At 43.2% G+C, this 97,139-nt stretch carries 96 protein-coding genes, 3 pseudogenes, 1 riboswitch and 2 other annotated features; of the genes and pseudogenes, 11 read left to right on the top strand and 88 right to left on the bottom strand.

Going from position 1 to position 97,139, the window contains the following annotated elements:
* Positions 1-284: 284 nt before the first annotated feature.
* From BMZ95_RS01375 to BMZ95_RS01435, 12 genes are all read right to left on the bottom strand, one after another.
* Positions 285-1,475 (bottom strand): ABC transporter substrate-binding protein, encoded by a 1,191-nt coding sequence (locus BMZ95_RS01375; RefSeq protein WP_046922570.1) that lies wholly within the window; start codon positions 1,473-1,475, stop codon positions 285-287.
* 468 nt (positions 1,476-1,943) lie between these two features.
* Positions 1,944-2,225 carry a 50S ribosomal protein L27 gene (gene rpmA, locus BMZ95_RS01380; protein ID WP_003698495.1) on the bottom strand — a complete coding sequence of 94 codons (282 nt, stop codon included), beginning with the start codon at positions 2,223-2,225 and terminating at the stop codon, positions 1,944-1,946.
* Positions 2,226-2,251: 26 nt separating this feature from the next.
* Positions 2,252-2,572: a ribosomal-processing cysteine protease Prp gene (locus tag BMZ95_RS01385; protein WP_003698497.1), complete on the bottom strand. Its 321-nt coding sequence runs from the start codon at positions 2,570-2,572 to the stop codon at positions 2,252-2,254.
* An 18-nt stretch (positions 2,573-2,590) separates the two neighbouring features.
* Positions 2,591-2,899: a 50S ribosomal protein L21 gene (rplU, locus tag BMZ95_RS01390; RefSeq protein WP_003694096.1), complete on the bottom strand. Its 309-nt coding sequence runs from the start codon at positions 2,897-2,899 to the stop codon at positions 2,591-2,593.
* A gap of 17 nt (positions 2,900-2,916) precedes the next feature.
* Positions 2,917-2,994, bottom strand: a sequence feature (ribosomal protein L21 leader region).
* Between the two features lie 99 nt (positions 2,995-3,093).
* Positions 3,094-3,447 carry a 50S ribosomal protein L19 gene (rplS, locus tag BMZ95_RS01395; RefSeq protein WP_003694097.1) on the bottom strand — a complete coding sequence of 118 codons (354 nt, stop codon included), beginning with the start codon at positions 3,445-3,447 and terminating at the stop codon, positions 3,094-3,096.
* 135 nt (positions 3,448-3,582) lie between these two features.
* On the bottom strand, positions 3,583-5,916 hold the full coding sequence (locus tag BMZ95_RS01400; protein WP_046922569.1) for a phospholipase D family protein: 2,334 nt from the start codon (positions 5,914-5,916) through the stop codon (positions 3,583-3,585).
* 234 nt (positions 5,917-6,150) lie between these two features.
* Entirely contained in the window at positions 6,151-7,911 is a 1,761-nt protein-coding gene (gene pyk, locus BMZ95_RS01405; protein ID WP_014073316.1) for a pyruvate kinase, read from the bottom strand.
* A 66-nt stretch (positions 7,912-7,977) separates the two neighbouring features.
* The gene (pfkA, locus tag BMZ95_RS01410) at positions 7,978-8,940 is read right to left on the bottom strand and encodes a 6-phosphofructokinase (RefSeq protein WP_014073315.1); all 963 of its coding nucleotides are present in this window, start codon (positions 8,938-8,940) and stop codon (positions 7,978-7,980) included.
* A gap of 350 nt (positions 8,941-9,290) precedes the next feature.
* Positions 9,291-10,166 (bottom strand): translation elongation factor Ts, encoded by an 876-nt coding sequence (gene tsf, locus BMZ95_RS01415; protein ID WP_014073314.1) that lies wholly within the window; start codon positions 10,164-10,166, stop codon positions 9,291-9,293.
* Between the two features lie 96 nt (positions 10,167-10,262).
* Positions 10,263-11,057 (bottom strand): 30S ribosomal protein S2, encoded by a 795-nt coding sequence (gene rpsB / locus BMZ95_RS01420; RefSeq protein ID WP_014073313.1) that lies wholly within the window; start codon positions 11,055-11,057, stop codon positions 10,263-10,265.
* Between the two features lie 311 nt (positions 11,058-11,368).
* Positions 11,369-12,355: a D-2-hydroxyacid dehydrogenase gene (locus tag BMZ95_RS01425; RefSeq protein ID WP_014073312.1), complete on the bottom strand. Its 987-nt coding sequence runs from the start codon at positions 12,353-12,355 to the stop codon at positions 11,369-11,371.
* A gap of 659 nt (positions 12,356-13,014) precedes the next feature.
* On the bottom strand, positions 13,015-13,740 hold the full coding sequence (locus tag BMZ95_RS01435; RefSeq protein WP_014073310.1) for a GntR family transcriptional regulator: 726 nt from the start codon (positions 13,738-13,740) through the stop codon (positions 13,015-13,017).
* Positions 13,741-14,328: 588 nt separating this feature from the next.
* On the opposite strand from BMZ95_RS01435, the gene BMZ95_RS11100 reads away from it, so the two are divergent.
* The gene (locus BMZ95_RS11100) at positions 14,329-14,511 is read left to right on the top strand and encodes a hypothetical protein (protein WP_155400508.1); all 183 of its coding nucleotides are present in this window, start codon (positions 14,329-14,331) and stop codon (positions 14,509-14,511) included.
* 9 nt (positions 14,512-14,520) lie between these two features.
* Here the strand turns inward: BMZ95_RS11100 and rpoD are convergent, their stop codons facing one another.
* From rpoD to rpsU, 11 genes are all read right to left on the bottom strand, one after another.
* Positions 14,521-15,642 (bottom strand): RNA polymerase sigma factor RpoD, encoded by a 1,122-nt coding sequence (gene rpoD / locus BMZ95_RS01440; RefSeq protein ID WP_014073309.1) that lies wholly within the window; start codon positions 15,640-15,642, stop codon positions 14,521-14,523.
* A gap of 53 nt (positions 15,643-15,695) precedes the next feature.
* On the bottom strand, positions 15,696-17,534 hold the full coding sequence (gene dnaG, locus BMZ95_RS01445) for a DNA primase (RefSeq protein WP_046922568.1): 1,839 nt from the start codon (positions 17,532-17,534) through the stop codon (positions 15,696-15,698).
* Between the two features lie 395 nt (positions 17,535-17,929).
* Positions 17,930-20,008, bottom strand: coding sequence for a glycine--tRNA ligase subunit beta (glyS, locus tag BMZ95_RS01450; RefSeq protein WP_046922567.1), 2,079 nt, complete (start codon positions 20,006-20,008; stop codon positions 17,930-17,932).
* A complete protein-coding gene (gene glyQ / locus BMZ95_RS01455) occupies positions 20,008-20,925 on the bottom strand; it encodes a glycine--tRNA ligase subunit alpha (protein ID WP_014073600.1) in 918 nt (305 codons plus the stop codon). Before glyQ ends, glyS begins: the two co-directional genes overlap by 1 nt.
* 282 nt (positions 20,926-21,207) lie before the next feature.
* Positions 21,208-22,002, bottom strand: a complete 795-nt coding sequence (gene recO, locus BMZ95_RS01460) for a DNA repair protein RecO (RefSeq protein ID WP_046922566.1) — start codon at positions 22,000-22,002, stop codon at positions 21,208-21,210.
* Positions 22,003-22,060: 58 nt separating this feature from the next.
* A complete protein-coding gene (gene era, locus BMZ95_RS01465) occupies positions 22,061-22,963 on the bottom strand; it encodes a GTPase Era (RefSeq protein WP_003698520.1) in 903 nt (300 codons plus the stop codon).
* 26 nt (positions 22,964-22,989) lie between these two features.
* Positions 22,990-23,403: a diacylglycerol kinase family protein gene (locus BMZ95_RS01470; RefSeq protein ID WP_014073603.1), complete on the bottom strand. Its 414-nt coding sequence runs from the start codon at positions 23,401-23,403 to the stop codon at positions 22,990-22,992.
* Positions 23,387-23,866 carry an rRNA maturation RNase YbeY gene (gene ybeY, locus BMZ95_RS01475; protein ID WP_046922565.1) on the bottom strand — a complete coding sequence of 160 codons (480 nt, stop codon included), beginning with the start codon at positions 23,864-23,866 and terminating at the stop codon, positions 23,387-23,389. Before ybeY ends, BMZ95_RS01470 begins: the two co-directional genes overlap by 17 nt.
* A 5-nt stretch (positions 23,867-23,871) precedes the next feature.
* Positions 23,872-24,855, bottom strand: a complete 984-nt coding sequence (locus BMZ95_RS01480) for a PhoH family protein (protein WP_046922564.1) — start codon at positions 24,853-24,855, stop codon at positions 23,872-23,874.
* A 191-nt stretch (positions 24,856-25,046) separates the two neighbouring features.
* Positions 25,047-25,490, bottom strand: coding sequence for a GatB/YqeY domain-containing protein (locus BMZ95_RS01485; RefSeq protein WP_041820003.1), 444 nt, complete (start codon positions 25,488-25,490; stop codon positions 25,047-25,049).
* 22 nt (positions 25,491-25,512) lie between these two features.
* Positions 25,513-25,698, bottom strand: a complete 186-nt coding sequence (rpsU, locus tag BMZ95_RS01490; RefSeq protein WP_003694124.1) for a 30S ribosomal protein S21 — start codon at positions 25,696-25,698, stop codon at positions 25,513-25,515.
* Between the two features lie 228 nt (positions 25,699-25,926).
* On the opposite strand from rpsU, the gene BMZ95_RS01495 reads away from it, so the two are divergent.
* Positions 25,927-26,745 (top strand): pyruvate, water dikinase regulatory protein, encoded by an 819-nt coding sequence (locus BMZ95_RS01495; protein ID WP_014073607.1) that lies wholly within the window; start codon positions 25,927-25,929, stop codon positions 26,743-26,745.
* Positions 26,746-27,193: 448 nt separating this feature from the next.
* Complete coding sequence (locus tag BMZ95_RS01500; RefSeq protein ID WP_014073608.1) at positions 27,194-28,642, top strand: APC family permease; 1,449 nt, start codon at positions 27,194-27,196, stop codon at positions 28,640-28,642.
* Between the two features lie 434 nt (positions 28,643-29,076).
* Here the strand turns inward: BMZ95_RS01500 and BMZ95_RS01505 are convergent, their stop codons facing one another.
* From BMZ95_RS01505 to BMZ95_RS01575, 15 genes are all read right to left on the bottom strand, one after another.
* Positions 29,077-29,979 (bottom strand): deoxyribonuclease IV, encoded by a 903-nt coding sequence (locus tag BMZ95_RS01505; protein WP_046922563.1) that lies wholly within the window; start codon positions 29,977-29,979, stop codon positions 29,077-29,079.
* A 78-nt stretch (positions 29,980-30,057) separates the two neighbouring features.
* Positions 30,058-30,828, bottom strand: coding sequence for a hypothetical protein (locus BMZ95_RS01510; protein WP_046922562.1), 771 nt, complete (start codon positions 30,826-30,828; stop codon positions 30,058-30,060).
* 281 nt (positions 30,829-31,109) lie between these two features.
* The gene (locus tag BMZ95_RS01515; RefSeq protein ID WP_014073611.1) at positions 31,110-32,066 is read right to left on the bottom strand and encodes a glycosyltransferase family 2 protein; all 957 of its coding nucleotides are present in this window, start codon (positions 32,064-32,066) and stop codon (positions 31,110-31,112) included.
* Positions 32,067-33,080, bottom strand: coding sequence for a glycosyltransferase (locus tag BMZ95_RS01520; RefSeq protein WP_014073612.1), 1,014 nt, complete (start codon positions 33,078-33,080; stop codon positions 32,067-32,069). It lies immediately after the preceding gene.
* On the bottom strand, positions 33,081-34,007 hold the full coding sequence (locus BMZ95_RS01525; RefSeq protein WP_014073613.1) for a beta-1,6-N-acetylglucosaminyltransferase: 927 nt from the start codon (positions 34,005-34,007) through the stop codon (positions 33,081-33,083).
* Between the two features lie 10 nt (positions 34,008-34,017).
* Positions 34,018-34,890 carry a YitT family protein gene (locus BMZ95_RS01530; RefSeq protein ID WP_014073614.1) on the bottom strand — a complete coding sequence of 291 codons (873 nt, stop codon included), beginning with the start codon at positions 34,888-34,890 and terminating at the stop codon, positions 34,018-34,020.
* A gap of 11 nt (positions 34,891-34,901) precedes the next feature.
* Entirely contained in the window at positions 34,902-35,432 is a 531-nt protein-coding gene (gene msrA, locus BMZ95_RS01535) for a peptide-methionine (S)-S-oxide reductase MsrA (protein ID WP_046922560.1), read from the bottom strand.
* Positions 35,432-36,055 carry an HAD-IA family hydrolase gene (locus BMZ95_RS01540; protein ID WP_014073616.1) on the bottom strand — a complete coding sequence of 208 codons (624 nt, stop codon included), beginning with the start codon at positions 36,053-36,055 and terminating at the stop codon, positions 35,432-35,434. The genes msrA and BMZ95_RS01540 overlap by 1 nt, the downstream gene beginning before the upstream one ends.
* 2 nt (positions 36,056-36,057) lie before the next feature.
* The gene (locus tag BMZ95_RS01545) at positions 36,058-36,999 is read right to left on the bottom strand and encodes an alpha/beta hydrolase (RefSeq protein ID WP_046922559.1); all 942 of its coding nucleotides are present in this window, start codon (positions 36,997-36,999) and stop codon (positions 36,058-36,060) included.
* 11 nt (positions 37,000-37,010) lie between these two features.
* Positions 37,011-37,457, bottom strand: a complete 447-nt coding sequence (gene dtd / locus BMZ95_RS01550) for a D-aminoacyl-tRNA deacylase (RefSeq protein WP_046922558.1) — start codon at positions 37,455-37,457, stop codon at positions 37,011-37,013.
* Between the two features lie 12 nt (positions 37,458-37,469).
* Positions 37,470-39,689 (bottom strand): RelA/SpoT family protein, encoded by a 2,220-nt coding sequence (locus BMZ95_RS01555; RefSeq protein ID WP_046922557.1) that lies wholly within the window; start codon positions 39,687-39,689, stop codon positions 37,470-37,472.
* Positions 39,690-39,786: 97 nt separating this feature from the next.
* On the bottom strand, positions 39,787-40,113 hold the full coding sequence (locus tag BMZ95_RS01560; RefSeq protein WP_003694142.1) for a hypothetical protein: 327 nt from the start codon (positions 40,111-40,113) through the stop codon (positions 39,787-39,789).
* A 46-nt stretch (positions 40,114-40,159) separates the two neighbouring features.
* Positions 40,160-40,912: an RsmE family RNA methyltransferase gene (locus BMZ95_RS01565; protein ID WP_046922556.1), complete on the bottom strand. Its 753-nt coding sequence runs from the start codon at positions 40,910-40,912 to the stop codon at positions 40,160-40,162.
* Positions 40,912-41,805 carry a 50S ribosomal protein L11 methyltransferase gene (gene prmA, locus BMZ95_RS01570; RefSeq protein WP_046922555.1) on the bottom strand — a complete coding sequence of 298 codons (894 nt, stop codon included), beginning with the start codon at positions 41,803-41,805 and terminating at the stop codon, positions 40,912-40,914. The genes BMZ95_RS01565 and prmA overlap by 1 nt, the downstream gene beginning before the upstream one ends.
* A gap of 14 nt (positions 41,806-41,819) precedes the next feature.
* Positions 41,820-42,311 (bottom strand): DUF3013 family protein, encoded by a 492-nt coding sequence (locus BMZ95_RS01575; protein WP_046922554.1) that lies wholly within the window; start codon positions 42,309-42,311, stop codon positions 41,820-41,822.
* A 567-nt stretch (positions 42,312-42,878) separates the two neighbouring features.
* Between BMZ95_RS01575 and BMZ95_RS01585 the strand changes: the two genes are divergently transcribed.
* From BMZ95_RS01585 to BMZ95_RS01595, 3 genes are read left to right on the top strand one after another with little or no spacing between them, the layout of a single operon-like run.
* Positions 42,879-43,838: a nucleoside hydrolase gene (locus BMZ95_RS01585; RefSeq protein WP_046922553.1), complete on the top strand. Its 960-nt coding sequence runs from the start codon at positions 42,879-42,881 to the stop codon at positions 43,836-43,838.
* Positions 43,839-43,856: 18 nt separating this feature from the next.
* Complete coding sequence (locus BMZ95_RS01590) at positions 43,857-44,207, top strand: hypothetical protein (RefSeq protein ID WP_014073622.1); 351 nt, start codon at positions 43,857-43,859, stop codon at positions 44,205-44,207.
* Between the two features lie 10 nt (positions 44,208-44,217).
* On the top strand, positions 44,218-44,976 hold the full coding sequence (locus BMZ95_RS01595) for a potassium channel family protein (RefSeq protein WP_046922552.1): 759 nt from the start codon (positions 44,218-44,220) through the stop codon (positions 44,974-44,976).
* 28 nt (positions 44,977-45,004) lie between these two features.
* On the opposite strand, the gene greA is transcribed toward BMZ95_RS01595, so the two are convergent.
* The 15 genes from greA to BMZ95_RS01670 all read right to left on the bottom strand — a co-directional run bounded on the left by greA (position 45,005) and on the right by BMZ95_RS01670 (position 60,063).
* The gene (gene greA, locus BMZ95_RS01600) at positions 45,005-45,478 is read right to left on the bottom strand and encodes a transcription elongation factor GreA (protein ID WP_003694161.1); all 474 of its coding nucleotides are present in this window, start codon (positions 45,476-45,478) and stop codon (positions 45,005-45,007) included.
* Between the two features lie 86 nt (positions 45,479-45,564).
* The gene (gene udk, locus BMZ95_RS01605; protein ID WP_014073624.1) at positions 45,565-46,215 is read right to left on the bottom strand and encodes a uridine kinase; all 651 of its coding nucleotides are present in this window, start codon (positions 46,213-46,215) and stop codon (positions 45,565-45,567) included.
* Positions 46,216-46,233: 18 nt separating this feature from the next.
* The gene (gene mltG / locus BMZ95_RS01610; RefSeq protein WP_046922551.1) at positions 46,234-47,526 is read right to left on the bottom strand and encodes an endolytic transglycosylase MltG; all 1,293 of its coding nucleotides are present in this window, start codon (positions 47,524-47,526) and stop codon (positions 46,234-46,236) included.
* A 142-nt stretch (positions 47,527-47,668) separates the two neighbouring features.
* Entirely contained in the window at positions 47,669-50,083 is a 2,415-nt protein-coding gene (gene pheT / locus BMZ95_RS01615; RefSeq protein WP_046922550.1) for a phenylalanine--tRNA ligase subunit beta, read from the bottom strand.
* Between the two features lie 6 nt (positions 50,084-50,089).
* Positions 50,090-51,136 carry a phenylalanine--tRNA ligase subunit alpha gene (gene pheS, locus BMZ95_RS01620; protein ID WP_046922572.1) on the bottom strand — a complete coding sequence of 349 codons (1,047 nt, stop codon included), beginning with the start codon at positions 51,134-51,136 and terminating at the stop codon, positions 50,090-50,092.
* Between the two features lie 52 nt (positions 51,137-51,188).
* Positions 51,189-51,390: a binding site (T-box leader), on the bottom strand.
* A 48-nt stretch (positions 51,391-51,438) separates the two neighbouring features.
* Positions 51,439-51,786: a winged helix-turn-helix transcriptional regulator gene (locus tag BMZ95_RS01625; protein WP_003698578.1), complete on the bottom strand. Its 348-nt coding sequence runs from the start codon at positions 51,784-51,786 to the stop codon at positions 51,439-51,441.
* A 68-nt stretch (positions 51,787-51,854) separates the two neighbouring features.
* The gene (locus BMZ95_RS01630; RefSeq protein ID WP_046922549.1) at positions 51,855-52,370 is read right to left on the bottom strand and encodes an HD domain-containing protein; all 516 of its coding nucleotides are present in this window, start codon (positions 52,368-52,370) and stop codon (positions 51,855-51,857) included.
* A gap of 114 nt (positions 52,371-52,484) precedes the next feature.
* Positions 52,485-52,928, bottom strand: coding sequence for a hypothetical protein (locus BMZ95_RS01635; protein WP_014073628.1), 444 nt, complete (start codon positions 52,926-52,928; stop codon positions 52,485-52,487).
* Between the two features lie 148 nt (positions 52,929-53,076).
* The gene (locus tag BMZ95_RS01640; RefSeq protein ID WP_003694175.1) at positions 53,077-53,352 is read right to left on the bottom strand and encodes an HU family DNA-binding protein; all 276 of its coding nucleotides are present in this window, start codon (positions 53,350-53,352) and stop codon (positions 53,077-53,079) included.
* A 170-nt stretch (positions 53,353-53,522) separates the two neighbouring features.
* Entirely contained in the window at positions 53,523-54,833 is a 1,311-nt protein-coding gene (gene der, locus BMZ95_RS01645) for a ribosome biogenesis GTPase Der (protein WP_014073629.1), read from the bottom strand.
* Between the two features lie 116 nt (positions 54,834-54,949).
* Positions 54,950-56,137: a 30S ribosomal protein S1 gene (rpsA, locus tag BMZ95_RS01650; RefSeq protein ID WP_046922548.1), complete on the bottom strand. Its 1,188-nt coding sequence runs from the start codon at positions 56,135-56,137 to the stop codon at positions 54,950-54,952.
* A 76-nt stretch (positions 56,138-56,213) separates the two neighbouring features.
* On the bottom strand, positions 56,214-56,882 hold the full coding sequence (gene cmk / locus BMZ95_RS01655; protein WP_014073630.1) for a (d)CMP kinase: 669 nt from the start codon (positions 56,880-56,882) through the stop codon (positions 56,214-56,216).
* 21 nt (positions 56,883-56,903) lie between these two features.
* A complete protein-coding gene (locus tag BMZ95_RS01660) occupies positions 56,904-57,506 on the bottom strand; it encodes an SAG1386/EF1546 family surface-associated protein (RefSeq protein ID WP_039120814.1) in 603 nt (200 codons plus the stop codon).
* Positions 57,507-57,590: 84 nt separating this feature from the next.
* Positions 57,591-59,036 carry a RecQ family ATP-dependent DNA helicase gene (locus BMZ95_RS01665; RefSeq protein WP_046922547.1) on the bottom strand — a complete coding sequence of 482 codons (1,446 nt, stop codon included), beginning with the start codon at positions 59,034-59,036 and terminating at the stop codon, positions 57,591-57,593.
* Positions 59,020-60,063: a helix-turn-helix domain-containing protein gene (locus tag BMZ95_RS01670; protein WP_046922546.1), complete on the bottom strand. Its 1,044-nt coding sequence runs from the start codon at positions 60,061-60,063 to the stop codon at positions 59,020-59,022. The genes BMZ95_RS01665 and BMZ95_RS01670 overlap by 17 nt, the downstream gene beginning before the upstream one ends.
* A gap of 225 nt (positions 60,064-60,288) precedes the next feature.
* Here BMZ95_RS01670 and BMZ95_RS01675 point away from each other — a divergent pair, with 225 nt between their 5' ends.
* On the top strand, positions 60,289-61,866 hold the full coding sequence (locus BMZ95_RS01675) for an Nramp family divalent metal transporter (RefSeq protein ID WP_014073634.1): 1,578 nt from the start codon (positions 60,289-60,291) through the stop codon (positions 61,864-61,866).
* Between the two features lie 132 nt (positions 61,867-61,998).
* Here BMZ95_RS01675 and BMZ95_RS01680 read toward each other — a convergent pair whose 3' ends face one another.
* The 34 genes from BMZ95_RS01680 to gmk all read right to left on the bottom strand — a co-directional run bounded on the left by BMZ95_RS01680 (position 61,999) and on the right by gmk (position 95,513).
* On the bottom strand, positions 61,999-62,577 hold the full coding sequence (locus tag BMZ95_RS01680) for an ECF transporter S component (protein WP_014073635.1): 579 nt from the start codon (positions 62,575-62,577) through the stop codon (positions 61,999-62,001).
* 125 nt (positions 62,578-62,702) lie between these two features.
* A riboswitch (FMN riboswitch) is annotated at positions 62,703-62,822 on the bottom strand.
* Between the two features lie 43 nt (positions 62,823-62,865).
* Positions 62,866-63,612: a pseudouridine synthase gene (locus BMZ95_RS01685; protein WP_014073636.1), complete on the bottom strand. Its 747-nt coding sequence runs from the start codon at positions 63,610-63,612 to the stop codon at positions 62,866-62,868.
* Between the two features lie 10 nt (positions 63,613-63,622).
* Entirely contained in the window at positions 63,623-64,204 is a 582-nt protein-coding gene (gene scpB, locus BMZ95_RS01690) for an SMC-Scp complex subunit ScpB (RefSeq protein ID WP_174519767.1), read from the bottom strand.
* On the bottom strand, positions 64,179-64,955 hold the full coding sequence (locus BMZ95_RS01695; RefSeq protein WP_014073638.1) for a segregation and condensation protein A: 777 nt from the start codon (positions 64,953-64,955) through the stop codon (positions 64,179-64,181). Before BMZ95_RS01695 ends, scpB begins: the two co-directional genes overlap by 26 nt.
* Positions 64,942-65,322: a GNAT family N-acetyltransferase gene (locus tag BMZ95_RS01700; RefSeq protein WP_046922544.1), complete on the bottom strand. Its 381-nt coding sequence runs from the start codon at positions 65,320-65,322 to the stop codon at positions 64,942-64,944. Before BMZ95_RS01700 ends, BMZ95_RS01695 begins: the two co-directional genes overlap by 14 nt.
* 76 nt (positions 65,323-65,398) lie before the next feature.
* The gene (xerD, locus tag BMZ95_RS01705; protein ID WP_046922543.1) at positions 65,399-66,301 is read right to left on the bottom strand and encodes a site-specific tyrosine recombinase XerD; all 903 of its coding nucleotides are present in this window, start codon (positions 66,299-66,301) and stop codon (positions 65,399-65,401) included.
* A complete protein-coding gene (gene fur / locus BMZ95_RS01710) occupies positions 66,267-66,758 on the bottom strand; it encodes a ferric iron uptake transcriptional regulator (protein ID WP_014073641.1) in 492 nt (163 codons plus the stop codon). Before fur ends, xerD begins: the two co-directional genes overlap by 35 nt.
* An 18-nt stretch (positions 66,759-66,776) precedes the next feature.
* Positions 66,777-67,640: a CvfB family protein gene (locus tag BMZ95_RS01715; protein ID WP_046922542.1), complete on the bottom strand. Its 864-nt coding sequence runs from the start codon at positions 67,638-67,640 to the stop codon at positions 66,777-66,779.
* Between the two features lie 243 nt (positions 67,641-67,883).
* Positions 67,884-68,630 (bottom strand): tRNA (guanosine(37)-N1)-methyltransferase TrmD, encoded by a 747-nt coding sequence (trmD, locus tag BMZ95_RS01720; RefSeq protein ID WP_039120824.1) that lies wholly within the window; start codon positions 68,628-68,630, stop codon positions 67,884-67,886.
* On the bottom strand, positions 68,630-69,142 hold the full coding sequence (rimM, locus tag BMZ95_RS01725; RefSeq protein ID WP_046922541.1) for a ribosome maturation factor RimM: 513 nt from the start codon (positions 69,140-69,142) through the stop codon (positions 68,630-68,632). Before rimM ends, trmD begins: the two co-directional genes overlap by 1 nt.
* Before the next feature lie 75 nt (positions 69,143-69,217).
* Positions 69,218-69,466: a KH domain-containing protein gene (locus BMZ95_RS01730; RefSeq protein WP_014073644.1), complete on the bottom strand. Its 249-nt coding sequence runs from the start codon at positions 69,464-69,466 to the stop codon at positions 69,218-69,220.
* Positions 69,467-69,477: 11 nt separating this feature from the next.
* On the bottom strand, positions 69,478-69,753 hold the full coding sequence (gene rpsP / locus BMZ95_RS01735; protein ID WP_003698600.1) for a 30S ribosomal protein S16: 276 nt from the start codon (positions 69,751-69,753) through the stop codon (positions 69,478-69,480).
* 140 nt (positions 69,754-69,893) lie between these two features.
* A complete protein-coding gene (gene ffh / locus BMZ95_RS01740; protein WP_046922540.1) occupies positions 69,894-71,339 on the bottom strand; it encodes a signal recognition particle protein in 1,446 nt (481 codons plus the stop codon).
* A 16-nt stretch (positions 71,340-71,355) separates the two neighbouring features.
* Positions 71,356-71,694, bottom strand: a complete 339-nt coding sequence (locus BMZ95_RS01745) for a putative DNA-binding protein (RefSeq protein ID WP_014073646.1) — start codon at positions 71,692-71,694, stop codon at positions 71,356-71,358.
* Positions 71,695-71,700: 6 nt separating this feature from the next.
* Positions 71,701-72,903 carry a signal recognition particle-docking protein FtsY gene (ftsY, locus tag BMZ95_RS01750; RefSeq protein ID WP_074786371.1) on the bottom strand — a complete coding sequence of 401 codons (1,203 nt, stop codon included), beginning with the start codon at positions 72,901-72,903 and terminating at the stop codon, positions 71,701-71,703.
* Positions 72,904-72,923: 20 nt separating this feature from the next.
* Positions 72,924-76,466 carry a chromosome segregation protein SMC gene (smc, locus tag BMZ95_RS01755; RefSeq protein WP_046922539.1) on the bottom strand — a complete coding sequence of 1,181 codons (3,543 nt, stop codon included), beginning with the start codon at positions 76,464-76,466 and terminating at the stop codon, positions 72,924-72,926.
* 16 nt (positions 76,467-76,482) lie between these two features.
* Positions 76,483-77,175 (bottom strand): ribonuclease III, encoded by a 693-nt coding sequence (gene rnc, locus BMZ95_RS01760; RefSeq protein ID WP_014073649.1) that lies wholly within the window; start codon positions 77,173-77,175, stop codon positions 76,483-76,485.
* Between the two features lie 91 nt (positions 77,176-77,266).
* The gene (gene acpP, locus BMZ95_RS01765; RefSeq protein ID WP_003698607.1) at positions 77,267-77,512 is read right to left on the bottom strand and encodes an acyl carrier protein; all 246 of its coding nucleotides are present in this window, start codon (positions 77,510-77,512) and stop codon (positions 77,267-77,269) included.
* 80 nt (positions 77,513-77,592) lie between these two features.
* Positions 77,593-78,633, bottom strand: a complete 1,041-nt coding sequence (gene plsX / locus BMZ95_RS01770) for a phosphate acyltransferase PlsX (protein ID WP_041820009.1) — start codon at positions 78,631-78,633, stop codon at positions 77,593-77,595.
* A 19-nt stretch (positions 78,634-78,652) separates the two neighbouring features.
* Positions 78,653-80,695 carry an ATP-dependent DNA helicase RecG gene (gene recG, locus BMZ95_RS01775; protein WP_046922538.1) on the bottom strand — a complete coding sequence of 681 codons (2,043 nt, stop codon included), beginning with the start codon at positions 80,693-80,695 and terminating at the stop codon, positions 78,653-78,655.
* Between the two features lie 94 nt (positions 80,696-80,789).
* Positions 80,790-82,478, bottom strand: coding sequence for a DAK2 domain-containing protein (locus BMZ95_RS01780; protein ID WP_046922537.1), 1,689 nt, complete (start codon positions 82,476-82,478; stop codon positions 80,790-80,792).
* Between the two features lie 28 nt (positions 82,479-82,506).
* On the bottom strand, positions 82,507-82,869 hold the full coding sequence (locus BMZ95_RS01785) for an Asp23/Gls24 family envelope stress response protein (RefSeq protein WP_003694220.1): 363 nt from the start codon (positions 82,867-82,869) through the stop codon (positions 82,507-82,509).
* A gap of 194 nt (positions 82,870-83,063) precedes the next feature.
* Complete coding sequence (gene rpmB / locus BMZ95_RS01790) at positions 83,064-83,249, bottom strand: 50S ribosomal protein L28 (protein ID WP_014073653.1); 186 nt, start codon at positions 83,247-83,249, stop codon at positions 83,064-83,066.
* 169 nt (positions 83,250-83,418) lie between these two features.
* Positions 83,419-84,066 (bottom strand): thiamine diphosphokinase, encoded by a 648-nt coding sequence (locus BMZ95_RS01795; protein WP_014073654.1) that lies wholly within the window; start codon positions 84,064-84,066, stop codon positions 83,419-83,421.
* Complete coding sequence (gene rpe / locus BMZ95_RS01800; RefSeq protein WP_046922536.1) at positions 84,063-84,725, bottom strand: ribulose-phosphate 3-epimerase; 663 nt, start codon at positions 84,723-84,725, stop codon at positions 84,063-84,065. Before rpe ends, BMZ95_RS01795 begins: the two co-directional genes overlap by 4 nt.
* A gap of 15 nt (positions 84,726-84,740) precedes the next feature.
* Entirely contained in the window at positions 84,741-85,628 is an 888-nt protein-coding gene (rsgA, locus tag BMZ95_RS01805; protein WP_014073656.1) for a ribosome small subunit-dependent GTPase A, read from the bottom strand.
* A gap of 265 nt (positions 85,629-85,893) precedes the next feature.
* Positions 85,894-87,903 carry a Stk1 family PASTA domain-containing Ser/Thr kinase gene (gene pknB / locus BMZ95_RS01810; protein WP_046922535.1) on the bottom strand — a complete coding sequence of 670 codons (2,010 nt, stop codon included), beginning with the start codon at positions 87,901-87,903 and terminating at the stop codon, positions 85,894-85,896.
* On the bottom strand, positions 87,900-88,649 hold the full coding sequence (locus tag BMZ95_RS01815) for a Stp1/IreP family PP2C-type Ser/Thr phosphatase (protein ID WP_014073659.1): 750 nt from the start codon (positions 88,647-88,649) through the stop codon (positions 87,900-87,902). Before BMZ95_RS01815 ends, pknB begins: the two co-directional genes overlap by 4 nt.
* Before the next feature lie 9 nt (positions 88,650-88,658).
* The gene (gene rsmB, locus BMZ95_RS01820; protein WP_046922534.1) at positions 88,659-90,002 is read right to left on the bottom strand and encodes a 16S rRNA (cytosine(967)-C(5))-methyltransferase RsmB; all 1,344 of its coding nucleotides are present in this window, start codon (positions 90,000-90,002) and stop codon (positions 88,659-88,661) included.
* Positions 90,002-90,949, bottom strand: a complete 948-nt coding sequence (gene fmt, locus BMZ95_RS01825) for a methionyl-tRNA formyltransferase (RefSeq protein ID WP_046922533.1) — start codon at positions 90,947-90,949, stop codon at positions 90,002-90,004. The genes rsmB and fmt overlap by 1 nt, the downstream gene beginning before the upstream one ends.
* 17 nt (positions 90,950-90,966) lie before the next feature.
* The gene (priA, locus tag BMZ95_RS01830; RefSeq protein ID WP_041820013.1) at positions 90,967-93,384 is read right to left on the bottom strand and encodes a primosomal protein N'; all 2,418 of its coding nucleotides are present in this window, start codon (positions 93,382-93,384) and stop codon (positions 90,967-90,969) included.
* An 11-nt stretch (positions 93,385-93,395) separates the two neighbouring features.
* On the bottom strand, positions 93,396-94,586 hold the full coding sequence (gene coaBC, locus BMZ95_RS01835; RefSeq protein ID WP_046922532.1) for a bifunctional phosphopantothenoylcysteine decarboxylase/phosphopantothenate--cysteine ligase CoaBC: 1,191 nt from the start codon (positions 94,584-94,586) through the stop codon (positions 93,396-93,398).
* An 88-nt stretch (positions 94,587-94,674) separates the two neighbouring features.
* Complete coding sequence (rpoZ, locus tag BMZ95_RS01840) at positions 94,675-94,890, bottom strand: DNA-directed RNA polymerase subunit omega (protein ID WP_014073664.1); 216 nt, start codon at positions 94,888-94,890, stop codon at positions 94,675-94,677.
* Positions 94,887-95,513: a guanylate kinase gene (gene gmk, locus BMZ95_RS01845; protein WP_014073665.1), complete on the bottom strand. Its 627-nt coding sequence runs from the start codon at positions 95,511-95,513 to the stop codon at positions 94,887-94,889. Before gmk ends, rpoZ begins: the two co-directional genes overlap by 4 nt.
* 290 nt (positions 95,514-95,803) lie before the next feature.
* On the opposite strand from gmk, the gene BMZ95_RS01850 reads away from it, so the two are divergent.
* A complete protein-coding gene (locus tag BMZ95_RS01850; RefSeq protein WP_046922531.1) occupies positions 95,804-96,184 on the top strand; it encodes a hypothetical protein in 381 nt (126 codons plus the stop codon).
* On the opposite strand, the pseudogene tnpA reads toward BMZ95_RS01850, so the two are convergent.
* Positions 96,172-96,513: pseudogene (tnpA, locus tag BMZ95_RS01855) on the bottom strand (IS200/IS605 family transposase); the annotation flags it as partial. The gene BMZ95_RS01850 and the pseudogene tnpA overlap by 13 nt on opposite strands.
* 3 nt (positions 96,514-96,516) lie before the next feature.
* On the opposite strand from tnpA, the pseudogene BMZ95_RS01860 reads away from it, so the two are divergent.
* From BMZ95_RS01860 to BMZ95_RS01870, 3 genes and pseudogenes are all read left to right on the top strand, one after another.
* Positions 96,517-96,660 (top strand): annotated as a pseudogene (locus BMZ95_RS01860) (zinc ribbon domain-containing protein); the annotation flags it as partial.
* Positions 96,661-96,814: 154 nt separating this feature from the next.
* Positions 96,815-96,913: pseudogene (locus BMZ95_RS10600) on the top strand (transposase); the annotation flags it as partial.
* Positions 96,913-97,139: helix-turn-helix domain-containing protein (locus tag BMZ95_RS01870; protein ID WP_159428730.1), on the top strand; the 227-nt coding region annotated here is incomplete at its 3' end. The pseudogene BMZ95_RS10600 and the gene BMZ95_RS01870, both read left to right, overlap by 1 nt.

The raw sequence follows: 97,139 nt of genomic DNA on the forward strand, positions 1-97,139 counted from the left end.
TTCCATTGTGTTTATCACCTTTTACAATTTATGCACTAATTATAATATCCGATTTAAAATGAATCAGGAAAAAAGAAGCGCTGAGTGCTTCAAAATAGGCGATTCATCCCCCGCTTAGAGAAGTGGGGGCATTCTCGCCCCTTTAGGGTAAAATACAGTGCTTTTGATTTGACTTTTAGCATGATCAAATCTACAAAAACAGTCAGAGCCGATTAAGTTGCCGCTCTGACTGTCCGTATTCTGATTTGAAGCTTTTTTGTCTTTTTTATCTCACCGTTTACTAATCATTTAACCACATATCCTTTGGACGGCTTGCCATTTTCAAGCTTAACGATTGTGATTGCTTTTTTCGGATTGTGCTTTGCATCCATCGTCGTATCGCCCGTCACGCCCTTAAAGTTTTTGATTTTCGCCAATCCTTGCTGAATCTTGACGGAATCAGCAGATTTTTCAGTTTCGATTGCCTGTTTGATCATATAAACGGAATCGTATGACAATGCTGCAAACGTTGGCGAATCTTCACCGTACTTGTCCTTGTAAGCTTTGTTGTAAGATGCGACTTTCGGATTAGAGTTTGCAGTAAGTGCCGTGAAGGCCGTCGTGTAATAAATGTCCGTTGCATTCTCTGCACCGGAGATTTTGACCATCTTGTCATCAGACATTCCGTCAGCGCCCATAATCGGCTGCTTGATTCCTGCTTCACGCGCCTGCTTGATGATTGCTCCGCATTCCGTGTAGTATGCCGGAACGTATAAAACGTCAAACTTCTTGCTCTTGATTGAAGTTAAAACCGAATTGAAGTTTTTGTCTCCGGCTTGGAAGTACTGAGTATCAACAACTGTCCCTTTGAAGTATTGCTTAAAGGCTTTGGCAATCCCGATGCCGTAGTCGCTCGAATTATCGGCTAAAATTGCTGCACGTTTGGCTTTAAGCGTTTCATATGCAAATTTTGCTGCAGAACTTCCTTGATAATCGCCTTTGAAATATGCTCGAAAGACATACGGATGAACTTTGCCGTTCTTATCAAGCGTAAAGTCAGGAGCAGTGGCCGATGCCGACAAAAACGGTACGCACATCTTATTTGCGGTCGGAATCGTTGCCGTTCCGTCATTTGTAGTTGCAGGACCGATCGTTGCGACAACCTTGTCCTGCGTTGTCAACTGCGTTGCAACCGAGGCACTGGTCGATGTCGAACTCTTGTTGTCACGATAAATCGCCTTGATCTTCTTCTTTTTTCCGTTGACGTTGACTCCCCCCCTAGCGTTGATTTCATCAACAGCAAGCTGAATGCCGTTTTTTTCCTGTTGCCCGTATCCGCCGGCTGCACCTGAAAGTTCCATGTTAACGCCTATTTTGATTGTATCGCCTGCCTGATTGCCTTTGGTTGCGGCCGACGTTTTCGAAGTACATCCTGCCATAAAAACCGAACACATCATAATTGCTGCTGCAAAGCCCGTCATTTTCTTAATTTTCATATGGAACCAAACCCCTTCATAAGTTGTACTCTGATTAATTAATTTTCGAATCGGCGGGAATAAAAAAAGCCCTCGTTCCGACAAGCTGGAACGAAGACTTTTTAAACCCCGGGAGCCCTCATTCCAAGCGTACTCAAACAAGGACCCACCAACATAAGATGTCAATCTCTTACGTCAACGAATCCTTGCGAATAGTAGGAGGGCACGAGAAGAAGCGCCTTGAAACATATTTGATTTTTTAAATTTGATAAATCCCATTTCAATCGCTCCTTTCATAATTAATTTCCTGTATCGATTTGAATAATGTCATTATAATTACAAATGAATTAATTGTCAATGTGTTTTTTGTAATTTTATGTGATTATTTACATCGTTTATTTTAACAGGCAAAAAATTATTCTGAATTTATCCAAAAGAAAAAGGTTCCCAAAATTCTTTCATAAGAATTTGGAAACCTTAAACATTTAATTAGTCAGCAACAGGGTAAACAGATACCTGTTTCTTGTCGCGACCTTTGCGTTCAAATTTAACAACGCCGGCTGTCTTGGCAAACAAAGTATTGTCACCGCCCATACCAACGTTTACGCCTGGGTAGATGTGAGTTCCGCGTTGACGGTAAAGAATTTCTCCACCGTTAACTGTTTGGCCGTCGGCACGCTTTGCGCCTAACCGCTTAGAACGTGAATCACGACCGTTTGATGTGGAACCGCCCCCCTTTTTGTGGGCGAAGAATTGCAAGTTCATAAACATATCGAGTGCACCTCCTCTGTGCAAAACTATTTCACATGTATATATTCATGATATGAAATTTCAATGTCGCGCAAGCCTAATTCAAGGCTTTCAAGCAATAATTGAACTTTTGGGTCGTCCAAATCAGAATCATCAACAGAAACTTTCATGAAACCGCCGTTCAAATCATCCAATTCCTTTTCCAAAACAACCCCGGCAAGTTTCTCCAGACTATTGATCGTATTGATCGACAATACCGAAACTGCCGCACACACAATATCTTGACCATATTCTCCTGAATCAGCATGACCGCTCAGCTCAAAACCGCTGAGCCGCGAATCTTTACGAAACAAGCATGCATTAATCATCTTGAAATGCTCCTGAAATTATGCGTTGATTGCATCGATAACAACCTTCGTGTATGGTTGACGATGACCTTGCTTTGTGTGTTGATGCTTCTTTGGCTTGTACTTGAAAGTTACGACCTTCTTTTCGCGGCCTTGCTTTTCGACAGTACCTTCAACCGTGGCACCTTCAACAAATGGCGTTCCGATAACGGTCTTTTCGCCACCTACCAAAACAACTTTGTCAAAAACAACTTTTTCGCCGGCTTCGTTTGCAAGCTTTTCAACGTAGATTGCTTGACCAGCTTCTACCTTGAGTTGCTTACCGCCTGTTTGAATAATTGCGTACATGTATGTGCACCTCCTTATATGATTCTTAGACTCGCCGTAATGTAGTGATTCGTAAAACGAATGCTTTGACTTAAAACGTGCGGTTGCAGCTGTGACATGCACAAATACAACGTTAATATGATAACAAGTTTTTCTTGCTTAGTCAAGCAAAAATAAAAAGAGTCGCGAAAAAAATCCGCAACCCTTTTGTATAATTACTTGCGACGTTCTGGAATACGAGCAGCCTTGCCGCGAAGTGCACGCAAGTAGTAAAGCTTTGCACGACGAACACGGCCCAAACGTACGACTTCAATCTTGTCAACACGTGGCGTATGAAGCGGGAAAGTACGTTCAACGCCTACGCCGTTACTGATCTTGCGAACGGTGTATGTTTCAGAGATGCCTTCGCCACGACGCTTGATAACAACGCCTTCGAAGATTTGGATACGTTCGCGCTTGCCTTCGACGATGCGTGCGTGAACACGTACCGTATCACCGGCGCGAAATTCTGGAATATCATTACGCAATTGTGATTCCGTAATTTTTTTAATCAATGGATTTACTGACATTGGTTTTTCTCCTTTTCGTCGACATTCATGTCCAGTTGCAGCGGAATATCGTTAATCTTTGGCACATAAGCCAACAATTAGTTTATCACATCAGACAAATTCTGTAAATATCATTTTAGAATTAAATCCGCTGTCTCAATCATCATGCCTGAAAAGATTTTTCAATTTGTATCCGAGTTTTTTTCGCATTCTTTTTTCTTCTTCTTGTTTTTTGACCTCTTGCTGCAATTTGAACTGAGTTTCCGCCATTGCTTTTCCTTGCTCGATTGCTTGAATCTTAGCAATTTTGATTTCATGTTCATCATGCGCCAAGCCTGTGTCTGCCCTGTATTTTTCACGCAAAACGCTGTTCCCGAGCCAACTGTCCATATTGTCGATCACGATCGACAAACCGGCATCGACTTGAGTCGGACAAATTTCAAGTTTCGCCGGCAGATAGTCGAAATAACGGCTTACCCCGTCTCTTCCCGGGAAACAGTCTTTCGGAATGAATGCCGTTTCATCTCCTTTGTTAAATGAAATCTTCTCCAAAACGTTCTTATCGCTTAAAAGCGCAAGCCAGTTTCTGCGGCCGTTGTCGTTTTTGATATCGTAGTTATCCGATTCAAAATAGCGTTTCATCCCGTCATACAGAGCGTGTTCCGACAAAAGGCCCTTAAACGCCTGCTTGACCGGATACAAAAAATCTTTTGAAAGATTTTCGTAGTCTTCATCAGAAACGTTGTCAAGCCAAGCATCTATCCAATACGTGAGATAAAGAAACACCTGATTGCTCAGATCATTTTCAAAATGCGTCAATTGATTCGCTTCGCTTTTTGAAATCTGCCTGAATTGGTTCTCTTGCCCGAATGCATATGCCCTTCGTCCAATTTGATGCGGAATCGAAAAATTATGATTTCGATCGTTCATCGCAATCAGCACCACGGGATGCGGTGCGCCTTTGTAAGTATTGGAAAGATACTTGAGCGGATTTTCGGCAGATTTCGACTGAATCAGGCCAATATTCGGATCATCAATGCAAATCGGAGTAATGGAACTTTTTGTCAGCATGTATCTTTGAATGAATTCCCAAGTATTCTTGTTCATGACAAGCGGCGTTTCCGAAAAAGGATTCTTCTTCTCAGCTTCGGTCAGTTTCTGATTATTTGCCAGTTTCTCTTTGACTCCCGCCTTAAGTTTAAACATATCATCTTGCGCATTGACAATATGTTCTTTGCTTCCGATCGTCAAACACGAAACAATCTTCAAAAGCGTCGTTTTGCCCGTCTCTCCTTGGCCGATCAAGGCAGCAACAACCGGAACGTTCTCGACGATTCCGCCGTGCTCCGAAATTACCTTTCTGATTTTCCAAATATTGGCCGATTCTAAGACATACATCAAAAATGAAAATACGGCTTGCGATTCATCGTCCTGCTTATTGTCTCGATAAAAGAAGACAATGTCGCAAATATCTTTGACGTCTTGCTTGCTGATTTCGCATGGAGGAACAATCTTGTGCTGCACACTTGAACCATACATTGGCGTTTCAAAAATAGCCTTTTCGTCATCATCATAAAGAAACAATGGTTTGGGATAATAGTCGGAAGCTTTAACATTTTCAAATACAAAGCGCTCGTTTGGATCTTCATCATGATACACGACATTCAGGAGTTTCTTTCTGAGCGGTTCATCGTCCATAACGGAAACTTTCTCTTTAGGAAACCCCTTTGAATCGTATATCAGGTTCAAAACTTCGATTGAATCACGCTTTTCTTTTTGAATCACGTCAAAATCGCGAATTTCCCCGTTGAGTTCCCTTTTTTCGGACAAAATTTCTTTAGCACTGATTCCGATTGGATTGTCAGCGTCAGTCAAGGCCGACACGGTCTCGTCAAGCAGATAGATTTTCTTTTCCTCAACCGTCGTTTTGCCCAAAAAACCGTTAATAATCTTTCGATCGGCAAAATCGGCTGAGCCGTCATAGATTTGATTAAAAATTGATTGATAAATTTCTTGATATAGTTTGTCCTCTTTCAAGCCGTAATCGCACAAAAGCATTTCAAAATTATCATGAAGCGCCTTTTCGCTGAGATTCATCGAACCTGAATATGCACGATATTTATTGCTGTCTTTTGAGTCTAAAATATACAGTTTGGTATGAACCAGCCGCTTGTGCGTGAATCTGATTGTCAAGCTGCCATCTTGAAGTCGATTTTTCATTTCCTCACTGCATTTTTCAAGAATTTTAAAGCGCTCACTGGTCATGCCTTCAATGTAGTCAGCAACTCCGCTTTTAGCATTTCCGTCGCCCATTCCGATCACCAGACATATTTTTTGAAAGCGCGGAAACAGATATTTTTCAATCACGTCAATATTTGCGTTAAACATCGTTCCATAGAACTCGTCAAATTCAGAGCCGTTACGATCGATGTCTTTAAAAAAATCATTCCCCAAATCTGCTATTTTTATGCGATCTTTAATAACAACCATTTTTTCACCCCAATCTTAATTTAACCTGTGACATCCGCCTTTTGCGTTAATAATAATTATTTTATCTCAAAAATACGTTCGTTTAAAGTACAAATATAAAAAACATAATTTCAAAAAAGGCAATGCGAAATTACTTTTTAAACACGGTCCAATCATTGAAAACAAAAAGACCAAGGGCTTTCACCCTTGGTCTCAATTTGATCAAATTAATTTTTTCGAACTTTAAACTGTCGATTAAAGTGCGTTTGATGCACCATGGTAAACAATACCGCGACGGCTGTCAACAGTTACGACTTCGCCATCAGAGATGAGCGATGTAGCATTCTTGGCACCAACGATGACAGGAATCCCCATTGAGATGCCGACAACGGCAGCATGTGATGTCAAACCGCCATTTTCAACGATCAAAGCTGAAGACTTTTCGATAGCTGGCAAGTAATCCTTGTCTGTCGTAGATGTAACAAGGATGCCGCCTTCAATAGCCTTCTTGTTTGCTTCGTCAGCTGATGAAGCAACAACCGTCTTGCCGATAACCGTTTCGTCACCAACACCTTGACCTTCAACCAACTTGGAGCCGATCAATTGAATCTTCATAACGTTTGTCGTACCCTTTTCGCCAACAGGAACACCGGCTGTGATAAGAATCAAATCGCCTTCCTTGGCAAAGCCGCACTTCTTAGCTTCTTCCGTTGCCAAGCTGAACATTTCATCTGTTGAAGATGGTGTTTCAGCAACAACAGGGTAAACGCCCCAGTTGATGGACAAGCCGCGACGTGTGCGTTCATCGAACGTAACTGCCAAGATGTCTGCATCAGGACGGTACTTGGAAATCATTCGTGCCGTATGACCAGACTTCGTTGCAGCAACGATTGTCTTGATGTTCAAGTTGTCGGCTGCTTCAGCAACGGCACGACCGATTGCTTCCGTAACGTCCGTCTTGTCAAAGTCGTTCAAAGCAAATGTCTTGTGTTGACGCAATGCGTTTTCAGCCTTAACGTCGATACGAGCCATCGTTGCAACAGCTTCAACAGGGTAGTCACCGTTTGCGGATTCGCCGGAAAGCATCGTTGCATCCGTGCCGTCGAATACGGCATTAGCAACGTCAGAAGCTTCAGCACGTGTAGGACGTGGGTTTTCTTGCATTGAATCAAGCATTTGCGTAGCCGTGATGACAGGCATGCCCAAAGCATTGCACTTCTTAATCAAAGCTTTTTGTACCAAAGGAACGTTTTCTGCAGGAATTTCAACACCCATGTCACCACGAGCAATCATCAAACCATCAGAAACCTTGAGGATATCGTCGATGTTGTCGATACCTTCTTGTGATTCGATCTTAGGGAAGATTTGAACATGTTCCATGTGCTTTTCTTCCAAAAGTTCACGAATGTCGAGAACGTCTTGCGGCTTACGTACGAATGATGCAGCGATGAAGTTGATTTCGTTATCCAAGCCGAAACGAATATCATCAGCATCTTTTTTCGTAATGCCAGGAAGGTTGATGGAAACGCCAGGAGCATTGACACCCTTGCGTGAACCAAGAACACCTTCGTTCAAAACTTTACATAACAATTCATGGTTTGCTTCGTCTTTCTTTTCAACTTGCATGTCAATCAAGCCGTCATCAAAAAGAACATGGCCGCCTTCATGAACGTCATCATACAAGCCTGGGTATGTTACGGCAATCTTTTCATGCGTGCCTTCGATGGAATCATCCATGGAAATACGTACTTCATCACCGATTTCAAACTTGATCTTGCCTTCTTTTTGTACAGTCGTACGAATTTCGGCACCTTTAGTATCAAGCATGATACCAACCATCTTGCCTGTGATCTTTTCAGCTTGATGTACAAGATTGATACGACCCAAATGTTCTTCATGGTCACCATGTGAGAAGTTGAAACGGAATACGTTAGCACCTGCTTCAATCAACTTGCAAATTGTATCCAAATCTGAACTAGCTGGTCCAAGTGTACTTACGATCTTGGTCTTTTTCATGAGTAAATTCTCTCCTTTGAAAAATTAAAAATGACTTTAAGTCTTCTTTATTAAAACTAACGTGAATTAGAAGCTCAAGCGATCATTGAGATCTGCCAATGACACGTCTGTCTGATGCTTATGGTTTTCAAGTGTGTCGATAATATCAGTAGCAACAAGCTGGTTGTCATGAATACCGATAGCAAGGCCGCCCTTGCCTTCAAGAAGCAAACGTACGGCATAGTCACCGAAACGGCTGGCCAATACGCGATCTTTCGGTGTAGGAACACCGCCGCGTTGTACGTGTCCCAATGTGATGGCACGACTGTCAAACTCACCGTATTGATCAAGCTTTTCCTTGAAGTCTTGTGCTGACATTACGCCTTCAGCAACGACAACCAAGCCATGATCCTTGCCATGTTCACGGTTAGCCGTCAATTTGTCAGCAATAGCCTTAATATCATAGTCACGTTCTGGGATGACGATTGCATCTGCACCGGCTGCGATTCCGGACCAAAGAGCAATGTCACCGGCGCCACGACCCATAACTTCGACAACAAACACGCGTTGATGAGACGTTGCCGTGTCGTTGATACGATCAAGTGCTTCCGTGGCTACGTTAACGGCAGTATCAAAACCGATCGTGAAATCAGTTCCTGGAATATCATTATCAATCGTACCTGGGACACCGATTGAGTTGAAACCGAGTTTCGTCAGTTTCAAAGCACCATGATAAGAGCCATCGCCGCCAATAACAACCAATGCATCGATACCGAACTTCTTAAGTTGTTCGATACCTTTCAATTGCGTTTCCTGTTCTGCAAATTCTGGGAAACGTGCAGAATAAAGGATCGTACCACCACGGTCGATAATGCCGTCAAGCTGATGAGACTCCATCTTAAAGATATTCCCTTCAACAAGGCCTTTATAACCATAATTGATACCATATGCTTCAAGTCCTGCGTTCATCGCAGAACGGGCAATTGCACGCACGGCAGCGTTCATACCGGATGAGTCGCCGCCACTTGTCAAAATACCAATGCGTTTCATTTCTTCACCTCAAGTAAAAATTCTGTAGCACTACATTCTCCAAAAACAATGTTATCACTTTTTTAAGTTTTTGTCTTGTTATTTAAGCGAATTTCATAAAAAGTTGATATATGTTTTTTCCATATCATTTTTTCAAATCAAAATATTTTGAATTACCGTCAATTCAAAGAATGATTTAATTTTACATATGTAAAAACTAATGTAAAGTTTGCGTAAACGCTTATGACTTTTACGCATCGAACATGTTTGAAAAAAGCATATTTGACAAAAAACTTAAATAAGCATCTAAAATACTTAACAATACGAATAGCATTCAAAAAAGAGGCCAGAACCCCTGACCTCTTAAAAAATTATTTAACTTGACTCATAACTTCTTCAACAAAGTTGTCAGCTTTCTTTTCGATGCCTTCGCCGACTTCGTAGCGAGTGAATGACTTGTTTGCGCCATTTTTTGAAGCAACGTACTTGGCAACCGTTTGATCTGGATCTTTGACGAAATCTTGTTCATCCAAGACGATTTCAGCAAAGAACTTGCCTAAGCGACCTTCAACCATCTTTTCAATAATCTTTTCAGGCTTGCCTTCGTTTTTGGCTTCTTCAGTAAGGACAGCCTTTTCATGTTCAACTTCTTCAGCAGGAACCTGGTCACGGTTGACATACTTAGGGTTGCTTGCAGCAATGTGCATTGCAACGTCCTTGGCAACCGTTTCGTCTGCACCGTCAACGACTGTCAAAACAGCGATGCGACCGCCCATGTGAAGGTAAACGCCAAAGTTTTCGCTATCGGATTTTTCAACGACTTGGAAACGACGAAGTGTGATCTTTTCACCGATAACTTGCGTTGCTTCAATGATTTCATCATTGATCGTTCCTTTTTCGGACTTGATTGCAAGTGCAGCTTCCAAATCAGCCGGTTTGTTTTTGGCAATTGCAGTTGCAATGCTCTTTACAAGATCCTTGAATTGTTGGTTTTGTGCGACAAAGTCCGTTTCAGCATTAATTTCAACGATTGCAGCCGTGTTGCCGACAACTTCAACGTCAGCCAAACCTTCAGCAGCAACGCGGTCGCTCTTCTTAGCAGCCTTTGCGATACCTTTTTCACGCAAGAAATCGATAGCCTTGTCCATGTCGCCTTCAACGGCAACCAAAGCCTTCTTAGCGTCCATCATGCCGACGCCTGTCTTGTCGCGCAATTCTTTTACTTGTGCAGCAGTAATTTTTGCCATAGTTGAAATGGCCTCCTTAAAAAATGATTTTTATCAAAAAAGCCGCCTCGAACTTGAGGCCTAAATGCCCAGATTCGAGACAGCCTAAGTTATTAACTATTCAGCATCTGTGTTGTCGTTGTCGCCTTCGACTGCTTCAACGATGTCTTCGATTGAATCAACGCTTTCGTCTTCAGCTTTGAAAGCTTCTTCAACAGGAGCTTCGTCTTCGCCTTGACGACCTTCGATAACGGCATCTGCCATCTTAGCCGTAATCAAGCGAACCGCACGGATTGCATCGTCGTTAGAAGGAATCTTAACGTCGATTTCATCTGGATCTGCATTCGTATCAACCATAGCAACGATAGGAATATTAAGCTTTTGTGCTTCTTTAACGGCAATGCGTTCCTTGCGAGGGTCAACGATGAAGAGAACGTCAGGGATACGTGGCATGTCTTCAATACCGCCCAAGAACTTTTGAAGGCGATCGCGTTGCTTAACGAGCAAGGCAACTTCCTTCTTTGGAAGACGTTCAAACGTGCCGTCTTCTTCCATTGCCTTGATTTCCTTCAAACGCTTGATACGTGTTTGAATCGTATTCCAGTTTGTTAAAGTACCGCCCAACCAGCGATGGTTTACGTAGTATTGACCACAACGCTTTGCTTCTTCTTCAACGGCGTCTTGTGCCTGCTTCTTTGTGCCGACAAAAAGAACAACGCCATCATTAGATGCAGCATCCTTTACAAAATCATATGCTTCATCAATCAACTTAACCGTCTTTTGCAAGTCGATGATGTAGATGCCATTGCGTTCCGTAAAGATGAATTGCTTCATCTTAGGATTCCAGCGACGTGTTTGGTGACCGAAGTGGACACCTGCTTCAAGTAATTGTTTCATGGAAATAACAGCCATAACAATTAACCTCCAAAAATAGTTTTAATTATCCTCCCCCATGTTCAACGGCTGAAGACTCAAATGAGCACCCTTTTTGCCATCGCATGGAGTGTGAATTGTACTGTTCCACAGCACTTGCTACATTATACTTTATAATTGCGTCAAATGCAACAAAAAATATTGTCCGACAAAAAATTTAACGGACAGTCTCACCTTCATCGCCATCACAGAAAGCGATTTCCCGCATATACAAAAACCGGCTTAGATTTGCAATTAGCTGCAAATCTAAGCCAGTTTTTCATTTTAAGGCATGTTCCCAACCACGAAAATTATTTGACTAAAGTACTTGAAGTCCCCGTTTCAATGACTTCTTTAGCTGAATTAAGCGAAATCTTGACCATGTTTTCAACGGCAACGTTCGTATAGAATGCAATATGCGGTGAAACAACAACGTTGTCGAGCTTGATTAATTCCTTAAAAGTTTCGTCTTCAATTTCTTGGCCTTCAAGATCATGATTGAAAATGCTTGCTTCATTTTCATACGTATCAAGGGCCGCACCGGCAAGCTTGCCGGATCTGAGCGCTTCGACAAGGGCTGACGTATCAATCAATGAACCTCGTGCCGTATTTACGATGTAGGCACCGTCCTTCATCATCGAAATCGTCTTTTCGTTTATGAAATGGTAGTCATCATCCGTTGCCGGCATATGCAGCGTGATCACGTCGGCTTTTTTCAACAAATCTTCTTTTTCGACGTAAATGCCTTCTTTTTCAAGTTCCGGATTATGGAACGGATCATAAGCAATGACCTTGGCACCGAATCCCTTGTAAATTTGAATTGCCGCACGACCGATTCGGCCCGTTCCCATTACGCCAACTGTCATTTTGCCAAGTTCCTTTCCGACGAACGGTGCCCAACGATAATCTTGCTTGGCCATTCTTTTGCGGAACAGATTCTGGTTACGCAAAAGCTGCAAAAGCTGCGTAACGGAAAATTCGGCAATGGCGCTTGGCGAATATGCCGGAACATTTGTCACGGCAATGCCGTTTTGCTTTGCGTCATCGAGATTAATGTTGTCAACGCCAACGTTTCGCACGGAAAATACCTTGATGTTTGCATCTGATAATTCTTTAAACAGATTATCAGGGTAAAGACCGGTCTGCAATCCGATGACCGCATCGTAACCAACGGTTTCAGACACATTGTCCGGAGTAATCTCTTCTTTCTTCAAAGAAACTTCAATTCCATTTTCCTTTGACCATTCTTCAAAATATCGGCGTTCGTCTTCCCGAACGTTAAAAGCAACAAACTTCATGATTTCCTCCAAAAGAAATAAATTATCTATTATACAGTACAGGTTCCGGTTATCGTATTATAAATAAAAATTATACATCCATAACCCATAACCTTCATCGAACCTAATTTTATCATGAAAACACGTAAATAAATCTTATTTGCACGAAATTTAATTTATTTTTTATTTATTTTGTGATGCCGCTTGAAAATACAGTTCTCATCCCCCTTTAAAAAAATGAATTCGATTCAGTAATATGCAAAAAACGGATTATATTTGCAATCAATCGCAAATCTAATCCGTTTTTTCGTATAAAGGACGATTGCCTTCCATGATGGAAATAACCAAAAATAGTTTGGCGCGCTGATTCATCAGGCGCTGCATTTGACAAAATTACGGTGTCCACTGTTATGTTTATAAAATGGGTCTTCTGTCCGTAAATGGCTTGCTCGAAAAATGGCGATTACGGACAAAATGGGCAAAAACAGCTCTTTGTCCGTAGATTTGAGTGAAATCTTGGATAGATTGGTTGAGCAGTACTGCTGCTTGAAAAAGTAGTTTTTATTCATTTGGAATTAAAAAAGCCGGACAAAGTCAGCCGCAAATCGACCGCCTTCGCTTGGCTTTTCGTTTAATTCAAGAGAGAAAAGAGACTCTTTCCCAGCCTCTTCCGGCTAGACCTAATTAAAATTATTAATGTTCATAACGGTATAGCTGCGCTTGTCCCCAGGGACGTGACTCGTTGAATATTCAATCGATTTGCCGTTCGTCAACCAAACAACCTGCTCAACCTCAAGAATCGGAGAACCTTTTTCTACATTAAGCTCCTTGACATCTTCATCATCAGCACCCAATGCAGAAAATTTTCTGAAGGCATTTCCAAATTTGAGGCCAAGTTCATCATGAATATAAGTATAGATAGACTTTTCGCAAACTTCTTTTGAAAGTTCAGGAACAAGATTTACAGGCATGTACGTATGTTCCAAAACGGTCGGTTCGCCATCAATTATGCGGATGCGCTTGACTTCATAAACCGGGTCGATGCGTTTGATGTTAAGATTTTTTTGAATTTTTTCATCCGGAAGCTGAACGTCAAATAACAAAACATCGGACTTGATGCGATCAGGACCAAATTCTTGATATGCTCCTCTGAAATCATCGACCGTCACGTCTCTTTCGTGATCAACGAACGGAATCTTCCCGCGAACGTAGGTTCCAAGGCCTGATTGCTTGTAAATCAAGCCTTCTGAGGCCAAACCGTCAAGTGCCTTCTTAACGGTCAGCCGATTTACCTTGAACTCTGCTGCCAAAGTCGTTTGGTCAGGAATCAATTCTCCGGCCTTATACGTCCCGTTTTCAATTCTTTTGCGAACAATATCAGCAACTTCTTGATATTTAGTAGCCATAACTCAACCACCCCATCTTATTAATTCATATCTGCATACATTCATATTATATATTTTTCTATGACAAAATCAATAATTAGGTTAAATTATTTCTTATTCTACTAAAAAAACATAAATGCATATCAATACTTTTGTACTAATGAAACCGCCTTATGTATTTCAGTTTCTGTTCGAATCTGATATTCATCTAAAAAAATTCAACATACATCTAGTGCAAAAAAAGGCATTGATGACTAGAAAGCCAAAAACGCCTTTGTCAACCACCACCGATGCCTGCCTTGGTTCTCAACAATGCAATTGCTGAGCTATTTGCTATCTGCGATCATCATAACACAGTATTACTATCCGGACGCTGAGAAAAAAACTATGTCTCAAATTGAAAAAACGGATGATTTGCAATCAATCGCAAATCTGATCCGGTTTTTTTGCGTATGCATGATAATTGCCTTCCATGATGGAAATAACCAAAAATAGTTTGGCGGTAAATTTGACTGAGAGCGTAGCACGCTGATTTAGCAGGCGCTGCATTTGGCAAAATTACTGCCGTTTACGGACACATTGAGTAAAATGTAGGATTTGTCCGTAACTTTGAGTGAAATCTTGGATAGATTGGTTGAGCAATACTGCTGCTTGAAAAAAGTAGTTTTTTCATTAGAAATTAAAAAAGCCGAACAAAGCCAGTCGCAAATCGACCGTCTTCGTTTGGCTTTTCGTTTAATTCAAGAGAGAAAAAAGACTTTTGCCCAGCCTCTTCCGGCTAGACATAAATAAAATGATGTTTTATTCCAAAAAATCCTTAAGCTGCTTCGAACGAGAAGGATGACGAAGTTTTCTCAGTGCTTTTGCCTCAATCTGACGAATTCGTTCACGCGTGACTCCAAAGACCTTTCCGACTTCTTCAAGCGTGCGCGTACGGCCATCGTCAAGCCCAAAGCGGAGACGCAAAACGTTTTCTTCCCGATCGGTCAACGTATCAAGCACGCTTTCAATTTGCTCTTTAAGCAACTCGTATGCGGCATGGTCTGCCGGACTAGTGGCTGCATGATCTTCAATGAAATCGCCAAGATGCGAATCATCTTCTTCACCGATCGGCGTTTCAAGCGAAACAGGTTCTTGGGCGATTTTCAAAATTTCACGAACCTTTTCAGTCGGAAGATTCATTTCTGCGCCGATTTCCTCAGGAATCGGTTCGCGGCCAAGGTCTTGAAGCATTTGGCGCTGAATTCTGATCAACTTATTGATTGTTTCAACCATGTGAACCGGAATCCGAATGGTACGTGCCTGATCCGCAATGGCACGCGTAATCGCCTGCCTGATCCACCATGTGGCGTATGTTGAAAATTTGAATCCTTTACGGTAATCAAATTTTTCAACCGCCTTCATCAACCCCATATTCCCCTCTTGAATCAAATCAAGAAAAGACATTCCGCGCCCAACGTATCTTTTGGCGATGGAAACTACGAGACGAAGGTTTGCTTCTGCGAGACGCTGCTTTGCTTCTTCGTCACCTTCTTCAATTCTCAAAGCAAGTTGTTTTTCTTCTTCAGCCGTCAAAAGATTGACGCGCCCGATCTCCTTCAGATACATTCTGACAGGATCGTTGATTTTAACCCCGGAAGGTGCGGAAACGTCGCTTTTTGAAAGTTCTTTTTCCTCTTCCTTAGCCTGATTCAAGCTTTCTGCCGTAGGATCGCCATTTTCATCGACAACGGAGATTCCTTTCTTCTCAACGTCTGCAATCAAATCATTAATTTGTTCGGACGTCAAATCCAGTGGTGAAACACGCTTCGTCAGTTCGCTGTACCTCACCTCGCCAGCCTGCTTGAATTCCTGGACGACTTCACGCAACGCCTTCTTGTACACAACGTCATCCAACTGGTTGTTTTTCTTCTCTTCTGCCAATGTTAGGCCCTCCCTTTAATAATTGAAGCTGCAATAATTGACACGCAGTTCAGCTAAGCATCAGCCTGCTTTTCCTGCATCATTTTAATATATTTAATGGTTAATTCCGTTATTTTATTGACATCATTTTGCCTTTTGGCCTGATCCAACTGAGTGCTGATTCGTGTAATCTGTTCTTCCAACGGCGCATCATGTTTCAGCACTTTCAAGCAATCGTCTACCTCTTGTTCATCATAGTCTCCGTAGTCTTCCATCTCAATCGAAATCAAGACGTTTTGCAATTTTGAATCTTCAACATAATCAAGAAATTTGGCATCGTCATATTCGGAATGCTCGCTGTAATATCCTTCAATCAATAAATACAGTGCTTGATAATCAACATGAACGAATTGAAAATCTTCAATCGAGCTCACCTTGGAATAAACGCTATAATCATTCAGAATTCGATGAAGCAACAGGCGTTCTGCTTTTTCAATTCTGGAAAATTCCTTTTCCTTGACAACGTTTGAATCAACGCTTGTTTTCTTTAAACTGCTTTCTGACCGCACGTTTCTAGTGCCCAGCTGCTGTTTCAAAACTCGCAACTGACTTTCAAGACTCATTTTGTCAATTCCGAATTCCTTAGCCAAACGCCCAAGAGTCAATTGTATCTGCAAAGAATCGCTGACTTTTGCGGTTTCTCCCAAAACATCCGTAATGTATGCAAGCTGTCCGCTTTCCGTTCCAAGGTTTTTTCCTTCCTTGAAGTAGCGCATATAAAATTCAAGAACGGTTTCGCGGTCGTCATGAACTATTTTTTTAAACGATTCCGTGCCGTGTTTTCTGACGTATTCGTCTGGATCCAGTTTTTCAGGCAAATTAACAACTTCACACTCGATTTTCGACGAATCTTCAAAAAGATCAAGGGCCCTTTTGGTTGCCGCCTGTCCCGGCTGATCACCATCATAGCAGACAAGAACCTTCTTTGTTATTTGTTCTACTTGATAAATCTGATCATCAGTCAGGCTGGTTCCCATTGAAGCTATGCCGTTCTTGACTCCGGAACGATACGCAGCCAAAACATCCATGAACCCTTCGAACAAATAGACCTCGCCATCACGTCTGATTACGCTTTTGGCTTTGTCAAAGTTGAATAAAACTTTGCTCTTTTCGAACAATAATGTTTCTGGGGAGTTTAAATACTTTGGCGACTTGTCGTCTTTGATCAGAAGCCGACCGGAAAAAGCTATCGTCTGGCCTGATGCATTTCTAATCGGAAACATTACCCTCGAATGAAAACGATCAACCAAACTTCCGTCTCCGTGTTCAGTAAACAGGCCTGATTTCCTGAAAAGCTGGTAATCACCAATACCATGCGTTTCAAAATAAGTCTTTAAAAAATCTTGCGAGGGTGCAAACCCCAAACCGAATTCTTCAATCAAATCATCCGTAAGACCGCGTTGATGCAAATAATCCAATGCTTGCTCGCCGATTTCAGCGGTCGTCAGCATATAATGATATACATCAGCTGCAGTTTTATACAAATTTTTCAGTTGCCCAATTTCTGAAGATTCAAATTCCTTTTGAAATCGGGCTTGATTTTCCGAAGAATAGCGAGGATCTATTTCGATATTTTCAAGTTCAGCAACTCGATAAACAGCCTCTATGAAATTCAAGTCTTCAAGTTCCATGATAAACTTAAAAACATTTCCGCCGCGTCCGCACGAAAAACAGTAAAAAAACTGTTTTTGCTCATTGATTGAAAACGACGGCGTCTTTTCAGCATGGAAAGGACAAAGACCCACCCAGTTTTTGCCAGCATGCCGCATTTGAACGAAGTTGCCGACAACATCCAGAATATCTGCATTGCTTCTGACCATATCAATCGTTTTTTCGGGTATTCCGCCAGCCAAAAAATCCCCTCCCGTCATTAACCACGAGGCGTAGAAAGGTCGCACACATAAGTGTACGACCTGTTTCGCATAATCATTGGCTATTGTATAACATTTTCTGAAATTTGTCAATCAGACCTCAGACCAGACTCTCGTTCAAAAGACATTTGCTGATTGTTGACGAAATTGCCTGAACTTTGATGAAAATAATCCAAAAAAAAACGCATCGGCAATTTTGACTGAGATCTTGACGAGATTAGTTGAGCAGCACTGCATTTATCAAAAAGAGCAACTTTAAATGTATCAAAATTGAAAAATACCGAACAAAAACAGTCTTAAGCTGACCGCCCTTGTCCGGCATTTAATTAATTCAAGCAAGAAACGGGATTTTACCCATTCTCTCTTATTTAGCTTGATTATTTGACGTTTAATTCTTCGAGCGATCCGAAAGCAGTTGTCAGATTGCTAAGCAAAACAAGCTGACTCAAACGATTGTGCTTGACTTTCTCATCATCAGCCATGACCATCGTTGCATCGAAATATTCGCTGATTGCACCCTTCAAGCCATGCAAAGCTTGATACTTGTCCTCATATGACTTGCAGCAATATCCTTTTTGAGCATTTGAGCAAGCATCATACAACTTCTTTTCCGAATCGTTTTCAAACAACGATTCGTCGACCGAGGCAGCTTCAAAATCAGCCTTTTTCGCCAAACGAGAAACGCGCGTCAAAGCTTCGATCGTTTCCTTGAAATCATCATCTGAAGCATGTTTTGTCAGCGTTTCTGCAGCTTCAAGGACCGAAACGAATTCATTGTCTTTGTTTGCAAGCGCAGCCTCCAAAGCATCTCGGCCGACGTCATTGTTTGAACCAATGATTTGAGCAACGCGATCAAACATGAAATCTTTAACGCCTGCGTAATTCTTTTCAGGATCGATGTTTGCATAAAGATCTCCGCGTTCTTTGAATGCGGACATGATTGCCTCATGCAGCAAAGGAACGGACAGGTTCCATCCTTTGTCAAGCGCGATTCTCACGATGCCAAGGGCTTGACGTCTCAAAGCATACGGATCGTTTGAACCGCTCGGAATCATCCCTGCAGAAAAGAATGCTTGAATGCTGTCTGCTTTATCGGCAATCGAAAGAACTGCTCCAATCGTCGACTCCGGCAAATCTCCTTCAGAACTCGTCGGCATGTATTCTTCACGCATTGCTGAAGCAACGGCATCCGTCTCACCGAACAAGGAAGCGTAGATCTCGCCCATCACGCCCTGCAGTTCAGAAAATTCGCCGACCATTTCGGTTACAAGATCGAATTTGTAGATCATTGCAGCACGTTTTAAATCCGCAAGCTGCGTTTTGCTGAGTCCGAGATGCTTGCCAAGATAAGCCGCAATTAAAGCGACACGCACCATTTTTTCATAAATCGTTCCGATCTTATCATGGAACATGACTTTTTTCAGTCGTTCGACATAGTCTGAAATTGTTTTCTTTTGATCTTCTTCATAGAAGAACTTGGCATCTTCAAGACGAGCCGTCAACACTTTTTCATTGCCTGAAACGACGTTTTCGAGATAAGCACTGTTTCCGTTTCTTACGGAAACGAAGTGCGGCAAAAGTTTGCCGTCAGAGTCTTCAACGTAGAAATATCTTTGGTTGTCCTTCATTGAAGTAATCAAAACGGCATCAGGAACCGAAAGATATTTTTCATCGAAAGAACCTGCAAAAACAGTCGGATATTCGACCAAATTGTTGACTTCTTCCAAAAGATCAGGATCAACGACAATGTTCCACGAATTCTTCTTGGCGAGTTCGTCGATTTGAGACATGATGATTTCCTTGCGTTCCTTGGCATCGGCAATAACCATTTCCTGCTTTAAGCATTCAGGATACGCATCCGCATTCTTTACTTCGACTTCTTTTCCCAGGAATCTGTGTCCTTGCGATTTTCGACCAGTTTCAAGATCCAAAACCTTAAAGGGAACGATCTCGTCGTTAAGCAATGAGACGATCCAGCGAATCGGACGAACGTATTCGAAATCATTTGAACCCCAACGCATCATTGTCGGGAATTTCATCTCCATTACGACTTCTTTGACAGACGTCAATACTTCTTTTGCGGACTTGCCGGCAATGAATTTTTTAACGTAGACGTACTCAACGCCCTTTAATTCTTGGAAGAACAGTTCATCGACGCTCACGCCTTGTCCGCGTGCGAATCCCTGGGCGGCTTTCGACCAGTTGCCGTCTTTGTCATAGGCAATCTTTTTTGCAGGACCTTTAGCCAATTCCTCGATGTCTTCTTGCTTGTCGGCAAGACCGATAACCTTGAGAGCCAGACGACGCGGCGTTGAGTATGCTTCTATTTTATCGAAACTGAGACGATTTTCCTTTAAAAAGGAGGTCATGCGTTCAACCAGCTGATTGATGCTTGGCGTGACGACATGTGCCGGAATTTCTTCCAGACCAATCTCAAGCAAATAATTTTGTGACATTATTTATCCTCCTTCAACAATTCTTGACGAAGTTTTTCATCTTTGATGAGCGGGAAGCCAAGTTTCTTTCGTTCTTCAATAAATGCTTTTGCGACTGATTTAGCCATGTTGCGAATTCGAGCAAGGTAGCCGGCACGCTCCGTAACCGAAACCGCACCGCGAGCATCCAACAGATTGAACGTGTGACTGCATTTCAGGATATAATCATAAGCCGGGTGAACCAAGCCGTTTGCAATCTGCTTTTTGGCTTCCGTTTCATACGTATCAAACATTTTCAAAAGCATTTCCTGATTGCTTTCTTCAAAAGCATATTTTGAATGCTCATATTCCGGTTCTTTAAAGATGTCGCCGTATTTGACGCCGTCTGACCATTCAAGATCAAAGACCGAGTTGACTTCTTGAATGTAAGACGAAAGTCTTTCAAGTCCATACGTTACTTCAACGGCAACGGGGCGAACTTCCAAACCTCCGACCTGTTGGAAATAAGTAAACTGAGTGATTTCCATTCCGTCAAGCCAAACTTCCCAACCTACTCCGGCACATCCCATTGAAGGGTTTTCCCAGTTGTCCTCAACAAAACGAATATCGTGTTCCTTTGAATTGATTCCCAAAGCCTTGAGCGAATCCAAGTAAAGATCCTGGATGTTTGAAGGATTCGGTTTCATGATTACCTGAAATTGGTGGTGCTGGAACAAACGATTGGGATTTTCTCCATAACGTCCGTCAGCCGGCCGACGTGACGGTTCAACGTAAGCAACGTTCCACGGTTCGGGTCCGATTGCACGTAAAAACGTGTACGGGCTCATCGTTCCGGCACCTTTTTCATTGTCGTAAGCCTGCATGAGCATGCAGCCTTGCTTAGCCCAGAATTGTTGCAAGGTCAAAATAATATCTTGCATTGCTAATTTTTTAGCCATAAGGCAAAGTCCTCCTAAAAATTTATTGCGAAAACAACCAGCTCAATCGCATAAAAAAGTCCCTATGCGACGTCTGTGGTCACATAGGGACGACTTTTCGCAAATCGCGGTTCCACCCTACTTCTAGTTTTGCCTAGCAGCTTAATTTCGTCAAGACTCAAAAAGCGCCAATCAAACAACAGTCATCATCTGCTCACACCTTCTCAGACTCGCTTGGCATGACACGTCGCCGACCTTCTTTTCTCAACGTCTTTCTATTCGATTGACCTTAGAATAGTTTAATTATTCAGTTTTGTCAAGTCCTTTTTCAAAAGCAAAGTCAAAAGAAGTCATCTCATTTAAAAATTTCTTGGCAGGAACGTAAAGTCCGACTTGATCGTCATAGATCACGTCAAGTGCCCGCTTGATTTTTATGCTCGTTTTTTCGCTAAGATTGACGCTTTTCAAAACGTCCAAGTCAATATCAGACAAATAGCGTAAGAAGTACATCGTTTTTTCGTCAAGATGCAGCCGATTTGGATCAAGATGCCAATGATTTTTGCAAAGAATTCCTCCATAACTTTCGGAATAGTCAAAAGAAGAACGCTGATTTCCGCAAACCGCACAAAAGCGCCATTCAGGAGCAACGCCAAAAAGTTCCAGCATCTGAATTTCCATGATGCTTACGATAATCAACGGATTAACTCCCTGGTCGATCAGTTGCAGCGCTCGTTCTATCTTCCTGTACCACTTAGATGCCAAAATGCAGTCATCTTTAATTGCGGCTTCACCCAACCCCAAAACATATGACGCATAGGCATTCAGCATGATATCGTTAAAAATATTTTGATATTGATCAATTTCCTTTCCGGTGCTAAGATATGACAGACCGTCATCATTAATGCTTCCGAGATAGCGTCCATGCGAAAAAGGCAAAATAATTGCGCCAAGTCTGAACCCGCGTTTTTTAGCGCCGCGAATATAAAAGGTCTTATAACCATAACGATTCGTCAAAATTTTGACAAGCAGATCCCTTTCCTTATAGTCTCTTTTTGAAACCACGATGCCTGAAAACTCTTCGCCCTGATGCAAAACCACGATGACCCCTCCTTTTAAAAACAGCGGAGCCAAAACATCGTTTCAACTCCGCAAAAAATTAATAATCGTCCTGTTTGTATCCGAGCGATCTCAAGTCTATCTGGCGATCTTTCCAATTTGGCATGACCTTGACCCAAAGTTCCAGATAAACCTTGTCGCCCATCATAAGCTCGATGTCTTTTCTTGCCTTGACTCCGATCGTCTTGAGCATCTTGCCGCCCTTTCCGATAATGATGCCTTTTTGACTCGCGCGTTCAACGATGATCGTGGCCTGAATCAAAATTTTTTCCTCGTCGCGACGCTTGATGCGATCGACAACGACCGCAACCGAGTGCGGAACTTCTTCTCTCGTGAGTTCCAAGACTTTTTCGCGGATGAGTTCGCCGGCAATAAATCTTTCCGGATGATCCGTAACCTGATCCGTCGGGTAGTATTGCGGACCTTCAGGCAGGTCTTTGATCAGTGTATCGATAAACTCTTGACAATTATTGCCCTGAAGCGCAGAAATCGGGAAAACGTCTTTAAAATCCAGTGCTCCGCGGTAGTCGTCCATCACTTCCAAAAGGTGATCAGGATGTATCCGATCAATTTTGTTGATTGCCAGATAAATCGGTTTTTTGACGTTTTTGAGACGCTCAATAATGAAATCATCGCCGCGGCCGCGTTTTTGCTCTGCATTTACCATGAAAATCACCGCATCGACCTCATTTAACGTCGAAAGAGCCGATTCGACCATAAAATCGCCCAGACGGCTTTGCGGTTTATGAATGCCCGGTGTATCGATGAAAACGATCTGAGCATCATCAGTCGTATAAATCCCTTGAATCTTGTTGCGTGTAGTTTGAGCTTTATCGCTCATGATGGCGATTTTTTGACCGATGATTCGATTCAAAAAAGTCGATTTTCCGACATTGGGACGTCCTAATATGGCTATAAAGCCCGAATGAAATTTATTGTTCAAAAATTTTCTTCCTCACATTTATTAATCTAAAACAGCAGTTGCCAAATTTTCGGCACAAAAACAATCGCACCGACAATCATTGAAAACACGGCTGCCAAAAGCACCCCGCCCGCAGCGGTATCCTTGGCCTTTTTTGCCAGGGGATGCTTTTTATATTCACTGGCGAGGTCAACAGCATTTTCAATCGCCGTATTCCAGACCTCGCTTGCCAAAACAAAAAAGATGCTCAATAAAAGCCAAAGCCACTCGTTTGCCGAAACATGGAACAAACACCCCATGATTACGACCAAAATCACTGAGCCAACATGGAAACGCAGATTGCGTTCCTCACGATAAGCTGTCACCAATCCCTCTACCGCATATTTGAAAGAGCTGACAAAGTGACGGTTTTTCCAACGGCTAACGAACTTTGAACGTTTTTTGCTATCTCGTAAGCCCATAGGAGTCAAGAATCTCTCGTTGAAGACCAAACATTTCCCTTTCGTCTTCTTCTTTCATGTGGTCGTATCCGTTCAAATGCAAAAATCCGTGGACAACCAGAAAACCAAGTTCACGATCCTCCGAATGTCCCAAATATTCGGCCTGTTCTTTAACCTTGTCCATCGAAACCATGATGTCGCCAATATTTTTGGGGATGTCAAACTCTTCATCTTCCGGCAAAATAATCGGAACTTCGTCGGGATCGTCTTCTTCGATCGCAAAGCTGATGACATCCGTCGGCTTGTCGACTCCGCGATATTTTTTATTGATTTCATGAATATGTTCATTATCCATCAAAGTAACCGACATCTCTGTATTTTCAGGAAGCTTGAGATAGCTGCCCGCAAAGTTCAAAATATCTTCAATCAGCTTGATTTTTTCTTCTGGAACATTCTTCGTGTCGTCATAAATTTCCAAATCCATTGATGCTAGTCCTCATTTTCTGTTTTATTATTCTTTTCGTAGGCACTGATAATCTCCGAAACCACCGGATGCCGCACGACGTCAGCAGCATCAAAATGAACGAAACCGATATGCGCAAGATTGCTTAACACGTGCTCCGCATCGACAAGTCCGCTTTGCTTATGTCCGGCAGGCAAATCGATTTGTGTCTTGTCGCCGTTAACGATCATTTTCGAACCAAAACCAAGACGCGTCAAAAACATCTTCATCTGTGCCCTTGTCGTATTTTGCGCTTCATCCAAAATCACGAAGGCATTCTCAAGCGTCCGTCCGCGCATATAAGCCAAAGGAGCAATTTCGATGACTCCGCGCTCAATCAATCGTTCAGTATGTTCCGCACCAAGAATCGAATTCAACGCATCGTAAATCGGACGCAGATAAGGATCAACCTTTTCTTTCAGATCCCCCGGCAAAAAGCCAAGCGATTCCCCGGCCTCGACTGCGGGTCGCGTCAGTACCAGACGTTCAACTTCATGCCGTTTTAATGCAGCAACCGCCATTACGACGGCCAGATACGTCTTTCCCGTGCCGGCAGGACCGATTCCGAAGACGAGATCGTTATGCTTGACCGCTTGAACGTATTGACGTTGACTGTAATTTTTCACGCGGATGCTTCGGCCTTTGCGATCTCTGATCAAAGTATCCGTATAAAGGTCTTGAAAATACTCCAACGTTCCTTTTTCGGCCATCGTCATCGCCGAAACAACGTCAGCATTGCTGATCGTAACGCCCTTTTTCAAAAGTTCAGCCAGCTGTGCGAAAATTTCCTTCGTTTCCGAAACGCCATCTTGACTGCCTTTGATCTTGACATGATTTCCGAACGAGCTGACGATAACGTTTTTTCCTTCTTCAATCAGTTTCAAATAAGCATCATTGATTCCGAAAAGCGAAACTGCCATCTGCGGATCAGCGAGCGTAAATTCTTCTTCAATTACGGTTCCTTCTGACAAATAAGAGCACCCCTTTTGCCGCGGAAGCGTCAGCCTGGAAATGAAGCCGCTGAATCTTCCAGACACCAACGCGACCGTTGCTTCTTTGAATTATGATTCTCACCTATATGTATTATACTTACAGTAAGCCATTTTAGCAAACTGCAGACAAAAAAAGCCAGGGAATTTCTTCCCTGACTCCAGGACGCTCGTTAACCGAGCAATTCCTTAACCGTGGCGTTAATCAGCTTGCCGTCAGCCTTGCCCTTGAGCTTTGGCATCACGGCACCCATGACCTTGCCGAAATCGGCTTTAGACGTTGCTCCAACCGCTTTGATCGTTTCTTCAACAACGGCCCTTACATCATCCGCGCTCAATTGAGCAGGCATATAGCCTTGCACAACTGCGATTTCGCCCTCAAGTTCCTGGACTGAATCGTCACGTCCAGCAGCTTTCGATTCTTCAAGAGAATCCTTACGTTGCTTCAATTCACGAGATAACACGCCGACTTCCTCGTCAGGAGTCAAATCGTGTCCAACGCTAATCTGCTCATTTTGAACCGCAGCCTTAAGCATTCGAACAGTCTTCAAACGATTCTTGTCCTTGGCTTTCATGGCTGCAACCATATCTTTTTGCAATGAATCCAATAAACTCATCACAACCTGCCTCCTCTAGAAACTAGAAACGACGCTTATTTTTGCGCTTTCTTGCTGCTTCGGACTTTTTCTTACGTTTTACACTTGGCTTCTCGTAAAATTCACGTTTCCGATATTCTTGCAAAGTACCTGTTTTTGAAACGGAACGTTTGAAGCGACGAAGAGCGTCATCAAGAGATTCGTTTTTACGAACGACTGTCTTTGACATGGTTGTTTCCCTCCCTCCGAGCTTAAATGTAACCGTCTTATTGTCTATTTTGTAATATCACAAACATCAACAGTTCCTTTTCATTATACATAAATGAGAATATCGCGTCAATATAACTTTAACAACTTCTTAGTTTATTCAGCAAAATTCATTTATTTTGATGAATATTTCCGGCAAATATAGTATAATAGAATTAAAGAAAACGTTTACTGAAAGGAGAGACCCCCTATGTCAAATGACAACGCAATCAATGTTTATATTATTTCCGATTCTCTTGGTGAAACGGGCAACAACCTCGCTCAAGCAGCCATCGTTCAATTTCCGAAAGCAGATTTTAAAGTTCATCGCTATCCGCTGATCAAAACGATTTCGATTTTGACGGGTATTTTGCATAAAGCCACACGTGAAAATGCGATTATCGTGCACACTTTTTCAGATAGTGAGCTTTCGGCTTTTGCAAATGACTACTGCAAAGAAAACAATCTTGCAGTCATCGATGCGTTAAGCGGCATCATCGATATTTTGGCGGAGCGCACCGGAGACGAACCGCTCCATGAGGCCGGCATCAACCACAACACGGATCACGAATATTTCAAGCGCATTGAAGCCATTGAGTTTGCCGTGACTTATGATGACGGCAAAGATCCGTCAGGTTTCCTGAAAGCAGACATCGTCCTTTTGGGCGTTTCGAGAACTTCCAAAACCCCGTTGTCCTTGTTCCTCGCAAACCACGGCTATAAGGTTGCCAACCTTCCGTTGGTGCCTAAGACCCGCATTCCTGATCAGATCTATCAGGTTGACCCAAATAAAATCTTCGGTCTGACCAATGATCCGTCGATTTTGAACAACATCAGAAGGGAGCGCATGATTTCCTACGGCTTGAATCCCGACACCACTTATTCCAATATGGACAATATTCAGGCCGAGCTTGATTTTGCCATGGAGCTTTACAAAAAGCTCGGATGCCCGATTATCAACGTTGCCAACAAGTCGATTGAAGAAACCGCAACTCTCATCATGGAAAGTCTCAAAGAAAACGAAGAATGATTTCGCATAATTAAAATGCAGTTCCGATTCAAAATGAAACCCCAGGAATAAAAATGCCGTCATGAATCTTAAGATGTGCCTTCTTTACCGGACCACTGGTAAGGAGGGCATTTTTATGCGTTATTTCTATGACCGGCAGATTGCAAGAAATAATTTGAACGAACTGAGTCATATTTTTAAGCAAAAACAACAGCCTGTTTTCGCAGACAATGCTTACAATCCATTCTGATTCCGTAAATTCTGTCCATCATGCTCCCTCTCGTTTGTTATCGTAATAAATGCATCGAATTTGACGGAGATAAGGTCCAGGTTAATGGATTCAAACTTATATATGATAATGTTAATATTCCTTTCCGATCGTATTTTCCCTTGACAAAAAGGTTAAAAAATAGTTAAGATTTAAACCATTGGTGTTATTTTTAAATTTGATAAGAAAGAGAGAAAAATCATGCAAGAACTAGGAGAGAAAAAATCCTACATAAGCTGGCCTGTCATTGCCATGATTGGCTTCGTCACCATCATCTGTTTTGATGATATCTTATACCCTTTGCAAAACCAGGGGTTGTCTGTTGTTTTCACCTGGATTTTTATGGTGTTTTTCTTCGTTATTCCCTATGAACTTTCCGTTGCCCACCTGGGTTCGGTTTTTAACGGCCACCAGGAAGGGGGACTGGCATCTTGGGCTCGGCATAGTCTGAATTCGGATGCTGCCGGTTACTGGACGGCCTGGATGTATTGGGCTGCCTGCCTGCCTTACATTGTCGACGTAGCCAACTCAACCATCGTGTCCTACAGTTGGCTGATTTTAGGGGATGCCAGTTTATCTAGCCGAATGTCAAGCTTTTGGTTTGGCGTATGGACCTTTGTTATTATTTTAGTTTTTATTTTACTGGAAAATATAATCAAGAAATCCCTTGAAGTCATGGCCACAATCGGCGGATGGGCCATGTTCGGAATGACCATCTTGTTCGTTGTCATGACAGGCTGGACACTATTAAACGGTGGCAAAATTGCCACCCAACCTTTCAACCTTAAAGCATTTATCCCTGACTTTTCGTTATCTTACTTCTCTACCACCGGGCTTTTGATGTTTGCCGTCTGTGGAGCCGAATTGGTTGCCCCTTACCTGAAACGGATGAAGAATCCTAACCGCGACTTCCGCAAGGCCATGTACCTAATCGCATTCATGACAGCTTTTCTGACGGTCTTCGGAACTTTCTCCTTGTCCATCTTCTTTGATGCAAACAACCTCCCGCACGACTTGAAGATGAACGGATCATACTATGCCTTCCAGCTTTTAGGTGAACGCATGGGTATGGGCAATGTTTTGATGTACATTTTCGCTATTGTCCAGGCTATCTATATGATGGCACAGTTAGCCGTTTTCTTAGACTCCACCAGTTGGGTTTTGGCGGCCGATACTGCTGAACGCTTCATGCCAAAATGGATGCGCAAACGCAATAAGAACGATCGCCCTATTCACTCCTACGTCTTGACCACCGGGTTGACCTTGTTCTTGCTGCTTTTATCAGGGACTTTGCCTGATATCAACGCAGTCTTCAATTGGTTGTTGAACCTAAACGGAATTGTCTTTCCTTTCAAGAACTGCTGGCTGTTCTTAGCCTTCATCGCCGTACGAGTCAAACAGGACAAATTTCCATCAGTCTTTGTCTTCATCAAAAGACGAAAGCTCGCTATTGCTGTTGGGACTTGGTGCATGTTGTTCTCCTTCATCTGTGCCGTGATGTCCTTTCTGCCACAAGATCTGGCCTTTGGGACAAAGGCCTGGAATCACCAATTGTTTCTGAACTTCTTATCAGTCGGTGTCTTATTCGGAGCCGGAGCTATCATGCCAATCATGTCATGGTTTGAAAAACGCAAGAAAGAAAGTGCCTGAATATAAATTATAAGAGAGCCTGAGAAAAATTCTGTCTCAAATCAAGAAACCGGATTAGATTTGCAATCAATCGCAAATCTAATCCGGTTTTTTCTCATTCAGGACGATTGCTTTCCGTGATGGAAATAAGCAAAAAGAGTCTGGCGGTAAATTTGACTAAGAGTTTGGCCACTAATTTATCAGGCACTGCATTTAAAAGTGCCGGACGAAACCAGTCGTAACCCGACCGCCTTCGTTCGGCTTTTCGTTTAATTCAAGTGGGAAAGAGACTTTTTTTCAAAGCCTCTTTTTTACGCAAAAATCCTGCCAACTTTGATTCAAAAGAAAATAAAATGGATGATGCCCGTTCAATCCAGAATGACATCCATGGGCTAATGTTAATTTTTATATGTGTCAAACATTCTGGGTACACACATATTTTTATGCGCAACTTCTTACAAAATTCCCTGGCCGTCTTTCACCTTGTCCAGCATCTTAGAATCAAATACCTGGTTTTTGAGCATTGCGATCTCATATGCGTAAGGAGCAAAAGAATTCTTCTTGTCTTCTCCGACGTACGGCGTTTCCATAATTTTGGGAACGTCTTCCAGCTGCGGATGATGCGCAATATAATTTAAAGAATCGAAGCCGATGGTTCCAAAACCGATGTTTGCGTGCCGATCTTTATGTGCGCCGCATTCATTTTTTGAATCATTGAGATGAACGACTTTCAGCCTGTTTAAACCGATTATTTGATCAAATTCACTCAAAACATCGTCAAAGCCGTTTTTGACGTCATAGCCGGCATCGTTTGCGTGACAAGTATCGAATGTAACGCTCAGGCGGTCGTTTTCACTGCATTTTTCAATGATTTCGGACAACTCTTCAAACGTTCGCCCAATTTCCGTTCCTTTGCCCGCCATCGTCTCCAACGCAATGCTGACGTCTTTTGACGCCTTCAGCGCTTCATCCAGACCATGCGCAATGTTTTCGATGGCAGCCTTTGCTCCAAGGCCAACGTGAGCTCCGGGATGAAGCGTGACCTGTTTTGCTCCGAGCGCATCTGCCCGCTTGAGTTCGTTTGCCAAAAATTCGATTGCAAATTCATATTTGCCTTGATCCTTGTTATTGCCAAGGTTGACGATATATGGCGCATGCACGACGACTTCTTCGATGCCGTGATCTTCCATATACTTCTTTCCCTCTTCGATTTTCATCAAGGACAGATCTTTTCTGACAGTGTTTTGAGGTGCACCGGTATAAATCATCATGGCATTTGCCCCATACGATGCCGCTTCTTTTGCGGATCCAAGAAACATCTCTTTGCCGCGCATTTTGACATGCGATCCAAGTTTCATTATTTAACCGCCTTTCATGTAAAAAAATCCAGGAAGCCTTCTTCCTGGATTCATTCTAACATTTAACTTAAAATTTTGCTAATCTGCGAACCATACGGTCAAGGTCGAATTGTAGCAAGACTGTTCGCACGTTTGCCAACCAGCACTGTGTTGTGCCAGCTTGTTTGAAACGACTTCCAGGCCCGTTCCGTCATTTTTCACGCCATACATGATCTCAGAAACATGAAGCACGCGACCGTTGATGACGACTTCGCTGCCGACGTGCAGACTGCCCAACTGGCTGTGTGCCGCACCCATCATTTCAAACAAATAATAGTTCGGAAGAGATGTCCAAGCATAAACGTTGCCGTCTGCCGGAACAGAACCCGTACCGCTGAAGCTTCTAATAGGATATGAATGTCCGTTCAGGCAAAATCCGCTCGTTTGAGCCGGTTGCTGCGAAGAAGACTGTTGCGTCTGGGACTGAGCCTGCGTCGTCTGAGACGATGCGGCTTGACTCTGTGCCGTTTGCGAAGATTGCTGCGTTGCCGTTTGAGCTTGCGTCGTTGTCTGAGAAGAACTTTGGGCATCGCTGCTTGAGCTTGCGGCCGATGAACTTTGAGCAACGCTGCTTGAAGATTTGGAAACAGATGACGTCTCAGTTGCCGAGCTTTCAGAACTTGACTCCTTCTTAACCGAAGGACTGACCTTTTTTTCAGACGTTTCTTTCTTAGCAACGCTCTTCGTCCCTGTTTCTTCATGAGCGAGTGCGGCAAACGTGTCACGACATGCATAGACTTGCGATCCTCCGATTGCAGCAACTACAACCGAGAGTGCGATGAGCGCCTTTGTATTCTTTAAAACATTCATAACAAATACCTCCCGATTAATCTCATATCTTTTTACAAGTCTTATTATGCCAAGTCAAAGTTAAGAAAACGTGAATGCAAATAACAATTTTATAGTGAATATTTTAGTTAAAAATGCCATATTCAATTTATTATCGATGCAAATTCGAAATAAAAGTTGCATAGCTGCTTGAAAAAGCTGCTGATAATCGTTTTAAATTCACAATTACGTAATATTCTGCTGATCAGCACATCAAAAAAGGTACCTATAAATCCCGCTAAAACAGGAGTTACAGGTACCTTTTAAATTATTAACATTTTGATAATTAATTTATTGAACGTCTTCAAATAAATATTTTGCGGGGAATCCCACTTTATATATTTATTCTTCTTCCACCCTTTAAAATGAATATCAATAAATTCCATGACTTTTACAACCAAGTCGCGCTTTACTTTTACGTCTTTGATCGGTCTGATTTTTCTCAGCATGACGTTGCCCAACAAGTTGCGAACGAAACGATATTCAAGTTCATCATGATACGTTTTGATCCAGCCCTTTTCTTCATGAAAATTCAGAATCCTTACGTAAATTTTGAAAAGATCGGCCAAACGACTCGTATTTTGATACGAAATCGAATCGTTTCTTTGAACGTAATGAACTTCGCAAACCTCATCAACCGCAACTTCGTCAATTGATTCAAGAAACGGCATCAATTCAAAGAAAAAGCACTGATCTTCATAAAAAAGCCCCTTCGGAAACGTAATTCCGCATTGCTTGAGCCAATCCGTTCGATACAGTTTGTTCCATGCGACGACGCGTCCTTTGACAAGGTAATCTTCGATTGAATCATATCCCGTCACGACGTCTTTTGCCATTCTGTCCTGATACTGCCAAAAGAAATTGCATTCCACGACCTTCTTTTGACCGTTGCAGGTTTTTTCAAGCATCCTCTCAAGCATTCCCGACTCAACGTAATCATCCGAATCGATAAACAGCACGTAACTTGCATCGACATGCTGCAATCCATAGTTTCTTGCGTCAGACAAGCCGCCGTTTGCTTTGGGTAGATACTCCACCAGATTCGGATTCTCATCTGCATATTTTTGACAGATGGTCGGCGAACCGTCGGTGCTGCCGTCGTCAACAAGCAGCACTCTGTATTTTTCAGAAGACAACGTCTGGTTGATCAAACTTTCCAAACAGCGCTTCAGATATTTTTCAACATTGTAGACCGGAACGATTACGTCAACTTGTCTCATCTAATCACCAAGTGCCTTTCTGACTGCCTCTTTGACATAAGATCCGCGTCTTAATCTCTCTGCCAAATTCAGGGCGTTGCTCTTCATCTTCTTGTAGCCTGCGTCATCAACTTTCTGCAAAACATTGTCCAAATCATTCAGATTTTCGATCGCGATTCCAACTTCGTTTTCAGACACGAATTCGGCCATTGCGGCTTCCTTCCAAATAATCACCGGAATTCCGGAGCTCAGATAAAGCGACGTCTTGTGCGGAGCGTTGTAACGCATATAGTTGCCGAAAACCCCAGTACAAGCAGACATTTCGTCTCCGTCCCAAATCAGGCCGAAGTTTTCATTCAAATGATTCGGCAGATCGTCAGGAGTATATACCCCGCAATAGGTTACGCCTTTTTGATATTCTTGAGCAGGAGACGGTCCATAAACGTCAAGTTTGGCATTATTTAGCTTGACCTTCTTCAAAAATGTCGATTTTTCAAGATTTCCCGCAAAGCAAATACTTTTTTGATACTCGAACCGGTCATTTTTTGGGCAATCGTTACGATAATCAAAAATTCCCAAAATCGTAATCGGAACCGTTACGCCGTGTTGTTTGAGCCATTCGGACATTTTGGAATTGTGCACGATCAGACCGTCGGCAGAATTAAAGATTTCCATTTCATCTTTTTCAAACTGCTTGTTGCCGTCATAAACACGCAGCGTTTCAACGTCGTGAACCATGATCAGGAATTTTCCGTGCGTGACTTTCTTGGCATTTTCAATGATTTTTTTCGTCAAGAAGACCGAGTAAAACGGGTATTGCAAAATGACGTTGTCAAATTGTCTGCCCTTGAAAAGTCGTTTGAGTTTCAAATGAACGAACAGGAACTTTTCAAGACGCTTTTCCGGCAAATCCAGATCCATGACCTTAAAGCCTTCCTCAGTCAAAAATTCGTTAATATCGGTTTTGGCCTTGGGACCAGCATCATTTTTTGCTCTGAGACTTCTCAAAACCGAATACAAAATAACATTTTCCATTTAAAAATACTCTTCCTCTGCTGTCATTTTCAATACTGACGAAACGATTTCATCATCTTCTGCGACGTCAAACTTGCGCGAGAAAAGATAGCCCTCGTTCCGTGCCTTTTTAAGCGTTTCCAGATCAGAAATTTCCCAAACGCACGGACTGCTCTTTCTTTCATCAATCTTGATGAAACGAAGATTTCCCGGACGTCCTTTTTCATCTCGATACAGACGTTTTTTCAAAACTTCATCATTTAAAATAAACGTCTGCAAAAACAGCTCATCGGCTACGATGGCATGCTTGAAAACTTTCATAATGCTTTTTTCTTTTTTCAGAATGCGTTCCACGGCAAAATCGTCCAGACTGAGCCATTGTGAACCAAAACCGAGCTTCAGCCCTGTATTTTTAAAAAAATCAAGCTTCAAAGCCTTGGCCAACGTTCGCTCAAGCTTGCGATAAGCACGAATCATCAGTTTCAACGGAGCGCTTTTGACCGAACGATATGCCGAAACATTAGGAAATGCATGCCAGACCTGAACTCTTTGATAGACTTCCTTCTCTCTGATCTGTTTGTACTCGACGAATTCCCTGCCCTTGTTTTTTTCAAAAAACTCATTGATCCGTTTATGACTCAAAAGCGGCAAGTCCTTGCCGGAAAGCAAGTGATAGTAGTCAAACGGACCAACGGAGCGCGCAAACGAGAACAACGAAAATTCGCATTCGAGCATGTCGCGTCCGCCCCAGCTGACTTTCCTGCGCGGCGCCAGATAAAAATCAGCCTTTGAAAGCCTTTGTTTGAAGCGTTCCAGCTGCAAAGGAGAAAGCGCGGCCTTTTTGTCAATATGCAAGAATATTGCGTTGTCTTCATAATCAAGCGCTTTGAGCAAGACCAAGATTTCTTCGAACTCATTTGCTGCCATGATCAAATATGCATGTTTCATTTGGCTTACCTCATGGTTCTGGTTCATAGAAACGTCCCATGATATGGACGTTGTCTGCAATGCTGACAAATGCAGCGGGATCCGATTCGATCATCGCTCTCCTCAATTCAGGCTGTTCGTAACGCGAGATGACCGTAAACAGAATCGTTTTTTCATCATGCTTGTATGCCCCTTCGGCACCGTGAACGATCGTTATTCCGCGACGCATTCGATTTTGGATACAGTCAATTACGCTCTTTGGCTTCGTGGTCACAATCATGACCTGCATCTTTTGCTGCTTTGTGTAAACCATGTCCATTACGCGCGCATTGATAAAAATGCTGAGTGCCGAATAAAAAGCATAAGGCCAGCCGAAAACCTCCCCTGCGGCAAGGATGATGAAGAAATTGAAAATCAGATTGATCGTTCCGATGCTTTTACCGGTATGTTTTCTGATCGTCAGCCCCAAAATATCCAAGCCACCGGTCGAAATTCCGTTTTTAAGCGCCAAGCCGGTTCCGAACCCATTGATCGTTGCGCCAAAAATTGCGCAGATGATCGGGTCTTTTGTTAACGGAACGGGATTGATTGCCTTAATCATGACCGATGAGCAAAAAACCGCCAAAATCGTGAACAGAGTAAACCTGTGCCCAATCTGTCTCCATCCCAAAACAAACAACGGGATATTCAAAACAAACAGCATCAGAGCCGTTGACAAATGCACGGGACAGTTTTTGGTCAGTGTCCCGATCAGCTGTGCCAAGCCGGTGATGCCGGATGAATAGATATGCCCTGGTTCCCAGAAAAAATTCATGGCAATCGACACTAAAATCCCGTAGAAAAGAGCTGTCGTTGCCTTCATGATCATCGCGTGCTGCTTTAGCACGTCCTGTAATTCATCCATTTTTTATCCTTTCAAATTCCCCAGTTTTCTTCAATAAACTGTTTTCTTCCCTGCGATTCCTCAAATTCCATTCTCTTTGGATCTTTTTTGTAAAACTGCTGGTGCTCTTCTTCCGCTTCATAAAAAGGACAAGCTGATTCGATTCTGGTTACGATCGGCTTTTTGAAACGCTCGCTCACAATCAGATTTTTCAAGGAGAGTTCTGCTGCTTGCCTTTGCGTCTCATTTTTAACGAAAATTACCGGCCGATAATTCGAACCTCGATCCTGAAACTGTCCCGCTGCATCCGTCGGATCGGTCTGATGCCAATAAATCTCAAGCAGTTCCTCATATGAAATGATCGTCTTGTCAAAGACGATCTTGACTGCTTCGGTGTGTCCGGTGGTTCCCGATTTGACCTGCTCGTAGGTCGGATTTTCGACGTCTCCGCCCGTGTATCCTGAACGAACCGAAATTATTCCAGGCATCTGATCAAACGGCTTGGTCATGCACCAAAAACAGCCGCCCGCAAAAATTGCGGTCTCAATTTTCTTGTTTTCCACTATCCAATCAATTCCTTCAACGTTTTTATCTGCTGCTCCGGACGGCATGAGTCTGCTTTGATCAACCCGTCCGGATCAAACAGAATTCCGGCAATGCCGGCATTGTGCCCCGCATCGACGTCGAGAGTTCTGTCTCCGACCATCACAGCCGTTTTGCGGTCGATTTGATGCTTGTCAAGCAGATAATCAAGAGACTCCGGATCCGGCTTGCGCTTGAAATTATCATCCGCAGTCACAAAATCCTTAAAATATTCAAGCAGACCGTCCCTTTTTAAAATTTCCTTTGCAGATTCATCGCGATGCGTCAACAAAAAGCTTTGTCCGCCGCTTGTTTGAATCGTTTCAAGCACTTTGCCTGCAAAGTCAAACGGCTCAGCCAGCTCCTGGTTTCCCTTTTCAAAAAAGTGATAGTCCTCATGCAGCTTTTTTTCATCAAGTTTCGGATATTTCTCTTTCAAAAGAGCAAAGCAATACCTTACCGATTCAACTCGCATCAAGCGATACGTCTCAATCTTGTCAAGTTTTATGCCTTGATTTTCAAAGGCCGAAACAAATGCTGATACCATTCCGCCATACGTGTCGTACAACGTTCCGTCAAAGTCAAAAAAATAATTCTGATACAAAACTACACCTCACTGTCTCTTTCGATAAATTCTACTGCCATGTCCATCGCCAATCGGCAAGCGTTTGTCTCATCCAATGCATTGAGCAAAACGAAATCATGAATCGTTCCCAAAATTCGAGCGACAGAAACGTCAACGTCCGCATCACGCAATTTTCGCCCAAATGCTTCGCCTTCATTTCGCAAAACGTCCGCCTCTGCGGTCAAAATCAATGTTTTGGGCAAAACGGCCAGTTCACTGAATTTTCTAAGCAAAGGAGAATACATGACATCGGTCGGCGACAGCCCGCCCAAATACTGCTGCCAGGCCCATTTCATCTGTTCGCGCGTAATTCGATATCCGCCGGCAAATTCGTAATAAGTCTGGTTGTCAAAATTAGCATTGACGACCGGATAAAACAACAGCAGCTTTTCCAAGGGCAAGTGATGCGCCTCAGAAAGCATCGCAAGCGTTGCCGCCATTCCGCCGCCGACATCATCGCCCGCAACTGTCAGATGCAATAGATCCAGTGAATATTTTATCGCCAGTCGCTGTAAATCAAGATACCCGGCCCGCAGCTGAACCATTTGAGCCGGTGCCTTGCGTTCAGGTGCCAGTGCATACTCCGGAAAAACGACGCAGGCATGGCATCTTCTCGAAAGTTCTGCCAACAGCTTGTGATATTCATTGACTCCGCCGGAGATGAACTGTCCGCCATGAATATAGTAGATTACGCGCAGATTTTTGGCCTGATCTTTTGGAAAATACAGATATTCGTCAAAGGAGCGTTCTTCATCGATTTCGACCCGTTCTTTGACGATTTTCACGCTTTGATCCTGAACGAGCATTTTTTGATCAAATCTTAAACGTTCGCGCCAAGTCTTCAAGCCTATCGTCGTCGGAATAAAACTGTGATTCGAAAGACAAAGCTCCCTTGCCTGTTCCTCCAGCGAAATCAATCCCATTTTATCACCACCTATTTGTTGTCGGTATCGAAAATAATCGTCACCGGGCCGTCATTTGTGAACGAAACCTTCATATCTGCGCCAAAGACTCCGGTTTCAACGATTACGCCTTCCTCGCGCAGCTTTTCATTGAATCTGTCATAATTTTTTGAAGCTTCATTCGGGTTTTGCGCGTCAGTAAAACTCGGCCGATTGCCCTTTTTCGTATCGGCATAAAGCGTAAACTGAGAAACGGATAAAATCTGTCCGCCAATCTGCTTAAGACTAAGGTTCATCTTGCCGTTCTCATCTGAAAAAATTCGACAATTGACGATTTTTCTGACCGTATAGTCGATTTCTTCTTGCTCGTCGCCTTCTTCAAAGCCGACCAAAAGCACCAAACCGTGGTCAATTTTTCCGTTTACCTTGCCGTCAATTTCAACCTGGGCATTCTTGGCCCGCTGCAATACTGTTCTCATTTCCTCACCTCATTAGTGAATGATTCGCTTGACCACGTAGACGTCAGGGATTCGCTTGATGTTGTCGATTACGCGCTGCAGATGAATTCTGTCTCTGATTCCGACCGTAACGTCAATCGTCGCCATCTTGTTGTGATCAACGCGTCCGTTGACGGAGTTCAAATCCTTCGTGGTATTGTTGATTGCCTGCAAAACATCATTCAAAAGACCGGAGCGGTTGTATCCTTCAATTTCAAGATCGGTATTATAGGTGGCTCTGACGTCCGGAATAACGTTCCAGGTAACGTCGACGAGCCTTGTCCCATGCTGTTCGGCGCTTTTGACGTTCGGACAGTCGATTCTATGTACCGAAACGCCGCGCCCTTTTGTAATATAGCCGACGATTTCGTCTCCCGGAATCGGACTGCAGCAATGGCTCAAGCGAACCAGCAGATTGTCGATTCCCTCAATCATGACGCCTTCTTCATTTTTCTTCTTTCCTGATTTGACGTTGGTAATTTCCTGATGATCTTCAAGCAGAGCCTTTTCCTGCGCTTCTTTTCGTTCCTGCTCGCGCTTGGCACGAATGTCTTCCGTCAAGACGTTAATGATGCCTGCAGGCGGAATTTCTCCGAAACCGATGGCAGCGTACAAATCGTCAAGCGTTGCCAGTTGTTTCTTGTTAAGCACTCGCTCAATGTTTTTCTTGCTGCTCATCACGTCATGCGGCTGATACCCGCCTTCAATCAAGCCCTGGTCAAGAATATCGCGGCCACGATCGATGTTTTGGATGCGATCCTGCTGCTTGAAGAAACGCTTGATCTTATTCTTGGCCTTGTTCGTATGCACCAGATCAAGCCAGTCGCGACTTGGTCCCGCTGAATTTTGCGACGTCAAGATATCAACGATATCACCGTTCTTGACCTGATAGTCGAGCGGAACGATCTTGCCATTGACTTTGGCTCCGGTCGTATGATTGCCGACCTCGGTATGAATCGAATAGGCCATGTCAAGCGGTCCTGATCCTTTCGGCAATTCGTAAACGTCGCCCTTTGGCGTGAAAACGTAGACGCGGTCGCTGAACAGATCGCCTTTGACGTTTTCCATGAATTCTTTCGCGTCGTTTGATTCATTTTGAATCTCGATGATTTCCTTAAACAGATTCAGCTTGTCTCCTGTCGTCGTCTGCTTGACGCCGTTCGTTTTGCCTTCCTTATAGGCCCAATGAGCAGCAATCCCGTATTCGGCCACGCGGTGCATCTCCTCAGTTCTGATCTGAACTTCCAACGTCTTGCCTTTTGGCCCGATGACCGTCGTATGAAGCGACTGATACATGTTGGCCTTTGGCATCGCGATATAGTCTTTAAAGCGACCAGGCATCGGTTTCCACTTGGTATGAATTGCTCCCAAAACGGCATAGCAGTCTTTGATCGACTTAACCACGACGCGCACTGCAAGCAAGTCATAAATTTGACTGAATTGCTTGTGAAGATCACGCATCTTGTGATAAATCGAATAGATGTGCTTTGGTCGTCCGTAGATTTCGCAGTCCAAATGCAGATCTGCGATGGCTTCTTTAATCTCCGTAATGGCTTCGTCGATATACTGAACGCGTTCTTCACGCTTTGAATTCATCAAATGAACGATGCGATAGTATTGTTGAGGATTAAGGTAGCGCAGCGAAATGTCTTCCAATTCCCATTTGATCGTGCTGATCCCGAGTCGATCTGCCAACGGCGCATAGATTTCAAGCGTTTCGTTGGCAATCCTTCTTTGCTTGTCGGGACGCAGATGCCCCAGCGTCCTCATGTTGTGGAGCCTGTCTGCAAGTTTGACGATAATCACGCGCAAATCCTTTGACATTGCCAAGAGCAGCTTGCGGTGATTTTCAGCCAGCTGTTCTTGATGCGATTTGTAGCGAATCTTGCTGAGCTTGGTTACGCCGTCAACGATGACCTCGACGTCTTTTCCGAAAAGTTCGCCGACATCCCCCAAAGTAACGGGCGTGTCTTCGACAACGTCATGTAAAAAGCCTGCACTGACCGTTTCAGGATCCATTTTCAAATCTGCCAGAATTCCGGCAACCTGAATCGGATGAATAATGTAGGGTTCACCAGATTTTCTGAATTGTTCCCGATGAACGTACGATGCAAAGTCGCAAGCCTTGCGAACCATTGCCACATGCTCTTCATTCATGTATTTTTCGCACATTCCGATCACGTCCTGTGCACTCCAGATGTTTTCTTTTTCCATAACAACCACTCCTAGCAATCCCAATAAGATTTTAAAAAAGGCGGAACAACCGTGTCGTCCCGCCCGAGCAGGCAAGAAAACACTTCTTACCGCGGCTTCAGTCTTTCGTTATGCCGTATGCCGCAAAGCTCAAGCCAAGGTAAACAACCGTAAAGTATCTTGCATATCCATCGAAGAAAAATCGATATCCGATAAGATACAATATCGGGAAAAACAGCAGTACCCAAAAATGCTCATTTGATTTTCCCGCATAAAGTCCGACAACAACGGCATAAACAACGTAGATTCCAAATAAAATTATTCCGATTCGATGTACGTCGGTCGTATTTAAATATGTGAACAGGATCGGAACGACGAATGCAAAGGCTGTAGCAATCGCCAAATACCAGACGATGCGTTGAATACTGAGACTGCGATTTTCCATAACTGACCTCTCTTCGCAAAAATTAATTCGTTTATTGTCTACTATTTTACTCTAGTTCCAATGCAAATGAAAGAGCCGATAAAAAGTATAACGGAGCCGTTTCCGCTCGCATGATCCTTGGGCCTAATCCGGCAAAGGAAAAACCTTTTTCCTTCAGCAGTTCGACTTCTTTGGGGCTGATTCCGCCTTCCGGACCAAAAACGGCCGTTACTTTCTTTCTTTCATTCGTCTTAAGCTCGTCGAAAACTTTGACGAGCATCCCCTTTTCTCCGGCCTTGGCCGATTCTTCGTAGGCGCAAAGTCCGATCGTATCTTCATCCGGCAAAAGATCTTCCAAGCCGTCCAGATAAGAAACTTCAGGGATCGTCGTTCTGTGCGACTGTTCTGCCGCCGACTTGGCAATTTTTTGCAGGCGTTCCAATTTTTTGGCCTGCTTTTGCTTGGCCCAGCGCGCTACGGACCAGTCGCCGGCAAAAAAGACGATCTTTGAAACTCCCAGTTCCGTAGCTTTCATGACGATCAGATCCGTTTTGTCGTTTTTAGGCAATCCGCAAACGATCGTTGCTTCAACCGGAAGTTCGACCTGATGCTCAAAACGCTCGCATTCATGGGCAACCGCCTGCTTTTTGGCCGAATCGATCGTAACCAGCTCCATGACGTGAACGACTTTGTCCGGCGTCACGAGCTCAAACTTTGAGCCTGCTTTCATCCTCATGACAACGACTGCATGCTTGTAAACGTCTTCCGATAGATTCAATGTATTTCCGGAAAAATTCTGCTCTGAAAAATAGCGCTGCATTATTCTTCACCCTCGCCTGGCTTGTGCGCAACAATTGAAAACCAGTCTTTCATCCGTGAAATCTGATCGATGACAAAGCCTTCATTTTGCAATTTTTCTTCGATCAAATCGGCCTTGTCGCTGATGATGCCGGACGTGATGAAGATTCCGCCGTCATTTAAGCAATTGAATGCTTGCGGAATGAGCGGAACGATGATTTCCGCCAAAATATTCGCGCAGATCAGGTCAGCCTTTTCATCGACTCCGTTCAGCAGGTCATTTGTCGCAACGTGAATCTTCGATCTTTCTTCAGGATTGAGCTTCAGATTAACGTCGCAAGCCTTGATGGCTTCATCGTCAACGTCATAGGCCAACGCTTCCTTTGCACCGAGCTTGCAGGCAGCAATGCTCAAAACGCCGGAACCGGTGCCGACGTCAATCATCTTTTCGCCGCCGCGAATCGCTGACTCAAGTCCAAGCAAAGCAAGTTTCGTCGTCGGATGCGTGCCCGTTCCGAAAGCCTTGCCGGGATCAAGCAAAATCACCTGTTCGTCAGCGCTTTGCGGCACGTATTCTTCCCAGCTCGGCACGATCGTCAGATAACGCGTCACTCTGACGGGATGATAGTACTTTTTCCAGGCGTCAACCCAGCTTGCGTCATCGTTTGTCTTTTCGAAAACGTTCGCCTTGCCAGGATTCAAACCGAATTCTGCCAACCCCAAAACTTTTTGCTTCAAATCGCGCGAAAGCTCAACGACTGGTTTGCTTTCAGGAAAATAAGTAATAATCTTTAAATCGTCATTTCCGTTTTCATCATCAAACTGCACGCCGCCTGCACCGTTTTGCATCAAAATTTCAACGACTGCATCGCTTGCTTCAAGGGTCGTTTCAACGACCAGTTCTGTCCATTCCAAAATAATTCCTCCAGTTAGAATTTGGGATAATGCAAAGACTGTCTTGGATATTCAGACTCTGCATTTTTCAATAATCGGCTGAATTCTTCATCTGACCATTCGAGTTCAAAAATTTCATCTTCATCGTCTGCAAAAAACTTCAAGAGATCTCTTGTCCCGTTGTCCATAATGATCTGTAAATAGGTCAAAAAAGCCTTTCCGTACGCAAGACTCCAACCTTCCTTGCCGTCAAACGCAAGACACGCCAAAAAATCATCCGCATCGTATCCTGCAAGGCCTTTTTTTCCGTCATAGATCAAAATCGCATCGCTGAATGCGATAATCGGTTCATCCGACAATATTCCGTCCGCATCTTCCATCCGCTGTCCTGCTTTGTTTTCGATGTAAAAAACCAGATCGACGACAAACGAATGACTCTTTTTGTCCCAGTCAAGCGAAACGTCGCCTTTGAAATCCAGAGCGTCCAACCCCTGTTTCAAAAATTCCAAAAGATCCTGCCGTGCCATAAAAACATCCCTTCTGCACATATAGATAGTTTAATGATACCTTAAACATGACGAAAATGACAAGGAGATAGGGAGAAAATAATGAAAACGAGAATAATAAAAAGTATGAGATTATTTTTGCTTGAAAAAGAAGATGTTTTTTAAATGAAGTTATATTTGTTAACAGCTAATTTGAGCAAATTATCGCTTGGGAACAGCGTAAGTTGGGGGATGTATCAGAAATAATCGGTGGAGGGACACCTGGTACAAATCATCCTGAATATTGGGATGGCGATATAGACTGATATTCTCCTGCCGAAATATTAGATCAAATCTATGTAAAAAGAAGCCGAAGAAGGATAACCCAGCTCAGCTATGACAATAGCTCTGCAAAACTTTTGCCGACTGGAACAGTATTGTTTACATCCTTTAATTATATTATAAAGATTACAAGCGACTCAAACTGTCGTTTTGATAAAATGTTCCATTTTCTCCCGACGCCCTGCATTTCTCAAAAAAAACAACTGTTTTCTTCCCTGTTTTCTGATAAACTAAAAGTGATAAACAAATTTATGGGAGTGATTTCCTTTGGCAAAATATAAAATGATTCTCGATCTCGATACCGGGATCGATGACGCGCTTGCCATCGCATATGCGTTGGCCGCACCCGAATGCGATCTGATCGGAATCGTCGGCTCGTACGGCAACGTTCTGGTCGAAAACAGCGCCCAAAACAGCCTGAACCTGCTTGAAATGCTCGGGCATCCCGAAGTACCGGTCTTTTGCGGTCTTTCGCACTCTTCAACGACGAAGAGCTTTTCCGTCATGCCGATCAGCGCGCAGATTCACGGCAAAAACGGTGTTGGCGAGGTCGAATTAAAGAAGGCCAAGCGCCAGGTCGAAAAAATGTCAGGCGTCGACTTCTTCATCGAAGCGGCTCACAAATATCAGGGACGTCTTTTGATCGTTCCGACCGGTCCTTTGACCAATCTTGCCGCTGCCATCAAAAAAGATCCGTCGATTGTCGATCTGATCGGCCACGTCACTTTGATGGGCGGTGCTCTGACGGTTCCGGGCAACGTTACGCCCGTAACGGAAGCAAACATCAATCAAGATCCGGTAGCTGCCGATGAAGTCTTCAGAAGCAATCTTCCTTTGACGATGATCGGTCTTGACGTGACGACAAGAACACTGCTGACAAAGGAAGATACAAAGAAGTGGCGCGAACTCGGCACCGTTGCCGGGGAAAAGTACGCTGACATCACCGATTACTACATCGATGCCTACAAGGTCACGAGTCCCCATCTTGGCGGCTGCGCTTTGCATGATCCTTTGGCAGCTGCCGCAGCAGTCGATCCGAGTCTCGTCGACACGATCTACCTGAACATGAAAGTTGATACGAAAGGTGCTTATGCCGGCCGCACGATCGGTGACGAAACAAGAATCAACGATGAAGCAAGGCAAACGCAGGCTGCCGTAAACGTCGACAAGGAACGATTCGTCAAAACGTTCATGAAGCATCTGACCGATTTGTTTGCCCAAAACTGACAGAAAGGGGACCTCAATTTGTACATTGCGGGAATTGCCCTTTATGTCGCATGGTTTTTGTTGGCGATTCTTAAAATCAGCAATCAACCTCAAAACCGTAAATTTTCATACAAAAAGGCCTTTTTCGGATCAAAGCTATGGTTTACCAACCTTAGAAACCTGATGCTTTTGGCATCCTTGTACCTGATTTTCGTCTTTGCACCGTTAAAAACGGTCTTTTTGCTGTTGCTGCTCAGTTTGGCGATTCTTCTTTTGCTTTCGCTCAGAAACTTTTTTTCGCTAATTGCCAATCCGTACGTTGATCTTCTGATCGTTTTGTCGAGCGCGGTCCTTTTGATCGTTCTTTCAACGCTGACGCTAAAATTGTAGGAGGGATTTTATGCGTAGAAGCTATAATGCTTTGATCATCATTCTTGCCACAATTTCAATTATTCTCAGCATGCTTGACATCAGCGGAATCATCAGCATCGTTCAGAAGCCTTACGTCTACGTCGATGCTTCAATTTGGCTGATGTTTGTCTTCGACTATTTCTACGGACTGATGGCCGCCAAAGACAAACGTTTCTACTTCAGGACCCATATTTGGGATTTGCTGGCAATCATCCCGCTGAATGCGCTCTTCTCATTTTTCCGTTTCAACCGAATTTTCAAGCTCGTTTCGATGCAGCGCATCCTGCTTGTTTTTCGATTCGTGCGTTTGGCCGGAATCATCGGCAAGCTCCAACTTAAACTAAAAACATTTTTGAAAACAAACAATATTGTCTATCTCTTTTACGTCTGCGGACTCATGCTGCTGGTGTCATCATTCATCTACTCGCTTTCAGAGCACGTTTCGTTGGGAAATGCATTTTGGTGGGCACTTGCAACCGTTTCGACCGTCGGCTACGGAGACATTTCGCCGCATACCTTCATTGGTCGCTTTGCCGCTGCCCTGCTGATGATCTTGGGCGTAGGTTTTATCGGGATGCTGACGAGCACTTTGACCAAATTCTTTACCGAAGAGCATAAAAAAAGCGAATTTGTCCAGATTATGCATGTGCTTCACAAGCTCGAGCGCCAAAATGAGGAACTTTCAACCAGAATCTCAGCGCTTGAGCAGCAGCTACATAAAAACGAACGCGAAAAAAATAAGGATTGAGGCTTTCCCTCAATCCTTATTTTGGTTATTATTCCACTGAAATGATTTTGACTTGCATGTCTCCGCCAGGAGTTTCAACGGTCACCGTTTCACCGACCTTATGTCCGACTAATCCTTTGGCAATCGGAGATTCGTTTGAAATCTTGCCATTGAACGGATCTGATTCTGCAGCACCAACGATTTGGTATGTTTCCGGTTCGTCGTCTTCTTCTTGGAAAGTTACGGTCTTGCCAATTGCGACCTCATCTTCTGCAATGGCGCCATTGTCGATAATCTCGGCATGGTTGAGCATGTTCGTAACTTCTTTGATGCGACCTTCAAGAATGGATTGTTCGTTCTTTGCAGCCTCATATTCTGAATTTTCGGAAAGATCGCCGAAAGAACGTGCGATTTTGATTCGTTCAATAATCTCTGCACGTTTCGTCGTCTTTAATTCTTCAAGTTCCTTTTCAAGCTTTTCTTTTCCTTCCAACGTCATTGGAAATGTTTTTTCTTCAGCCATAGCACACCTCTAAAACTATTAAATTAGGCTCTTCAAATGCCTATAAACAAGGATAATTATATCACAATCATTAAAAATTGTCAGAATTAATCATTAACGTTCGTCTTGCTGATGATGTCGCGAACCTTTGTTACCAAAATATCAATCGCAACCTGATTTTCGCCGCCTTCCGGCACGATGATGTCGGCATAGCGTTTCGTTGGTTCGATAAACTGGTGATACATCGGTTTGACCGTTGACAAATACTGATCAATGACAGATTGAAGGGAACGACCGCGTTCTTCAATATCGCGCTGAATGCGACGAATGATTCTAATATCATCATCAGTATCGACAAAAATCTTGATATCCATCAAATCACGCAAACGAGGATCATTCAAAACAAGAATTCCTTCAACGATGATTACTTCTTTTGGTTCAACGTGAACCGTCTGCTTGCTTCTGGTGTGCTGAACGTAATCGTAGACGGGAATATCGATTGCCTTCCATTCAAGCAGATCGCCCAGTTGTTCAATCAAAAGATCCGTGTCAAACGCATTCGGATGATCATAGTTGACTTTGACCCTTTCGTCAAAAGAAATGTCGTCTTGATTCTTATAATATGAATCTTCTTGAATCATCAAAAGCGAATGACCGTTCAAAGAATCGAAAATTGCGCGCGAAACGGAGGTTTTCCCGCTGCCGGATCCCCCGGTCACACCGATGATTACGGGACGTTTGTGTGTTGCTGCTGACATTGATTGTCTCTCCTTAAACTAGTTGTTGTCTTTTTCCAATTTTTTGGTAAGCGCCAAGTGTTCAGCATACGTCTTGCTGAAGTATACTTTACCGGTCTTCATGTTGGCGATAAAATACAGGTATTCCTTGTCTTTATCGACCGGATTAAGCACTGCCTTAACCGAATCAACGCTCGGGTTGTTGAAAGGTCCAGGCCCCATTCCTTTGTTCTTGTAAAGATTATAAGGTGAATCGACCTTCAAATCTTTGAAAGTTACGTGTGCCTTATGTTTTCCGAGTGCATAAAGAACCGAAATATCAGATTGGATCATCATGTCTTTTTCCAAGCGGTTTTCAAAGACGCCTGCAATCTTATAACGGTCTTCGGGTGTAACGCCTTCCCTTTCAACCAGGGAAGCAAGCGTCAAGACCTGCTGCACGCTCATCTTCTTTTGTGAAATCTGTCCATAATAAGGAGTCAAAACCTCATTTGTCTTGGAAACCATTTGTTCAACCAGCTGCTTTAAGGTTTCATTTTTTTGAACGAAGTAGGTTGCCGGATAAAGGTAACCTTCAAGCTTGTAGCGAACTCCCTTAGCATCGACGGCAGACGTCAAAAGTGCCGGATACTTGTGCTTTAGATCATTCAAAAATTTCTGATCGTTTACCAGTTTCAAAAACTCTTTCTTTTTGAAACGCGTATTCTTTTGAATCACGTCACCGACCTGGTCAACCGTAATGCCTTCTCTGACAAGAACTTTGCCAGATCCGAACGGATGACTTGAACCGCCCTTTTCAAGCTCGTCTGCAATCTTTCCAAGACTCATCGATGGTTTCAATTGGTAGTAGCCGGCCTTAAATCCGCTTCTTTTCGATGTTTTGGCATAATAATCAAAAACAAAACCACTCTTGATGACTTTTTTGTCTTCCAAAATCGAACCGATCTGCTTGTTCGTGCTCCCAATCGGAATTTTGACTTCAATTGCTTTCGTTGATTTTGGATCAAGCGGCTTTTTGGCCGATTCAAAATAACGATAGCCGACTGACCCGACGACGGCAACCAGAATCATGATCATCAAGACTACGCCGACTATAATCTTCTTGCCCATTGGATTCTTAGGTGAGTCCTTCGTTGTTTTCTCGGAATTTTCCTGTTCGTTTTCAACTTTTTTGCAATCATCTGCTGGTTTTTCTTCTGTTTTCACGGATATGGACTCAGCTTCTTGATGTTTTTCATCCTTATTTGACGTTTCTTGCTTTTCATTTTTTATTCCTGATGTTTCAAGCATTTCATCAATCTTGTTTTCGTTTTCAGTATCTTTCTTGTCCAAGAGTGTCTCCTCCTACCAAAACTCTATCTTTCCAATTATACCAAATAAGGGACGTGAAGTGCAAGACAAGACATTCAATGACAAACAAAAAGCCGTCGTCCAAATCGGACGACAGCCTTGCTTTTGATGAATCATTCTTATTTTAGCGAATTACCGCATGGAATTCTTCTTTCAGCTTATTTTTAATCTTATCGAACGGACGAGAAACTTCTTCATCTTGCAGCGTTTGCTTCGAATTGCTGAATTGAAGCGTGTAAGCTAAAGATCTGAAACCCTTGCCGATATTTTCGCCCTTGTAAACGTCAAACAGGCGAATATCTTTAAGATAAGCCCCACCGTTTTTCTTGATGCAATCGACAATTTGCTGATTCGTGACCTCAATCGGAACGATCAAAGCAATATCGCGACTGACGGTCGGATACTTGGAAACAGGTTCGTAAATTGATTCTTTCTTCGGAGCATCAATAATCTTTTGAAGATTAAGCTCGAACACGTAAACGCGTTTCAGGCGATATTCTTTGGCAACGCTTGGATGAACTTCGCCGACATATCCGATAAAATCGTCATCAAGATAAATATCGGCCGTGCGCCCAGGATGCATTGCCTCGTGAGAAGACGTTGCACGATATTCGATTCGACCTGAAACAGCCAACGAATTGAGCAAGAAGTCGACAATTCCCTTTGCCAAATAAAAACCTGCCGCAAGTTTGTCATCATGCCATGTGGACTTTCTGAACAAACCGGTCAGCGCGCCGGCAACATGTTCAACTTCACGAGGACGGTCATTGTCCTTATCGCGCAAAAATACGCGACCTTGTTCATACAAAGAAACATTTTCAACTTTACGAGCAGCATTATAGGCAACGTCATCAAGCAAGCCTGAAACAAGATTCATGCGAGCAGTAGTGCGATCGCTCGTCATCGGAAAGGCAAGTTCAGTCGTTTCGGCGGGTTCCATTGCAAAGCGGCGAGCTTTTTCAGCCGTCGTCAAGCCGTAAGAAATAGCTTGCGTCAATCCGGCACCTTCAAGCAAACGTCGAGTTTGACGAATGATCTTTTGCTTGTAGGTGTAGTGTCCCGGTGTCGTCGGTCCCTGAGGAAGCGTTGTCGGCAGGTTGTCATAGCCGTAAATGCGAGCAACTTCTTCGATAAGATCGGCATCAATTTCGATATCCCAACGACGCGGCGGAACGGAAACCGTGAACGTATCTTCGGAAAATGCAGTACCGAAACCAAGGCGACGGAAAATATCTTCGACTTCTTGTTCCGTCAGAGAAGTTCCAAGCACCTTGTTGATCTTCTTCAACGTAATTTTGACTTCTTTTGCTTCTGCTTTTTTGTCATTGGCCTTGGCAACGCCTGAAACAACCTGGCCGTTGCCGAGTTCTGCAATCATTTGTGCTGCAGCATCAAGCGCTTCAGCAACCGTTGCCTTGTTGATGCCGCGTTCAAAGCGCATCGATGCTTCCGAATGCAGGTTTTCGCGCCGCGAAGTCTTGCGAATGTTGTGTCCGTTAAAGACGGCCGATTCAAGCGCAATCGTCGTCGTTTCAGGAACGACTTCCGAATCAAGACCGCCCATAATTCCGGCAAGAGCAACCGGAACTTCGCCATTCGTTACGACGATGTCGTTTGCTTTCAATTCACGTTCCTCACCGTCAAGCGTCGTCATCTTTTCGCCTTCTTCGGCCAAACGAACGACAATCTTCTTTGAACCCAATTTATCGTAATCAAATGAATGCAATGGCTGTCCATAGTCGAGCAAAATATAGTTCGTCACGTCAACAACGTTGTTGATCGGTCGAATGCCTGCGTTCCACAAGCGTTTTTGAAGCCAAAGCGGACTGTCTTTGACTTCGACGTCCTTGATGATTCTCATCAAATATGGAGCAACCAGCTCTTCCGAAGCTTCAATTGAAACATAGTCCTCAATTTTTTCATCCGATGCTTCCTTGACTTCAGGATGACTCAAAGTTACTTTCCTGTCGTAAATTGCTCCGACTTCGTAAGCAACGCCGCGCATGCTGAGCATATCGCCGCGATTTGGCGTAATATCAACGTCAATAATGTCTTCATCCATGCCAAGATACGGATAAACCGGATCTCCAGGCTTGGCATCTTCCGGCAAGACATAAATTCCTTCAGCATATGCTTTCGGAGCAATGGTTTCTGAAAAACCGATTTCCTGCAAGGCACAAATCATGCCTTCGGACACAACGCCGCGCATCTTTGACTTTTTAATCTTTACATTGTCTGCTATCCGTGAATTTGGCAAAGCAACGATAACTTTTTGGCCGGCTGCAACGTTTGGAGCACCGCAAACGATTTGTGAAGGCTCTTCTTCGCCAATATCCACTTGGCAGATATGCAAGTGATCAGAATCCGGATGATCTTTTGTTTCAAGCACGTGCCCGACGACGATTTTTTTCAGTCCGTCCTGCATCCTGTAAGTATCATCGACTTCGACTGCCGTCCGTTCAATTTTTTCTGACAAAGCCAACGGATCGAGATCGTCAACTTTGACGTAATCATTTAACCATTTTGTTGAAACTTTCATTTGTGACTAACCTTTCTGTGAAAATTGACTTAAGAAGCGGACATCGTTAAGGTAAAATTCGCGAATATCATCAACGCCGTACTTAAGCATTGCGAAACGGTCCGGTCCAAGACCAAATGCAAATCCGCCATAAACTTCCGAATCTACTCCGGCCATTTTCAAAACATTCGGATGAACCATGCCGGCACCGAGAACTTCGATCCAACCGGATTGCTTGCAAACGGAGCAGCCTTTGCCACCACACTTGAAGCATGACACGTCGACTTCAACGGAAGGCTCTGTGAATGGGAAGTAGCTCGGGCGAAGTCTGATTTCGCGATTCTCGCCAAAAATCGTCTTGGCCACAAGTTCCAAAGTTCCTTTCAAATCACCCATCGTGATGTTTTTGTCAATCACAAGCCCTTCAACCTGATGGAACTGATGAGAATGAGTAGCATCATCGGTATCACGACGATAAACCTTGCCCGGAGAAATCATCTTGAGCGGGCCTTTTGAAAAATCATGGACTTCCATCGTCCTTGCCTGAACAGGAGACGTCTGCGTTCTCATGAGCAAACGATCATTGATATAAAACGTATCCTGCATATCGCGAGCCGGGTGATCCGGCGGAAGGTTCAGCATTTCAAAATTGTAATGGTCTTCTTCAACTTCAGGTCCGTCAACAATTTGAAAGCCCATTCCGATGAACAGCTTTTCAATTTCGTCGATGACTTGCATCAAAACGTGAGGCTGACCTTCCTCAACAGGGAAACCTGGCATTGTAACGTCGATTTTTTCTTTTTCAAGTTGTTTTGCCGTGCGCTCAATTTCAATTTTTTCGCATTTTTCGGCAATTGCCGTTGCAAGTTCTTCTTTGATTGCATTGGCAAAACTGCCGACCTTTGGGCGTTCTTCGGCAGACAGATCGCGCATCCCGCGGAGCACTTCAGTAATAGGTCCTTTTTTTCCCAAAAGGTTAACGCGAATTTCGTTGATCTTTTTGGAATTATCTGCATTTTTGATTTCTTCCAAGCCCTTTTCTTTGAGCTCTTCCAGTTTATCTTTCAGATTCATTGTTCCATTCCTTTCAAAAGCTTTTTCAAAACATTGAAAAAGCCTCGTCCCCAAAAGGGACGAGGCTTCGCGGTACCACCCTTGTTTCATGTGCAGGCACATGACGCTTTTCATGGGATAACGTCCATGAAACGGTGCATCTCTCAATGCCAACTCGGGAAGTGAAATTCGGTCATCATTCAAACGGGCCTTCTCAGCTGCGAGCCCTTCTCTTCTTCAAACTTTGACCTACTAGTTTCCGTCAACGTCTTTCATTCTTCATACTTTCAAGTTTAATCTTGTTTTTCAATTCAGTCAAGGCTTTAATTCTTGTCCGTTTCCAAAATCCACTTTTCGGACCATGAGTGTATCTCTTTCATAATCTTTTTTAAGTCCTCACCGCAACGAGTCAAGCGATAAAATCCTCTGGCACAATCTCGCATATAAACCTTTTCAATCAAGCCTTCCTTTTCAAGTTCTTTTAATCGTTCAACCAGGACGCGATCGCTGCATTGAGGAATTTTTTGAGCCAAATCGGTAAAACGTTGGTCACCTTCAGCAAGTAAAACTTCCAAAATTAAACCATTCCACTTCTTGCCTAAAATTCCAAATGTTTTTTCAAACTTTGGACACAAACAAAAATCATCTGCTTTTTTTGATTCGACTGACATAAAAATTAACCACCTTAACAAAATAACAAAGGCCTACAAATCGCAGGCCTTTTAATCTCAACAACAAATCAGCGAATGCAGTCCGCTTTCTTGCGTTCCAAGCGCTGCTTGGCTTTGCCGAAAAACTTCAGACATAAATGTTTGCCATATTCTTCAGTTGCAGAATACTTATCGACCAACGTTACGATATAACCTTCCGGATACTTCGGGGGGCACGCAGTTGCACCCCACATATGCTTCATGATGATGTCTTTTTCAAGCGGAGAAAGCGGCGTCAGTTTCTCTGCATTTCTCAACGCAATCCGAGGATGCACCCATGCATGCGTTCCGAGGTCAAACTTCGTAACGCGCCAATCATAGTAAAAGAGATCGTGCAGCAAGCCGGCACGAGCAGTCGCTTTGGCATTCAAGTGCAGCTTTTTGGCAATCTTATAGCTTTCATATGAAACAGCAATCGAATGTTCCAGTCTCGTTGAAAAATGATGCTGGGTAAAGTTGTCCAATGCCAAAACTTCCGGTCGTTCCAAAAGTTCGCCCACATAACTCATATACTCACGATCATTGCACCATTTATTTTTATTCATTCAGTTCTGTTACCTCTTTTATCGTTGTACCATGCGACTAATCAACTCTATAACTATATCATACTGTATTTTATTGAATTAATAACGAAGAAAATTTAAAAATAGGAAATGCTGTCAGCTTTTTGCCGCAACAAGCTCGTATCCGATTCCAACGCGGTGATTGACAAGCTTGCTTCCGGCAAAATTTTTTTCTAATTCATCAAGAGTGACGACCTGATAAGGAGCCTTGTTTTCAGGTGATTCATTGAGGTTCTTTTTGACTTCTGCCATGATCAGATTCAACTTTAAAATTTCGATCAAATCATAATGCACCAACAGATTGACGATATAAGGACTCTTTGAATCCTTAGTTTCGCATACCAAATTAAAACGCGTGAACTTGCCTTCGTTATAGCGAACGTCAAGTTTCACCCCCGTAAGATCCAATTTTTTGAATTCGGCATCCGTATTTTCATTAAACATCTGGTAGGCCGGTGCCTTGATTCTGACGACAAATGCAACATGCTGCTCTAAATTATAGCAAAGCACGTCGTTTATAATTGCTTCATATAATTCCATCACATATCTCTCCAAATATCATGTACAGAGCCTATAATAATACTAAGAGCCGGTATTATGCAAATCAAATCAAATCAAAATAATAAGAATTTGCATAAAAAAAGAGAGATGGTAACTCCATCTCCCCTTACGCAGAATCTCCAGTTAATTATTTAACTGCATCCTTAAGAGCTTTACCAGGCTTAAATGCCGGCACCTTGCTTGCAGGAATTTCGATTTCTGCGCCCGTTTGCGGATTGCGACCTTTGCGTGCTGCACGTTCGCGTACTTCAAAGTTGCCAAAACCGATCAATTGAACCTTATCGCCCTTTTCAAGAAAATCTTGAATTGAACCAAAAACGGCGTCAACTGCAACAGTAGCATCCTTTTTTGTCAAACCTGTCTTTTCTGCAACAGTTTCGATCAATTGTGCTTTGTTTGCCATAAATACTTCACCTCCATAATGAAGTCATGATATATGAAATATCACTTGAAGCAACAACGTCTAACAAATCATTGCTCAGTTATTAATTTAGCATAGAAAGCCCCATATAGCAACGTTTTTCAGCATATTTCAGACTTTTTTTACTTTTCATTCATTTACATTGCTTTTACTTATTTTCTTCGTCTTTCAATCAGGTGCAATGGTGTCCCTTCGAAATCAAATGCCGCCCGCAACTGATTTTCCAGGAATCTTTCATATGAAAAATGCATCAATTCAGGATCATTGACGAAAATGACGAACGTCGGCGGCTTGACTGCAACCTGTGTCGCATAGTAAATGCGCAATCTTTTGCCGTTATCGGTCGGTGTCGGGTTATGCGCGATCGCATCCATGATGACGTCATTCAAGACTGCTGAAGAAACGCGCTTGGAATGATTTTCATCAACGCGTCTGATCAGCTTGGGCAATTCATTCAGCCTTTGATGTGTTTTAGCCGAAACAAAAACGATCGGTGCATAGCTGAGATACTGAAACTCGCTTCTGATATGACTTTCAAATTCTTTCATCGTATAGCTGTCCTTTTGGAGCGTATCCCATTTATTGACGACAATTACGATTCCGCGACCGGCATCGTGCGCATAGCCTGCGACGTGCTTATCTTGTTCACGAATTCCTTCTTCGGCATTCAACACGACGCAAACGACATCGGAACGATCAATTGCCTGCATTGCCCGCAAGACGGAATATTTTTCCGTATTTTCATAAACTTTGCCCTTCTTGCGAATTCCAGCAGTGTCAATCATCGTGTAAACCGATCCGTCATCAGTCGTAAATTTCGTATCGATGGCATCACGAGTCGTTCCTTCAATATTAGAAACAATCACGCGGTTTTCGCCCAAAATCGCATTAACGAGAGACGATTTGCCGACATTCGGACGCCCGATGAAACTGAATTTGATAGAATCATCAATCTCTTCGGTCGCATCTTCAGGAAAATTCTTGACGATCAAATCCAGCAAATCACCCGTTCCGATGCCATGCGTCCCTGAAATCGGAACCGGATCACCGAATCCGAGCGAGTAGAAATCATAAATCTCGCTTCTTACTTCGGGATTATCGACCTTGTTTACGGCTAAAATAACCGGCTTATCCGTCTTATATAAAATGCGCGCTACCTTTTCGTCCGCATCCGTCACGCCTTCTTTGACGCTTGTGACAAAAACGATCACGTCAGCCTCATCGATTGCGATTTCTGCCTGCTCCGTAATTTGGGTGACAAAAGGTTCATCCCCGATATCAATTCCGCCAGTATCGATCAAGTTGAATGCCTGTCCCATCCATTCGCTCCTAGCATAAATTCGATCTCTCGTCACTCCTGGAGTATCTTCAACAATTGAAATTCTTTCACCGGCAATTCGATTAAAAACGGTCGATTTGCCAACGTTAGGACGACCGACAATCGCAACTACTGGGTTTGCCATAATAACGCCTCGCTTTCTGATAATTATTAATCATAAAATGACTAGATCGTTTTCAGAAAAAAACTGGCCCGAAGAAATCAACGGGCCAGCCATGCTGAAACATTCAGCGATCAATCTTAGTCTTGATCTTTCAATTCGTCCCCGACAAGATCGGCCATCGTAAAGCCTGTATCTTCTTCAGGAATTTCTACTTTTTCTTCTTCAACAGGAGCTTCTTGCTTCTTTTCAGCAGCAGGCTTTTCTTGCAAAGCTTTGATTGAAAGAGCCAAACGATGTTCTTCGGCATTAACGTTCAAAACTTTAACCTTAACCTTTTCGCCTGAGGCCAAAACTTCATTAGGCGTAGCAATATGCTTATGTGAAATTTGTGAAATGTGAACCAAGCCTTCAACGCCTGGGAACACTTCGACAAAAGCGCCAAAGCTCGTCAAACGCTTAACGGTACCTTCCAAAACATCACCCTCAGCAACTTTTTCAGTAATGTTGTCCCATGGTTGAGGCAATGTTTGCTTGATTGAAAGCGAAATACGATCTCTTTCAGGATCTACGGCAAGAACCTTAACCTTGACGTCCTGGCCAACTTTCAATACGTCAGAAGGCTTGCCAACGCGTTCGAATGAAATTTCTGAAACGTGAACCAAACCGTCAACGCCGCCAAGATCGATGAATGCTCCGAAGTTCGTCAAACGAGCAACTTTGCCTTCAACAACGTCACCAACGACAAGCTTGTCCAAAACGGCCTTTTTGTTTGCTTCGCGTTCTTGTTGAACGATTTCCTTATGTGAAAGAATCAAACGATTTTCACTTGGTTCAAGTTCAACAATCTTGAGTTCAAGTTCTTGACCCTTGTATTGGTTGAGATCTTCAACAAAATGATCGGAGACCATGGATGCAGGAATGAATCCGCGAACACCGGCATCAACAACTAAACCGCCCTTAACAACTTGCGTAACAGGGGCCTTAATCGTTTCGCCTGCTTCAAATTTCTTTTCGATGTCGTCCCAAACCTTGCGGGCTGCCAAACGACGTTGTGACAACAAGAAACTGCCGCCTTCCTTATCGGAACCGATCTTCGAAATAACGACAAGATCAAGTTCGTCTCCTACCTTATATGCTCCTTCATCGACGCCAGATGTCAATTCACGAGCAGGCACAACGCCTTCAACACCTGTACCTTCAATACCCACGATGACTTGTTTTTGATCATCGAATGCCAAAATTTCGCCTTTGACAACGTCACCGACTTCAACGGTTTTAACGCTGTTCAAAGCTTCCAATAAATCCTTGTTTTCTGATTCACTCATGGACCATGTCCTCCTTAACGACTAACTCTATTTACCATTTTAACTGATTGATGAAAAAATTTCCAGTATTAACACACTATTTCTGCACTTTTTCAATTATTTCCATGATTTTGGCAACGACTTCTTCAATCGAAAGCGACGTCGTGTCAACCAAAACTGCATCTTTTGCTTGCGTGAGCGGTGAAATTTTTCGATGAGAATCTTTGTAATCTCGTTCTTCGATCTCTTTTTCCAAGACATCCAATGGCGTATCGATGCCCTTTTCAACGTTTTCCTTGAAACGCCGCACGGCACGCTCATGAACGCTTGCAACCAGGAAAATTTTAACCTCGGCATTTGGTAGCACCGTTGTCCCGATGTCACGGCCGTCCATTACGATTCCGCCTTTTTCGGCAATCATGCGCTGACGTTCCGTCAAATCCGCACGAACGCTTTTTTGTGCAGAAACGGTTGAAACATTGTTTGCAATTTCCGGAAGGCGAATTGTTTTCGTAACCTCGGTCTCATTTACAAAAACTTTTTGCTCCGGTTCAGCCGGAACGAATCTGATTTCCGTTTTTTCAAGCATTTCCTTCAATCCTTGATCATCATCATATGCAACGTGATTTTTCTTGGCAGCATATGTGGTGGCGCGATACATGGCTCCCGTATCGCAGTAAACGTAGCCGAGCTTCTTGGCTACGAGCTTAGCGACGGTACTCTTGCCGGCTGATGCCGGACCGTCAATGGCAATTTGCAATTTCATCTTAATGATAACTCCTAAAAATTATTTTACGCGCAGCTGCTGCCCTGGAGTCACCGTCGAACTCGGAGTCAAACCAGGATTAAGCTGAACCAGCTGATCAACCGTCAGGCCGTTGTTGACCGCGATGCGGTAAAGTCCCTGACCGGCAGCAACCGTTACGTATTGTGACCCTTCGCTTTGACTGGAAGAACTAGACTCTTCTGAAACGGAAGATGAAGATTCCGCTGCGCTCGAAGATTCTGATTCGCTTGAAGATTCCGCCTGTGAAGAACTTTCAGACTGCGAGCTTGAAGACTCCGCCTCTTTTTTGGTTGAGCTTGACTTCTTGTGTTTCTTTGCTGAAGATTTCTTGAAAGAACTCTTCGAGGAACTGGAAGTCACGACTTCAATATTTCCGCCATCGTCATTTGTGGGTTGTGCCGCAGTTTTTAATGATATGAAATACAGTGCGATCGTTGCTACAATCACGAAGCAAAAAACCAAAAGCAACAACAAAGGCAGACGCGAATTCAACTTGTCTTTTCGCTTGCTTGCACGACGTGAGTAAAGCCCGTTCTCATCCTTGCCGTCTTCGAACTTTTTTTCCCAGGGCTTGTCATCGTGATTATCGTTTCTATTACCCATAAATAATGCCCCCTCGACCAGTATCATTTTTCATGATACCATAATTGCCGTCTGAATAGTAGAATTTATGTGCTTTGCATGTTTTTATGCAAATAATTTTCTTAAAATCTCTTCATATCCGGGTGCTTTTGAATGCTTTGACACCTTTTTTTCAAAAAGCAACCCCATCTTTTCGAAACTGTCTTCTCTGTTGCAATGGTTGCAGCAAAAATCCCTCTTTGGCAAAACCTCATCTCCGAAATATTCACCGATAAATTTGCGCAAGCATCCCTTTGTTTCGGCATAGTTTCGCATCTTAGCCAAAGATTTTTTTCTTTCAACCAGACGGTTGGCCGCAAAATTCTTCATTTCTTCTTGGCTCAGACCGTTTCTAAGATACTTTTCAATCAGCAAATAACGCTCTTCTTGTCTCAAAAGAGCCTTGTTCCTGGCATTGCTTTTGAAATATGAATCAATTTCGCATGCAGTCGGGAGAGAATTTTCAATCAAATACTCCTGAAGTTTGAGATCTTTTCTTTGATAAAGCAAAATTGCAATTCCTTGTTTGCCGTCACGGCTGCATCGTCCGAATTCCTGAACGTAATTCTCCAAATCAAGCGGAATATGGTAATGGATGACGTAACGAATGTCCGGTTTGTTGATGCCCATGCCAAAAGCACTCGTAGCACAAACAACGTCCAGGTCCCCGTGCAAAAACTGCTGCAAAACGCTGTATCGTTCGTCAAAAAGCATCCCGGCATGGTAGGCGGCAACCCGCAAACCGGTCTTTCTCCCAAGCATGCGGCTTGTTTCATCAGCCTTCTTCTTGCTTGAAAAATAAATCAACCCCGGTCCTCTCATCTTTTCAACAAGCCCAATCAGAAGTTCGTCCTTTTGAGCATCACTTTCGACTTCTTCGATGTCAAGGAAGATGTTGGGGCGATCGACCGAACATCTGACCTTGTCGATTTTTCGACCCGAAAACAAAATCCGACAAATATCCGCTTCGACTTCTTTGGTTGCGGTTGCAGTCAACGCCAAAACAAGCGGTGTTCCAAGTTTTTTGACCACCGTTCCCAAAAACAGATAGTCCGGTCTGAAATCCGGTCCCCACGTTGAAATGCAGTGAGCCTCATCAACGACCAAAAGCGATGGATGAAAACGATTAAGCCTTCGCAAAACCGTTTCGGAATTCAGCATCTCAGGCGACACGAACACGAATCGATACGCATCAAGCGTTGCCAAAACGGTGTTTCTATCGGCCGGATTCAATTCGGAATTAATGGCAATCGCCCTTTTTTCGCCTAGAAGGCGCAAATTTGCAACCTGATCCTGCATCAAAGATATCAGCGGAGAAACAATCAAAATGCGGCTCTTTGTTGCATATCCATATAATTGGTAGCAAAGCGATTTTCCCACGCCGGTCGGCAAAATTCCAAGGACGTTTTTACCGTTGATCAGATTCATAATGATCTCTTCCTGCCCTTGCTTGAAGGAATCATATCCAAAATGCTTATGCAATTCTTCAAGCAGCTTAGTATGCAGATTCATTTTCCTTTATCCTTTCTATCTGAACCAAACGATATTCATAAAAAGAAATTCCGGTTCCTTCCAGCTTGTGAAAATCCCAGCAAACAGTTTTTTGACCTACGTAAACCTCTTCAATTCGTGATCTCTTTTCCGATGAGACAAATCTTTCAAACGGAAATTCGTCAAAAACGATTGCACAATCCAACAAGTGCTCGATTACGGTTGAACTCTTCAGTCTTCTGAATCTCGCAACTTCATCCGCGCTTTTTCCCTGACAAACCATTTCATAAGTTTTCAAAGCACTTGAAGAGACAAGTCCCTCGTTTAATTCGTGCTTGAAAAGCTCGGCCAAGCTTCCACCTTCGTTGATGACGAATTCACCGAACCGAATCATCAAATCTCGTTCCGTTATCACAACGTCGCTTACCTCTAGATTATAGTCGTCCGCAATTTGTTCTTTGGTTCGACCGGACGTTTCATGTCCCGCAAACCTTGACATGAAAACCGCGGCATCAGTTTCATCTTCTTCTTTCAAAAATTTTTCCAAATCAATCCTGACCTCAGCCGCTCCGGCTTTGCCATATGCAAGATACCATGCCTTGAACATCTGCAACAGATGATAATCCGTCGTGATTGGAACGTAGCTTCTGTTGCCAAAGCTTAATTCGGACGCCACTTGAACGCATAAAGTCACCAAAGCGGAGAATTTTCGATAGCTGTATTTGGCAAAAAGTTCAGGTTTTTTCAACTTTTTATGCAGAATGAGATAATCATCACGAACTTTTTTGCCAAAAGGCGTCAGCAAATAAGCAGAATCTGAATCTTTTTCAAGCCATCCCTTGTCCACCGCAAGATCAGAAATCCTTTCAAGGTTCATTCCCAACTCATAATCGGTATTGACGACATCCAATAACTCGTAGCACATCCCCCAAAAACGTGACGAAGTCGTCAGGCGATTTGTCAAAAGCTGCCTGATTACGGTTGATCGTCTGGCAGATTCATCATCATAATAAATCAAGACGCGCTGCACGGCTAATGAGTTGCTCATTTTGATTCCCCCATTTTAAGTTCTTTTCATTATAACATACGTCCTTTTTTCATGAAACGATTTTCAAAAAGTATTTCAAATCCTTTAAATTGCCCTTACGGCTATTTTTTCAGACACGTTTCAAAGACTATGAAAATATTTTATAAGGTTACCCTAAAAATACTTTTAATTTCGCTTAACCTGTTGTAAAATTGAAATGTAATTCGAGGAAAGGTGGTTTTCATTGTGAATAACACTGAAAATAAGAATAAGCATAAACTTATTCAATATGCAAACGGTCCGTCCCTTGAAGAAATCAACGGTACCGTTAAAGTTCCAAAGGGAAAAGGTTTTTGGAGAACCCTGCTTGCCTATTCAGGTCCCGGTGCGCTTGTCGCTGTCGGATATATGGATCCCGGCAATTGGTCAACGTCCATTACAGGCGGTCAAAACTTTCAATATACGCTAATGTCAGTTATATTGATGTCAAGTTTGATTGCGATGCTTTTGCAATACATGGCGGCTAAACTTGGCATTGTGACTCGTTTGGATCTGGCACAAGCCATTCGGGCAAGAACCGGTCGCACGCTTGGAATCATCCTTTGGATTTTAACCGAATTTGCCATCATGGCCACCGATATTGCTGAAGTCATCGGGGCTGCGATTGCCTTATATCTTTTATTCGGAATTCCGTTGATTTATGCCGTCTTCATTACGGTACTCGATGTTTTGTTATTGCTATTATTGACTAAGATCGGTTTTCGAAAAATTGAAGCAATCGTTGTTGCGCTCATCTTGGTAATCCTTTTTGTTTTCGTCTATGAAGTTGCCTTGTCCAATCCTGACTGGGGAGCAGTCTTTGCCGGTTTCATTCCGACATCAAAAACATTTGCTTCAGGCCCTTCTGTCGGTGGCATGACGCCTATTCAGGGCGCCTTGGGAATCATCGGGGCAACCGTCATGCCTCATAATCTTTATCTTCACTCTGCGATTTCGCAAACCCGCAACATCAATCATGATGATGATGATGATGTCGCATCAGCAGTTCGTTTTACGACTTGGGATTCCAATATTCAATTATCTGCCGCTTTCGTCGTCAACTGCCTGCTTTTGATTATGGGCGTTGCGGTGTTCAAGGACGGTGCGGTTAAGGATCCTTCGTTCTTCGGACTTTATCAAGCCTTGTCTGATACGTCGACGCTTAGCAACGGCCTTTTGGTTTCAGTTGCCAAATCAGGAGCTTTGTCTGTTCTTTTTGCCATTGCATTGCTTGCATCCGGTCAAAATTCAACCATCACAGGTACTCTGACCGGACAAGTCATCATGGAAGGGTTCATTCATATGAAAATGCCGCTTTGGGCACGACGCTTGATTACGCGTTTGATTTCAGTCGTTCCTGTGCTCTTTTGCGTCACGCTGACTGCCGGTCAAAGCGAACTTCAGCAGCACGAAGCCTTAAATACCCTGATGAACAACTCACAGGTCTTCTTGGCTTTAGCGTTGCCGTTTTCAATGCTTCCGCTGCTGATCATGACCAACAGTGAAGACAGCATGGGCAAACGTTTTGCCAATAAGTTCTGGGTCAAACTGTTGGGATGGTTCTCGGTCATTGCGCTGACGTTCCTCAACTTAAAAGGACTTCCGGATTCCATTGCGGACTTCTACGGTGACCATCCGACTGCCGCACAGCTTTCAGATGCTCACATGATTGCCTATTTTTTAATCGTCGCAATTTTGGCATTGCTGATTTGGACGCTGATCGAACTCAGAAAAGGAGATAAACGTTTAGCAGCACATCTGGCAGAAATGAAAAACAAAGATTAGATTGATCAGATTCATCGTATAAAGAATCGTTAAAATACAGCATTTTAAAAAGCCGATGCTGTTGGCATATGCCAACAACATCGGTTTTTTTTACAAAATGATGATATTTTCAGACTTTCAAAAACGATTTTATTAAACAAATTTATGTGCTTGAACCGAAACCCATGATTCCAATCTGCAATAAACTAAAGCAAACAAACCGCCAATAATTGCTCCCTTAATCAGGTTGAACGGAACTACGCCGAACAAGACCATCTTGGAAAGCGGCATGCCAAGCTTCATGCCGAGCAGGTTCATGTAAAGCGGAATCGTCACGAAAAAATTGGTTAAGGATAAAACAACCGTCAAACTGATCATCGAAGCAGCGATAGCAAGCACTGCATTTTTCAACGTGAACTTCTTATCCCTCATCATAAAATACAAAGGATAGCAAAAGACCATCGTTGCAACAAAACTCAGTCCGACTCCGATCATATGCGGCAAAGAAACGCCCGTGAGCACAAAATAGATGATCGACCTTATCGCGGCAATTTCAAGTCCGGCCCATGGTCCCAAAATGAACAATCCCAGAAGAATCGGGATATCGGAGAAGTCAAGCTTCATAAACGGAACGATCGGGATGATGACGAACGAAAAATACATCAACACGTAAGAAATTGCGGCAAGACATGCGGCAATTGCGCCGCGGCGAACAGAAATACTGTTTCTCATAATAATTCCTCCCACGTTAACCCCCAAAGAAGGACAAAAACACCCTGCCACTCAACAGAGCAACAGGGGTTAAATCATGTTCAATCTCATCTGCCAAAAACGGCCTTAAAACTGCACAAAAAAAGCCCTATCTTCTTTCATCCAGACTATAACTGTCGGTACTGGAATCAAACCAGTTCAATCTCAATAAGAGAGTCGCGGACTATACCGCCGGTCGGGATTTTCACCCTGCCCTGAAGATTAACTTGATTATATTTTAACGATATTGATTGTAGCACAGTTTGCCGCTTATTTCAACTTGCTATTTTTTCTCGCGTTCTCATACAACGTTTTGACTTCTTCATTGCTAAGTTCGCGGTATTGCCCCGAAGTCAGCCCTTTCAGCGTCAAAAAATCGTATGTCTCTCGTTTGAGTTTCATTACCGGATGTCCGATCGTCTCAAACATATTCTTGACCTGATGGTTTCTTCCTTCATGAATCGTCAAAGAAACGATTGAATGATTTTTGGCACGATCGCTTGAAATCACCTTGGCTTTTGCTCTTGCGCTGTAATGCCCGTCTTTCATTTTGACGCCTTTGCGAAGACGTTTCAAATCATCGCTTTGGACAAGTCCTTCTACCTTTGCAACATACGTCTTGTCGACTTTATAGCGCGGATGCATCAGCAAGTTTGCCAGTTCTCCATCATTTGTCAAAAGCAAAATGCCCGAAGTATCGTAATCCAAACGTCCGATCGGATAAATCCGATTCTTCTCACCTTCAAAATAATCAGTAACGACCTTGCGGCCTTTATCATCTTTAACGGCACTGATAACGCCGCGCGGCTTATAAAAAAGATAGTATACTTTGTTTCTTTCGCGTTCAATCAGCGTTCCGTTCACTTCAATCGCATCGTCGCCTTTGACCTTGGTCCCGAGCTCTTTGACAACAACGCCATTGACTTTGACTCGTCCTTCAAGAATCAGCTTTTCGCTTGCACGTCGCGAGGCAACGCCCGCATCAGCCATCGCTTTTTGTAATCTGACCTCTGCCATATGATCCTCCTTATTGTTCTTCCTCGTACAATTTTGCATTAAACAATTCCAAAACGTCTTCATCCGATGCCTGTTCATCTTTGTCTTTTGGAAGTTCCGGAAGCTCGGAAAGCGTCTTGATTCCAAAATAATCCAAAAAGTTCGTCGTCGTTGAATAAAGAATCGGACGTCCCGGGGCATCAAGCCTTCCGTCTTCTTTTATCAAATCCAGCAAAAGCAGTTTTTGAATCATGCCACCGGATTGAACGCCGCGAATTTCTTCAATTTCAATTCTTGTCACCGGCTGCTTATATGCAACAATCGACAACGTTTCAAGACAAGCTCCGGAAATCTCGATCATCGACGGAGCCTCAAAATATTGCTTAAGAAGATTCGAAAAAACCTTTTTCGTAGCAAGACGATATCGTTCGCCAGCTTCGATGATTTCAAAACTGCATGAACTGTCCTCTTGATACTTTTTGTTTAGGCGCAGTATCTGATCGTGGACAGCCGGTTTGAGCAACCCGATAAGCTGTGAAATTTCTGTTAAAGAAATTCCCTCGCTTCCGCTAACGAACAACAGACTTTCAATCTTCGCCTGATTCGACAGCACTTGCATCACCACCCGTCAGTATAATTGAGCCAAAATTTTTTTCCTGTAAAACTTTCAATTCATGCCGTTTCATCAATTCAAGCATCGCCATGAAAATCGTTACCACAAGTTCCACTTCGGCATTTTTTGGAAAAAGATCCTCAAAAATGATCGGTTCCTTGTTTTCCCTGATCTTTTTTTCAAGAATCTCGATTTCGTCCTTTAACCTGTATTTTTCAAGATTGATTTTCCTTTTAACCGGCTCTTTTAATTTTCGCTTCATCATTAACTTGGCAAAAGCCTTTCCTAGAGCCTTCAAATTTCCCCCGTTTGGCTCAAGGTGATCTTTTAAAGACTCTTTAGGCGGATCTTCCATCTCACGCGTATATTGTTTCATCCGTTCGTCCGACAACAAACGCAAATTGCCTGCTGCCTCTTGAAACGTCTGGTGCAAAACAAGCTGTGCGACAAGTTCTTCACGCGGATCAATCACATCTTCATCATCTATCATTGTTTCAGCATTGGTGCTTGGAAGAAGCATTTTGCTTTTTATGTTAACCAGCATTGCAGCGATAACTAAATACTCCCCAGCAATATCAAGCTCTAAACTCTGCATCTGATGCAGGTAGTCGATATACTGAGAAGTAATCTTTGACATCGGAATATCATAGATATCCATTTCATTCTTTTTGATAAGATGGAGCAAAAGATCCAATGGTCCTTCAAAAGTCGGTAATTTGAAAGTCAACTTGCCATCATCACTTATTTTCATCGGCTCCTCCGTTCTGATTCTCCCATTTGGAAAGCAACCCCGCCGTTTCCAAACTGCCCATGAGCTCATAATCAAGGTAAAGCTTGGATAATGCATCCATTACCTTGAAACACACCCCATGGTTCCGTTCAGCAGGCGTAACTGAAATATGACGCAGCATCACCAGTTTCGAAGCATCATCGACTTCAATGCCGGCAATTGCAATAAAATCACCATTTTCATTTTTCCATAAATAAAGGTGTCTGTCATCTTCAGCACGATACCATTCAAAACAGGATTTAAGATGCGAGATTTCTTTCAAATCAGGAATAAACGACAACAAACCCATAGCTATTTTTTCATAGTCGTTCTTATACTTATAAAGCATTTAATCCCTCCGTGGCAAACTTGCCATTTTCGTACTCTACAATACTTTACCACAATTTGACGACTAAAACAAACAGCTATGCATGGGGATGTGACTCATCATAGATTTTAGACAGACGTTTCTTAGAAATATGCGTATAAATCTGCGTTGTCGAAATATCCGAATGTCCCAAAAGTTCTTGAACGATTCTCAAATCGGCTCCGTTTTCAAGAATATGGGTCGCAAAAGAATGCCGCACAGTATGAGGCGTGACGTTCTTGGTGATTCCTGCCTTCTTGACCTCGTTTTTGAGGTTTTTCCATATTCCTTGTCGTGTCAGACGTTCGCCATGAAAATTGACGAACAGGAACGGACTGCGCTTGCTTTTGCAAAGCTCGGGTCTGGCATCGTTGAGATAGTTGTTAATCCATACGATTGCCTCGTCTCCAATCGGAACGATTCGTTCTTTTCGTCCTTTTCCCATAGTCTGAATTATGCCGACATCAAGGTGCAGATCCTCAAGTTTGAGGTTGACGACTTCGGAAACCCGCAGTCCGGTCGCATACATCAGCTCAAGAATCGCACGGTTGCGTATTCCCAAAGTTTGTGACGTATCCGGAGCATTAAGCAGCATTTCAACTTCTTCTGTCGACAGAACCTCAGGCAAATGCTTTTCACCTTTCGGTGTTTCAATCGAAATCATCGGATCATCCTGAATTTTTTCGTCTTGTTTCATCGACTGGAAAAATTTTCGCAAACTCGTAACGCAGCGAATAATTGATGCATTCGCCTTCCCCTTATTCATCAAATGATCCAAATAATCAACAATTACTTGCTTATCCACATCATTCAGATCCGTAATTTTACGTTCGCTCAAATAATTGATGAACTGCTGCAAATCCAATCCGTAACTTGAAACCGTATTTTCGGATAATCCTCGCTCGGCTTTCAAGTAGTGCAGATAATCATTTAATATTCTTTGAAGTTCTATGACGTCCACCCTCAATTCTTGCTAATCTTTCTTTTCGCTGACACTGTTCACAAACTCCTAAAAATGTCAAACGATGGTCAGATACTGCAAAATGGAACTGATGATCGACACGCTTTTCAACGTCTAAAAGCAAATCCTCGTGAATCTCTTGAACCTTGCCGCAGACACTACAGACGAGATGATGATGAAAATGGCCGCTGTCATCCGTTTTCAGATCAAAACGAGACATTCCGTCTTCAAAACTGATTTTGTTTAAAACTTGAATATCGGTTAAAATATCCAACGTCCTATAGACGGTGGCCAACCCCACGTCAGGGTGCTTGTCCCTAAGCAATGCGTAAATTTCTTCAGCCGTTAAATGCTCAGTATGGTGATTGAGCAAAAGTTCGATCGTTGCGCGCCTTTGGGGTGTCAGTTTGAAGCCTGCTTCATGCAGTTTGTCTTCAATCTTTTCTAATTCATTCATCCTAAGGCCCCCTTAAAGTCATCTGATCAAAATCAAAAAACCGGCTTCTTGCTTAATTTTTCCGGCTTTAAGCAGGTGGCCAACTGCACGTTTGAATCCAGACTTGCTGATTCCGAAATAACTTCTGATTTCTTCAGGGGAACTCTTGTCGCACAAAGGCAAGCGCCCGTCTCTTGTATGCTCTAAAGCTGCCAACAACATCTTGGAATCGTCATCAATTGCCTCATAGGCTCTTGGAAGAAGCGACAGATTCAACACCCCGTCTTCACGGATGCCGATAACTCTTGCATTCAGTACTTCGCCCAGACGCGGTTCTTTTTCTCGCTCAGTTGGGTGAATGAATCCCAAATAATAATCCGAAGTTATCACGTATGTTCCGGCAATTTTCAAGCGATAAGCAGTTGCTTCAACGTTCTTGTTTTTCATTTTTGCATCTGCCCTGACACTCACTGCTTGAAACATTTCGCTTGTCGCCAACGTTCCCCAAAGACGTCCTTTTTCATCAACTTTTAAAGCAATCATCAACCGATCGCCTTTCTTAGGCCACAGCTCAAAAAGTTCTGAAAGTTCATCCAAAGAAACTGCAACGTCCTTATTTTTCAAACCTATATCGACAAAAACCCCCAAGCCACGCTGAACATCTTTGACCGTTCCCCAAGCATAGCGATCAAAACCGCAACGAGGAGGATTTTTTGTCAGTTGAAACTGATGTTTTTCATTTTCATATGCAAAGCCGGTAATCATCGAGCCAAGCTTAGGGAGCTTTATCAATTCAGATTTATCCAAACGAAACGTCATGCCATCTTTTTGTGCAAAAACAAACTTCTCATTTTCATCAGTAACCATCGCAGTAATGTTTCGGCCAATTATATCTTTAAGCATCCTAATTCTCCTTAAAATGCACAATATAGCAAATCAGCCCAAAACTCCTACATCACAGAATATCGACCGGCTTAGAGCAATTTTAAACTGATTTAATAAATATGCACTATATTATCTATTTATTTTAAAATATTATTCATAATTCACGTCACGATTTAAAAAACAACAACACTCTTCATTTTACATTTTTATCCTTATAAATGCACGTAAAAAAGGACTGAGTCCAAACTCGGTCCTCAAAAATCAGATTTGATCATCCTGATACTTTGTTTTAAATTCACGAAGCCATTTTTCTTCCTGTCTGGATAATTCGTACCCCTCAAGCAGATCGGGTCTCCTCAAAAACGTTCGTCGCAAAGATTCTTTGTTGCGCCATTCCGCAATTTTTTGATGATTGCCGCTGGTCAGGACCTCTGGCACTTTCATTCCTCTAAAATCTGCTGGACGCGTATATTGAGGATACTCAAGCAATCCCGTTGAAAACGAATCACCCGGTGCCGACTCTGAATTTCCCAAAACGTCAGGAAGCAATCTGACGGTTGCGTCAATCACGACCATCGCACCGAGCTCACCGCCCGTCAAAACGAAATCTCCAAGTGAAATTTCATCCGTCACGCGCGTTCTGATTCGCTCATCATAACCTTCATAATGTCCGCAGATAAACGTCAGATGCTGTTCTTTGGACAATTCTTCTGCCATCTTTTGGTTAAATTTTTTTCCGGCAGGATCAAGCAAAATAACCCTTCCGAGCCCGTTTTCACGTTCCGAAACCGCATCTAGCGCGTCAAAAATCGGCTGTGCCTGAAGCAGCATTCCTGCTCCGCCGCCATAGGGCGTATCATCGACATGATGCTGCTTGTTTGTCGTGTAATCTCTGAAATCTGTTACGCTGATGTTCAGAAGACCTTTTTCTACGGCTTTGCCTACGATTGATTCGTTTAAAGGCCCCGTGAACATTTCAGGAAACAGACTTAAAATATCAATCTTCACTAATCGTCCAACCCTTCCAACAAATCAACCACGACCAATCCTTGCTCGAGATCGACTTTTTTGATTACGTCATCAATCACAGGCAACAGCAATTCCTTTTTGCCTTTTCGATTAACGACCCACACGTCATTTGCACCAGGGGCAAGGATTTCGCTGATTTTGCCAATTTTTTCGCCGTCCAAAGTGACCGCATCAAGGCCGATGATCTGATGATAGTAATAAGATCCATCTTCTAAGTCTTGTTGCTGATCTTCAGAAATTTTGATGTCGAATCCTTTAAAACCTTCAATAAGATTGATATCTTCCAATTTTTCAAACGACAACAGATCAAATTGCTTATGCTTTCTGTGAGTTTTAACGACCACTTCTTTTACAAGCGACCCTTTATCGAATAAATACAGAGAATTGCCAGGCATAAAACGTTCATCAGTGAAATCGCTCGTCGACAACACGCGAACTTCGCCTCTGATGCCGTGCGTATTGATAATTTTGCCTACTTGATAGTAATTCATTGGTAAATTCCTTTCAAAAATATCTTAACAAAAAAACCTCTGATGAAATCATCACTGTTTCACCAAAGGTCCAGATTAATCGTCTACGATATTTAAACGAACTCTTAAAGAGTCGCCAACACGAACGCTATAAACGATGGTTCGAATTGCCTGAGCAACCCGCCCGTGTTTTCCAATTACGCGCCCAACGTCATCAGGCGCAACGGATAGATTAAAATTAAGGAAATGTGCATCCCGATCGGTCTCAATCTTAATCGCATCAGGATCAGCAACTAGTGGCTTGACAATAGTGACAATTAATTGCTTCACATCTGCTTCTGTCATAATAATCTACCTTACTTCTTTGAAAACTTAGCTTCGTGGAACTTCTTCATAACACCTTGCTTCGAAAGAATGTTACGAACAGTATCTGAAGGTTGAGCGCCGTTGCTCAACCAATTCATGATTGCTTCTTCTTTAAGCGTTACTTGTTCTGGTTCTGTCAATGGGTTGTACGTACCAACCGTTTCGATGAAACGGCCATCACGCGGTGAACGTGAATCAGCCACAACGATGCGGTAGAATGGACGCTTCTTAGAACCCATACGCTTTAAACGAATTTTAACTGACATGCATTTACACCTCCTAGTTATCTTCTCAACGATTACTAATATACCAGTATTTTTGCTCCGTGTAAAGTAAAATTTCTTGACAGTCTGCTTTTTTTTGCGATTTATGATAAAAACACCGTCATATCAACAATTTTGCCGAATTATTTTTTGCGTCTCTTTTGTTGTTTTTGCTTTTTAATCTTGGCGCGCTTCTTCTTTTTGTTCTTTTTAATCATGCGATTGACTGACATTTTCGCAAGCTTTCCTGAAACGCCGCCGCCAAACATGTTTTCCATGCCGCCAAAATTTCCGTTCGTCATCTTTTGCATCATATCGCGCATTTGCTTGAACTGTTTGATCATGCGATTTACTTCCTGAATCGGTCGTCCCGACCCTGCAGCAATTCTTCTTCTGCGACTTGGATTGAGCATATCGGGATCTTCACGTTCATCAGGCGTCATCGAATAGACGATGGCTTTCGTATGCTCAATATCTTTTGGATCAACCTTAACGTTCTTCAAAGCAGGATTATTGGTCATTCCAGGAATCATCTTCATGATATCTTCAATCGGCCCCATGTTCTGCACCTGCTCCATCTGTTCAATAAAATCATTGAAATCAAATGTGTTTTCACGCATCTTATCGGCAAGCTCTTCTGCTTTCTTTTGATCAAAATCCTGTTGAGCCTTTTCGATCAAAGTCAGCATATCGCCCATGCCAAGGATTCTTGAAGCCATTCGATCAGGGTAAAAAACGTCAAGTGCCGTCATTTTTTCGCCTTGACCGATAAATTTAATCGGCTTGCCGGTAACCGCTCTGATGGAAAGTGCGGCACCGCCGCGCGTATCACCGTCAAGTTTGGTCAAAACAACGCCTGTCACGTCCAAAGTATCGTTGAACCCTTGTGCAACTTCCACTGCATTTTGACCCGTCATCGAATCGACGGTCAGCAAAATTTCATCAGGATGCGTCAGCTCTTTGATTCTTGCAAGTTCGTTCATCAGCTTTTCATCGATCTGCAAACGACCTGCCGTATCAATAATCACATAGTCATTTTTTTGTTCTTCAGCCAGTTTCATCCCTTGACGAACGATTTCAACCGGATCAACGTCCGTGCCGAGTTCAAACACGGGAACATCGATGCTTTTTCCGACCGTTTTCAACTGATCGACGGCAGCAGGACGATAGACGTCGGCTGCAATCATCAAAGGACGCGCATTTTCTTCTTTTTTAAGTTTGTATGCAAGTTTTCCTGCCGTAGTCGTTTTGCCGGCACCTTGAAGTCCGACCATCATGATGACTGTCGGAATCTTTTTGGATTTGTTCAAGGAAACGGCACTTTCACCCATAACCTTGATCAGTTCTTCATTGACGATTTTTACTATTTGCTGTGCCGGCGTCAGACTTTCGAGAACTTCTGCACCGACCGCCCTGTTTTTGACTTCCTTAACAAAATCTTTGACGACTTTAAAATTAACATCGGCTTCCAACAGTGCGAGCCTGATTTCGCGCATGACTTCCTTAACGTCTGATTCGCTAATTTTTCCTTTTCGTTTCAGTTTGCTGATTGCATTTTGCAAACGTTCGGTTAAACCTTCAAATGCCATAAGGGCCTCCTGATTTTTATTCTTCCATTTTTTCAAGATTTTCGACCAGCTCGATCAGTTTCCTGTCATCCGGATATTTATTTTTGACATAATCCAAAACCTCATCCGTTTTTTGACTTTGCTGTTCAAATTGGCGATACAATCCCAATTTTTCCTCATATTCTTCAAGAATTTTTTCTGTTCGCTTGATATTATCATATACCGCTTGCCTTGAAACTTCAAAATTTTCTGCAATTTCTCCCAAAGAATAATCATCTCTGTAGTAAAGCGCGATATAAGTCATCTGCTTTTCGGTCAGCAAAGGTTCGTAAAAATCAAACAAAGCATTGATTCGGTTGGTTTTTTCGATTGCCACCAAAAATCACCTGTCCTTTGCAACAAGTCCCTTGAACAATCCAATGACAAATTCTTGCGGATCAAAGTCGCGCAAATCATCCATTTGCTCGCCAAGGCCGACAAGTTTGACCGGAAGCTTCAATTCGTTTCTGATTGCAAGCACGATGCCGCCGCGAGCCGTTCCGTCAAGCTTTGTCAAAACAATGCCCGTAACGTCCGTTACCTCTTTGAACTGTTTGGCCTGCGTCAGCGCATTCTGTCCTGTCGTTGCATCAAGCGCAAGCAGGACTTCGTGCGGAGCATCGGGAATTTCACGCGTAATGACACGTTTGATCTTGTCAAGCTCCTTCATCAGATTGACTTTGTTTTGCAGACGCCCTGCCGTGTCAACCAGCAAAATATCGTAGTTTTCTTGTTTGGCTTTGACGACCGCATCATAAACCACGGCTGCCGGATCGCTTTGTTCAGGTTTTTTGACAACGTCGACCCCGACTCTTCTGCCCCATTCTGCCAATTGCTCAATTGCTCCCGCTCTAAACGTATCGCCAGCAGCCAAAAGAACCTTTTTGCCTTCTTCTTTATAGCGATGAGCCAATTTCCCGATCGTCGTTGTCTTGCCGACGCCGTTGACACCGACGAACAAGAAGACCGTTGGACCTTGTTTGGCAAAATGCAGGGCGTTGTCCTCACCTTTGCCGCTTTCTTCATACAAGTTCACCAATCGTTCAATGATTGCATCCGAAACGTCCGACTTCTTTTTTGCATTTCTGAGTTTGACCTCATCTCTTAACTCATCACTGATATTCATAGCGGTTTCATAACCAACGTCTGCTTCAATCAGCGTTTCTTCCAAATCATCAAAGAAATCTTCATCAACGTGTCTGAAATTTGCAAGAAGCGCATTGATTTTTGCGCCAAAGCCCTTGCGAGATTTGGCAAGTCCCTTGTCATAGCGCTCTTCTTCAGTTTTTTCTTCCAAAACATCTTTTGAAGCTGACTGTTCCGAATCATTTTCGCCATCTGTTTCATGAGTTTCTTCACCTGCTTGATCAGGCTCTGGTTGAGCTTTTTTTTCAATGAGCTCAGATTTTGAAGTTTCTTCAGCAGAATCTGCGACATTGGCACCTGACGTCTCCGTTTCCGCTTTGTCTGCAACTTTTTCAGCTTCGTTTTCTTCCTTTTCCGGTTCAAAAGAAAAAGCTTTTTTCAGCTTATCAAAAAATCCCATTTCAATCATTCCTTCCATAATCAATCATAATCATCAAGCGATACGGAAACCATCTTTGAAACGCCCGACTCTTGCATCGTAACGCCATATAAAACATCCGCCTGCATCATCGTTCCTTTGCGGTGCGTAATCACGATGAATTGCGTTTGCCCGTCAAATTTACGCAGATACTGCGAATAACGCGCGACGTTTGCATCATCCAATGCCGCTTCCGCTTCATCAAGAATCGCAAACGGAACAGGCTTGACCTTTAAAATTGCAAACAAAAGCACGATTGCCGTCAAAGAACGCTCACCGCCCGAAAGAAGACTCAACTGTCTGTATTTCTTTCCCGGCGGTGCTGCCATGATTTCAATCCCGGTTTCCAGCAGATTTTGAGGATCGGTCAGGCTCAGTTCGGCGTGACCGCCGCCAAATACTTCTGGGAAAATTTCGGTAAATGCAGATGATACCTTGTTAAACGTGACTTTAAAACGCCTTTTAACTTCTTCATCCATTTCTTCCATACTGAGAAGCAGCTGCTCTTTTGCTTCCAGCAGATCGTCTTGTTGTTGTCGCAAAAATTCATAGCGTTCGTTAACTTCTTCAAATTGCGCAATTGCATTAACGTTGACGTCGCCCAATTCGTCAATTCCAAGTTTTAAGAGTTTGACCTTCTTCTTAACAAAATCAAGATCCTCTTCGGTGTTTTTTTGCTCGGCAGATTCATAAGTCATCGCATAATGTTCGGCCAATTCGTCAAGGTTTTGACGCAATGTTGCCTGCAAACTTCCGTCTTTTGCAGAAAGCGTGCTTCTTTCGTCCATTGCTGCCCGCAAAAGCTCATTTGCTCGCGTCAGCTCAGTTTCCGATTTCTTGACGTTTTCATGCAAAGCGGATCGCTCCTCTTGCATCCTTGAAACTTCTTTTTCCAATTTCAAGCAGCGTTCGTCTGCTTCCTTTTCCTTTTCAATGAGTTCATCTTTTGAAAGAAGCATACTCTTGCTTTCATTTTCAAGCTGTCTGATTCTTTCACCGTTTTTCTCAATCCGCTCGTCTGCTTGAGCAATCTGAAATTCGTTTTCTTTGACGCGAATCGAAAGAGACTGGATTCTTTCTGTCAAAACGGCAAGGCGACCGGCATCTTCAGCGATTTCCGCATCAAGTTTCGCCTGTTCAGATGCCTTGTTTTTTTGAAATGCGCTTTTTTCTTCAAGCAAATTTTGACTTGCCTTGATTTTTACCTCAAGTTCTTCAAGTTTTGCTTGAGCCGCTTTCTTTGCCTCCAAAAATCTTGTTTCATTGACGCGACTATTCTCTAAATCAGCATCATAGACGCTTTTTTCCTGTTCTTTTTTGGCATATTCCAATAAAATTTCATCCAAAAGAGTTTTGGCCTCAGACCGTTCTTTTTCAAGCCGCTCACGTTCTGTTTGCGATCGACCCAATTTCTCATTTATTTCTTCAAGCCTTTTGCGTAATTTTGCTCCGTCAATCTCCATTTCGGCAAGTTTTTGCGTCATCGTTTCAATGTCTGCTCCGAGCTTTTCCAAACTTTGCTTTTGCTCGATCAGCCCTTCGCCTTGATGTTTGTTTTCTCCCCCAGACATCGAACCACCGGCATTGACAACGTCGCCGGCAAGCGAGACGACTTTAACGGAATGATTCAAAATTTTGGCAATTTCTGTTGCGCTGTCAAGATTTTCAGCAAAAATAACCGCTCCAAGCAGGTGTCTTAAAACCGGCAGATCATCATCGTCGCAAGCAATCAGATCACACCCGACACCAATAAATCCTTCAACGTTTTGAACGAGGCGAACCTGATTTTCGCTTAGAAAACGTTGTTTGACAGTTGTTCGCGGCAAAAAAGTTGCACGCCCGAGCTTGTTTTGAGTGAGATACCTGATTGCAGCCTTGGCATCAGAAACATCACGAACGACGATATTTTGCAGGCTTGAACCCAAAGCCGTTTCAACGGCCTTCGCAAGCTTCTTCGGAACCTCGAAAACCTCAGCTACCGGACCAATGATTCCATTAAGATTTTTGGCGCGCATGACGCTTTTTACTCCTTGGTAGTACCCGGAATAATCGGCTTGAATCTGCTTTTTGCTGTCATAGCGGGCTTTTGCCTGCTGAAAAACCCCACTCGCTTCAAGCCATCGTCTCTGTGCATCTTCATGGCGTCTTGAAATCTTAAGCTGCAATTGCTGATCGTTTTGGTAATTTTCCGTAAAACTTTTCAGCTCCTCGTCTTTTAAATCAAATTTCTGCTGAAGACTCTCCTTTTTTTGCTCTAATTCCTTAAGATGCGTCGATAACTCGCCAGAACGCTTCTTTGCTGCTTCTTTCGTATCTGAAACCCGCAATTTTTCTTTTTCATTGTATTCAAGCTGATTTTCAAAAGTTGCTTTTGCTTGAAGCATGACCATAATTTTGTTACGAACGTCTTCAATTTGCGATTCCAGATCAGAATCGCTTGAATTCCTCGTTTCTCTCAACTTTTCGAGTTTTTCTTCAAGTTTGGCTTTTTCTTCAGATTCGGATTGGACGGTTCTTTTAAGTTTGACTAAAGAAGCGCTTGCCTCTTTTCGTGCGAATTGATCATTTTTTACGGCTTCTTTTTGTTCTGCAATCCTTTGTTCAAAAAATTCGCTGTCATGATCAGACAAATCTCGCTTGCTTGCGAGCTTTTCTTTTTGCCGCGTCAACTCAATAAGCTCCTTTTGGGCTTCGTCAAGCTTTTCTTCCAACGTTTGCTGTTTTTCATGCAAACGCCGATTCTTCTCTTCTGAAAGATTCGCATTTCGTTGATGTTTTTTAGCAATCGACCTAATTTCCTCAAGCTTGCCTTGAACCTCTTCTTTTAAAGCAGAGGTCTCTTTAATTTCCAGCACGAGCCTTGAAAGTTCATAATGCTCATACTGCTTCTTCTGCTCCAAATAATCATGGGCAATGCTTGCTTGCTCTTCCAAAGGATCTTTTTGCCGTTCAAGCTCCAACAATATGTCTGAAACCCGGTCGAGGTGATCCGTGGTTTCGCTGAGTTCCGTTTTCGCCTTGCTTTTTTCTTTTTTATACTTGACAATTCCGGCAGCCTCTTCAATCAACATTCGCCTGTCTTGAGGCTTGCTGTTAAAAATTTCCTCAACGCTTCCCTGTGAGATGATCGAAAAGCTTTCGCGTCCAACGCCAGTATCGGTAAAAAGATCAACAATATCCCTCAGCCTGGCCTGCTTTCCGTTGATTAAATACTCGCTGTCGCCGTTTCGATAAATCTTGCGGGTAATCGTAACATCGTCTTGCTGATTTTTCAAATAATGATCCGTATTGTCAAAAACGGCCTGAACCATGCAACGATTAAGCGGAGCCCGTGTCTGCGAACCTGCAAAAATCACGTCAGGCATCTTTCCGCCACGCAAATTTTTGGCAGACTGCTCGCCCAAAACCCAGCGCAAGCCTTCTATGATGTTGCTTTTTCCGCTTCCGTTGGGACCGACTACCCCAGTAAGTCCATCCTGAAATTCGATCGTCGTCTTATCGGCAAACGATTTAAAGCCGCTAAGAGTTAACGATTTGATCCTCATTAAATTTCCCCCTCAATTACTGCTTGGCAACTTTCAATGCTTGATATGCAGCTGCCTGTTCAGCATTTTTTTTCGAGGAACCGACACCCTCACCGATTTTTTTGCCGTCGGCGTAAACGGCCATAGTATATGTCTTATCGTTGTCCGGGCCTTTTTCATCCAACATCTTGTATTCGATTTTGCAATCACCGTTTTGTTGCAGATATTCTTGAAGTTCCGTCTTATGATCAAGAAGATGATCGAACCAGCCCATGTCAAGTTTCGGAAAAACAACGGCACTGATGAATTCAACGACCTTGTCTTTTCCTTGATCCAAATACAGAGCACCGATAAAAGATTCAAAAATATCGCATAAAAGCGATGGTCGATTCCTGGCGTTGGCTTTTTCTTCACCTTTGCCCAGGCGAATATATTCATCAAAATGACATTCTTTGGCGAATTTGCTGAAGCTGTCTTCACAAACCATTGCCGCGCGCAGTCTTGAAAGTTTTCCTTCCGGCAAAGAAGGGTAACGTTTGAACAAATACTCCGAAACGCAAAGCTGCATGACCGCATCTCCAAGAAATTCGATTCGTTCATAATATTTCAAATGTTCTTTAGGATGCTCGTTGACATATGATGCATGCGTGAATGCTTCATCAAACAGTTCCGCATTCTTGACGTTGATTCCGTAATCATCCTTTAATTTTTTTGTTAAACCGATTATCATATTAAACCATCCTCATTTAAAAATTGAGTCTCACTTGATTATATCAAAAAGAAGAGGCCTTGCCCAAACGCTCCACCTCTCCCGAATATTTCTAATTGTTTTGACGAGCCATAATATATGACACTGCATCGCCAACTGTCTTAAGCTTTTCAGCATCCTCATCAGGTATTTCCGAACCAAACTCGTCTTCAAGTTCCAAAACGAATTCGACCAAGTCAATCGAATCAGCATTGAGATCTTCCGTAAAGACAGTTTCTTTCGTGACTTTGTCAGCAGAAACGCTGAAATGTTCTTCAATCAGCTTTTGAATTTTTGCAAAAACTTCATTTTCAGTCATAACGTTTTCCCTCATTTTCAAATTATTAACAACAACACCAATTTTACCGATTTTTCGTTTGCTTGTAAAGGCGCCTGCAACTACTTCTGAGGTGTGTCTGAGTCGCTTTCAGCCGCTTTTTTAGCACTCAAATCTTCCCAATATTTCGTAAAGTCTTCAACCATGCGCCCATCAACCATTGTTCTGATCTGCTTCAACGTAAAGTAAACCGTCTTTGCATCGCTTGCCCCATGAGCCTTGACGACCGGTGATTTGGCTCCGAGCAAAACGGCTCCGCCATATTGCGATTGGTCCATGCGACCTTTAATATCTTTAAAAGTCGATTTGAGCATCAATGCACCAAGTTTCCCTGAGATTCCTGAATTCATGATTGAATCTTTCAAAAGGTGCATGACGGCTGAAGCAGTTCCCTCGATTGCCTTTAAAACAGCGTTACCGGTAAATCCGTCAGCCACGACCACGTCACAGACGTCGTTCATCAAATCGCGAGCTTCAACGTTTCCGACAAAATTCAGCGATTTGTCGGCTTCAATCAGATTATGCGCTTCAAGGGTAAGTTTGCTGCCTTTATGCGGTTCCGTTCCGTTATTCAGCAGACCGATACGCGGATTTTGGATGCCGCGAACGTTTTCAGCATAGTATTTTCCCAAAAGAGCATATTGATAAAGATGTTCTGGTTTGCTGTCGGCATTTGCACCTGAATCAAGCAGATTAAACGAACCAGACGTTCCTGAAACCATTGGAAGCGTCGAGAGCAGTCCCGGACGCGGAATCCCTTTGATGCGCCCGACAATCAGCAAGCCTGCCGCCAGCAGCGCCCCTGTATTTCCGCATGAAAACAATGCATCCGCCTCCCCGCTTTTTACTGCCTGGGCAGCCATCACGAGAGAGGAGTCCTTCTTTTTTCTGACGGCCTTGACAGGCTCGTCATTCATCCCGATTACTTCGCTTGAATGAACAACGGTAATCCTGTCCTTGTTTTTGAGTAATCCATTAATCTGCTTTTCGTCTCCGAAAAGCAGATATTCCGTATCAGAAAATTCGTCCCGTGCTCTTTCCACGCCTTCAACAACCGTTTTTGGCGCATAATCTCCGCCCATTGCGTCAACAGCAATCTTCATCAATAATTCCTCCGTTTTCTTAATCAAAGTTTGCGCCAGCCAATACAACAGCGCGCAAATACCGGATCAAACCGGCATTTTCTGCTCGATATTCAAAGTTTTCGTCTAAAATAATCGCACGCGCTTCTTCCATTGCAGCCTGCAGCGTATTGAAATTGGCAACCGGATCGCCAATTCTAAAATCGGGCAGTCCTGATTGCCTTGATCCAAGAACTTCACCTGGTCCTCGCAACTCAAGATCTTTTTGCGAAATGACAAAACCATCGGTCGTTTCAACCATTGTCTGCATTCTTTCTTTTCCGTAATCAGTCTTGGGATCTGCACAAAGAATGCAATATGAAGCCTTGCTTCCGCGCCCGACGCGTCCTCTGAGCTGATGGAGCTGTGCCAGGCCAAAACGATCGGCATCAAGAATCACCATGACGGTCGCATTCGGAACATCGACCCCGACTTCAACCACGGTCGTTGAAACTAAGATATCGTACTTGCCTTCTTTGAAATCTTTCATGATTTCATCTTTTTCGTCACTTTTCATTCTACCATGAAGCAAGCCGACTTTATAATATGGCGCATATCTTTTTTCAAGTTTTTCAAAAACTTCCTGAGCATTTTTCAAATCAACGGCTTCAGACTCCTCAATCAAAGGCGAAACGACATATGCCTGTGACCCGTCTTTTAGCTGTCTTTCTACAAAATCGAGGGTCGCATTCATTTGATTTTGCTTAACCCAGGAAGTCCTGATCGGCTTTCTTCCCTTCGGCAGCTCATTGATTACGGAAACGTCCATCTCTCCGTACGTCGTAATTGCAAGCGTCCTGGGTATCGGGGTGGCGGTCATTGCCAAAACGTCAGGATTTTCACCTTTTTCTCTCAATGCTTTTCTTTGATTAACGCCGAAACGGTGCTGTTCATCGGTAACGACAAGCCCCAGCTTTTTAAAAATGACCGGATCTTGAATCAAAGCATGAGTTCCGACCAAAATATCGATTTCTTTATTTGCAAGTCTTTCCAGGATATCATGCTTGACCTTTGTCTTGGAAGCTTCGGTTCCCGTCAAAAGACAAACGCTGACACCAAAATCTTGAAACAAATCACTGAGTTTTTTGGCATGCTGCTGAGCCAAAATTTCAGTCGGAGCCATCAAAGCAGCCTGAAATCCGGCAGTAACTGCAGCATACATCGCAATTGCCGCAATTACCGTTTTCCCGCTTCCGACGTCGCCTTGCAAGAGTCGATTCATATGAAGAGGACGATGCATGTCCCTGCAAATTTCGTTCACGACGCGTTTTTGTGCATTTGTCAATTCAAAGGGAAGCGCTGAAATAAAACGTTTGAGCATGGAATTATCGTACTTGATCAATAGACCGGCGTCATTTCGATCAAGTTTTTTAAGAAGCGCAAGCCTTGCCTCATACTTGAAAAACTCGTCAAAGATGGCAGATCGTCTGGCAATTTCAAACTCCTGAGTCGTCTTTGGAAAATGCATGTCATGAATCATTTTTTTCCGATTGAGCAATCGAAATTTGCGTCTCGTTGACTCGGGAACGATTTCTTCGACCACATCCTGATATTCTTCATATGCTTTTTTAACCAGCTGTTTGATCATTTGAGCTTTGATTTCTTTTGACGCACGGTAAACTCCTGCAATATCTTCTTGACTCCCTCCATTTGAAAAAAGTTTCATTCCAGTCATGCTCTGCCTTGCGGTATCGTATTTTCCGTAAACGGCTACGTCTGAGCCCGGCTGAACCCGGTCTTTTAAATAAGCCTGTCCAAAGAAGGTAATCTGAATGACGTCATGACCTGCCAACAGTTTGAAATTCAGACGATTTTTGACCCTGCCGAAACGAACGACGACCGGAGCGGTTGCAACAACACCTTGAATTACCGCCTTTTGCCCGTCAGCAAGTTCTGAAACTTCTTTTGTTGCCATATCCTCATATCTGAATGGGTAATAGCACAAAAGATCCTCAATCGTTTCAATTCCTAGTGCTTTCAGCGCCAATTCCTTTTTCGGACCGATTCCCGAAAGATTTGAAACTTTGTCTTGCAATGACCTCATCGACAAATTCACCTTCTTCTTTGATATTTAGCAAAAAAACAGGGTCACGGAAAAACGCGCGCGTTCCTCTGTGACCCTGGGTGCAGAACACGAACTATTCTACGGAAATCAAATATGGATAAACCGGCTGATTTCCTTCATGAATCTCAATTTCAAGATCTTCATCAAGCTCACTTACTGCTGTTTCAATTGCTTCTGCTTCTTCTTTATTTCCGTCTTCGCCATAAATGATGGTTACGACTTCGCTGTCTTCATCAAGCATGGCTTTCACCATTTCGATTGCGGCTTCCTTTCGATCCGGGTTTGTCACGACAATGTTTCCGTCAACGATTCCCATATAATCGTCTTTTTTGATCTCGCGCCCTTCAATCGTCGTATCGCGAACGGCAATCGTAACCTGACCCGAGATGACGGTATCAAGCTCATCCGTCATTGCCTCTTTGTTTTCTTCGAGATCTGCGTCTTTGCTGAACCCAAGCATTGCGACCATCCCTTGAGCAATCGTCTTGCTTGGCACGACGACCGCGTCAACGTCACATACTTCTGCAGCCTGATCTGCGGCAAGGAAGATGTTCTTATTGTTTGGCAAAATAATGACCTTGTCTTTTTTGGTTTTGGAGATTGCATCAACGATATCCTGCGTCGAAGGATTCATCGTTTGTCCGCCGCTCAAGACGTACGTTGCTCCAAGGTTCTTGAAAATTTCCGCAACCCCTTCTCCCGATGCGATTGCAATGATTCCGTAATCTCCGGAAATTTCATTTTTCGAGATTTCTTCCTCTCGTTCTTCCTCCTCATCCTTTTCAAGGATTGTTTCATGCTGAAGACGCATATTGTCAACCTTGACCTTGATCAACGAGCCAAACTTCTGACCGTATGATAAGACCATGCCCGGATGTTCGGTATGAACGTGGACCTTAACGACTTCGTCATCAGCGATAACAAGCAGCGAATCGCCGATTTCAGCCAAATAACCACGAAATTCATCATAATCGAACTTCTTTTCGACAAGTCGGCCTGCTCCCAGACGAACCATGATTTCCGTACAATAGCCGTATTTGATGTCTTCCGTATTGAGTTTGCCTTGGGCACTCTTGTGATGCTCAGCGTTGACCATCTCGTCCATTTCGACGGGAGACGGCTTATGAACTTCATCATCGCGAACGTTTCCTGACAACGCATCATAAAATCCCTGGTAGACAAACGTCAAACCTTGCCCACCGGAATCAACGACGCCGACTTCCTTTAAGACGGGCAACAAGTCAGGGGTTGTTTTTAAAGCAGCTTCTGCAGCTTCATAAGTGTCTTTCATGACGGCAACGATATCACCGCCGTCTTTGGCAACCTTCTTGGCAGCCTCTGCCGACTTCCTTGCAACCGTCAAAATCGTTCCTTCCTGAGGTTTCATTACGGCCTTATATGCCGTCTCGACACCGCCCTGAAGCGCCTGAGCCAAATCTTGCGGCGTCAATTCTTTTTTATTTGAAACGCTTTTAGCAAATCCTCTGAAAACCTGCGACAAGATAACGCCGGAATTTCCACGAGCGCCCATCAAAAGACCTTTGGCGAGTGCCTGAGCCAAATCACCAACACTTGCTGATGTTGACTCTGAAACGTATTTCGAACCGCTGGCAAATGACAGGCTCATGTTCGTGCCCGTATCACCATCCGGAACCGGAAATACGTTCAAAGAGTTAATGAATTCCGCATTCTTGTTCAACCTGTCAGAACTCGTCAAAATCATTTTTCTGAATTCCGTTTCAGTGATCTTTTCAACTTTCAACTTAAAAATCCTCCTTGGCTATCCAAGCTCAGTCTCCAATAACGCGCACGCCTTGAACGATGATGTTCACAGACTTGGCCGTTACTCCAAGCATGGTTTCCAGATTATACTTGACTTTGTCTTGAGCATTGCGGCACACTTCTGAAATCTTCGTGCCATAGCCTGCGATGATATAAACATCTACTGCAATGCCTTCATCTTCCTGACGAACAACGACGCCTTTTGCGTAATTATCACGCTTTAAGATTTCATTCAAATTATCACGAATCTGATTTTTGCTTGCCATTCCGACAATTCCAAAAATTTCGGTTGCGGCTCCGCCAACGACAGTGGCAATTACGTCATTTGAGATATCGATGTTCCCAAATTGGTTTTGAATTTTTACAGCCATTGAAAAACAGCCTCCTTAGATTAAACGTCAATTATCTTTAATTTTACCACAAACATCCACTCACCACTATACCCGAACACTCAACGTTTTGCAACTTTCGCAAAAAGCGAGGTCATCCCCTTAAAAAAGCACAAAAAAAGAACCCTGCATTTTACATGCGGGTCCTGCGTTGTCAAAGACAACATACGCCATAATTAAACGCGAGTAACTTTTCCGGATTTCAATGCACGCGTAGAAACCCAAACCTTCTTAGGCTTGCCGTCAACCAAAACGCGAACCTTTTGCAAATTCGGCTTCCAGCTGCGGTTTGTTTGGTTCAAAGCGTGTGAACGCTTTTTGCCGAAAGTTGTCTTACGGCCTGTTACAAAATCTTTTGCCATTTTTATTTCCTCCTTCGAATCATATTAGGAGCACTTTAATAAGCTCATTCACTAAATAAAATTATCATAGAAATTGCATGATTGCAAGAGTTTTCTGTCAAGGAAAATCACTTGATAGCTAGAAACGTTGTCATATCAACATTCTGTTCAATCAAAAAATAGCACTGCTTCAATCCTTGCTCCAAATAACACAAACGTTTCCGTTCTTGAAACTGAAATGGGCCGTTTCGGAAACAAATTCGTTGCTTGCAAGCGAAATAACGCGTGAAAGATTGGCATGACGAAGTCTGTATTTTTCATCATACAGATTCAAATCATCTACCGGCCCCATTGAAACGAATGCCAAGTAGCGCATGCCTTCAATCTGCTTTATTTCATGTTCTCCGGGATTATAGAAGCGAATGACGTTGTTTTTATCAATGAATTCAACCTTGGAAATCATATTCAAAAATTCAGGTCGAAGCAAGCAAAAAAGATTTGCCAACAGATGGTCGATTCTGCCGCCGGTAGCCCCGTAAATGCTGATCAGATCCGGATGAAAACGTTGTTCAATCAACCGAAGGCACAATTCGGTATCAGTATCGTCTTTTTCAGGAACCGAAGTCATCACTTCCTTGCTCATGACGTCTACCAAATATCGTTCGCGATTCGTTGATGAATCGAAGTCTCCGATTGAAAGAATCGGTTTGATTCCGGCCTCGCAAAGTCTGACCGCTCCCTTATCTGCTCCGACCCACAACTCGTCTTGACCACGCTTTTCAAGCAGTCTTTCGGGATAGTTTTCGATTGGACCGCCAACCAGAAGATTAATTTTCATTTTTCCACCTGTTTTGAAGCTTCAATCAGCTTTTTAATCTGTTCTTCAGGCGTATTTTGGGAAAAGACGTACGAACCGGCGACTGCGATCGTTGCACCGGCAGCCTTAGCCGTTTTAATCGTCTGATCGTTGATTCCGCCGTCCACTTCAATCTGATAATTCAAATTATGTTCTTTTCTGTATTTTTCAGCTTCAGCAATCTTAGAAACGGTCTCTTCCAAAAAAGCCTGTCCGCCAAACCCGGGATCAACTGTCATAATCAAAACCGAATCAACCAACGGCAGCACTTCTTTGGCAAATTCGAGCGAAGTTCCCGGATTAAGCACGATTTCAGCCTTCATTCCCAATTGATGAATCTTTGAAATGACGCGATGGGCATGCTTGGTTGCTTCAATGTGCACGCCGACCAAATCGGCTCCCGCAGCGGCAAAATCTTGAAGATATTTCTCCGGATTCTCAACCATCAGATGACAGTCAAAAAACAAATTGCTCAACGGTCTCAAAGCTTTGACGACGTTTGGTCCGAACGTAAGATTGTCAACGAAGTGTCCGTCCATAATATCAATGTGCAAATATTTTGCGCCGGCTTCTTCGACAGCCTTGACGTCGGCTGCCAAATTGGCAAAATCGGCACTTAAAATTGATGGTGCTATAATCACAAAAACCCCTCCAACCTAGCGTTTATACCTTGGCTTTTGTTCCTGAATCATTTTTTGGAACAATTTATAATTTTCATAACGACTTTCAAGAATTTTGCCTTCCAGAACGGCCGCTTTGACCGCACAATCAGGTTCATTGAGATGCAGACAGCCTCTGAAACGACACTGCGGTGAGTATTCATTGAAATCCTCAAACAGACTCGAAAGACGCTCTTTTTCGATTTCACGCAGTTCAAACGATGAAAAGCCGGGCGTATCAGCAATCAGATGACCCTTGACATCCATCAGAGAAACCTTCCTCGTAGTATGCCTGCCTCGACTCAAAGCCTTTGAAATCTCGCCTGTTTCAAGTTTTAGTTTCGGATCAAGTCTGTTCAGCAAGGTCGACTTCCCGGCACCGGTCTGACCCATGACGACCAAAACATTTCCTGCTTCTTCAAACAAGGCCGAGACCAGTTCTTCATCAGCCATGTTCTTTTCAGAAACTACCGTTCGATAATACTTTGAATAGTAGTCAAAAACAGGCAGCATGCGCTCTTTTGTCGTTTCATCCATCAGATCGGATTTAGAAAAATACAGTATCGGAACGATCTCGTTTTCGGACAGCATCACCAATTGACGATCAAGCAAATTGCTCGAAAAATCAGGCTCAATGCAAGCCGTAACAACGATCGCGCAATCAACGTTTGCCACAGGAGGGCGAACCAGCTGGTTTTTGCGTTCCAAGATTTTAAGCACGTACCCTTCATTTTCATTATCAGCTTTGAATTCGACGTAATCACCAACCAAAGGCGTCTGACCCTTTTTTCTGAAGTTTCCGCGAGCTCTGGTTCGATACGTTTTACCTTCTGAAAATATATCGTAGTATCCGCTTAATGATTGTCTGATCTGTCCTTTTGCCAAATTTTCAACCTGCCTTTCTTGTCAGACTTAATTTTACACCAAAGAAAGGGGTTAAAACAAGATTCATGTCCATGGCTTTTGTCGTTGCGTTTATGACTGATTGAGGAAAAGGCTGCTGTCTATTTGTCAAAAGGTTGATTTTTTGGAACGTTTCCATCATGGAAGGTGATTGTCATGCACATGAAAAAAGGATTAGATTTGCAATCAACTGCAAATCTAATCCGGATTTTTAATTGAGGCAGAGTTTTTTCCAAGCCTCCGTTTTTTATGGCGTAACGTTGTCGTCTTCGACAAGCACGGTTCCGTCAGACGCAACCACCTTGTACTTGCCGACCTGGCCTGAATCAACGCTAAAGTTTACTGTTTCACTGGCATCGGCACTGATCGGCATCGTTTTGTACACTTTATTGAAATTATGATTCTTATCGGAAACATAGATGCTGACCGTAACCGGATGACCGTCTTTTCCTTTGTAAGGAATCGAGATGCTCTTCGTGAAATTCAGCCCCCTGTCTTCTTGCTTATTTGAAGAACTTGAAGATGATGATGAAAAACTTGAAGATGATGATGAAGCCGAAAACTCCTCCTTTTTTCCGGTCGAAATCGACACGGTCAAGTTGCTTCCGCGACCAACATAGGTATTGGCGATAGGATACTGAGCAACGACGGCATTAACCGGTTCGTCAGAATCAATTCGCTTGATAATGAGATTCAGGCTGCTTTCTTCGGCATAGTCCTGAACTTCTTTAAGGGAGTACCCCCTAAGATCACGAACCATAATATTTTTGGCCCCAAGACTGACGGTAAAGGAAACCGTTGCTTGAGACAGTACGATTTTTTCTTTCGTCGGAATCGATTGATCAATAATCTCGCCTTTGGCATACTTATTTGAATACTTCGTTTCCTTGTAGACGGTCACGCCCCTTTTTTGCAAAAATTTCTTGACCGAATTATAGCTTCTGCCGCGATAGTTGCCAAATTTGACTTTTTCAAGGCCTTTAGAAACAACGACGTTGACGGCGGTATTTTCTTTAACCTTCGTTCCGTATTCCGGATTGCTCGTAATAATCTGATTATAGCTGAATTTTTCACTGTAGCGATAGGAAACCTTGCCTAAAGAAAGCTTCTCATCTTTCAGCATTCTGGAAGCTTCCGAGCGCGTCATTCCTCGCAAGTCAGGGACCGCAACGTCTTTTGGTCTAAGCGTCAAACAGAATACCAAAATGAACAAGATCAAGATTGCGCTGAATAAAAACCACTTGTGCTTGCCCTTCATCAAAAATGACCACCATTTGGACTTGACAGATGTACCTAAGACTTCTGACACTTCTGCTTCTAATTCTTTAACCTGATCCGATTCTTCTTGTTCCGTGACGGATTTGTCCAATGTCGGCAAAACTTTGGTTTCTCCGTCAACGACAGTGGCAGAATGCCACTTCGGTTCATTGATGCGATTTGAAGAAAGTGATGTTCTCAGATCCCTTTCCATTTCTGCAACGTTTTGATAGCGATCGTTCAAATTTTTGGCCGTTGCATGCAAAACAACGTTTTCCAAAGCTTGCGGTATCTTCTTGTCATATTTTCGAACCGACGGCATTTCGTTTTGATAATGCTTCAAAGCAATTGAAACGGCCGTTTCTCCCTCGTAAGGAACACGACCGGTCAACATCTCGAACAATACGATTCCCAACGAATAGATGTCAGATTGCTTGGTAATGATGCTTCCTCTCGCCTGCTCCGGAGAAATATAGTGAACGGACCCCATCAGCGTATTGGTACGCGTCATCGTTTCTTCAGCCGCAGCAACCGCAATTCCGAAATCCGTGACTTTAACATTGCCGTTCTTATCCATTAAAATATTTTGAGGTTTCAAATCGCGATGGATGATTCCATGGGCATGAGCTTCATCGACGGCGGACAAAATCTGCAAGAAAATTTCGATAATTCTTGCATATGGCATAGGGTGATTTCTGGCAATATATTCCTTGAGGTCCGTTCCGTCAACATATTCCATTACCAGGTACTGCATCCCGTTGTCTTCATCAACGTCATAGATATTGACAATGTAGGGATTTACGAGTTCGGTCAAAGAGTTGGCTTCACGTCTGAAACGCCTGATTGCCGCTTGATCGTCACGCAAATCCAGACGCAAAATCTTAACGGCAACATCACGATTCAAAATCAGGTCATGTGCCAGGTAAACGTTGGCCATGCCTCCTTCGCCAAGCAATCTGACGATTTTGTAGCGCCCGCTTAAAGCATATCCTTCTCTCATGGCATGTCACCGTCCTTTGAGGAAAAATCAGCTAGCAAAACAGTAATGTTGTCATTACCACCGTTTTCATTCGCCTTTGCGATCAGTTCTTGACACTGATCATCCAACGATTCATCTTTTTGAAGAACTTTTTCAATTGCGTCATCATCGACCATATTGGTCAGTCCGTCTGAACAAAGCATCACCTTGTCTCCCGAACCCAAGATCAGTTCATCAAAATCAAGCGAAACGTTCTCAGAAATTCCCAACGTCCTTGTCACAATATTTTTTTGCGGATGGTGTTTTGCTTCATCTGCACTGATTTCTCCTCGTTTGACCAGCTCGTTGACAAGAGAATGGTCTTCAGTAAGCTGTACAAGTTTTTGATCATGCAAAATATATGCGCGACTGTCGCCGAGATGGGCAATCAGGCACTTGTTCTCAAAAAACATGGCACAAACAACGGTCGTCCCCATTCCTTCGAGATCTTGATATTGTTTCGATCGCTCAATAATCATCTGATTTTCGCATGAAAGCTTTTCTTCCAACCAGACTTTGGCATCATTAGAATTATTGAGCTCAGTTTGTTCAAACAGATACCCAAGATGAGAAACAGCCATTTCAGAAGCAACTTCACCGCCTTGATAGCCCCCAAGTCCGTCAGCCAAAATTACAAAAACAACGTTGAATCTATTTTTGAAATTTCCAACGCTATCTTCATTTTTGGCACGTTTTCTGCCGACATCGCTGCCATATGCTATTCTCATCTAATCACCTCATTCCTCTTTTTTCATCAATGTTGCGATAAAGAACCCGTCCGATCCGAAATCATCCGGATATATAGTCAACCCTAAAGTTTTTCTTTCATCTTTGATTTTAAAGCTTGTTTCTGTCTTGATCTGATAAAATTCAGGATGCCGTTTCAAAAAAGCATCCACGGTTGCTTGATTTTCTTCATTCAAAATCGTACAGGTACTGTATGTCAGTCTCCCTCCCGGTTTGACTAGTTCTGCAACCTGATCGAGAATTCCGACCTGAACGTCGTGCAAAGAAAGCGAGTCTTTAAAATGCTTGTCATATTTTACCTCAGGCTTTCTTCTCATCAATCCGAGTCCTGAACATGGCGCATCAATCAAAACTTTGTCAAAACTTTCTTCATCAAATTCCTCTTTTGCTTTTCTGGCATCCGTTTTTTTAGCCGTCACATAATTGGTTACGCCGCAAAGTTCGGCATTTTTCTCAATCAATCCGACCTTATGGGCGTGGATGTCAAGAGCATATACCCTTCCGCTGTCGAGAACGGCTGCAATCTGCATCGTTTTTCCGCCTGGGGCAGCACAACCATCCAAGACAACGTCCGTTGACTTAACGTCCATTGAATCCACTGCAAGCATGGCGCTTTCGTCCTGAACAGTCACCAAACCTCTTTTATAAGCATCGCTGTGAGGAATAAAACCACCGCTTACGCGCAGTCCAAGCGGTGAAACAAGACTTTTTGAAACCTTGAAACCCTCTTTTTCCAATGCTGAGACGGCTTGATGAACCGTATTTTTCGCAAGATTGACCCGAATGCTTTGGGACGGTGGCTCATTGATCGATTTTAAGAGACTGATGGTTTTTTCAAAACCAAGTTCTTCAGTCAGTTTTTCAACGAGCCATTTTGGCGTGCTTGATTCAATACTGATTTTTTCCGCAGAATCTTTGACGTTACTTGAATCGGGAAGACCTTTGCGCTCGATTTCGTGCAAAATTCCGGTCACGAATCGTCTGATTCCTTCGTGACCGTTGACCTTTGCAATTTCAATCGTTTCGTTGAAAATGGCACGTTTCGGGATCTTGTCAAGATACAGCTGCTGATAGAGAGCCGTTTTCAAAAGTTCGTAAACCCACGGCTCCACCTTGCGCCCGTTCTTTATGAAACCGTCAAGATAAAATTCCAAGGTGAGCTTTCGTTGAATGACTCCATAGACGATGTTTGTCAAAAGACTGACGTCTCTTTCATCAAGCTGGCTTTTTTTTATTGTCTGATTCAATGCCAGGTTGGAATATGAGCCGTTTTTTTCGATTCGCTCCAACAGTTTGACCGCCAAGAAGCGCGGGTTTCTATCAAGTTTTTTCATTAAACAATCACCTTTTGTCCAGCCTCAAGTCCCTTGCCGATTCCGTTCAGATAATCCGTTGCCTTCATTTTCGGTTTCCCGGCCGGCTGCAGCTCATTTATCCTGTAAACGGTACCGTCTGCTGCCGCCATCTTCAAAACGTGCTTTCCGGCTTCAACGACCGTCCCGCTGGCAAAGGCAGTTTTTTCATCCAAAACGGAAATATCCCAAAGTTTCGTGCGCTTTCCCAAAAAATCAGCAAAATAAGCACCCGGAGTCGGACGCAGCGCCCTGATTTTCCAATCAAGCTCGCGCGCGGTTGACTCAAGCGACAATTCTTCTTCTTCCGGTTTGATGGTCGGAGAAAAAACGACCCTCTCTTCATTTTGAGCAATCGGTTTGATCGTTCCGTCCAAAATTTTGGGAATCGTTTCAAGCAATGTATCGCGTCCAAGGATGCTCATTTTTTGAAAAACGGTTGCCGTATCATCATTTTCTTCAATCGGCATTTTTGCTTGCGCAAGCATTGCGCCGGCATCCATTTTCTTGACCATATAAATGATCGTCACGCCAGTTTCACTGTCACCGTTCATAATCGCATACTGTACTGGAGCCCCGCCGCGATATTTTGGCAAAAGCGATCCATGCACGTTGATTGCGGCCACTTTTGCGGCTTCAATCAGCTTGTTCGGCAAAAACTGACCAAATGCGGCCGTGACGATCAAATCTGGTTTCAATTCAATAATTCGGTCCATTTCAGCGCTTCCGGAAATTTTTTCCGGTTGCAAAACTTCTATTCCGTGTCTTACCGCTGTTTCTTTAACCGGGGAAGCAGTCAAAACGTGCTTGCGGCCAACATATCGATCAGGTTGGGTCACGACGGCTTTCACGTCATAGCCTTCCCTGATCAATCCCTCCAAGATCGGTGCGGAAAACTTCGGCGTTCCCATAAAAACAATTGATGTCATTTTATCTTTCCTTCCTGTTACATAAAGCTGATCGGATCACGGTCAATAATCAATTTCAGGCCCTTCGGTTCATCCGTCTGACTTCTGACCAAAAGATCCTGCAAATACTCTTCAAGTCGAGGTTCCTTTTTATATTCAATCACAATCTGATAATAGTAGCGATTATTCACACGCATGATGGCCTTTGGCGTAGGCCCAAGAATCTTTGCGGATTTGCTCAAAACCTGGCTCAGTTCCCTTCTTATTTCATACATCTTCCTACAGGCATCAGCTTCATTGTCATAGCTTGCGGTAATTTTGATCGTAAAATAGTACGGCGGATACCCCAAACGATGCCTGAGCTGCATTTCATAAGCATAAAAACGCTCATATTCCTGCGTGCACGCAAATTGAATCGCATAATGCTCCTTGTTAAAAGTCTGAATCACGACTTCGCCGTTTTTATCCGCACGTCCGGCGCGACCGCTGACCTGCGTCAAAAGCTGAAAAGTCTTTTCGCTTGATCGAAAATCAGGCAGTCCCAAGGCAGTGTCGGCATTCAAAACCCCAACGAGAGTGACGTCGGGAAAGTCAAGGCCCTTGGCAATCATTTGCGTTCCCAGCAAAATATCGGCCTCGTGCCGGCCGAAACGCTCCAGAAGGCGTTCATGCGCTCCTTTGCGCCGCGTAGTATCGACGTCCATTCGCAGAACTCTGGCATTTGGAAGCAATTCATGCAGTTGTTCCTCGACTTTTTGCGTGCCCGTTCCATAATAGCGAATCTTATTGCTTCGGCAGCTCGGACAAATTCTTGGAATTGACTCCTCATGCCCGCAATAATGACACTTCATACTGTGCGTATCCATATGAAGCGTCAACGAAATGTCGCAATTCGGACACTTTAAGACAAAGCCGCATTCTCGACACATGACAAATGAAGAGTATCCTCTTCGATTAAGCATCAAAACGACTTGTTCGTCTCTTTTAAGATGCTCTTTGATTTTCGTCAGTAATTCAGCTGAAAAATCAGGCGATGGCGCGCTTTTTAAAGCTTCGCGCATGTCAACAAGTTCTACGTGAGGCATCGGACGTCCGTTGATGCGTTTCGTCAAAAGCAAACGCTGATAGACGCTTTTTTGACCACGTGCCCTCGACTCCAAAGAAGGCGTTGCAGAACCCAAAACAACCGGGCAATGATGATGTTTTCCGCGCCAAATTGCCACTTCGCGCGCATTATAACGCGGCATTTCATCTTGCTTATAACTGGTTTCATGCTCTTCATCCATAATAATTATGCCAATCCGGTCAAGCGGCGCAAAAACAGCAGAGCGTGCCCCGACAACTACTTGCGCTTCACCGCGTTCGATTCTGCGCCATTCGTCAAAACGTTCACCATCGGAAAGCGCACTGTGAAGCATTGCCACCTTTGGTCCAAAACGTCCTTTGACGCGTCGGACCATCTGCGGCGTCAGCGAAATTTCCGGAACAAGCATCAAAGCCTTTTTTGAAAGCTTGAGAGCGTGGGCTATCGTTTGAAGATAAACCTCCGTCTTTCCGCTTCCCGTCACGCCCTGAAGCAGGAAAACATCGCTTTCTTCTTGCTCAATTGCCTGATTTATCCTTGTAACGCAAACGTTTTGTTCGGCCGTCAGCTTCCTTGGCGAAGATGATTCTGTTGTTGCGTTTTCTGAAGGATTTCGATAGGTCTCTTTTGAAACAAGACTCAGCCAGCCTGAGTTTTCGGCTTGTTTGACGTCATTTGACGTAAAGCTGTTTTGTTTTTGAAATTTGATTCTTTCAACCGAATCATTTCCAAGATCCAAGAGCTTTTCAAGCATCCGTTTCTTTTTGGTTGCAGTCTTTCTTTGGGCGTTTAAAAATGCAGAAATGTTTTCCGCAGTAATTTTTGACTTGATAAATTCAGTTTCTTTGACTCGTGCCCTGTCATTTACGTGATAGACGATTTCAACTTTATCTTTTTTGCGCAGTCCATAAATTTTCCGCCTGATTTTTGCGTCCATCTTGTCGTCAAAAGCCAAAAGGTTGTTTTGATCAAATAACTTCTTGATTTCCGGTTCGACGTTTTCATCCAGCAAACGAATGCTCTTTTCATAACCGGCACGCATAACGTTCGGCAGCATCGTCTGAAGACATGAAATTTTGAACGAAAACGTGTAATTTGCCATCCAATCCGCAAGCTGCAAGGCTTCTTCGTTTAAAACCGGCACAAAGTCCATCAAGGAAATTATTTTTTTGATTTCAAAATCCTCATCCGGCTTTTGATTTGAGACATCAAGCACGAATCCCTGTATCTTTCGCGATCCTTTTCCGAAAGGAACAACGCAACGCATCCCTGCCTGAATCTGCTCTTCCAATTCGCTCGGAACAAGATAAGTATAGGGTTTGTTCGTCTGCATCGTCGGAACATCAACGATTACTTGTGCGTAAAGACTCATCCGTTCACCCCTCATAGACTGGACAGCTCGCTCAAGACGTCTTGCGCGATTTTTTCTTTGGAAGTTTTGGAGATCTTCTTTTTAGCACCGTTTCTAAACAGCAAAAAAACCTCGTTTTCATCAGAACCAAAACCGACGTCCTTTCTTGAAACGTCATTTGCGACCAACAAGTCGACGTTTTTCTCAGTCAGTTTCTTTTGAGCATTTTCTAGCAGATTTTCTGTTTCAGCCGCAAATCCGACTAATTTTTGTTTTGTTTTCCTTTCGCCCAAAAGCTTTAAGATGTCAACGTTTCGAACCAGCCTAAGATTCCAGTTACCGTCAGATTTTTTGACCTTTTCGTCATAAAACTTCTCAGGACGATAATCGGCAACTGCAGCCGCCATGATTACGACATCAGCTTCTTCGTAACGTTTCAAAACTTCTGAAGCCATCTCATCGGCAGTAACCGTTTCGACCATCTCAACGCCGGGAATATCTGCCAATCTGACCGGGCCGTGAACGAGCGTGACGTCAGCACCAAATGCAGCCGCATTTTCAGCTAGCGCATAGCCCATCTTGCCGCTCGAACGATTCGTCAAAAAGCGCACCGGATCAATCGGTTCGACAGTTCCGCCAGCAGTGACAATGATTTTTTCCCCACTAAGATCAATTAGTTGCTCAGCTCTGCATTTTTCATCGATATACGAAAAAATTTCCTTTGGTTCCTTCATTCGTCCCTTTCCGGAATAGCCTTCCGCCAAAAAGCCATAATCAGGTTCAATAATCTCAATGCCGTCTGCTTTCAAACGTTTCAAATTTCTCTTGACGGCAGGATTTGTCAACATTTTCTCATTCATCGCGGGAACGACGAAGACAGGCGCATCCGTTGCGAGCAAAGACGTCGAAACCGCATCGTCTGCAATTCCGTTTGCCATCTTCCCAATAATGTCGGCCGTTGCCGGAACGACGACTGCCAAATCGGTCCAATCGGCAAGATCGATGTGTGCAACCTGAGAATCATTATTCTGATCAAACAAATCCGATACGACTTTGTTTTTGCAAAGCGTTTCGAACGTCAGCGGACTTACGAATTCAGCCGCGCTTTTCGTCATTGCGCAACGAACTTCATATCCATGCTTTACAAATTCTCTGACGCAATAAGCAGCCTTATATGCTGCGATTCCGCCTGTAATATAAAATGCTACGTGTTTTGAAGTCAAAATAAGCCCCCCTCATTCATGCTTTAATTTTACCACATTGAAGCGCAAAAAAAGAGACTAAGAAATTGCTTAGTCTCTTGAAACGCATTTATCCTTCTTGACCTTCAGATTTAATCCTGAGTTTTCCGGCCACGACCTCTTCCAAAGCACGACCAACGTTTTTAACTGACTTATATTCGCTTTCCTCAAGCATCGGGGATGCACCGGCATCCAGTTCATGCGCACGCTTGGAAGCAAGCAAAATAAGCGAATAGCGCGAATCAACGCGTTCAAGCAACTCATCGACTGATGGATATAAAATCATATCTCCGTTCCCTCCAGTTTTAATTGTTTTTTGTAATCAGGCAAGAAACGCTTTACGCGCCAACGTTCGGCACGAATAATCGTCTTGATTTTTTCGGCTGCTTTTGGTACTTCGTCATTTACGACCGCATAATCATAATTTTGCATCATTTCGATTTCACCGACGGCTTTTTTCATTCGCTTGTCGATTGTTTCAAGGTCATCCGTTCCGCGATTGACGATCCGTTGACGCAATTCCATCAAATCAGGCGGCGTTAAAAAGATGAACAATCCGTCCGGAGCTTTTTTGCGAACCTGCATTGCACCGTTGACTTCAATTTCCAAAAAAACGTCCTTGCCAGCATCCAACATTTCATTAACGTATTTTAACGGTGTTCCATAGTAGTTGTCAACATATTTGGCATATTCAAGCATGCCACCGGACCCAATTTCTTTTTCAAACTCTTCTTTTGAAACAAAATAATAGTCTTTGCCATTCACTTCACCGGGACGCATCTTCCTCGTCGTCATCGAAATTGAATAGTGAAAGTTGTTATCATCTTGAGAAAAAATTTCTTTTCGAACAGTGCCCTTACCGACGCCTGACGGACCGGACAAGACGATCAGCATACCTCTTTTAGCCATTGCTGCTAACCCCTCCAAAAATAGTATTAATTATTATATTGCACTTTTTACGAAGTATTTTCAACCCATCAGCGGATATTTGTCGCATTTTTACATATTTTAACTTGTTTTTTAATTTTAATTTAAGGATTTTGGAAAAGAGAGAAAAAGCAACAAATATCTTTGCCAAAATTACCGCCTAAAATAAGTGAACGTATTTTTGTTTTATTCTTGATTTTTCGAACTTATGTTTATATAATAAGCTTATAGTAAACAAACGTTCCTATTGGACTTTAAGGGGGATCAGAAATATGCTTAAAGCATTCCTTTCTCAGGAAAAAATATCTAAAATCAAGCAGACATTCAAAACTATCTTTGAAAACGGCAAAGATATCAAAAAGGAACCAAGCATGCCAAAAGAACAGCTGCGTCTGTTCATCAGTAAAGCCGCTCAGAACAAACAAGAGGTCATCTTGCAGCTTAATTGGACAGACGGAGAAATCGAAGAGGTCAGCGGAACAATCACTTTGCTGCATTCACGCACCGATGCCATTCTTCTCAAAAATAAAGCTGATCATTCTCTGGGATATCCGATCAGAATTGAACAAATCAATTACCTGTCTTTAATTATGTCTGGCCGGGAATCCCGTGACTTTAGTCATGGGATGGATAGGCCCTATCAAGCTCTGTAAGGAGCTTTTTTCATCTCATTGTATTTTTGATCGTTTATATATTTCTCGACCGTTTCTTTGCTCATATTGCCTGACGTGCTCATGTAGCAGCCAGGCGACCATAAATGACCATCCCAGGATTAGGACTGCCGAATTTACGGGTGTCGACGCAAGAAAATAAAGGCTCTTCTGCCTTTGAGCGCTTTGATGGCGCTAGTCGGTGCCTTGCCAGGCGGAAAGCTGATCAAGACATGAACATGGTCATGCATAACTTACGTTTCCTCGATTACGATTTCGTTATCCTCGGCCACCCGCCATAGGATCTTCTTCATTTCATTTGATAACTCATCAGCGGCTTTGTGATGGGGACTGATGATACTAAAAAGCTAACCTTGGCTGATCGTGAATGGACGTGTCCTAACTGTGGCACTCGCCATATTCGTGACTGGAACGCAGCTAAAAACATTCTTGATAAGGGAACAGCTAAACTATCCTAGCTTATCTGTCCCTATGGCAACCCGGGGACATAAAAGACATTGCCGCTGCATTTGGCAACGGGATTTTTTAACAACCCTAAAGGGGCGAGAATGCCCCCACTTCTCTAAGTGGGGGATGAATCGCCTCTTTTGAAGCACTCAGCGCTTCTTTTTTAAGGAAGCTTTTTGGACTAAAAGCTACTGTTTGATTTCCACTGGCGAAGTTTCAATTGACGTAATCAAACAATATATTGAAAGGCAAGGTCAAAAATAATGGTTTTAAAAGCGTTCAAATTGAGATTATATCCTAATAAAACGCAAAGCAATCAAATTCATGTTAATTTTGGTTGTGCTCGTTTTGTGTGGAATCAAATGCTTAATATGCACATTGAACGCTATAAAAACAATAAAAAGGCTAAATTTCAAGGCAGATATTCAATGGATGTCATGCTGAAAGCTTTAAAAATAGAATATCCTTGGTTAAAACAGGCAGAGTCTAC

It is taken from the genome of Ligilactobacillus ruminis DSM 20403 = NBRC 102161 (assembly GCF_900113455.1).
Classification (GTDB): Bacteria; Bacillota; Bacilli; order Lactobacillales; family Lactobacillaceae; genus Ligilactobacillus; species Ligilactobacillus ruminis.

Coding starts and splice junctions, on each gene's coding strand:
- pknB (WP_046922535.1), bottom strand. CDS start 87,903: ATGAGAGAAGGATATGCTTTAAGCGGGCGCTACAAAATCGTCAGATTG.
- rpmB (WP_014073653.1), bottom strand. CDS start 83,249: ATGGCAAAAGATTTTGTAACAGGCCGTAAGACAACTTTCGGCAAAAAG.
- rsmB (WP_046922534.1), bottom strand. CDS start 90,002: ATGAAAAAACTTGATAGAAACCCGCGCTTCTTGGCGGTCAAACTGTTG.
- gmk (WP_014073665.1), bottom strand. CDS start 95,513: ATGGCTAAAAGAGGTATGCTGATCGTCTTGTCCGGTCCGTCAGGCGTC.
- BMZ95_RS01560 (WP_003694142.1), bottom strand. CDS start 40,113: ATGGAAAATCGCAGTCTCAGTATTCAACGCATCGTCTGGTATTTGGCG.
- pheS (WP_046922572.1), bottom strand. CDS start 51,136: ATGAATCTGAAAGATAAACTGGAAGAGCTCAAAGAAAAGGGCTTGGAA.
- rpmA (WP_003698495.1), bottom strand. CDS start 2,225: ATGTTTATGAACTTGCAATTCTTCGCCCACAAAAAGGGGGGCGGTTCC.
- BMZ95_RS01495 (WP_014073607.1), top strand. CDS start 25,927: ATGTCAAATGACAACGCAATCAATGTTTATATTATTTCCGATTCTCTT.
- rpsP (WP_003698600.1), bottom strand. CDS start 69,753: ATGTCAGTTAAAATTCGTTTAAAGCGTATGGGTTCTAAGAAGCGTCCA.
- glyS (WP_046922567.1), bottom strand. CDS start 20,008: ATGTCACAAAATTATTTGCTTGAGATTGGTCTGGAAGAAATTCCGGCA.
- smc (WP_046922539.1), bottom strand. CDS start 76,466: ATGAGGATCAAATCGTTAACTCTTAGCGGCTTTAAATCGTTTGCCGAT.
- dtd (WP_046922558.1), bottom strand. CDS start 37,457: ATGAGAACAGTATTGCAGCGGGCCAAGAATGCCCAGGTTGAAATTGAC.
- BMZ95_RS01640 (WP_003694175.1), bottom strand. CDS start 53,352: ATGGCAAACAAAGCACAATTGATCGAAACTGTTGCAGAAAAGACAGGT.
- pfkA (WP_014073315.1), bottom strand. CDS start 8,940: ATGAAACGCATTGGTATTTTGACAAGTGGCGGCGACTCATCCGGTATG.
- BMZ95_RS01515 (WP_014073611.1), bottom strand. CDS start 32,066: ATGAGACAAGTTGACGTAATCGTTCCGGTCTACAATGTTGAAAAATAT.
- BMZ95_RS01625 (WP_003698578.1), bottom strand. CDS start 51,786: ATGTCAGTCGAATCAAAAAAAGCAGATGATTTTTGTTTGTGTCCAAAG.
- ffh (WP_046922540.1), bottom strand. CDS start 71,339: ATGGCATTTGAAGGTTTAACCGAACGTTTGCAAAATGCAATCAGCAAA.
- BMZ95_RS01425 (WP_014073312.1), bottom strand. CDS start 12,355: ATGAAGTTTGTTGCTTTTAACGTTCGGGAAGACGAACGCCGATATTTT.
- BMZ95_RS01685 (WP_014073636.1), bottom strand. CDS start 63,612: ATGGCAGAGGTCAGATTACAAAAAGCGATGGCTGATGCGGGCGTTGCC.
- BMZ95_RS01815 (WP_014073659.1), bottom strand. CDS start 88,649: ATGAGAATAGCATATGGCAGCGATGTCGGCAGAAAACGTGCCAAAAAT.
- BMZ95_RS01385 (WP_003698497.1), bottom strand. CDS start 2,572: ATGATTAATGCATGCTTGTTTCGTAAAGATTCGCGGCTCAGCGGTTTT.
- fmt (WP_046922533.1), bottom strand. CDS start 90,949: ATGACATCAATTGTTTTTATGGGAACGCCGAAGTTTTCCGCACCGATC.
- rpsU (WP_003694124.1), bottom strand. CDS start 25,698: ATGTCAAAGACAGTCGTTCGTAAAAACGAATCTCTTGATGACGCTCTT.
- rpsB (WP_014073313.1), bottom strand. CDS start 11,057: ATGGCTGTTATTTCCATGAAACAATTACTTGAAGCAGGTGTCCACTTC.
- ftsY (WP_074786371.1), bottom strand. CDS start 72,903: ATGGGATTTTTTGATAAGCTGAAAAAAGCTTTTTCTTTTGAACCGGAA.
- tsf (WP_014073314.1), bottom strand. CDS start 10,166: ATGGCAAAAATTACTGCTGCACAAGTAAAAGAATTGCGCGACAAGACA.
- BMZ95_RS01500 (WP_014073608.1), top strand. CDS start 27,194: ATGCAAGAACTAGGAGAGAAAAAATCCTACATAAGCTGGCCTGTCATT.
- rimM (WP_046922541.1), bottom strand. CDS start 69,142: ATGAATTACTATCAAGTAGGCAAAATTATCAATACGCACGGCATCAGA.
- pyk (WP_014073316.1), bottom strand. CDS start 7,911: ATGAAAAAGACCAAGATCGTAAGTACACTTGGACCAGCTAGTTCAGAT.
- BMZ95_RS01730 (WP_014073644.1), bottom strand. CDS start 69,466: ATGACAGAAGCAGATGTGAAGCAATTAATTGTCACTATTGTCAAGCCA.
- BMZ95_RS01665 (WP_046922547.1), bottom strand. CDS start 59,036: ATGAATCTGCATACTAAGCTGCTTGAAGAATTGCATAAGCATTTTGGA.
- BMZ95_RS01435 (WP_014073310.1), bottom strand. CDS start 13,740: ATGGCTACTAAATATCAAGAAGTTGCTGATATTGTTCGCAAAAGAATT.
- BMZ95_RS01700 (WP_046922544.1), bottom strand. CDS start 65,322: ATGCTTTATAAGTATAAGAACGACTATGAAAAAATAGCTATGGGTTTG.
- rplS (WP_003694097.1), bottom strand. CDS start 3,447: ATGTCAGTAAATCCATTGATTAAAAAAATTACGGAATCACAATTGCGT.
- rpoZ (WP_014073664.1), bottom strand. CDS start 94,890: ATGATTTTATATCCATCAGTCGATGAGTTGCTTGAACGCGTTGATTCG.
- plsX (WP_041820009.1), bottom strand. CDS start 78,633: ATGAAGATTGCTGTTGACGCAATGGGCGGAGATTATGCGCCAAAAACG.
- priA (WP_041820013.1), bottom strand. CDS start 93,384: ATGAGTCTTTACGCACAAGTAATCGTTGATGTTCCGACGATGCAGACG.
- BMZ95_RS01715 (WP_046922542.1), bottom strand. CDS start 67,640: ATGCTTAAAGATATAATTGGCCGAAACATTACTGCGATGGTTACTGAT.
- udk (WP_014073624.1), bottom strand. CDS start 46,215: ATGTCAGCAGCAACACACAAACGTCCCGTAATCATCGGTGTGACCGGG.
- BMZ95_RS01670 (WP_046922546.1), bottom strand. CDS start 60,063: ATGAGCAACTCATTAGCCGTGCAGCGCGTCTTGATTTATTATGATGAT.
- BMZ95_RS01530 (WP_014073614.1), bottom strand. CDS start 34,890: ATGGATGAATTACAGGACGTGCTAAAGCAGCACGCGATGATCATGAAG.
- fur (WP_014073641.1), bottom strand. CDS start 66,758: ATGAATGAATTAGAAAAGATTGAAGACAAACTGCATGAAGCAGGCTTC.
- BMZ95_RS01630 (WP_046922549.1), bottom strand. CDS start 52,370: ATGAATAAAAATAAATGGTGCAATGATCGTGAGTATATGAGTTATGTG.
- der (WP_014073629.1), bottom strand. CDS start 54,833: ATGGCAAACCCAGTAGTTGCGATTGTCGGTCGTCCTAACGTTGGCAAA.
- BMZ95_RS01785 (WP_003694220.1), bottom strand. CDS start 82,869: ATGGCTGTAAAAATTCAAAACCAATTTGGGAACATCGATATCTCAAAT.
- BMZ95_RS01680 (WP_014073635.1), bottom strand. CDS start 62,577: ATGAGAAACAGTATTTCTGTTCGCCGCGGCGCAATTGCCGCATGTCTT.
- BMZ95_RS01695 (WP_014073638.1), bottom strand. CDS start 64,955: ATGAAAATAAGTGATGATGGCAAGTTGACTTTCAAATTACCGACTTTT.
- cmk (WP_014073630.1), bottom strand. CDS start 56,882: ATGAAATTGCAAATTGCCATTGACGGTCCGGCATCAGCCGGCAAGAGT.
- rplU (WP_003694096.1), bottom strand. CDS start 2,899: ATGTACGCAATTATTCAAACAGGCGGTAAGCAACTCAAGGTAGAAGCT.
- rnc (WP_014073649.1), bottom strand. CDS start 77,175: ATGATAATCGGTTTAACAAAAAAATTAAAGGATGATTACGGAATCAAC.
- BMZ95_RS01510 (WP_046922562.1), bottom strand. CDS start 30,828: ATGAATGTTTTAAAGAATACAAAGGCGCTCATCGCACTCTCGGTTGTA.
- BMZ95_RS01850 (WP_046922531.1), top strand. CDS start 95,804: ATGCTTAAAGCATTCCTTTCTCAGGAAAAAATATCTAAAATCAAGCAG.
- BMZ95_RS01525 (WP_014073613.1), bottom strand. CDS start 34,007: ATGAAACATGCATATTTGATCATGGCAGCAAATGAGTTCGAAGAAATC.
- BMZ95_RS01545 (WP_046922559.1), bottom strand. CDS start 36,999: ATGGGATTGATTTCGCTGGAGGAACAGGCAAGGGAGCTTTGTCTTTCG.
- pheT (WP_046922550.1), bottom strand. CDS start 50,083: ATGAAAGTTTCAACAAAATGGTTAAATGATTACGTCAAAGTTGACGAT.
- BMZ95_RS01595 (WP_046922552.1), top strand. CDS start 44,218: ATGCGTAGAAGCTATAATGCTTTGATCATCATTCTTGCCACAATTTCA.
- BMZ95_RS01505 (WP_046922563.1), bottom strand. CDS start 29,979: ATGAAACTTGGATCGCATGTCAAAATGCGCGGCAAAGAGATGTTTCTT.
- recG (WP_046922538.1), bottom strand. CDS start 80,695: ATGAGGTCATTGCAAGACAAAGTTTCAAATCTTTCGGGAATCGGTCCG.
- rpsA (WP_046922548.1), bottom strand. CDS start 56,137: ATGAGTGAATCAGAAAACAAGGATTTATTGGAAGCTTTGAACAGCGTT.
- greA (WP_003694161.1), bottom strand. CDS start 45,478: ATGGCTGAAGAAAAAACATTTCCAATGACGTTGGAAGGAAAAGAAAAG.
- BMZ95_RS01555 (WP_046922557.1), bottom strand. CDS start 39,689: ATGGAAAAAGAAAACATCTGGAGTGCACAGGACGTGATCGGAATGTGC.
- BMZ95_RS01375 (WP_046922570.1), bottom strand. CDS start 1,475: ATGAAAATTAAGAAAATGACGGGCTTTGCAGCAGCAATTATGATGTGT.
- glyQ (WP_014073600.1), bottom strand. CDS start 20,925: ATGGCTAAAAAATTAGCAATGCAAGATATTATTTTGACCTTGCAACAA.
- BMZ95_RS01400 (WP_046922569.1), bottom strand. CDS start 5,916: ATGGTTGTTATTAAAGATCGCATAAAAATAGCAGATTTGGGGAATGAT.
- BMZ95_RS01520 (WP_014073612.1), bottom strand. CDS start 33,080: ATGGAAAATGTTATTTTGTATTCGGTTTTGAGAAGTCTCAGAGCAAAA.
- ybeY (WP_046922565.1), bottom strand. CDS start 23,866: ATGGATTTGGAAATTTATGACGACACGAAGAATGTTCCAGAAGAAAAA.
- BMZ95_RS01485 (WP_041820003.1), bottom strand. CDS start 25,490: ATGAGTTTATTGGATTCATTGCAAAAAGATATGGTTGCAGCCATGAAA.
- BMZ95_RS01660 (WP_039120814.1), bottom strand. CDS start 57,506: ATGGGTAATAGAAACGATAATCACGATGACAAGCCCTGGGAAAAAAAG.
- BMZ95_RS01565 (WP_046922556.1), bottom strand. CDS start 40,912: ATGCAGCGCTATTTTTCAGAGCAGAATTTTTCCGGAAATACATTGAAT.
- acpP (WP_003698607.1), bottom strand. CDS start 77,512: ATGACTGAAAATGAAGTTTTTGCAAAAATTCAAAAGCTGATTGAAGAA.
- BMZ95_RS01635 (WP_014073628.1), bottom strand. CDS start 52,928: ATGGAATTATATGAAGCAATTATAAACGACGTGCTTTGCTATAATTTA.
- BMZ95_RS01795 (WP_014073654.1), bottom strand. CDS start 84,066: ATGAAAATTAATCTTCTGGTTGGCGGTCCAATCGAAAACTATCCCGAA.
- BMZ95_RS01470 (WP_014073603.1), bottom strand. CDS start 23,403: ATGGGCTTACGAGATAGCAAAAAACGTTCAAAGTTCGTTAGCCGTTGG.
- BMZ95_RS01575 (WP_046922554.1), bottom strand. CDS start 42,311: ATGGCACGGCAGGATCTTTTGGAATTTTTGAAACAGGGGTTGGACGCT.